Annotated in this window: 59 protein-coding genes (1 of these 59 only partly in view); 30 read left to right on the forward strand and 29 right to left on the reverse strand. The window is 59.0% G+C overall.

Annotation, left to right across the window (positions count from 1 at the left end; translation table 11 throughout):
* The 3 genes from fusA to rpsL all read right to left on the reverse strand — a co-directional run.
* Positions 1 to 690: the start of an elongation factor G gene (gene fusA / locus Pan189_RS09225; RefSeq protein ID WP_145363633.1), read on the reverse strand. The gene continues 1401 nt to the left of window position 1, outside the view; 690 of the gene's 2091 nt are visible here — the first part of the coding sequence; the start codon lies at positions 688 to 690; the stop codon falls past the left edge of the window.
* Positions 691 to 780: 90 nt separating this feature from the next.
* Positions 781 to 1254 (reverse strand): 30S ribosomal protein S7, encoded by a 474-nt coding sequence (rpsG, locus tag Pan189_RS09230; RefSeq protein ID WP_145363634.1) that lies wholly within the window; start codon positions 1252 to 1254, stop codon positions 781 to 783.
* 110 nt (positions 1255 to 1364) lie between these two features.
* On the reverse strand, positions 1365 to 1736 hold the full coding sequence (gene rpsL / locus Pan189_RS09235) for a 30S ribosomal protein S12 (protein ID WP_145363635.1): 372 nt from the start codon (positions 1734 to 1736) through the stop codon (positions 1365 to 1367).
* Positions 1737 to 2123: 387 nt separating this feature from the next.
* On the opposite strand from rpsL, the gene Pan189_RS09240 reads away from it, so the two are divergent.
* From Pan189_RS09240 to Pan189_RS09290, 11 genes are all read left to right on the forward strand, one after another.
* On the forward strand, positions 2124 to 3827 hold the full coding sequence (locus Pan189_RS09240; RefSeq protein WP_145363636.1) for a GspE/PulE family protein: 1704 nt from the start codon (positions 2124 to 2126) through the stop codon (positions 3825 to 3827).
* Between the two features lie 190 nt (positions 3828 to 4017).
* Positions 4018 to 5145, forward strand: coding sequence for a type IV pilus twitching motility protein PilT (locus Pan189_RS09245; protein ID WP_145363637.1), 1128 nt, complete (start codon positions 4018 to 4020; stop codon positions 5143 to 5145).
* A 185-nt stretch (positions 5146 to 5330) separates the two neighbouring features.
* Positions 5331 to 7037, forward strand: coding sequence for a GspE/PulE family protein (locus Pan189_RS09250; protein WP_145363638.1), 1707 nt, complete (start codon positions 5331 to 5333; stop codon positions 7035 to 7037).
* Positions 7038 to 7237: 200 nt separating this feature from the next.
* Positions 7238 to 8500, forward strand: coding sequence for a type II secretion system F family protein (locus Pan189_RS09255; RefSeq protein WP_145363639.1), 1263 nt, complete (start codon positions 7238 to 7240; stop codon positions 8498 to 8500).
* A 215-nt stretch (positions 8501 to 8715) separates the two neighbouring features.
* Entirely contained in the window at positions 8716 to 9681 is a 966-nt protein-coding gene (locus Pan189_RS09260) for a type II secretion system protein (RefSeq protein ID WP_145363640.1), read from the forward strand.
* Between the two features lie 56 nt (positions 9682 to 9737).
* Positions 9738 to 10622 carry a type II secretion system protein gene (locus tag Pan189_RS09265; protein WP_145363641.1) on the forward strand — a complete coding sequence of 295 codons (885 nt, stop codon included), beginning with the start codon at positions 9738 to 9740 and terminating at the stop codon, positions 10620 to 10622.
* A gap of 63 nt (positions 10623 to 10685) precedes the next feature.
* A complete protein-coding gene (locus Pan189_RS09270) occupies positions 10686 to 11858 on the forward strand; it encodes a pilus assembly FimT family protein (protein WP_145363642.1) in 1173 nt (390 codons plus the stop codon).
* A 257-nt stretch (positions 11859 to 12115) separates the two neighbouring features.
* Positions 12116 to 13426 (forward strand): hypothetical protein, encoded by a 1311-nt coding sequence (locus Pan189_RS09275; RefSeq protein WP_145363643.1) that lies wholly within the window; start codon positions 12116 to 12118, stop codon positions 13424 to 13426.
* A 21-nt stretch (positions 13427 to 13447) separates the two neighbouring features.
* Positions 13448 to 15058, forward strand: coding sequence for a PulJ/GspJ family protein (locus Pan189_RS09280; protein ID WP_310821283.1), 1611 nt, complete (start codon positions 13448 to 13450; stop codon positions 15056 to 15058).
* 311 nt (positions 15059 to 15369) lie between these two features.
* Entirely contained in the window at positions 15370 to 20448 is a 5079-nt protein-coding gene (locus Pan189_RS09285) for a hypothetical protein (RefSeq protein WP_145363645.1), read from the forward strand.
* A gap of 1606 nt (positions 20449 to 22054) precedes the next feature.
* Positions 22055 to 23218 (forward strand): DUF1559 family PulG-like putative transporter, encoded by a 1164-nt coding sequence (locus Pan189_RS09290; RefSeq protein WP_310821284.1) that lies wholly within the window; start codon positions 22055 to 22057, stop codon positions 23216 to 23218.
* Between the two features lie 154 nt (positions 23219 to 23372).
* Here the strand turns inward: Pan189_RS09290 and rpsT are convergent, their stop codons facing one another.
* From rpsT to Pan189_RS21325, 3 genes are all read right to left on the reverse strand, one after another.
* Positions 23373 to 23636 carry a 30S ribosomal protein S20 gene (rpsT, locus tag Pan189_RS09295; RefSeq protein ID WP_145363647.1) on the reverse strand — a complete coding sequence of 88 codons (264 nt, stop codon included), beginning with the start codon at positions 23634 to 23636 and terminating at the stop codon, positions 23373 to 23375.
* A gap of 201 nt (positions 23637 to 23837) precedes the next feature.
* Positions 23838 to 24659, reverse strand: coding sequence for a purine-nucleoside phosphorylase (locus Pan189_RS09300; protein ID WP_145363648.1), 822 nt, complete (start codon positions 24657 to 24659; stop codon positions 23838 to 23840).
* A 104-nt stretch (positions 24660 to 24763) separates the two neighbouring features.
* Entirely contained in the window at positions 24764 to 25105 is a 342-nt protein-coding gene (locus tag Pan189_RS21325; RefSeq protein ID WP_310821285.1) for a hypothetical protein, read from the reverse strand.
* 576 nt (positions 25106 to 25681) lie between these two features.
* Here Pan189_RS21325 and Pan189_RS09310 point away from each other — a divergent pair.
* Positions 25682 to 26842 carry a serine hydrolase domain-containing protein gene (locus Pan189_RS09310; RefSeq protein ID WP_310821287.1) on the forward strand — a complete coding sequence of 387 codons (1161 nt, stop codon included), beginning with the start codon at positions 25682 to 25684 and terminating at the stop codon, positions 26840 to 26842.
* 232 nt (positions 26843 to 27074) lie between these two features.
* Here the strand turns inward: Pan189_RS09310 and Pan189_RS09315 are convergent, their stop codons facing one another.
* The 9 genes from Pan189_RS09315 to Pan189_RS09355 all read right to left on the reverse strand — a co-directional run bounded on the left by Pan189_RS09315 (position 27075) and on the right by Pan189_RS09355 (position 39450).
* Positions 27075 to 30143 carry a DUF1592 domain-containing protein gene (locus Pan189_RS09315; RefSeq protein ID WP_145363650.1) on the reverse strand — a complete coding sequence of 1023 codons (3069 nt, stop codon included), beginning with the start codon at positions 30141 to 30143 and terminating at the stop codon, positions 27075 to 27077.
* A 62-nt stretch (positions 30144 to 30205) separates the two neighbouring features.
* Positions 30206 to 31687, reverse strand: a complete 1482-nt coding sequence (locus Pan189_RS09320) for a DUF1552 domain-containing protein (RefSeq protein ID WP_145363651.1) — start codon at positions 31685 to 31687, stop codon at positions 30206 to 30208.
* 96 nt (positions 31688 to 31783) lie between these two features.
* Positions 31784 to 32857, reverse strand: a complete 1074-nt coding sequence (locus Pan189_RS09325) for a DUF1559 domain-containing protein (RefSeq protein ID WP_145363652.1) — start codon at positions 32855 to 32857, stop codon at positions 31784 to 31786.
* A 101-nt stretch (positions 32858 to 32958) separates the two neighbouring features.
* Positions 32959 to 34032 (reverse strand): DUF1559 domain-containing protein, encoded by a 1074-nt coding sequence (locus tag Pan189_RS09330; protein ID WP_310821288.1) that lies wholly within the window; start codon positions 34030 to 34032, stop codon positions 32959 to 32961.
* A gap of 98 nt (positions 34033 to 34130) precedes the next feature.
* Positions 34131 to 35135 (reverse strand): DUF1559 domain-containing protein, encoded by a 1005-nt coding sequence (locus Pan189_RS09335; protein ID WP_145363653.1) that lies wholly within the window; start codon positions 35133 to 35135, stop codon positions 34131 to 34133.
* 140 nt (positions 35136 to 35275) lie between these two features.
* A complete protein-coding gene (locus Pan189_RS09340) occupies positions 35276 to 36259 on the reverse strand; it encodes a DUF1559 domain-containing protein (RefSeq protein ID WP_145363654.1) in 984 nt (327 codons plus the stop codon).
* A gap of 122 nt (positions 36260 to 36381) precedes the next feature.
* A complete protein-coding gene (locus Pan189_RS09345) occupies positions 36382 to 37428 on the reverse strand; it encodes a DUF1559 domain-containing protein (RefSeq protein WP_145363655.1) in 1047 nt (348 codons plus the stop codon).
* Between the two features lie 67 nt (positions 37429 to 37495).
* Complete coding sequence (locus tag Pan189_RS09350) at positions 37496 to 38866, reverse strand: FecR family protein (protein ID WP_145363656.1); 1371 nt, start codon at positions 38864 to 38866, stop codon at positions 37496 to 37498.
* Positions 38863 to 39450, reverse strand: a complete 588-nt coding sequence (locus Pan189_RS09355) for a sigma-70 family RNA polymerase sigma factor (protein WP_145363657.1) — start codon at positions 39448 to 39450, stop codon at positions 38863 to 38865. The genes Pan189_RS09350 and Pan189_RS09355 overlap by 4 nt, the downstream gene beginning before the upstream one ends.
* Before the next feature lie 510 nt (positions 39451 to 39960).
* On the opposite strand from Pan189_RS09355, the gene Pan189_RS09360 reads away from it, so the two are divergent.
* The 3 genes from Pan189_RS09360 to Pan189_RS09370 all read left to right on the forward strand — a co-directional run bounded on the left by Pan189_RS09360 (position 39961) and on the right by Pan189_RS09370 (position 44598).
* A complete protein-coding gene (locus Pan189_RS09360) occupies positions 39961 to 43176 on the forward strand; it encodes a hybrid sensor histidine kinase/response regulator (protein ID WP_145363658.1) in 3216 nt (1071 codons plus the stop codon).
* On the forward strand, positions 43173 to 44093 hold the full coding sequence (locus Pan189_RS09365; RefSeq protein ID WP_145363659.1) for an ATP-binding response regulator: 921 nt from the start codon (positions 43173 to 43175) through the stop codon (positions 44091 to 44093). Before Pan189_RS09360 ends, Pan189_RS09365 begins: the two co-directional genes overlap by 4 nt.
* A 163-nt stretch (positions 44094 to 44256) precedes the next feature.
* The gene (locus Pan189_RS09370) at positions 44257 to 44598 is read left to right on the forward strand and encodes an STAS domain-containing protein (RefSeq protein WP_145363660.1); all 342 of its coding nucleotides are present in this window, start codon (positions 44257 to 44259) and stop codon (positions 44596 to 44598) included.
* 178 nt (positions 44599 to 44776) lie between these two features.
* On the opposite strand, the gene Pan189_RS09375 is transcribed toward Pan189_RS09370, so the two are convergent.
* Positions 44777 to 47971, reverse strand: coding sequence for an efflux RND transporter permease subunit (locus Pan189_RS09375; RefSeq protein WP_145363661.1), 3195 nt, complete (start codon positions 47969 to 47971; stop codon positions 44777 to 44779).
* 144 nt (positions 47972 to 48115) lie between these two features.
* A complete protein-coding gene (locus Pan189_RS09380; RefSeq protein ID WP_145363662.1) occupies positions 48116 to 49363 on the reverse strand; it encodes an efflux RND transporter periplasmic adaptor subunit in 1248 nt (415 codons plus the stop codon).
* 21 nt (positions 49364 to 49384) lie between these two features.
* On the opposite strand from Pan189_RS09380, the gene Pan189_RS09385 reads away from it, so the two are divergent.
* On the forward strand, positions 49385 to 49876 hold the full coding sequence (locus tag Pan189_RS09385) for a hypothetical protein (protein WP_145363663.1): 492 nt from the start codon (positions 49385 to 49387) through the stop codon (positions 49874 to 49876).
* Positions 49877 to 49985: 109 nt separating this feature from the next.
* Positions 49986 to 50255 (forward strand): hypothetical protein, encoded by a 270-nt coding sequence (locus tag Pan189_RS09390; protein ID WP_145363664.1) that lies wholly within the window; start codon positions 49986 to 49988, stop codon positions 50253 to 50255.
* Positions 50256 to 50634: 379 nt separating this feature from the next.
* Here Pan189_RS09390 and Pan189_RS09395 read toward each other — a convergent pair whose 3' ends face one another.
* Both Pan189_RS09395 and purE read right to left on the reverse strand, forming a co-directional pair.
* The gene (locus Pan189_RS09395) at positions 50635 to 51777 is read right to left on the reverse strand and encodes a 5-(carboxyamino)imidazole ribonucleotide synthase (protein WP_145363665.1); all 1143 of its coding nucleotides are present in this window, start codon (positions 51775 to 51777) and stop codon (positions 50635 to 50637) included.
* A complete protein-coding gene (purE, locus tag Pan189_RS09400) occupies positions 51774 to 52277 on the reverse strand; it encodes a 5-(carboxyamino)imidazole ribonucleotide mutase (RefSeq protein WP_145363666.1) in 504 nt (167 codons plus the stop codon). The genes Pan189_RS09395 and purE overlap by 4 nt, the downstream gene beginning before the upstream one ends.
* A gap of 222 nt (positions 52278 to 52499) precedes the next feature.
* Here purE and Pan189_RS09405 point away from each other — a divergent pair, with 222 nt between their 5' ends.
* Positions 52500 to 53264 carry an HAD-IIB family hydrolase gene (locus Pan189_RS09405; protein ID WP_310821289.1) on the forward strand — a complete coding sequence of 255 codons (765 nt, stop codon included), beginning with the start codon at positions 52500 to 52502 and terminating at the stop codon, positions 53262 to 53264.
* Positions 53265 to 53267: 3 nt separating this feature from the next.
* On the opposite strand, the gene Pan189_RS09410 is transcribed toward Pan189_RS09405, so the two are convergent.
* Positions 53268 to 54818: a cryptochrome/photolyase family protein gene (locus Pan189_RS09410; protein WP_145363668.1), complete on the reverse strand. Its 1551-nt coding sequence runs from the start codon at positions 54816 to 54818 to the stop codon at positions 53268 to 53270.
* Between the two features lie 11 nt (positions 54819 to 54829).
* Positions 54830 to 55588, reverse strand: a complete 759-nt coding sequence (locus Pan189_RS09415; protein ID WP_145363669.1) for an SDR family NAD(P)-dependent oxidoreductase — start codon at positions 55586 to 55588, stop codon at positions 54830 to 54832.
* 255 nt (positions 55589 to 55843) lie between these two features.
* On the opposite strand from Pan189_RS09415, the gene Pan189_RS09420 reads away from it, so the two are divergent.
* The 3 genes from Pan189_RS09420 to hrpA all read left to right on the forward strand — a co-directional run bounded on the left by Pan189_RS09420 (position 55844) and on the right by hrpA (position 62373).
* The gene (locus Pan189_RS09420; protein WP_145363670.1) at positions 55844 to 57028 is read left to right on the forward strand and encodes a 3-dehydroquinate synthase; all 1185 of its coding nucleotides are present in this window, start codon (positions 55844 to 55846) and stop codon (positions 57026 to 57028) included.
* A gap of 438 nt (positions 57029 to 57466) precedes the next feature.
* Entirely contained in the window at positions 57467 to 58342 is an 876-nt protein-coding gene (locus Pan189_RS09425; protein ID WP_145363671.1) for a ZIP family metal transporter, read from the forward strand.
* A gap of 80 nt (positions 58343 to 58422) precedes the next feature.
* Positions 58423 to 62373, forward strand: coding sequence for an ATP-dependent RNA helicase HrpA (gene hrpA, locus Pan189_RS09430; protein ID WP_145363672.1), 3951 nt, complete (start codon positions 58423 to 58425; stop codon positions 62371 to 62373).
* A 198-nt stretch (positions 62374 to 62571) separates the two neighbouring features.
* Here the strand turns inward: hrpA and Pan189_RS09435 are convergent, their stop codons facing one another.
* From Pan189_RS09435 to Pan189_RS09450, 4 genes are all read right to left on the reverse strand, one after another.
* Positions 62572 to 63297 carry a ThuA domain-containing protein gene (locus Pan189_RS09435; protein ID WP_145363673.1) on the reverse strand — a complete coding sequence of 242 codons (726 nt, stop codon included), beginning with the start codon at positions 63295 to 63297 and terminating at the stop codon, positions 62572 to 62574.
* A gap of 176 nt (positions 63298 to 63473) precedes the next feature.
* The gene (rpoD, locus tag Pan189_RS09440; protein WP_145363674.1) at positions 63474 to 65126 is read right to left on the reverse strand and encodes an RNA polymerase sigma factor RpoD; all 1653 of its coding nucleotides are present in this window, start codon (positions 65124 to 65126) and stop codon (positions 63474 to 63476) included.
* A 51-nt stretch (positions 65127 to 65177) separates the two neighbouring features.
* Positions 65178 to 67055 carry a DNA primase gene (dnaG, locus tag Pan189_RS09445; protein WP_310821291.1) on the reverse strand — a complete coding sequence of 626 codons (1878 nt, stop codon included), beginning with the start codon at positions 67053 to 67055 and terminating at the stop codon, positions 65178 to 65180.
* Positions 67056 to 67469: 414 nt separating this feature from the next.
* The gene (locus Pan189_RS09450) at positions 67470 to 67916 is read right to left on the reverse strand and encodes a hypothetical protein (RefSeq protein WP_145363676.1); all 447 of its coding nucleotides are present in this window, start codon (positions 67914 to 67916) and stop codon (positions 67470 to 67472) included.
* A gap of 385 nt (positions 67917 to 68301) precedes the next feature.
* Here Pan189_RS09450 and Pan189_RS09455 point away from each other — a divergent pair, with 385 nt between their 5' ends.
* The 6 genes from Pan189_RS09455 to Pan189_RS21330 all read left to right on the forward strand — a co-directional run bounded on the left by Pan189_RS09455 (position 68302) and on the right by Pan189_RS21330 (position 74161).
* Complete coding sequence (locus tag Pan189_RS09455) at positions 68302 to 70095, forward strand: recombinase family protein (RefSeq protein ID WP_145363677.1); 1794 nt, start codon at positions 68302 to 68304, stop codon at positions 70093 to 70095.
* Positions 70096 to 71299: 1204 nt separating this feature from the next.
* The gene (locus Pan189_RS09465; RefSeq protein WP_145362268.1) at positions 71300 to 71530 is read left to right on the forward strand and encodes a molybdopterin converting factor; all 231 of its coding nucleotides are present in this window, start codon (positions 71300 to 71302) and stop codon (positions 71528 to 71530) included.
* 78 nt (positions 71531 to 71608) lie between these two features.
* On the forward strand, positions 71609 to 72613 hold the full coding sequence (locus Pan189_RS09470; RefSeq protein ID WP_145362267.1) for a hypothetical protein: 1005 nt from the start codon (positions 71609 to 71611) through the stop codon (positions 72611 to 72613).
* Positions 72614 to 72771: 158 nt separating this feature from the next.
* Positions 72772 to 73284, forward strand: coding sequence for a hypothetical protein (locus tag Pan189_RS09475; RefSeq protein WP_145363678.1), 513 nt, complete (start codon positions 72772 to 72774; stop codon positions 73282 to 73284).
* Complete coding sequence (locus Pan189_RS09480) at positions 73229 to 73891, forward strand: HesA/MoeB/ThiF family protein (RefSeq protein WP_145363679.1); 663 nt, start codon at positions 73229 to 73231, stop codon at positions 73889 to 73891. Before Pan189_RS09475 ends, Pan189_RS09480 begins: the two co-directional genes overlap by 56 nt.
* Before the next feature lie 108 nt (positions 73892 to 73999).
* Positions 74000 to 74161, forward strand: a complete 162-nt coding sequence (locus Pan189_RS21330; RefSeq protein ID WP_310821292.1) for a hypothetical protein — start codon at positions 74000 to 74002, stop codon at positions 74159 to 74161.
* Between the two features lie 1084 nt (positions 74162 to 75245).
* On the opposite strand, the gene Pan189_RS09485 is transcribed toward Pan189_RS21330, so the two are convergent.
* From Pan189_RS09485 to Pan189_RS09495, 3 genes are all read right to left on the reverse strand, one after another.
* Positions 75246 to 77141: a preprotein translocase subunit SecA gene (locus tag Pan189_RS09485; RefSeq protein WP_145363680.1), complete on the reverse strand. Its 1896-nt coding sequence runs from the start codon at positions 77139 to 77141 to the stop codon at positions 75246 to 75248.
* A gap of 27 nt (positions 77142 to 77168) precedes the next feature.
* Complete coding sequence (locus Pan189_RS09490; protein ID WP_310821293.1) at positions 77169 to 79385, reverse strand: HlyD family secretion protein; 2217 nt, start codon at positions 79383 to 79385, stop codon at positions 77169 to 77171.
* Positions 79386 to 79447: 62 nt separating this feature from the next.
* A complete protein-coding gene (locus tag Pan189_RS09495) occupies positions 79448 to 81436 on the reverse strand; it encodes an efflux RND transporter periplasmic adaptor subunit (protein ID WP_145363682.1) in 1989 nt (662 codons plus the stop codon).
* Positions 81437 to 81596: 160 nt separating this feature from the next.
* Between Pan189_RS09495 and Pan189_RS09500 the strand changes: the two genes are divergently transcribed.
* Positions 81597 to 82493 (forward strand): efflux RND transporter periplasmic adaptor subunit, encoded by an 897-nt coding sequence (locus tag Pan189_RS09500; protein ID WP_145363683.1) that lies wholly within the window; start codon positions 81597 to 81599, stop codon positions 82491 to 82493.
* Positions 82494 to 82560: 67 nt separating this feature from the next.
* Here the strand turns inward: Pan189_RS09500 and Pan189_RS09505 are convergent, their stop codons facing one another.
* Positions 82561 to 84564 carry a TolC family protein gene (locus Pan189_RS09505; RefSeq protein WP_310821294.1) on the reverse strand — a complete coding sequence of 668 codons (2004 nt, stop codon included), beginning with the start codon at positions 84562 to 84564 and terminating at the stop codon, positions 82561 to 82563.
* 560 nt (positions 84565 to 85124) lie between these two features.
* On the opposite strand from Pan189_RS09505, the gene Pan189_RS09510 reads away from it, so the two are divergent.
* A complete protein-coding gene (locus Pan189_RS09510) occupies positions 85125 to 85829 on the forward strand; it encodes a hypothetical protein (RefSeq protein WP_145363685.1) in 705 nt (234 codons plus the stop codon).
* 407 nt (positions 85830 to 86236) lie between these two features.
* Positions 86237 to 114220 carry a DUF4347 domain-containing protein gene (locus tag Pan189_RS09515; RefSeq protein WP_310821296.1) on the forward strand — a complete coding sequence of 9328 codons (27984 nt, stop codon included), beginning with the start codon at positions 86237 to 86239 and terminating at the stop codon, positions 114218 to 114220.
* Positions 114221 to 115343 lie beyond the last annotated feature (1123 nt).

Below are 115343 nucleotides of genomic sequence, written 5' to 3' on the forward strand. Positions count from 1 at the left end.
CATCGCGTCGTCGTCGATCTCGCAGACCGCCTCGAGCAAGAGCTGGCGAGCCTCGGCAGCGCGGTCGGCGAATTCAGCCGGCACATCTTCGACTTTGAATTCTTTGCCTTGTTTGGCCGGATCGAAATAGTGGGCCTTCATCGCGATCAGGTCGATGATCCCGGAGAAGGCGTTCGGGTCAGGCGGGGAGCCGGCTCCCATTGGCAAGGTGACCGCCACCGGCTTGCACTGCAGACGGTCGGCGACTTGAGCCATTACGCGGTCAAAGTCAGCCCCGATGCGATCGAGCTTATTGATGAAGCAGATCCGGGGTACTTTATACTTGTCGGCCTGCCGCCAGACGGTTTCGCTCTGCGCTTCGACTCCCTCGACGGCGCTGAAAATTACGACCGCGCCGTCGAGCACTCTTAGACTTCTCTCGACTTCCGCGGTGAAGTCGACGTGCCCCGGCGTGTCGATGATGTTGATCGTTGTTTCTTTCCACCGGCACGACACGGCGGCGGAGTAGATCGTAATGCCCCGCTCGGCTTCCTCAGGGTCGAAGTCGGTGGTGGCCGTGCCTTCATCCACCTGCCCGACCCGGTGTGTGGCGTCGGTGTAGAAGAGGATACGCTCGGTCGTTGTGGTCTTACCCGCGTCGATGTGCGCGATAATTCCGATGTTGCGAACGTCGTCGAGTGCAGCGGCCATGAAGCACTTTGGTGGTCTGTTGTGACGGGCAAAAAAAACGCGACCGCGGAAGTTCGCGGTCGCGTCGAATTGTAGAAATTGAAGCGTCGTTTAATAAGCGAAGTGGGCAAACGCCTTGTTGGCGTCGGCCATGCGGTGCACGTTCTCGCGCTTCGTCATGGCGGCGCCTTCGCGATTTGCCGCAGCCAGAAGTTCATCCGACAACGTGAGGTGGCACGGGCGGCCCTTCTTCGAGCGAACCGCTTCCAATAACCAGCGAATCGCGAGCGTCTGCTGACGGCGGGCACTCACGGGTGTCGGTACCTGATAGGTCGCACCGCCGACGCGCTTCGACCGGACTTCGATCGCCGGCTTGACGTTCTCGATCGCCCGCGTGAAAACGTCGATCGGGCTTTCTTCCGGCAGTTTTTCCTTGATGCGATCCAAAGCGTCGTAGAACACGTTGTAAGCCGTGCTCTTTTTGCCGTCATACATCAGGCAATTGACGAACTTCTCGGCCAGTTTCGACCCGAATCGCGGGTCCGGCTTCAGCATCGTGCGACTGGCGGTGAAGGACTTGGCCATGTTCTATTCGGATCGATCTGATGAAAAGTAGAGGGAATGACTGGTAGATGGCGGAAGTTGGCTCGGAGAGTCGTCAGGTCGGAAAGGTCGATCCCCGAGACTCCCGATCGCTACGACGGCTTCTTCGCCCCGTAGCGGCTGCGGGCCTGCTGGCGGCCGTTGACTGCGAGGGTATCGAGAGAGCCGCGGACGATCTTGTATCGCACACCGGGAAGGTCACGGACACGACCGCCACGCACGAGCACGATCGAGTGCTCCTGCAGGTTGTGGCCTTCGCCCGGAATGTAAGCGGTGCACTCTTTACCGTTGGAGAGCCGAACGCGAGCGACCTTCCGCAAAGCCGAGTTCGGCTTCTTCGGCGTGACCGTCTTCACGTTCAGGCAGACGCCGCGCTTTTGCGGGCAACCTTCGAGCAAAGGCGTTTTGCTTTTCGCGGACTTCTTCTTCCGCGGCTTTCGAACTAATTGATTGATAGTCGGCATCGTGTCGAACGCGATTTCCGAAAGAGGTAAATCAAGACCGTCTCCGCAACTCCTTGCGGGAATCGGGCAGGATAGGGTGGCCGGTTTCAGGCGTCAAGTAACTCAGGCCCCGCATTTCTTGACAGAGCAGCATCTCGGCGTGAGACTCGACGACGGGGTGATCCCTCACCGGTGCAAACCAGCACTTTCGTGACTGTCGCATCGGCGATTGCGATTTGAGTTGCGAGACCGCGTCAGCCGGACGCGGCTCGATTCGTTCAAATTTCATCTCCACCGGCGATTTTCGCCTCACTTTCACGTTATTATGTCAGGAACTGCTTTCGCGGTAGTTCCGAACCACGCGAGATGACCTTCGAGAAGAGTCATCCGTGAATATGCGAGGTCGTCATGGCTGAAGACTGGGTCAGAAAATTTCTGAAAGAGGGCGTGATCAGCGAGGATCAACTCGCCGAAGCCGATCAGGTGGCCAAACGCAAAGGGATTTCGGCTGGCGACGCCCTCGTCCAACTCGGATATCTCGAGCCGTCCGACGTCGCCTCGGCACAGGCGAGTCAGTATGGCGGCCAGATGGTCGACCTCTCTGATATGGAGATTCCGCCCGCCGCTTTGGAGCTGGTCGCCGAGTCTTTGGCGCGAGAGCACACGATTATCCCGATCGCTGTGGACGGGAGCAGCGTGAGTATCGCGTTTCACGATCCGTCACGGCTCGACATCGAGGAGAAGCTGAGGTTCATCCTCGCCAAGGAAATCGACATCGTCGTGGCCCCGAAAGATCAGATCGAAGCCGCGATCAATCGCTCCTACGGTCAGAATCAGACCGAATCGGTCGACTCGATGCTCGCCGAGTTTACCGAAACGCAGATCGATTTCAGTGCGACGGAAGTCAAGCAGGCCACGGCTGACTCGATCGAGGAAGATGATGAGAACGCACCGGTGGTGAAGCTGGTCAATTTGATCATCTCCGAAGCGGTCAAGATGCGGGCCAGCGATATCCACATCGAGCCGTTCGAAGACCGCGTCCGAATTCGTTATCGGATCGACGGAAAGCTAATCGAACGCGACAAGGCTCCGCGACGGCTGCTGCCGGCCATCACGTCCCGCGTCAAAATTATGGCGAGGATCGACATCGCCGAGAAACGCCGCGCGCAAGACGGCCGGATCAAGACGACGACCAACGGCAAGGACTTCGACCTGCGGGTCAGTGTGCTGCCCACCAGTCACGGGCAGGGCATCTGCCTGCGAATTCTCGATCGCGACAACATCAAGATTGGTATTCGAAACCTCGGGTTCAGTGAAGAGAACTACCGCACGTTTCAGAACATCATTCGGCGACCGAACGGAATCTTCCTGGTGACGGGGCCGACTGGTTCGGGCAAGACAACGACGTTGTACTCCGCGCTCGGCGAGTTAAACCGGCCCGATAAGAAGGTCATCACTGCCGAGGATCCCGTCGAGTATTACCTGCCGGGCATCAATCAGTGCGAGGTCAAAGCGAACATCGGGCTCGATTTCGCGCGGATCATTCGGGCGATGCTGCGACAGGCACCGAACGTGATTCTGGTGGGTGAGATTCGGGACGTCGAAACGGCCGAAATGGCCATTCAGGCGTCGCTGACCGGGCACCTGGTGTTCAGCACGCTTCACACAAACGATGCGCCGAGCTCGATTACACGACTGATCGACATGGGCGTGCAGCCGTTTCTTGTCGCATCGAGCGTGATGGCGGTGATGGCCCAGCGACTCGTGCGGCGGGTCTGCACGAACTGCAAAGAGCCGTACCGGCCCGATGCCTCCGAAATACAGCACTTCACGCTGACCGATGAAGAGCTCTCGACCGGCACATTCGTTCGGGGGAAGGGCTGCAAAGACTGCCAGCACACCGGCTACAAGGGCCGACTGGCCGTCTTTGAACTGATGACGATGAACTCGGCAATTCGCGAAATGACTTTTCGCAGCGAGCCGGCACAGAACATCCGTCGGCAAGCCCGACTGTACGGAATGAAAACGCTGGTTGATGATGCCCGCGACAAGGCGTTGACGGGGCTGACGTCTCTGGCGGAAGTGGATCGGCTTTCAAAGGACAGTGACTGACTGCGAGCCGCGCCGACGAAATCGGTTCGTGTGGCGGGTACTCTGGAAGTTTACAGGCGGCGGACGTGATACTGAGGACTAGCAACAGATGATCGGCACGAGTTCGAGACGGCTTGCTGCGGCAGGCAACGGCTTCGAGCTCACACGTTCGAACGTGATCTAAATCAGACCGGGACTTTTCGAGACAACGATGGCCACCGTCCAGATTGACAAGCTGCTCGAGTATTGCGTCGTCAACGACGTCAGCGACCTCCATATCACGACGGGTCAGCCCCCGGTGGTTCGCGAGAGCGGGCACCTGAAGCGGTTGGAAACCAAGTCGCTGACTTCTGACGACACCGTGTCGCTCATGAAGAGCATCACGCCGGAGCGCAATCAGCAGGAACTGCAGGAAATGGGCGGGACCGACTTCGGTTTCGCCTTCGGGGAGAAGGCACGCTTTCGCGTCGCCGTCTTCAAGCAGCGGGGCCACATCGGCATCGTGCTGCGGAAGATTCCGAGTGAGTTCCTGACGCCCGAGCAGCTCGGCCTGCCTCCGGTCGTCAAAGAGTTGATCACCCGGCCTCGCGGGTTGTTCCTCGTCACCGGACCGACCGGTAGCGGCAAGACGACCAGCCTTGCCAGCATGATCAACTACATCAACGAGTCTGAGGGGCACCACATTATCACCCTTGAAGACCCGATCGAGTATTATCACAAGCACATTAAGAGCACGATCAATCAGCGCGAGATCGGCGTCGACGTCCCCGACTTTCCCGAGGCGCTTCGCCGGGCCCTGCGAATGGACCCCGACGTGATCCTCGTGGGGGAAATGCGAGACCTCGAGACGATTGCCTCGGCGATTACCGCGGCGGAAACGGGCCACGTCGTGTTCGGTACGCTCCACACGACCGGGGCCCAGGGGACGGTCGACCGAATCATCGACGTCTTCCCGACAAACCAGCAGGAGCAAATTCGCACGCAACTTTCGACGTCGATCATCGGCATCCTTTCGCAGGCCTTGTTGCCGCGAAAGCCCAAGGGCAAGGTGGCCGCTTACGAGATGCTCGTCGTGACGCCCGCCATCGCGAACCTGATTCGCGAGGGCAAAACCTTCCGGATCAACTCGTCGATTCAAACTGGTCGCAAGTTCGGGATGCAGTTGCTCGATGACGCACTGTTCGACCTCTGGAAGAACGAGCTGTGCGAAGAACGCGACGTGATCATGAAGTCGAACTTCCCCGGCGAATTGCGGGCCCGGATCGAGCGGGCCAAACGGGGACTTGAGGAGGAAGAGGACGAAGACCTCGAAGACGACGATGACGAATACGAAGATTGATTGAACGAAGCGGCTGGCTTTCGACTCATCAGCCCGCCGCTTCAATTCATCGATCTTCGCTCGAACGTTCTCGAACATTGATGACTCGCACGACGCGGCCGAATGTGTTTTTCCGTAGTTGCAGCAACTTTCGAATGACCTCTGGAACACGCTGACAGCCGAAAGCTGACAGCAGAGAGCTTTTCATGGCCCAACGCCGCCTCGGACAGATCCTCGTCGACCTCGGTTATCTCACCGAAGATCACCTTTGGGACGTGCTGGAGGAACAAAAGCAGAGCGCCGGCGAGGTGATCGGTCAGGTCGCCATTCGCATGGGCTTTGTCACCGAAGATCAGGTGACCGAGGCTCTCGCCGAACAGTTCGGGATGAGCGTCGTCAATCTCGAAGAGACGACGATCTCGGCCAAGGTGCTCGAACTCGTCCCGCAGACGATGGCTGAAATCTACAAGGTGATGCCGTTCTCTTTGCAGAAAGACATCCTGACGGTCGCGATGGCGGAGCCGCAGAATCTGGGAGTGCTCGACGACCTGCGAAACTTTTTGGGGGTCGAAGTCCGCGGCGCCGTCTCGACGCCGAAGCAGGTCGAAGAGGCGATTTCCACCGCCTATACCGGCCACGAAGACAGCATCGAAGACGTGATTACGGCGCTCGAGAGCGCCGACGAGCGCGACGAATACAGCAACATGATCGACCTGACGGATCCGGACGAGCTCGCCGATGCCGCCCCGATTCGCAAGTTGCTCAACATGGTGCTCCTGCTGGCGATCAAAGACAAAGCCAGCGACATTCACTTCGAACCGTTCGAAGACGAATTCAAAATTCGCGTCAAGGCCGACGGCCAGCTTTACGAGATGGTCCCCCCGCCGCGGCACTTGGCGAACGCGATTATCTCCCGCATCAAGGTCATGAGCGAGCTCGACATCGCCGAGCGCCGCATGCCGCAGGACGGTCGTATCGAGCTGAACGTCGGCGGGAACCGGGTCGACCTTCGCGTCAGTGTGCTGCCAACGCTTTATGGCGAGAGCGTCGTCATGCGAGTGCTCGACAAGACCGTCGTGCAATTGGACCTGAACAAAATCGGAATGGATGCCGGCACGCTCGCCCGATTCCGCCGCATCATCAAACGGCCGAACGGGATCGTTCTGGTGACCGGGCCGACCGGGTCCGGCAAAACGACGACGCTCTACTCGGCACTGAATGAACTCAATACGATCTCCGACAAGATCATCACGACCGAAGACCCGATCGAATACGACATCGACGGGTTGATCCAGTGCCCGATCAACGCGGATATCGGCGTGACCTTTGCCGCGTGCCTGCGGGCGATTTTGCGGCACGATCCCGACGTGATTCTTGTCGGGGAAATTCGAGACTACGAAACCGCTGAGATCGGGATCCAAAGTGCGCTGACCGGACACCTCGTCTTCAGCACGCTGCACACCAACGACGCCCCCACGACGATCACGCGTCTTCGCGATATGGGGGTGCCGACCTTCCTGATCACCGCGACGGTCGAGGCGATTCTCGCCCAGCGGTTGGTCCGTCGCATCTGCGTCGAATGCCGGACGGAATTCGAGCCGAGCGACGAACTTCTGATGGAGTTGCAGTTGCCGATTGAGCAGGCCCGGCAGTACCGTTTCTATTACGGCAAGGGTTGTCCCACCTGTAACAACTCGGGATACAAAGGCCGGACCGGGATCTACGAGCTGTTGGAGATCACTGATGACATCCGCGATCTCGTCAGTTCCGAGGCCTCGGTTGACGACATACGGAGCTTCGCCCGCAGCCAGGGAATGACGACATTGCGGGAAGCGGGACTGAAACTGATTTTCGACGGACTCACCACGATCGACGAGGTCGTGCGGGAAACCGTCGTGGAAGACGTCGAGTGACTGATTCGCACAGGTTGAAACACAGATTGAAGCTGCAACTGGTTGTTGCCGTTTCGTCAAGAATTCCCCACCCGGGGAGACCGAACTTAATGAACTCTTCAGACGACGCTCACATGAGCGGGTAAACTCCCCACATCACCGGCTGACAAAGATCGACGACCCGGGACCGACCCGGCGACGAACGCCCGCGGAGGATTGCGATGCCGACTTTTCAGTACGAGGCCATGGATAACACCGGCCTCGAGATCAAGGAAACGATTGAAGCCGCGACCGAAGCCGAAGCCACGGCTGCGATTCGCGAAAAAGGCTTCTACGTCACCAAGATCACCGAGAAAGATCGAAAGAAAAAGAAGAAGGACGCGGCCAAGGGCGGGGCTGCCGGCTCGAAAAAGAAGGGCCCGCAGGCCAAAAAGACCTTCACTATCGGAGGCGTGGGGGCCAAGCAGTTGACCGCCTTCACGCGTCAGCTCTCGACGCTCCAGGATGCCGGCCTGCCGATTCTGCGAAGTCTTCGCATTCTGGAAGGTCAGTCCAAACCGGGGGCGCTCAAGAACTCCCTGATGGGGGTCATCGAAGACATCGAAGGTGGAGCCACGCTCTCCGAGGCGATGTCGAAGCAGCCCAAGGCCTTCGACCACCTCTACGTCAATATGGTCAAAGCCGGTGAGGCCGGTGGCGCGCTCGAGTTAATTCTGCAACGTCTGGCCGACTTCAAAGAGCGGTCGCAGAGCCTGAAGAAGCGGGTGCAGGGGGCGATGATTTACCCGGCGTGTGTGATCACCGTCGCGTCGCTCATCGTCTTTTTCATCATGTATTGGATCATCCCGAAGTTCAAAGCGATCTTCGAGGGCTTCGGCACCGAATTGCCGGGCATGACGGTTGCTCTGATCAACACGTCCGACTTCGTCGTCACCTACTTCTATCTGCTCCCGGCGATTCCCTTCGCCTTCTGGCTGTTCATCAAGATCGTCAAGAAGAACAAGACGGGAGCCTATATCGTCGACTGGATATCGCTGCGCATACCGTTGTTAGGAAAGATTATCGAGAAGGCGACCGTCGCCCGTTTATGCCGGACCCTGGGGACGTTGATCGGTGCGGGGGTGCCGATTCTCGAGGCCATTCTCATTGCCAGAGACACCGCCGGGAACGCGGTCTTCAAGCGGGCCTTCGACAACATCTACGCGGCCATCCGCGAGGGGGAATCGATGGCGGTCCCGCTCAAAGAGTCCCGCATCGTCGACGACATCGTGGTCAACATGGTCGACGTCGGGGAAGAGACCGGTGCGCTCGACAACATGCTCTACAAGGTCGCCGACGTTTACGACGAAGAGGTTCAGACGCTCGTCGACGGCCTGATCAAGATGCTCGAACCGCTGATGGTCGTAGCGCTCGGTTTGATCGTGGGATTCATCGTGATCGCCCTCTTCCTGCCGCTGATCAAGCTGCTCAACGATCTTTCGTGAGTGGATGAATGTGCAAAATCGAACAGGGGGCCGAAGGTGTGTGTTGCAGAACGCGGCATGCCTCGGTGGTTGTCTGATTTTGCCGCGTTCGCCGTAAGGCTCTATTGAATAGAAGGTTGCGGCTGATTCAGTGTGATTGGCCGGTTTCGGAACGGAATTTGACACTTATGGCGCCGGGCAAACGGTTTTTTAGCCCTGCCAGGAGATCACTACCCATGCAAGCGCTCAACGAACTTTCGCGACCCTTCGATCGCCATCGCGGCTCCTCGCGAGCTGGCTTCACGATGATCGAACTGCTCGGCGTAATCGTGATCATCCTGATCCTGATGGCCCTGATCATCCCGTCAGTCGGAGCCGCGATGCGGGTCGCCCGCAACGCGAAGGTGCGGGCTGAAATCACAGGTCTCGATACGGGCTTGTCGACCTTCAAGAACGAGTTCGGGGCGTTTCCACCGAGCCATATCACGTTTCCAGAGCAGAATGGAACTTGGTCGAACGAAACGCTTGCAGTGCTGAGAAGCATGTTCCCGCAAATCAGTATCGATGCTGCTTTGGAGCAAAGCTTGGTTGACGCCCAGATCATGAAGACCGCGGGGAACGGGTCTCGAGAGTTGAATGGCGCGCAGTGCCTCGTGTTTTTTCTCGGGGGGGTACCAAGGGTGAGCGGCGGTGCGGCTACGACTGAGATGATCGGATTCTCGAAGAACCCGAAAAACCCGTTTCAGCAGCCAGCCAGTGCGTCATCCGGATCACGCATCGGTCCTTTCTACGAGTTCGATGCGGGTCGGCTAACAAGCGGCGTCATCGGTGGGGTGACCTACGACACCTTTGTTTATCTCGACGGTTTTCCTTCAAGCTCCCAGCCCTACCTCTACGCCAGTTCGTGGGAAGGGGCGGGCTACGAGGTCGGAACCGGTGCGACGGCTGTCGCCGCTCAGGCCAATAGCGACGTGCCCGCGCTTGTTCGTGAAGTGAGCGCAGGTGTTTTCGAAAGCGGCCCGTATCGTCAAACCGCGAATGGCACGCACTGGAAGGCGCAGTCGTACCAGATTATCTCCTCCGGCATTGATCAGAACTTTGGTCTGGGCGGCGTGTACAACCCGGACGATACCTCGACGCTGATCGAAGCCGATCGGGACAACATTACGAACTTTTCCGATGGCGGCACCCTCGGCGGCTAAGCGCCGTCCGACCACACGGGACGTCTGCCGTTCGGTCCTTACTCTTGAAACAACTGATGCGCTCAAACGACCTCAATCCGGCCTGCCGACGTCGACGAGGATTTACCGTCCTCGAACTGCTGGCGGTCATTCTCGTGATCACCGTCCTGTTCACGCTCGTCACCGTCGCCTCAGTCGGATTCATCGCACAGGCCAAAGAAGCCGCGACGAAGACCACGCTGCAAAAAATTCAGGGCATCCTCAATCGCCGCATCAGCGGGTTCGAGAGATTCATCACCGAGCAGGACGAAATTCGGCGAACTAAGGGCCAAAATCCCCTCACGCCGATTCAGCGGAAAGATCTTTTCCGTCAATACTTCCCGATGACGGCGGCCGAAGGCGGCTACAACGCGGGCACCTTCGATTTGCATGAAGAAGTCCTCTACAAGATGCTCACCGAGGGCGAGTCGTTCGGAGTTGAGGAAGTCGATACCGACGGCTTCACAGCCGCGGAAATCTCTGACATCGACGGCGACGGCAACATGGAGTTCGTCGACGCTTGGGATCAGCCGCTGAGGTACTACCGCTGGCCGACCCGGTTGGTGAAACCGGGCGGAGACAATGACGACATCACCGATTCCAGTGATGTCGTTACCAATTCTGCATTCGACGGCGATGCCCGTCAGACGGCGTTCATTGTGCTGATTCCCTCGGCCCCGTCGGAAGAGTCGCTTGACCGCGATCCTGATGATCCGCGCGGCAGCATCGGAACGCTTAATCCGTCGAATTATCACGACAAAGACACCTGGCATGCGCCCTTGGTCGTCTCGGCTGGGCCGGATCAGAATCTCGGTCTGTTCGAACCGGGAGCCGTGGCCAACTCCGGCCACCTCGCCGCCATCGAAAATGCCGAAGCCGTGCAGGACAACCTGAGCAACCTCGCACTCGCCGCGGGAGATTAGTGAAAGGCCAGAGGCGAGTGGCTAGAGAAGAGCAGGCGAAATTCAACGAGCGAACGAAGAACGATGAGAAGCATTCAGCACACAATACGACGCAGCGACGGCAGTCGGCCGCGGGCCAAGTTCCCGGCCGCTCAACGTCGCGCCCGCTTCTCCCTTCCTCTAATCTCTAGACTCTCGCCACTCGCCTCTGACCGCAGCGGCTTCACCCTGATCGAACTGCTCGTCGTCACGGTGATCGTGATGATCCTGATGACGGCCACCTTCACGGTCGTCAGTTCCACGATCGACGGCGACCGCGTCCGCGGCGGCGCACGGCAATTGCAAAGCATGCTCGCCGGCGGCCGCGACCGCGCGATCTTCTCCAGTAAACGCAGCGCCGAACCCCGTCCGATGGGCGTGCGGTTTATTAAAGACGAAAACGGCGACTACTGCCGCAGCATGGTGTTCGTGGGGGTCCTCGGGGCATTTACGGAGGGGCGGATTCAAGTTGACACCGGCGACAATCGAACGTTGGGCTGGAGCGCGGATTGGGAATCGCTTTACGATCGCGGGTTACTTGTCAACGGGACCCGATTGGCCGTCATTGATCCCGTCAGCGATGTCGAGCACTGGTCGACCGTCGTCCTTAACGTGAGCGGACCGCCCAGTGCCAGCACCGATCTGACTGGAGTGGCGTTGACGCGAGATTACGCCGGCAACACGGCAACTAACTACGAATACAAACTCCTGCTGGCCCCGGAGATCCTTCAGAACGAAGAGCCTCGGTTGCTGCCTTCGGGCGTCGTGATTGACCTGGCGAGCATGTACGTCATGGGTTCGCTGCCCGATAGCTGGCGAACGATCGTCAGCGACGGCGGCGACGGCAGCGCGAGCCGAACGGCTCGGCGTAATGATACGATCGCGTATTCTGACAAGATGGACGTGCTGTTTTCCCCACGCGGCACGGTCTACGGCAGCCTTTCGGCGGAGGGTTTAATCACCTTCGTTTTAGCGGACCTGCAAGATGTCGCGCTCGGCTTCACGGTCGATGAGCAAGTGATTGACCGGACCACCGGCGACCCTGTCGTCACCACGAATGCGAACGCGATCGAGCGCACCGGCGACGAAATCTTAATGACGCTGGCGACACAAACCGGGGCGGCTTTCAGCTCGCCGATCGATGTCACGATCACGGGCAGCCCGCCGCTGCGGACCGACCCGTTCTTCTTCGCGGAGACGGGAGAGGTCGCGAAATAGGCTAGTGGCCAGAGTCGAGTGGCTAGAGAAATGAGTTGTGCGGACGTCTTAAGAATTTCTTGTGGGCGGTTGGCTGGAATGAAACTGAGAAACCAATGATCTCGCTGAGAACGACAACCCGACCTCGCAGCAGCCGAGCCGTTTTGCGGGCGCAACGTGCTCCGCGGTCGGTGTCTCCAAATACTCTGGCCACTCGCCTCTGGCCACTCGCCCCGCTGCAAAGCAGCGCCCGAGGTGCCACGCTGACTGAAGTGCTCATGGCGCTTCTAATCATGGGCATCGGCGTCGTCAGCGTCGCCACGCTGTTCCCGCTGTCACTGATGCGTTCGGTCCACGCGACGAAAATGACCAACGCCACGATCCTGCGCTACAACGCTGAAACGTGGATTAAGATGCAGGATATGGAGCCGCTTCGCGATCCGGATGGCGACGGCACCGACTTTAACGAGCCCAGTGATCGCTTCATCATCGATCCGATGGGCGCGGTGCGGCTCGGGCTTGATGTCAGTAATCTTGATGGTGACGGCGCAGATGGTGACGGGGCGGCTCCCGATGAGTTCTTTCCGTTCGGCACGCTCATCGATCGCCACGCCTTTGTTCTATCGACGGCCGATGTCTTCGATGGCGTCAACGCGGCTGAAGAGCAAGCCGCCTCGTCCACGGTCACGCTGCCGGACAGTTTTGTTGATGCCTTCGAAACGCAATTTCAACGGGTGACGGGGGCGCCGACTGCCGCGGAGAATACCACGCTTAACCCGGTTAGCCTGACCGATCACCGGTTGATCTTTAAAACCGTCGATGGCATCGCAGATTATGGCACCGACTTAAGAATCACGGTCTTTAACGGCAACGGCTCGCGCGCAGTGAGCCGGACCGTGACGAATATCGCTACGGACACACCTTCGGCTGGCAACACAGAGGTCACCCTCAACGCGCCGCTGCCGTATCCGCTGGTGTTCGATGCTGATGGCGATACGACGATTGATGTCACCGATGTCGCCGAAGTGGATCTGGGTGAAATCCGGGTCGAACTTCCCGAACGTCGCTACACATGGATGCTTTCGGTCCGACGAAACACGTTATCGTCCGGCTCGGAAACGGCGAATGTCGATGTCGTGACTTATTTCCGACGGCCGTACGGGAACGAGCTGTGGGACGAAAAACCCTATGCCTATATCGAAGGCGCGACGACGAATGACCCGTTCTATGTCGCATATGATCCCGCGACGGAGAATCGGCCTTCGGTTAAGCGCGGCTATTACTTCTGTAACTTAAACGAACTCCGCTGGTACCAGATCGGCGACTTCGTTCGTGAGTTCGACAATACGGGCGATCTGAACGGCGACGGTGATACCGATTTCGATCTGCCGGCCACCGCCCGCGTTCTGGAATTCAAGCTGACCCCGAGTTCGATCATCCCGACGGAGCCGGGGCGGGTGACGGGGCGGTTCGATTTCGATGATCCCAAGGACGGAATTAGTACCGCCGATAACGAATACCCCCTCGCCGTATTCCCTCGCAATGTGGTCGAGGTGTATCCGCTTAGCACATTATCCATCGCACCTTAATTTATTCGACCGAGTCGTCACGTGTTGCGTTCCGCCAACAAATATCAATCGCCGCAAAAAGCCGGGCACTCCGCTCGCCGCGGCTTCACGCTCGTCGAGGCGCTCGTCTCGGTCGCGCTCGTGATGCTGATGATGGTGATGTTCTCGCAGGTGTTCGGCATCGTGGGCACCACGATCCAAACGCAGAAGGGGATCGCCGAGAACGACCAGCGAGCACGACTGCTGGTGAATCTGCTGCAGGGTGATCTGCAACGGCGAACGTATCGCGATGTCGTTCCGTTCTGGCCGGGTCAGAACACCAGTTCATTTTCGGATATGGAGCTTCGCAGGGGCTATTTTTCGATCTCTGAGAATGAGTCGAACAATCCGCTCGACGATGTTCTCGCACTCACGATTGAAACGACCGGCGATGATGTCATTTTCGGTAAGACGGCCGAATTAGCCGACATGGCATCCGGTGGAGATGCGTTGGATCAGCCGGAGTTTGATGACGGCGTTTCCACGGTGAACGGCGTTGGCGTCTCGACGGCGGCCGAAGTTGTTTATTTCTTGCGTGGCAAAAATTTATATCGCTCCGTTCTGCTGATTCGCGATCCATACGTTGATGGTGCTTCGGGCACGCAGGGACAGCCGAAACAGGATGGGGGTGGCGGCAACTATTTCAGCGATGTCGATAGCAGCAGTGCCTTCAGCTACTCGACTGATCCGCTGGCTTACCCGGCGGGGCCCAATCAACCCGATACCGCCAACGGTTATTCGGGCGTGTTCTGGCGGGACTTCGATTACGCGGCGTTTTATGACACATCCACAAATGTGACTAAGTTTCACAGCGTCGACTTTTCGTTGAGCAACGATATCGGCGGCGGGGGTGGGGGCGTCGTCAGTCTCAGCACGTCACCGCCGATTGATGTCCCGACGAGTTTGGGATTGCCTCACTTGCGATACGGCTCGTCACTTGCGGTTCTATCAGGCGCGCCGCGGGAATATCTCGACAACGCCACCAACAGCGGACCGTTTCTTGGACGGTTTCTAAAACGGGAAACGGCTGACGACACATTTCGATATCCCGGCGAGACCACGAGCGCCACGACGAACCCCTATCGACGAAACGATCTCACCGATTCCGATAACGACGGAGTAATCGACCTCTATGATGATTTTGTCGGTCGACGCAATGTCGAACTGTTGCTCACCGATGTCTTGGAGTTCGACGTCAAAGTGTTCGATGACGGGCTGACGCTGCCCGCTTTCGTCGATCTTGGAAATGGCGGCGGCGGCTTCTATGGCACGCCGTTTAATCCGACCGCAGATTCAACCTATGGAAATACGACCAACCTCGATTCTGGAAGCGGTTCGACCGGCGATTTTCAAGATGATTCGCGACGGCGGTACGATACTTGGCATCCGGCGTTGAATGAGAATACCTCGACTGGTCTTGGCGATCCGATTAACGGTATTGGAGTGCCCGCATATGCACCATACAACGGTGGCGATCGCTATTCGCAACCCAACTTCGGCTTGGGTGACGGCAACGAAGAGGCCCTCAAAGCCATCCAAATTCGCGTCGTCTTCAAAGACCCGTCAAGCGAGCAAATTAAGCAGGTGACGATTACACAGTCGCTGGTGGATTGAAGGGGTGAGAGTTCAACAAGCCGCACTTCCTGTGAAGTGCGGATCGAACGCGGGGAGCGGCGGAAAATGGTTCTCGCAGGTCGCTCTCTTGATCGGCCCGCGGCTCTCAGGAGCCTCGGAGTGATTTCAATACCAGCCAGAGGCGCAAGCCGATGGTCGATCAACGAGCGATTTTCCCGACGGCTTGCGCCTCGGGCTTGTATGTTGAGCGATTTGAAACCGCTTCTCGGGTTGTTGACGGCGGACGGCGAAAAGCGTTTTAAGAACTAACGTCCTCGGCGGGCCAATGCCTTGGACTACGGACAAAACCAATGCGATCACTAAATGCATCAATAAGTCACCACCTGCCGCCGCAGGCACAAGGACCCTGTGGGTCGCCGCGACGCGGTAGCGTGATTGTGGTGGTGCTGGGGCTGTTGGGGATGATGCTGATCCTGGGGTTCGTGTTCTTCACGATCGCCTCGCAGGAGGAGCAGAGTGCCCAGTACTTCGCTGAAACGGCGAAGGAACCGCGGTCGCTGGAACTCGATGCGACCGCGCTGTTCGATCACGCGCTGGAGCAACTGATCCTCGGCCCGGAGGACGGTCTTTATAACTCGGCCCTGTGGGGCGGCCGGGCCAGCCTGCTGGCCACACTCGTGGGCACCGACCTGCAACCGTTCGACGGCGGCGGCGTCAATCTTGTCATGGACACGAGCGGTACCGTCGCGGTTCCCTCGGTGGATGCCGACTACAACGGTTCGCCCGACGGCGCGAGCACGCAGTTTGCGCTGGAATTAAATCAATCCCCGGTCGCCAACAACCGCGGTGATGCGGATGACGATCAGCTGACGACCGGAGCACTCACCAGCACCCGCCTGCCACAGCCCGACGTTAACTACACCTATCCCGATATTAATTCCCCGTTTCTGGCCTATCGGGGCATTGAGCCGTCGACCGGCCAAGAAGTCATCATTCCTTCGTTTCACCGGCCGCAGTATCTGCGCAGTTCGGCTGATCCGGATTCGACCACCTGGTACAACACGGCGGCTCTGTCGAGCCGGGTGATGCGGCCTCATGCTGATCACATCGCGTATCTGAATGACGGGACGCGTTCGGGTGAAGATCGCTTCCCGCAGAATCCGGCCCTATTTCCGACGGCCGGCGTCTTCACATTTCGACCGGCCGGCTGGAGCGAAGGGCATTGGGAGAATGGCGGCACTTCTTCGACCTATGACTTCGACGCCGACCCGGATGGCGATGGCGTGAAAGAGGCGGTCTGGCTGGATCTCGACTTCCCGGTGCAGCAGACCTCGGACGGGTCGATCACCTATGTCCCGCTGTTCGCGATCACGGTGTATGACCTCGATGCGTTATTTAATCTGAACGTCCACGGCAACGCGTACGGTGACATTCGACTCGACAACACGACAACACTTAATAGCCAGGACTTCGGCGGCGGGCAGTCGATTTCACAGTCGAACATCGGGCGCTCGCCGCATGAGGTCAATCCGACATGGGCCTTCGATGCCGACCCGAACGGGGCCGATACATCGCAGCACCGGCGCTACCTCGGCATTCATAGTGGTGGCCCCGCTGATCGACAGATCGGCGAAGGCAGCGGAGCGGCCACGGCACAAACTCGCATTGCCGAGATGGCGAACCTGGAGTGGTGGTGGTTGCTGACGGGGCGGCCCGAACTCGACACGGCGACGGGCGACATCCTGAGCCTGGTTCTGGGCCGCTGGGGCGACCCGACGCGGCTGCGGAACGGCTACGAAAACGTGAATACCAACGGCTTCCCCCTGCCGGGCGAACCGACGGAAGATGATGACGGCAACGCGGCCTTCGGGTCGGCGGCTTCCGACACGAACAATGTCGTCTTCCCCAGCACCATCGCGGCGACCCTGCCGCACCGGCATCCCGTCGATCCGCGGGGTGAGGGCACTGATATTGCGTCAGGATCGAACGGCAAAGGCCGGTTGTTTCAGACCGATGCCGGGAAGTTTCGCTTCCCCGGATACGCCAACTATTGGACCCTGTCGGGAATCAGTGGCGGTGGCGGCGTGATCGGTTGGGGGAACGCGTTCAACAGTACGCTTATCTCGATTTCAGCGACGGGCCCGTTGTACGGTATCGGTGACTCAACCGGTGATTTGTTCACCGGCGGCGATGGCTTGCTGAAATACATTCTGACCGACGATCCGGGCGAAACTCTGCTGACGGTCGGTGACTCCTCCGACGCGATTTACGGGCCGGACGAAACCGCGGTGCTGCACACCTCGCAGACCGATCTTGATCAAACCAATACCGTCGGCCGCGTGCAGTCGGTCGCGCCGTTTAGTCTTAAGGAAGCGACCACTGCCGATGACATCCGCAGCCGCCTGACGGCGACGAGTGCGGATGTGAAGGCGCATGGGTTTAGCAAGATGGATGGTTTGCTGGCGACACCTTCGGTTGTAAGCAATCAATTTCTCTACACCGGCGAATGGGATGGTGACGGGAACTTCGACGACTTTCCGCCGCGTGCGGGAGGTGGGCCGCCCGTGGGCGATCCGCGGGAACCATTTCGGCAAGAAGTCCGCGAGCTGCTCCGGCACGACGTCGATCCGGTCGCGAAGCAGGGAGACCGAAATGAATTGCGGATGCTGCGGAAGATCAGCCCGAACCTTGTCGCGGCGGCCAATACCAATGGCGAAGTCGTGTTGCGACCGCTCATGACTCACCCCGCGACGGGGTTGTCGTCAGCCGATTTGGCGAGCCAATTGACAGTTCCGTCCACGACGTTCGGGATTCCCGATGCCTCGGCGGCGCTGAACGGTCAGCGGTCGTGGAACGTTGCCGGAAACCCGGCCTTGCAGGAGTGGCACGCTCGCCGCGATCGGCAGAACCTGGCTCGGGATATTTACGTTCTACTTTATACATTAAATGCGGAGCCCGGTTTTCAGCCGCTCGTGGCGCCGTCGGGAAGCGTCCATCCAGACCCGGACGGCAGTACCACGATTAATGAACGCCTCCGGGAGATGGCGCAGTTTGCCGTCAATATGGTCGACGCAGCCGATTCCGATAATATCTCGACCGTCTTCGTATACGACACCGATCTGTCGAACGGCTACACCCTTAACGACAACGGCTATGTCGACAACGCCGACACCGACCGCGAAGTCGTCTACGGGGTTGAGGCTCAGGAATTAAATCTGAATGAAGCGATGGTCGTCGCCACGCGGAAGATCAATGATTCCGGTTCCGATAAAGACCACCCGATGACGTCGTGGTTCGAGAAAGAACCGCACTGGTTTGCTTATCTGGAGCTGCAGCTTTGCGGGCCGGGGACCGCCGCCGGTGATCTCGACCTCAACGGCGACTGGCAGATCGTGACCGTCACCAGCGAGGTCGGTGCCGAAGAGACTTACACAACACTCACCGATGGTAGCGTGCTCGGGTCGAACAATCGGCTCTATACGATCGGGGCGACCGACTCCAGTTCCAACAGAATCGAGCGGGTCTCGCCCGATGATGCGGCCGAGCTTAATAATGCCGCGACGACCGGTACGGCCGACAGCCGGATGTTCGTCGACTTCACGCAGCTTAAAGCTGGCGTGACCGACTTCGACGATCTGTCGTTCGGTGGGACGAATCCGACCAACTCATTCGTTCCTTACAATAGCCCGCTCGACCTCGATCTATTGGTTGACGGCACGCTCTACGAAATTAATCAGGATTCAAACACGTCGGAGACCTATCTGGAGACGCCGGAGGTCGGAAACGCATTTACGGGCTCGGCCGAAGCTCGCGGCGTGAATTTCATCCGGTTCGTCGCTCCCGACCTCGACACGCTCGATTCCGGGACTTCGGTGAAATTCGTTCTGCGTCGCCGGGCCAATCCGGTCCGGAACGTTCCGACAGTCGCGGCCGACATCGCCGACGACGCGACCAACTACGACAACCCGTGGATTGTGGTCGACGAGATGGAGGTCGACGTCGACGCACTGGCATTGCTGTACGGTGACGACAATCTCGATACCGGGATGTACGCGTCTTACCCCAACTCACCGCCGGCGACGCCCGAAAGTCTGGCGAGTAAATTACAGGACGTGACCAGCACGAATCGCAGCCGGGCACTGAAGCGTGGCGCACCGAGCGATGCCAACTTCCCGACCGGGACCGACGTCAACTCGCACGACTTCAACCTGGCGAACGATCGGGCTCCGAATAAGTACACCGTCTGGCAGCCGCACTACGATCGGCCGATGTCGACGTTGGCTGACCTGTTGCAGGTGCCGTTATACGGGCCGGCGGAGTTGACCGTTCAGCTCTCCGATAACAACGTGATTGACCGTCGCCACATCGCGGCGGCGCGGTTCCTGTATCCGGACGGCCAGACGAGTTTTGGGGTCAATTCGATCACCTCGGACGGACGGGTCGGGTCGGGGGAATCGCTGCAGACCAACCTGTGGTTCCGGATGCTGCAGTTCCTCGAGATTCCGTCGTCGTACGGGAACTACGATTCCGACTATCCGTGGTTCGTCGAACCGATCGGCACCGCGGCCTTCAGCGGGTCGGCCGGATCGCGTGAGCGGTTCCGGCAGTTCGGAAAGATCAACGTCAACACGCTCCGCCATCCGCATGTGCTCGGCGGTATTCTGGATGATACGGACGTGGCCGGGCTTTATAACTACGGCTCGGTCGTCGGTCTGCGTTCGACTTCTGGTGAAACTTTTGATGGCACGACGAATGCCCGCGATTGGTGGAACAGTCTGATTTCAGCTCGTGACGGGCTCGACCCGGTCTCCGGGTCCCTGTACTTACCCGGTTTGCCATCGCGAACCGTGGGTGCCGACTACGCCGGTCCCTTCCGCGGGTTTGCTGATCCGCTGAAGTACGACGGCTCGGGGATCGACTATGCGGCGAGCCTTGGGCAGACGCTATTGCGCCGGCTGCCGGGCGATGACTTTAACGGAGTGCTTCCTCGGGGGCTGTTCGAACTGGGCGATGCCGACGAGCACGATCATGAATTCGATCACAACACCGACGGCATCGACGACTTGGATTTCTCCACCCGCTACCGACTGCTCGGCAAGGTGCTGCAGAATGCGACGACGCGGAGCAACGCGTTCGTGGTCTTCATCAAAGTCGATTTCTTCGAGGCGGTCAGCCGCGACCATGATACGAACCCATCAACCCCGAATGTGGTACAGATCGGCGGGAAGCTGCCGACCTCGCCGGGGAATCGGGCGGTGTTCGTGATCGATCGCACCCTGGCTCTCGAATCGCTGGAGGAGTCTGATTTGCCGCTCGATCCGAACCTGGCGGCAGGCGGCAACGCAACGTTCAGCTTCGCCCGCGACAGCGACGGCAATCCGGAGTTCAACTGGCGGAATCTGGTGCTGCATCGCAAGACGCTGCAATAGAGGTGAGTGTTTAGCGGTGAGAGGTGAGAGTCAACAAGCCGCACTTCCTGAGAAGTGCGGATCGAACACGGGGAAACGCTATATAGACCATTCCACTCGCAACGTGCGTTCGGCCCGCGGCTCTCAGGAGCCTCGGCTTGTGGGGAAGTCGTCGCGAATATGACTTCATAAGGGGTGCCGGTGTGCGTGTCGCCCCCGCATCAGGGCGCCTGCTGATATCTTGCACAATCGGCTGATCCGACAGGTTTCGTAGTTGAAGTGGTCACTGTTGAAATGGTCGCTGTTCAAGGAGATCACCGACCGCACACTACGGGGGCGACACGCCCCCGGCACCCGAGCGGCAATAGAGGTGAGTGTTTAGCGGTGAGAGGTGAGAGACAAGCCGTACTTCCTGAGAAGTGCGGATCGAACACGGGGAAACGCTATATAGACCATTCCACTCGCAACGTGCGTTCGGCCCGCGGCTCTCAGGAGCCTCGGCTTGTGGGGAAGTCGTCGCGAATATGACTTCATAAGGGGTGCCGGGGTGCGTGTCGCCCCCGCATCTGGGTGTTCGTGAGCTTCTTGCACCGACGAGTTTCCCGACAGGATTTCGAGCTTCGCAATGGTCGCGATGCAAGGCATGAGCCAAATCTAGCCAACGGGATCGACACGCCCTCGGCACATGGCGCAACCCGAATCAATAGGTTAGAGGACTGGTGCACCACCTCTTATCACCCCGCCGGTGATCGCAGCACTTTGCTGCCGTTCACGCGGCGGAAGTTGCCGCGGCAAACCGTCGGGCGCGTCCGATTTTTCTTTCGATCTCGAATCACAGCAAATGAGGCTCTGAACTCAAAACACGAAGAATAACAAGCCATATTCAATAATCATCGGGTAGCCCGGCCGATATTCGGCCGGGTGCCGACAGGCACACGATGCTGTTCGGGAAACTTACAATGGAGTGAGTCGTTTCCACGGTTCGATAGTTTTTCGAACGGCATCTTGTCGCTGCGCGACCCGGCCGACATGTCGGCCGGGTCACCCGTGTGAGCCAATTTCTCCGCTTGCAAAGGCATCGAAAACTTGTCGCTGGAGGACCCGTGTGGATATCGTGCAACAGGTGAGCAAGCCGCACACTACGGGGGCGACACGCCCCCGGCACCCGAGCGGCAATAGAGGTGAGTGTTTAGAGGTGAGAGGTGAGAGACAAGCCGTACTTCCTGAGAAGTGCGGATCGAAAGCGGTTTAGAGGGGGAATGGGTTCTCGTGGCTTGTCCCCGTTGAAGTGGTCACTGTTGAAATGGTCGCTGTTCAAGGGGATCGCCGACCGTACACTGCGGGGGCGACACGCCCCCGGCACCCGAGCGGCTCACAGGAGCCTCGGCTTGTGGGAGAGGCGGGTTGGGAATTGTTCGGATTGACCGATTTTCAGCAGATTCTCCCAAATCGTGTTGAGATCGGTTAGAATCTACGTATCTGAGAATAACTGGGTGTTCCGAGGGGCGGGCATCCATTCGACACAGCAGTCATTTTGTACGTTCAGGTTCCAACCTTTGGGCGGGCCGTCCTCAGGGAACCAAGCTGCATGTCACCACGGGTATCAACTACACCGAAAGGAATGCCGATGCGCAACTTCCGTCAAAGACAGGCCCGCAAGGGATTTACGCTGATTGAGCTACTGGTGGTGATTTCGATCATCGCCGTGCTCGTGTCACTGATCGCACCCGCGGTCCAAAGCGCCCGCCGGGCCGCTCGCCGACTGGAGTGTTTGAACAACGTGAAGAACCTCGCCTTGGCCGTCGCAAACGTGACCTCGACCAATGGTGGGAAGATTCCGTATGCGGTCGCCACTGATTTTTCACAAACCGGTGCAGGCGGCTCGGTCGATGCTTCTTGGTGTCGCCAAGTCCTCACGGCGTTGGATGAGCCAGGCTTGGATCGACAGATCGCTGCGAACGAAGCGGCGGGTGGGGCTGGTACCGGGGCGACGGCAGCTAGTTTGACTACTCCCACTTCTGCGGAAGTTAGTGATTTTGATCTGTTCAGCGCTGACACTGATGTCGAGCCGGCAGATGCAGATGTCACGGCTCTTTACGCAGATAATTTGGATGTCTTCGTCAAAGTCTTTGCCTGCCCTGAGGACTTGAACAACTTTAATCAAGACCGTGGGTCCAGCTATGTGATGAACATCGGATACATCAATTTCGATGGCGCTATGGCTGCCGATTCAAATTGGCCGGTGAGCGATGCACACGGCAACATGGCCCAGCACCGGCCGGATGGTGAGTCCTATGTGTGGGGAATTACCGGAACCCCGGATGCTCAGGTCTCTATTCGGTCGGGAGCGTCCCATTTCGAACCGATTTCACCATCGGGCCGCGTTCGTCAGAATCTTGACTCGATTGGTCTCGGCGATGGTATCAGTCAGACGCTCTTGCTGACGGAAAATGACGACTCACGGGCAGACTGGCTCATGGGACCGGCGATTGAATTGGTGTTTGGCGCGGCAGTTGATGTCAGTGCCGAGGGATTCCCCAATAACGTGACCTCCGGCTCTTACACCGCGCGTGACATCGATCTTCCGAACCGTTCAGCCGATGCGTCGGGAACTGATGTGATTCGAGTACCGCGACCGTCGTCCAACCATAGCGGTACCTGCAATGTCGCATTCGTCGATGGTCGTGCGTCGAATCTCTCGAACACGATTGGTCGCGAAGTCTACCTCAAGCTGCTTTCCAGCGGTGGATCGCTCTACGGTCAGACCCCGCTTGACGCGAGTGAGTTCTAGGAGTGGATCAGTCTTGCTGATCTCAGAGAACAAGAATGGCGTGGCTCTCGGGCCGCGCCATTTTTTTGCGCTGATCGATTTGAGGTGAGCGCATGAAAAGACCCACGGGGTGGGACCCGTGGGCTTTGGGCAATTGCGAATCACATTGCAGCACTTACTCGCCTGCGGCGGCTTTCTTTGCGGCGGCGACGAGTCGGCTCTTTAGCCGGGCGGCTGTGTTCTTGTGGATCAGGTTCTTCGCGGCCGCTTTGTCGAGTGACTTGTAGGCGGCGCTGATCTCTTCGCTCGCCTGGCCGGTTTCAGCCGCGGCGCGGGCCTTCTTCAGCGTCGACCGCAGGGCCGAGCGCTTCGCTCGGTTGGCGATGCGGCGTTTCTTGCTCTTGCGAAGGGCCTGTTTAGCGCTGGTGGAATTCGGCATTAGTTTCGAAATCGAATATCAGGTGACGATCAAAACGTACGCACCCTCTTGAGGGTGAGCCAATTAGTGTAGTGTGGTTGCGGCACCGCTTCCAGCCTGTGGCGGGTCAGCGAACCCGATTTCGCTGATCTTGTGACTCTCACGCCGGACGCGGCGAGAGTGCCGTCTTCGGCCGCACAGGCACCAAGTGCCTCGATGAGATCAGAGTGTGGGGATCAGTTCGGCGAGCAGGTGTGACAGCCGTTGGCCGCCCTCCGCGGCGACTTCGAGGATCTTCTCGATCGCCACCGGCTCCAAGGCATCGGGCAGGCAGATGTCGGTAATAACCGAGCAGGTCAACACTTTCATACCGGCATGGGCGGCGACGATCACTTCGGGGACGGTCGACATCCCGACGAGATCCGCCCCCATATTCCGCAGCATTCGATATTCGGCCCGCGTTTCGAGATTCGGGCCGGGCACGGCGACGAAGACCCCTTTTTGAAAGGGGGTCCCGGTCCGGCGGGCCGTCGTGACTGCTTTGGAAAGCAGTTCGTAATCATACGGCTCGCTCATATCGGGGAACCGCGGCCCGAGGCTGTCGTCGTTGACGCCACGAAGCGGGTTGTCGGGCATCAGGTTGATGTGATCCTCGACGAGCACGATGTCGGCGAGTTCGTAGAGCGGATTCATCCCGCCGGCGGCATTGGTGACGATCAATATCTCGGCGCCGAGCGCCTGCATGACGCGAACCGGAAAGGTGACTTCGCTGAGCGAGTAGCCTTCGTAGTAATGGAACCGGCCCTCCATCGCGACGACCGGGACCCCGCCGAGCGTCCCACAGGCCAGTTGGCCGCGGTGTGACTCGACCGTCGAGGTCGGGAAGTGAGGGATGTCCGCATACGGCACTTCGGCGACCGTCTCGATCTGCTCTGCGAGATCACCGAGCCCGGTTCCGAGAATCATCCCGATGCGGGGCGTCTCTGAGTACGACTTGCGAAGAAAGCCAACGGCCTCCTCGATCTGCTGACGGAGACCGTCCATTGAATCAACCTGCGAATAGCACCTGTCGGCAGTAACTGTGAACGCCGTAGTCGTCGCCGAATCAGGAGTTACCGCTGGGGCAATACTGATTCCGGGCGTCGGCGTCAGTCGTCGAAGTCGTCGTCGAAATCATCATCGTCGTCATCGTCATCGAGGTCGTCGTCGAGATCGTCTTCGAATTCTTCGTCTTCATCGTCGTCGAAATCGTCTTCGTCGTCGTCGAATTCGTCGTCCTCATCGTCCTCGAATTCCTCGTCGAGGTCGTCGTCCTCATCATCATCGTCGTCGTCGAACGAGTCGAAATCGTCTTCATCGTCGATCAGATAGGGCGATGTCAGAAAGGGCGATGATCGGAGCATATCGACCTCGTCTTCGACCGCAATCGTACCAGTCAGCATGTCGGTCTGGTACGGACGGCTAATTACATCGCGCGTTGCAATGGCCATACTCACAGCTGCGATCCTCTCGTTCGGGGCAGTCAATTCCATAAAACAAGTCGCAGAAACGATTCGAACGGGCATTTCAACCGTTTGATTTCATTTGACGCAACTCACGTTCTTGCATGTGTCTGCGATCAGAGACGCACTCGATAGCGGACACGATTTTCCATGTCAAGCAACCTTTCGAACTCCCCACGGAAAATTTGACTTCTCGCGAAAATGCTTGCGATCACAACGGCGTTTTCGTCCCGTTTTCCATCGGATATTGAGGGCTCCTCCTAAGAAGTTGCTGCTATGTTGCGCGGGCCATTCTGATCCTCGAAAATTCAATTTTTTTCAGTCTCTGCCTCCGAGCCGGGATGCCAACGTGTGGATCGACCGAATGTCGAAGACAAATGGCTGGTTTCACTGCTCGAAGAGCGACTGAAATCGAACTTGGGGTCAATTCAGGTCAACCGGGCTCGATTTCCTCCTAATTCCCGAGTGCTTGATTGCGGGGGCCGCAGCCATTCGATGATCATCAAAGAAATTGGCAGCTCGGAGCGAACCCTGCCGCATTCATTCGTCCCAACGAGAACTCTAATGCATCATCGAATCAGAATTGCTCTGACGGCCTGCGTCGCCTCGGTCAGTATCGCGGCGATCTCAGTCGCGGACTCAGGCTCTGCGGTCAGAACGGAAGCCGAAGCTTCGATCGAAGCCGTATTGAGTGATGCCATCGCAGAAGGCGAAGCCGTTGGGATGGTCGCTCTCGTCGCCGACGGCGCCGACGTGATCCACCTCTCTTCGGCCGGTCGAGCCGGAATTAGTGCGGAAGAGCCGCTGGCGACAGACGCTTTATTCGCGATCGCCTCAATGACGAAGCCGATCGCATCGACGGCCGTCATGATGCTCGTCGACGAAGGTCGGCTTTCGCTCGACGATCCAGTCTCCGACTACATTCCGGAATTCGGGAAGATGCGGCTCAAAGATGGATCAACGCCCGACAACGTCATGACGGTCCGCCACCTTCTAACGCACACCTCCGGGCTAGGGGGAGATCAGCGGACGGAAGAAACCTTGGAGAAGACTGCTCAAGTGATTGCGCAGCGGCCGCTGCTGTTCGAGCCCGGCACCAAATGGAATTACAGTCCCGGAATTACCGTCGCGGGTCGGATCGTTGAGATAGTCGCGGAGCAGCCGTTCGAAAATTTTCTTAAGGATCGCCTTTTCGTTCCGCTGCAAATGAAAGATGCCACGTTTTTTCCGACCCAAGCGCAGCGTGACCGGATGGCCGAGTTATATGGTCGAAACGCGTCCGGCGAACTGGAGCCGGCGGAGTATTGGATTTGGAAAGAAGAGCCGAATCGCGCGGCCAACCCTTCGGCCGGGCTCGTTTGCTCGGCTGCGGACTTGCATCGCTTCTATGCAATGATCTTAAACGGCGGCGAGTGGGACGGCCGCCGGTATCTGTCGGAGAAATCGGTGGCACTGATGACGTCGCTGAGGACCGGCGAGATCACAACCGGTTTCACCCCCGGTTGCGGTTGGGGACTGGGCTGGTGCGTCATCCGCGAGCCGCAGGGAGTCACGCGATCGCTTTCCGTCGGTTCGTACGGTCACGGCGGCGCACTGGGCACCCACGGAACCGTCGATCCGCAACGAGGCCGAATCTATATCTTGCTCATGCAGCGTAAGAGCATGCCGGTCGATAGCGCTGACTTGCGAGGAGAATTTCTCGATGCCGCGGCTGCACTGCGTTGAGTTCGCCACCGCCCTGCGGCAACGGGCAGCGACCGATTCGACTTCAACTTAATGTTCGAACAATACGAGCGCTTCCGTAGAGCACCCGATCAAACTCGGTCGAACTCCGACTCAACGTCGTCTAGAAGCGGTTTAAAATCACCCAGCGTACAAGCCCGAGGCGCCAGCCGTCGGGAAAATCGCTGGTTGATCGACCATCGGCTTGCGCCTCTGGCTGGTGTTAAAATCGCTTCTAATGCTTCGTGAACGATTCGGATGTCACGATTTCTTTGACGATGGTTCCGAAGCGGTATTCGTCCGCTGCCGCCGCATTGACGATATCTTCGATCCGAGTGCGATCATTGAGCGACAGCGTGCGTCCGATCCCGTACATCATCAATTTCTCGGCAAGACCTTGTACGAAGTCTCGTTCGCGCCTTTGAAGTTCGCTGCGGATGCCGTTTGGCCCGTCGATGACTCGACCGTCGGGGAGGTCCGCCGTTAGATCGAGATTACCCGCATCGCGCTTCTTGCCAAGCGCGTCAAACGATTCTAAAGGCAGGCCCCAGTAATCGATTTTGCGATGACAGGCCGCACACGTCGGGTTCGTGCTGTGGGCGGCAAGTTGCTCGCGAACACTCGTCGGGTCCTTTGTCACGGCCTCCTCGTCGAGCGGCGGCACGTTGGCCGGTGGATTCGGCGGTGGTCGATTGAAGAGCTTTTCGACGATGAATACGCCCCGTTTAATTGGGGACGTCCGTGTCGGGTTCGACCCCAAGGCAAGTACCGCCGCTGTGGTCGCCAGTCCGCCGCGCTCGGGAACCTTATCGAGGCTGACCTTTCGGAACTCCTGACCTTCAACGCCGTCAATTCCGTAATGAATTGCCAATCGTTGATCAATGAAGGCGAAGTCTGCAGTCAGGAAGGTCGTTACCGGCTCATTATTTTCAATGACGTGACGAACCAAGTACTGCAATTCCTGCTTCATCGAAACCGGTAGTTTTTTATCCCACTCGGGGAAGAGTTTCGGATCGGGAGTCAAATCCTGAAGACGGTGATAACCGAGCCACTGAGCGGCAAAATTCTCCACGAGGGCTTCTGACCTCGGATCGGCCAGCATTCGATCGACCTGAGTTCTCAGACCATTACTCGACGTTAATTCGCCCCGATCGGCGGCTGCAATCAGCTCGTCATCCGGCATCGTACTCCACAAGAAGTAAGAGAGCCGCGACGCGAGCTCGTAGTTGTCCAGTGACTTGTCGGGTCGGGACTCTTCAACAAGAAATAAGAACTTGGGGGAAATGAGAATTGCCTGCAAAGCGGCAGTTAACGCTTCTTTCTCACTCAGCCCGAGATCTTTTTGAGACTGGTAGAGATTAACGTAGGTCGTGACTTCCTCTGAAGTCGCCGGTCGACGGAACGCACGCGAGGCAAAATCTCGCAGTACGACGTCGGCCGGAGTGTTGTCGTTCTGGCCGAAAATGGCGCGATGGCTGATCGGCGGCCATTGATCGTAAAGTGGTCCTTCGACTTCAACCTCCGTGATCATCACGCTGGGCGCGACGGTCGGAGAATTCCACTTCCTTCCGATCGCTCGAGAAATCGCTCCCACCCCAATGCTCGGCTTCTTGAAAGTTGCCGGAAACTCATACTCATACCATTGCGGTTGAGCATCGAGTGGAATTGGTACTTGATGCGCGACTTCGCCGGTGTGGACAAACGCGAGGGCCACGCCGTCGAGCATCTTGTCTTTGGGCAGGTCGTTGCCTTTCCCATCCACTGCCAGGGCTTGAGCTTTCACGCGAATTCGATAACGACCGTATTGCAATTCGTTGGTGAAGGGGGCCTTCACCCGGTTCGTTCCGTCGTCCGAAGGCGGGGAGACAAAGAACAGGTTGCCCGGCCCTTTGCCTTCTTGAACCATAGACCAGCCGCCGGCCTTCTTCGGAGGACCCGCTTGACGGTAGCCCACACTCAGCAGCCTGACATCTTCGGGCGGCTCGCTTCCTTTCGGGGGCGTTTTCTTCTTTCGAATTTTAAGAAAATACTCTTTCACATGCAGCGGCGAGTCTGGAATCGTATCAGGTTTTCCCGTATGGCCGCGGTGGAGTGGGAAATAGCGGTACTTAAATTGGTCCGGCTCCGGCTCATCGACAATCGCGTAGGCGAGCGCTTCTTCAGCCGATTCCAAGTATTTTTCCAACAGCGCCGGTGCCAAAGATTGCGCTTCAACAATCGTCTTAAATCCATCGATACCGAGGTCGTCCGGGAAGGAGTCTCCGACATCGTACTCCGGAAGATGCAATAGATCGCGAATCGTATTGACGTACTCCACGCGATTTAAACGCCGTGTCCAACGACCGGTATTTCCGCTCGCCTCTGCGATAAGTGAATGCAATTCCTCACTTTGCTGTGTGTACTGTTCCAACGTGGGAATCGAGACGCCCGAATCGGCCGGCGGCATATCGCGCGATTCGAGCCGCTCGAGAATCGGAATCCAATCCGATGGTCGCCGTGAGAGCGACCCGGCTTGAAGTAATTCCGCGACGGAGAAACTGCCGTCTGGATCATCACCGGTGTGGCAATCGGTGCAGAATTGCGACACGAACCGCCGCGGGCTCGAGTCGTCGACCACCTCGTCCGGCTGATGGGAAACCGGAATGACTTGATTGTCGAACTGACCGGCCGGAACAGAATTAATCGGTTCGCGGGGAGCGGCGGCGACCTGCGTTACTGGAGGTGTTGCCGGTGTTAAAGTGGGCTGATTTCCATCGCTTCCGCTCGGTGAAACGGTCGATGTGCCGGCTGAGTCCGAAGCATCGAGATCGATCGCTGTCGGCTGCTGAGTTGACGTGTCGGCAACAAGGGGCTGGTTGGAAGCATCACCACCACCGCCGAACAGCGCGACTCCTCCGATTGCCGCGCCGACGGCAATCAGCAAACCGAACGCGGCAGCGATTCCAATGAAGAGTCCTTTGCTCTGCCTTTTGTTCGCCGCAGACTTACCCTTCGATCCACGACGTTTGGTCCGATCGGATCGTGCCGGGAGCGAAGGCGACACTTGCTTCGCCCGAACCTCTCGGGCCGGGGCGGCATCGTTACTTCGCTGCGGTCGACTGCGCTGCCGAAGTTTCGGCGCTTCCTGCTTAGGCTTCTCTAGCCTGACCGGAGGGGCGTCGGCCTTTGGCGCAACGATACGCAAAGACGACTCGCACTTCGGACACGCGACCTTGCGACCGACAAGGCTCGGCTTCTTAATCGAGAGTTTCGCACCGCACTCGTTACACGCGATTCGAAACGGTTTGAAAGTCATCGTCGACATTGCGTCGCAACTCTTGTAGAGACTCGGAGGGATCAGTAGTCGGGAAGGAATTCATCGACGGATCAGCCCAGACCGTTCAGGGTGCCCGTGCTGTCCGAAAATTGCTGGTCGGGGAGGTCCATGACCTCCATCATCGTGGTGAACAGGTTCGTCAACGGCGTGCCGTCGTCGAAGTTGACGTGCCGCCCGGTTTGCAGTCGCCCACCAGCTCCACCCGCAATCAAGACCGGGGTGTTGACCTGACCATGCGGATCGTGCGAAATGCTCTTGTCATGCCCGCGAGTCGGCCGGGCCCCGTTCGTCAAACCGGCCCCGTAGAAGATCATGCTGTTATCCAGCACGCTGCTGCCATCGGCCTCCGTCATTCCGGACAATTTATCGAGCAGGTAGGCAAGTTGCTCAACGTGCAGCCGATCAATCGCCTGCGCCCCGCCCGAATCTTTCCAAGCATTATGGGCGTAGCCGTTGTGCGGGTTCTCGGGAAAGCCGAGGAACTTGAACGTGCCGAAGTAGCCGCCCAGTCGCAGTGTCGCGATTCGAGTGACATCGGTCTGCATGGCGAGTGCCAAAATGTCGAGCATCAAACGCATTTGCTCAACGCGGCCCGACCCGTCACCCGCGTTCGTCGCATAGCCCTCGTAACCGCTCGGCTTCATGGCGTCGGAGGGCAAGTTAATAGGAATCTCTTCCCACTCGCGTTGCTTCTCGATTCGCCGCTCCAGCTCACGGATTGAATTTCCGTACTCATCGAGCTTGCGACGGTCTTTCTTCGAGACCGCTTTATCAAGGCCACTTAGATCATCCAAGACGGTATCGAGAATGCTGGCTCGTCGAGTTCGGTCCAACTCGCGTTTCGTGCGATCCTCGGCCGAACCGCCGGTGAACAGTCGGTCGAATAAAGCTTCAGGGTTGGCCTCGACCGGCAGGGCATTTCCTTCGGCGTCGTAACTGAGGAAGCCCATTAAGCCCTGTGTGCTGGCCTCACGGGTGTTATAACTACTCTTGCCGACCGCGAGTTCGAGAGATGAATATCGAGTTCGTCGACCGATCCGTTCGGCCATGTATTGATCAGCCGACTGACCGTTTCGCAGCGACACCCCGGGCGTGCCGCTGATGTTCGTTCCCGTCAGGAGTGTTCCGAGATCCTGGCCGTGTGCGTTGACCACGCTGTTGCCGATGCTGTCGTGCTTATGTCGCAAGCCGCTCAAGATTAAGAGTTGCTCACGGTGATCGGCCAGCGGCTCGAGCGTCTGAGTCAGCTTGAAGTCCTTCCCCGTATCGGCAACGAAACCGCCGGGCAGAATTTCATTCTTGCCCCACTGCTTAGCCCGCTCGACATCTTGGTCGGTCTTATAAGGGAAGAAACCATCCTTACCGGTCCACACGCCGCCCTCGGTTCCGAGAAAGATGCTGCGGATCGGCCGACCGGCCGACGCTGCCTGCGCGGAGGCGGTCCGCGGAAGCATGGCATCCAGAAACGGCAGGGCCACCGCGGCACCGGCACCACGGAGAATCGTTCGGCGGGAAAGTTGTTGGCGGGGCATGATATTACTCTTGGGTGGGACAGGTTGCAGGCTTCATTCTAACAAATAAACCCGGGCGAGAGAAAAGAATTCTCCCACCCGGACTCTGTTCAACGATCAAAATTTTCCGATCACAATTTCATCCGCGTTGCCGACGAGAGCCTCCATCACGCTGTCGATCGGGTGTGACGCATAATTATGGTCGATGTTCTCCCCGATAAATCTCACAGAACCGTCAGCGAGGACGACGTTGGCGCCGCCAGTATGGTGGCTGCTGAGAACGAATCTGGCACGGGGCACCGTACCTTCTAGATCATCGGTTCGATGATTGATCGGATACCACATGCCGGCGGTGATGTAGACCATGCCTTGTCCAAGAACGGTCGAAACGGAGTTCGAACCTTCTCGAACGGCACAGGGGCCTCCGCCGTTGTAATCACGAACGAAGTAGAGGTCTCCGGCCATGACGGTCTCGGCGATTGTGTCGCCCCGGAACCAACCTCGCTCACCGCCGATGATCGTATTACTTGTTCCGTCGAAAATGTCGGATAACGGCATGTAGCTATCCCGGAAAAATAAACCGGTCGCGCCGCCGGTTCCATTCCACCCATCGGACCGACGTCGGTTTTTATCGAAGTCAGACTCTCGCCGTCGCGGGTAGTCGGTGCCGTTCATCACGACGTAATTCGTGACGACGCCGATCGGGTTGTTGCCGGTCGCGTCGACGATCTGAGGTCCTGCATCTTCATGCAGTGTCGGGCCAATGTCCGAAGGGCATCGAAAAACGGAAAGTCGCTGCGACACGGCATCGCGGACTGCCGCATTCGAAATGGCGTCGGAAGCCTTGCCGTTACTTACGTTGAGGAGTTCGTAGAGATTTTGCTGATCCAGAAAGGGCAGGATTGAGGCGCTCCAAGCCCAGTGCCCTTCGTTGTCGGAGAGCGTCGTGTCATGAGTGTATGGCGCCGGCAGCATCGAATACGTGTCGTGATACGTGTGCATCGCAATCCCGATCTGCTTGAGATTGTTCTGGCACGAACTTCGCCTGGCCGCCTCTCTGGCTTGTTGAACAGCCGGGAGCAGTAGGGCGATTAAAATTGCAATAATCGCAATCACGACCAGCAATTCGATCAATGTGAAACCACGTTTCGCGAAGGGCTCGGAAAGCCGCAAACGAGGTATTAGGAACATTGAAACTCCTGATAACGAGGTTTTTTGAAAGTCGATGCAGGTCAATCAAATGCCACACGGAACTGAAGCAAGTGTCATCGATGATTCACACCGATCTACGATTAGAAATTACCGACCGGAATTTCGTCGGCGTTGCTGACAAGTGCTTCGAGAATGCTATCGACTCGACAGCCGGAGTAGTCGTGTTCAATATTTTCACTAATGAAGCGAACGGCGCCATCCGCCATTACGACCTGCACACCACCGGTGTGATGGCTGCTGAGTGTTTCTCGAGCACCCCAAGGGTAACCGCGACTAGAGAGGTCGCTGATCGGATGATTGATCGAACGCCAAGTTCCTGCACCAATGTAGAACGCGCCTCCAGACTGGTATTGTGCCCACCATCCAGAATCTCGTTCGGCATAAGGACCTTCATTGCGAGCTTTGGTGAAGAACAGGCTTCCGGCCATTGCAGACTCGTCCAGCGTAGGGCCGGCAAACCATCCGCGTTCACCGACGAGGACGGTATTACTGGTGCCGTCGAAAATGTCGGCTAGCGGGAGATAACTTCCGCCGTAAAAAATACCCGTCGCACCGGCATTATAAGACTGGCATCCGCCCGGATTGCCGTAGTAATCATCGTTGGGAGATCGAACATTCCGAACGTGGCCTGCGCTATTCATCGCGACGTAATTGGTTACGACGCCAATGTCGCTACCGCTCGCTGCGTCAACTTGTGCTGCAGTGTCTTCGTGTAAAGTCGGCCCGATGTCCGACGGGCATCGGAACACGCCAATGCGGTTGTTTATAGCTGCACGTACCGCCGCATCACCTAGAGCTTGCCGGACCGATTGATCGCCGACCTGAAAAAGGTTGTAAAGGTTCTGTTGGTCAAGGTATGGCAGAATCGATGCGGACCACGACCAGACGCCGTTGCCGTCGAGGCTGGTTTCGTGAGTGTACATCGACGGGAGCACATTGAAGATATCGTGATAGTTGTGCATCGCGATGCCGATTTGTTTTAAATTATTTTTGCACGAGGTGCGCCGCGCGGCTTCGCGGGCCTGTTGCACCGCCGGCAAAAGCAGTGCAATCAGAATTGCAATGATCGCAATGACGACCAGCAACTCAATGAGCGTGAAACCGTTGCGTGACGATCGGAACGGGGCTTCGACTTTTCGCATTTGAACAAGCATGATTAAGCGATCTCCAGAATTGGATGTGACGTGAAATCGTCGACGTGAAGTTAGTTCCACTGGTTGGTGAGAAATGGATCAGAGGTCAATGCCAACTGTTAGAACTTTCCGACAGTCTGTCCGTCGCGCCGATTAATGAGTTGCTGGAATACGGCGTTGCTGGTGGAGCCGTTCCAGTCGATATTTTCACTCAGGAAGTGAACCGAGCCGTCGGCCAAGAGGAATTGTGCTCCGCCGCGATGCTGGCTGGAAAACGTTCGGACATCACCATAGCCGGCACATGTCCCGCTACGCTTGCAGTTAATCGGATTCCCTCCTGATCCCAGTGCCCCCGGTGCATCGTATCCTCGCTGATGGGTTGCGACTCGGATCGCGTAAAGATAGCCGCCCTGATGATGACGCGATTCACGCTCCCCAATCGCAATTGTATTGCTCAGACCGTCAGTCACGTCACGAAGTCGCACGGTGACGTCGCGACCGAACAGGCCGTGGAAGGAATCGACATCGGTTGTCGATGGGCTGGCAGGGAAACCGGCATTCATCCCGAGCGGATTCCACCATGATGAATGTGTCGCGCCGTTCGCGAGGTAGGCGGCCACATAGTTCGACTTCGCCACCTGAATTCTGTTACTTGAGTAACCGAAGTTGTACAGCTCGCTTATGGTCGACAACCGGGTCATTTTCCCATCGCTGGGACACGCAAATAACCTCAACGGTGTTTGCATCAGCGTTGCAGCACTGGGAAACGGATCTTGATCACCGACCTTTAATTCTTCATAGAGGGCACCTTGGTCGACATAGGGCAACAAAAAGCTTGCCCAGGTCCAGCCGCCGGGGTAAGTATCGTTGGTTCCCGCCTCGATCTTGGGAGTCGATCCGGACTGAATTCCGAACGGCAGTCGCCGATTGCCGTCATGGTAATTGTGGAGTGCGATCCCGATCTGCTTTAGATTATTCTGGCACTGACTTCGCCGAGCCGATTCACGCGCCTGCTGAACGGCGGGAAGAAGTAGTGCGATCAAGATCGCAATAATCGCGATCACCACCAACAGTTCGATCAGGGTGAAACCCGATCGACGGCTCAAAGTGACTTTCGGTGACATGACATAACCTCGATAGGCAACGAGAAAGACCCCGCCAACGCCGCAACCGGTTGTGTTACGCTATGCGGCGAGAGTTCGTGCATAGTTGCAAAGTCCCGTGAGATGAGATGGTAAGTGAGAATCCGACGTAGAGGTTAGGCTTAAAACTTGCCGACAGTTTCTCTGTCCCGGCGATGGATCAGCCGTTGGAAAATGCCCGCACTGCTGGTTGCGCAGGAGTGATCGATGTTCTCGTTGAGAAATACGACCGCCCCGTCGCCAATCAGAAAGTGAGCTCCGCCGGCATGCCGACTACTGAAAATTCGGTTGCCGCAGCGATCGTCGGTTGTGCAATCCCAGTCGTTGATGGGCGTACCCCCGCTCGCCAATGCCCCCGCCGCGCCATCGTTGTCTCGCGGACTCGCGCTTTCTGTCGCATATAGATAACCGCGACCGTTTTCCGTGGCTCTTTCGCCGACGGCAATCGTGTTGCTCAGGCCATCTTCAACGGCGCTAAAATCAACGTTGACATCCCGCTGAAACATTCCTTGGAATGTCAGCAGGGTCGGCTTGATTGTCGCCGTCCTTGGATATCCGGTAGCGCTGCTACTCCACAGCAGCGGATTCCACCAGGCACTGTCGGTTCGGCTGCACGACAAGAATGCTCCAACGTAATTCGACTTGGCCACATCCTCGCCACGGACAGTAAACGTTCGATCTTTCCGATCGCTCGGACAGATGAAAGTTGCCACGGGAGTTGCATAAACACCTGTGGTCGCAGGTGGAAAAGGTTGGCGGTTACCAACCTGCATCGCTTCATAAACGCTACTCTGATCCATGTACGGCAGTAGATAGCTGGCCCATGTCCATACGCCGTTATGGGTTCCGGAACTAGACTGGGGATTGCTGCCGGACATCAGCCCGAACGGCAGCATCGAAAAGTTATCGTGATAATTATGAAGCGCGATTCCAATTTGCTTCAGATTGTTCTGACAGGTTGATCGTCGAGCCGCTTCACGCGCCTGTTGGACCGCCGGGAGTAACAGTGCGATCAAAATCGCGATGATCGCGATGACCACCAATAGCTCAATCAAAGTGAAACCGCGTGGCCGCGGTGTGCTGGCCCTTGAGGTGCTGTGCTTCATCGGACTTCCCCTGAGATGTGTGTGTGTTGATATGTTAGTCGCTGGATGAGCCAAAGCGAAGCCGAGGGGAGAAATAGGACTGTTCGCAAGTCGATTTTCCGCCCGCAACGCCGCATCATCTGCTAGAACTTTCCGACCGGATTGCCATCGCGAATCGCACTCAGGTTTTGGAACAGTACCAAGTCGATGTTCTCGTTCAAGAACTGTACGTGACCGTCCACAAACACCATGTTCGCGCCCCCCGCATGGTAACTGCCGATTTCTTGCGCGGAGAGCCGACCGTTGCCATCAAAGGTGTTAATTCCGCCGTTTGAGTGTGCAAAGTAACCACCAGAGTAAGCTGCCCAGAACGCGGTGGAAAAGTGCCCTTCTTCAAACTGTGAATTGGTATTGTTTTTCTGAATCTGTGTTTCGGCGAAAGCATACGTATTGCTCGTACCGTCCGTAATATCCCGGATCCGCGCGGCCCCGTTGACCCCGAACACACCAAGCCTGACCACATCGTTCTTGAAGTAAGTGTCGGCATATCCCCAGTAGAGCTCACGGTCGTCGTTGTCGACACGACCCGAAGACGCCGCGTATGAGGTTCCATAAAAGTTGTCTGCGACATGTCCACCCATCCAACTGGGAGGGTTGTTGACGCTGTCGATTACGAGTCGCCTGACTGGGTCTGAAGGGCAGGCAAAGATCGGGAGATAGCGGTTTTGCAGCGCTGCCTGAAACGGCACCGCTGGCGCGGAGCAGTCTCCCGCGACACCGTTGACCGGAAGATCGAAGTCGATTGAGTCATAAAGAGCAGCTTGGTCGATGAAAGGCAACAGCATTAAATGGGCCGTGAAATTACGGACTTCTGAGTAAGCTTGGGGCTGACTATAGCTGGCGACGGTCGCTCCGTACCCGCAAGAACTCGCTCCATACTCTGGCGAGGTCCCAGCGTTGATGGCTCCCGGCGGAAGGATCCTGTTGACGCTGTGGTAATTCGCCAACGCCAACCCGATTTGCTTCAAGTTATTTTTGCACTGGCTCCGCCGCGCCGCTTCGCGGGCCTGCTGGACGGCGGGGAGTAGCAGGGCAATTAAGATCGCGATGATCGCAATCACGACCAGCAATTCAATGAGCGTAAAGCCGCTCCGGCCGTTTTTCGTTCTCGTTATTGATCGTCGATTCATTGATTTCCTCCGGTCGAGAAGTGAGCTTGGATTTACTAAGAAGTGAATTTGCGTTCGGCGAAGATGCCTAGTTCGAGTCTAGAGATGCACCGCGTCCTGCCATGAGGACCCGGAATTGGTCCACGCCTTGAGGCGGCACTTGAAGTGAAAACGGGACCAGCCCGCTTGCGAAGTCGATATCGGCAATGGTGTCTTCTAGTTCTTCAGCACCACGGTCGGCTTTGCCGGGCTGCGGAATACGCGATTGTTGAAGGTAAGGCACGGCGAACAGGTCGTCCGTCCGGTCCAATGCATCGGCCTGATAGAGAATTGCCAGCAGCGGCCAGCGAAACTGAATGGTCGCGCTGACGCTCGCGGCAGTTTCGCCGGGGTGGCAGGTGACCAGGTAACTGTCTACTTTGGTGCCGGCCGGGATGACGGTCTCACCGTTTGAGGTTGAAATGAGAAGATCATCTTCAAGCGTGACCCCGAGCCGCTCGGGAATGACGACGGCCTCATCACCGCTCGTGAAGCGACCATCGTAGGGGTTGCCGGTGGGCGTCTCGACAAAGCGAACCGCGCCGGTCGTTGCTTTCACGGCTCTGGTTCGTTCCGCGTACCAGTGGAATCGATCGGTCGAATAAGGGACGGCACTGACGGTCTTTTCAGCGATCACGCACCTTGCTGATTCACCCTCCTGCACCAACATCGACCAGCCTTCGGTTCCGCCGGGCGAATTGAAGCCGATTTCTGCTTTGCCTGCGCGAACGAGAAGCGTCGTTCCGGCGTCTGGATGAACTTCGGTAAGAAACTCCGTTCCGAGGTCGACGATTCTCCCATCGGGTGTGCGGACGGTGAATCCGACGGCCGGCGCCGGAACACGACACAGTGCCGAACCGCTGAGTATCGACAATTCTCGCGCACCCTCCATGCGATATCGTCCCGGCCCTCGTAGAATCGCGCGGGTGCCGCGGTGGAATTCGAGTTCAACGAAACCTTTCACGATCTCAAATTCCCGACCCGGGTTGATCCGCTCCCCCGTGCTGACCGAAGCGGAGCCCCATTCAACCTCGCGTGAGCGATCTAACACGATGGCCCGGTGGTCGATTTGACTGACCATAAAGCAGGCGGTCGTGATCAGAATCGCAACCGGGACCGCGACGGAAGCGATTGCGATGTACCACGTGCGAGACCTTCGCAACCGCGGCTTCCGAATGCGGGCAGGTTGTTGCAGTGCGGATGATATCTGGTCAGCGACATGGTCCGCGTGTGCCAAAGCCCGCAATTGCGAATGGATGTCGAGGAACTCGACGTATCGCTGCTGCAGCGAGAGATTGTCAGTCAACAACTCTTCCAGCCGCGCAGCACCTTCTTGCGACATCTGTCCGCTGCAAGCCGAATTGGCGAGCATCAGCAGTTCGTTCTGGGCGGAATCGTATTCGGCCGTTGCGGCGTTCAAGCCGTCCCTTTCATCTTGCGGTCGATGCACTCGAACAATCGCTGACGAATGCGGCCAAGTTTTTGGTACAGGGCGTTCGGCGAGGTTTGCCGTTCGGCGGCAATCTGCGCGATCGTGACTTCATCGCGGTAACAAACAAGGACCAGTTCTCGGTCCTCTTCGGGCAGCAGTGACAAGCACTTGCGAAGTCGTTCCTGACGCAACTCCAACAATTCGTTGCAGGAGGTTCTGACGCGCGACAGCTGACGGAGCAGTCCGTCGCTCAGTGCGACCCCGCCGCGACGGTAGTTTTCCCGCCGAAGGAATGAGCGAGCTGTGTTGTAAGCAACACCGTTCGCCCACTGGACGAAAGGGCGGCTCCGATCGTATTCGTCGAACTTCCGCCACAGGACGATGACAGTTTCCTGCATCACATCCTCGGCATCGTTGCGGTCTGGAACCAAAGTGACGACGCACCCATAGATCGCGTGGTACGACCGCTGGAGCATCGACAGAAACTCCTCGTGAACCGTGTCTTCCCGAGCTGACACTCCGGCTTCCGGACGTTCGTTGGAAGGCACGATCATGCCCGATGATTTGATCATCTGTTACATGGAGAAAGGGTTGCGCCGAGCAAGGAACTCAGGCTCGCAGCACTTGACGCATCAGTAGGTATTGCTTTGAGACGACGAAACCTGTCGCCGTTATCTCTCAAATCTTCTCGGAATCTTCACCAAATCATAGGTGGAACTACCTGTATGCAATGCGTTGAGTACGTAAGTCATTTGCTTGAAGTTGTTTGCGTGTTTTGTGTCGAGTTCGAATTGCGCTTGCAGAAAGTTGAGTTTTTCTGCTGACCGGACAGCTTCATCGGGGATTCGATTCAGAATTGATCTAGAGATCACTTCTTTCGTGGCCCTTATCGAAGCGTCAAACAATCGAACCGTGGTGGCAGACGCTTCATCGCTAGTTTTTGGATTGCTTCCCCGGTGCGACGCAGGCACAATACATTCAAGGGTGCTTATGTGCTTTCGCGTTGACGAACGGAGACTCTGCCAAGCAAACTGCGATAGCGAAGCGGATTCCCGAATCGGAGACACCGGAAGGATGTACTGATGTCCGTTCCAGGCCGGGCCGTCCAGTCGATCTCACGCAATGCGATTGTCGCCCTCTCGATTGCGGCCGCTATTTCGCTCGCCGTCGTGGCCCTCGTTGCGATCCAATATCGGTTTCAGTACGACGAACTGCGGACGCGGGTAGGTGAGTCAAGTTTCAATGCGGCAGCGACGATTCGAGAATCGTTGAGCCGCGGGGACCTGCAAAGACCACAAGTAGGCGGAGTGGTCGACGTCACCGAATCGCTCAGCTCGCTCCGAGACCGTTCCTCAATCGTCGCAGTCACACTCGAGTATCCCGAGTCCGATGAACTTGAAAGTTCAGCATCCTCATCGTCGGTCTCAGGCATCGGCGGATCAGAAGTTCAATTGGAAAATAGGGTCGAGGATGGACGCTCATTGGCCGTTCATAAGGTATCGATATATTTGGCCTCACCGAAAGATGAGCCTCTACTGCTTTTAATTCAACACGATGCTGCTGAGTTGTTTCAGTCTCTTCGTTCGCTGTTATTCATCGGTGGAATTGTCGCGACGATCATCTTTATCGTCGTTGCACTGACCTACACAAATTTGACGAAACCGGTCGCGATTCCTGCTCAGCAGCTCAGCGAGCGAGTGCGAAATTTAAGGGCGGGGGATATTGTCGAAGCCGACACCCGTCATACGCCGTTTCCGTTTGTTCCGCTTCAGCAGTCTATCAACGAACTCTCCGTTCGCTTCGCCGGTGAACACAAAGAGCTTAGCGATCGCATTGCCGAGCGTTCGACGGAACTCTCCGAGAAAAATGAAGAGCTTCTTCGCGAGATCACGGCTCGAAAGCAGTTCGAGCACGAGCTGCAAAGTCAGCAGCAACTCTATGAATCTCTCGTTGATAATCTGCCGGCGAATTTGATTCGGAAAGATTGTCAAGGGCGGTTTACATATATCAATTCGACCTTCTGTGAATTGCTCGGGCTTGATCGCGATGAAATTGTCGGTCGCGACGATTTCGATTTTTTCCCACAGGAACTGGCGCAAAAGTATCGCCAAGACGATGAACATGTTCGATCGACCGGCGAACATTTACATGACGTGGAAGAAAATGAGCACAGTGGCGACTTCAGTTACTTCGAAGTCATTAAGACCCCTGTGACCGACGCCACCGGCGATATTGTGGGTACGCAGGCAATTTTTTGGGACGTGACTGATCGCCATCGACTCGAAATTGAAATGCTCCAAGCGAAAGAAGATGCAGAAGCCGCGAATCGGGCCAAGAGCGATTTTTTGGCGACGATGAGCCACGAGATCCGAACGCCGATGAACGCCGTCATCGGCATGGCCGAGCTCGTGCTAGATACCGATCTTGATGCCACGCAGCGCGACTACCTCACAACGCTTGCCGAATCGGCCGAGTCGTTGCTGGTGATTATCAATGAGATTCTCGACTTTTCCAAGATCGAAGCCGGGCAAATCGAACTTGAAGAAGTTCCATTCTCTCTGCGGGAAGTCGTCGGCGATGCATTGAAAACACTCTCGCTTCGGGCCCACACCAAAGGGCTGGAATTGGCTTGGCACGTTCCGCCCGATGTTGTCGATGAGCGCCGTGGCGATCCATCTCGTGTTCGGCAAGTGATCGTAAATCTTGTCGGCAACGCAATTAAGTTTACCGAAGACGGAGAGGTCGTCGTCGATGTTCGCCCCGGCGATGCGAGCGATGAATTAGAATTTCTTGTTCGGGACACGGGAATAGGCATTCCTCTTCAAAAACAAGCTTCAATTTTTGAAGCATTCAATCAAGCAGATATGTCAACGACACGCCAATACGGCGGAACCGGATTGGGGTTGTCGATCTCCGCCCGATTGGTCGACCTGATGAAAGGTCGCATTTGGGTCGAGAGCAAACCGAAGAAAGGCAGTCGGTTTTACTTTTGTATTCGCTTGCCCGCATTGCCCGCGCCGGAGCGATCAAAGGTCACTCGTAAATCGGCAACTCTGCCGCCACCGGGTTTAACGGTGCTGGTGGTCGATGATAACGAAACGAATCGACGCATTCTCGAAGAAATGCTCTCGACGGCCCGCCTGATCGTGACAACGGCATCAAGTGCGAGTGAGGCTCTCGAGTTATTAAGTAAGGATCAAGGCAAACCCGAATCGCCGCAACTGCTGATTTCAGATTTGCAAATGCCGAAGATGGACGGACTCGACTTGATTGCCGCAGTACGAAACGAACTGCAGTTAAGCGATTTAAGAATCATGCTGCTGACCTCGGCTCACCGAACAGGAGAAGCCGAGAAATGCCGGGAACTGGACGTATCGGCCAACTTCACGAAGCCTGTCAAGCAATCGGAACTGCTTCAGGCGATTTCGAATATTTTCAGGCAAGAAGTAGCTTCATCGCCCCACACCGAACAAGATCAAGCCGAAGAAGACAATGCGCGCGACATTCCGCCACTAAAAATTTTGTTGGCAGAAGATGTCGTTGCAAATCAGCGGCTTGCTGTGGGATTGTTGACGAACTGGGGACACGAAGTTGAAGTGGCCGAGAACGGACGTGTGGCTCTCGACCGACTCGAAACGCAAAACTTTGATGTCGTGCTGATGGACATTAACATGCCGGTCATGGATGGTCTTCAAGCGACCCGCGCTCTAAGGAAGAAGGAGGCCGGCTCGACGGCACATTTGCCGGTGATTGCCATGACGGCCCACGCCTTAAAAGGCGACCGCGAGGCATGTCTGGCTGCCGGCGCGGATGATTACGTGGCAAAACCGATTCGTCGAACCGAGCTTCTCGCAGCGCTTCGTCCGCTTGTGACAATCGATGAAACCGACAAGTCTGAAGACCTGCAGTCGGGCGACTCTTCCGCAGACACTTCAGCCGTAGAACATAAGGTTGATTGGGACAGTGCGCTGGCGATGGTTGGGGGCAATCACGCTCTGCTCGCGAGCGTCCTCGAAGCGACAATTGAAGAAAGCCCGGTCTACAGCGAACAACTGAAAGTCGCAGTGGACGCGAAGGACGGGGCCGGCGTCGCGCAGGCGGCCCACGCGTTAAAAGGCATGTTCCGGACGCTCGGGACCGGCGAAGTCATTGAATTTCTGGAGCGTCTTGAGACTTCCGGACGAGACGGTGATTGCGAAACATCCGCAGGGCTCTCGGTCGACTGGCAGCCAATGCGTCAAGAGCTCGAGAGCGAAATTCTTAGCTTTCTTAAGGCCCAACAGGGAGCCCCATCATGACACGAATTCTTGTAGTCGACGACGTTAAAGCAGATCGACGCCTCGTCGAAGGATTACTTGCTGCCGAAGACGATTTTGAATCTCGGACTGCGTCTGATGGAGCTGACGCTCTTGATGTTATTAAAGACTGGTCACCGGACCTCGTCGTCACAGATTTGCAGATGCCACAAATCGACGGCCTTGAACTCGTTACGTTAATAAAAGAAGAATTCCCGCAGCTACCCGTCATTTTGCTCACAGGGAAAGGGAGTGAGGAAATTGCGATCGAAGCAATTTCACGCGGCGCGGCCAGCTATGTGCCGAAACGGATCATGTCGCACGATTTGGTCCCGACGGTGCGTCGTGTACTGGCGACCGCGGCGACCGCCGACAATGAACGGCTTCTGTTGCGGCACCTTGAGTCGCTTTCATTCGACCTGGAAAATGATGCAAGCTTAATTTCGGTACTGGTCGGTCATTTGAGGGCAATGCTCGATGATCTTGCGGTCCTCGATGAGTCCGACCGCGTCCGTGTGACCAGTGCAGTTCTGGAGGCTCTTCAGAATGCCTATTATCATGGGAACTTGGAATTGGACTCGAGTTTGCGAGAGCAGGACGGGCACCAATACGAAGATCTTGCGAAAGAGCGCCTCACCGACCCCGCGTATCAAGGGCGGCGGATTCATTTTCGCATGTTTATCGAAGAGGAATGCATTGGATTTGTCGTTTCCGACGATGGCCCCGGCTTTCACGTAGGCGAACTTCCGAATCCGACGGATCCCGAATTTTTCGATCGGCCGCATGGCCGAGGCGTGTTCTTAATGAGGGCATTCATGGACAGCGTCGATTTTAATGACAGGGGAAATGAAGTTACGATGATCAAACACCTTTCGCCACAGCATCAAGGATCGGCAACACCCCAGCCCGTGTTAGCATAGGTGGAGTCGGCTTAAAGCCGTGAAGGCCGCCTTATGTTCGCGATTGCACATTTTAGATGTTTAAAGTCGCTGTTTGATTTCGCGACGGTGCATGGTCGACACGAAGCCTGCAAAGTCGCTCCGGTCAGTAGTCATTGCTTCGAGCCAGAATGAAAGCCGGGATATGAAGGTAAATCGCAAGGCCGGCAAAGATTCCGGTTGGGATCAACTTCACTGTGAGATTGAGGGTGACACGGCTGTTGTCAGCTTCGGTGATGTTCGCTCTCCGCACGAAACGGATGCCGGCGAGATTGCTGACAAACTGGAACAATTGGTGAAACGACATGCGATCAAAACGCTTGTCTTCGATCTCGAAAATGTCGCGATGTTGCCAAGCGACGTGTTCGGCTTGCTCATCCTTTACCGTAACCGCGGATACGACGTCGCTATTCGTCGGCCCTCGCGGGAAGTTACGGATGTGCTCGCAGTCACGAAAATCGATAGCATTATTCGCGTCGAGCGATAATTGTTTCTGCGGCTTGTTCCTGGCGCGCAGTGCAAAATCGTATGATGAATTTGCGGCGATATTGGGACAAAGCCGAGGCGTCTCGCTTTGATAACCTTAACAAAGTCGGTCGGTGTTTAATCGGCTCGTGAGCGTTCGGTGCGTGGCAATCGAAAAACTCGGCCCCACGTCAATGGTGTCAGATTGCCTCGACTTGATTTTCGACGCTTTCTTCCTCGATAAGTGAAACCTCGGATTGTGACTCCTTAACGACTCGCTCTCCTTCTTTCATGCCGATCGTCCAGAACAGGGCGGGATGAACGAAGAAGTCGAGCAGGGTGGAACTGATGAGTCCTCCTAGGATCACGGTTGCGACCGGATATAGTATTTCCTTACCCGGTTCACCTGCCGCAAGCACGAGCGGCACAAGTCCCAGTCCCGATGTGAGCGCTGTCATAAAGACCGGCGCGAGACGTTCAAGACCGGCTCGTAAAATCATTTCTTTCGTCCAATCTTCACCCTCATATTTCACGAGATGAAGATAGTGGTTTAGTAGAAGGATCCCATTTCGTGAGGCGATTCCGGCTAGCGAGATGAAGCCGACCATGGCTGCGACGGTCATTGTTTGCCCTGTCACAACCAATGCGGTCACCGAACCGATGAACGCCATGGGAAGCGCCGCCATCACTTGTAACGATAAATTGATAGAGCGAAACATCGTGTAGAGCACCAGGAACACACCCACAAGCGATATTAAGAACAACGCTCCGATCATACGGGATGCCGATTGCTCGCTTTCAAACTGACCGCCATATTCGAGAAAATATCCTGGCGGGAGTGATTGAACCAACGGATTGAGTTGTGCTTTGATTTCGTCGACGACATCGACAACGCCGCGCCCGGTCACGTTGCATTGGAGGACGATTCGCCGTCGCACATTCTCTCGGTTGATCGTGTTCGGCCCGCCCGACTCATAAATATTTGCAACCGCTTCGAGTGGAATCCGACTGTCGTCGTCGAGACGAAGGGTAAGGCGGCGCAGTTTCTGTAGGTCCTCTCGATAGTCTTCTTTTAGACGCACGAGCAGGTCGAACGTGCGCTGGCCCAGCAACACTTCGGAAACGACCTGACCCTGCATAGCCGTCTTAATGACATCGTTCACTTCTTGAGCCGACAGGCCATAGAAGAGAAGCTTGTCTCGATCAAGTTCGAGCCGGAGCTGCGGGATAATCACCTGAGGTTCGACAAGAATGTCGGTGACTCCATCGATTTCTTCAATGGCATGCTCCATTTTCTCGGCTTCTTTGCGAAGCACGGTCAGCTCATCCCCATAGAGTTTTATTCCGATTTGCGCTTTAATTCCTGAGAGCATGTGTGAAATTAAATGGGCCAGCGGCTGTTCGACAGCAGTGGCGACGCCAGGGACCGCATCGAGGGCCTTGCGCACGTCCTCGAGTTGTTCCTCGCGTGGGCGCTTCGACTCCGGATCAAGTTCAATAATGATTTCGCTCGTATTCACGCCCTCGGCATGTTCATCTAACTCAGCCCGGCCGGTTCGCCTGACGAATCGTGTGACGTCTTCGACTTCCCGAAGCTGCTGTTCCACCTGGCGGGCAATCGACTGAGACGTTTCGAGTGACGTTCCGGGCGGCAGGACCACGTTTGCCTGAATCGTTCCCTCATTGAATGGTGGCAAGAAATCTCGCTCGAGATTGACCAGAAACAGGCCCGCGATTCCGACAAGACAGGCGATCGCTGTCAGATTCAGAGCCGGGAACCGGAGGCTGAATCTGATGATCTTGCCGCCGAACCATTTTAAGACTCGAAGAAGCGGCCCGTCGCGTTCGGAATCGGACAGCTTTTGCTTTCCAAGCAGCCAGTAAGACAGGACCGGTGTGACGGTGAGCGAAATGAACAGCGAAGATAGGATCGAAACGATATAGGCAATCCCGAGCGGGGCGAAGAGGCGGCCCTCCATCCCCGAGAGAGCGAACAGTGGGACGAACACCAAAATGACGATCGCGGTCCCGAATACAATGGAGTTGCGGACTTCGACGCTCGCTCGGAAAACCACGAGCAAGGGATTGATCGGAGTCTGGGCACGGCGATTTTCTTTTAATCGGCGGAAGATATTTTCGACGTCGACGATCGCGTCGTCGACCAGTTCTCCGATGGCGACAGCGAGGCCGCCGAGCGTCATCGTATTGACTGACATACCGAACACGGCGAACACGATGGCGGTCACGAACAATGACAGCGGAATCGCGGTCAGCGTGATAAATGTCGTGCGAATATTCATCAGGAATAAGAACAACACGATCACAACCAGAATGCCTCCGTCGCGCAATGCTTCGAGGACGTTCTCCACCGCTCGGTCGATGAATAGCTTTTGTGAATAGAGCGGTTCGACTCTGACTCCGGCGGGAAGCGTCGTTTTTAGGTCCTCGACAGCGGCGAGAATCTCGTCGGTCACTCGTCGGGTGTCGGCATCCGGTTGTTTGTTGATTGTCAGGACGACCGCCGGTCCGCCGCTAATGTCGCCGCCTTCGTTCCAAACGAATGCCGAGCTGTCGCCGCGTTTAACTTGTGGACCGGTCTTAATCTGAGCGAGCTGCTCGAGCGAAATTGGGCGTCCGTTCCGTTTTGCCACGACCACCTTGTTTAGGTCTTCGGTGGTCTGAATTCGACCGAGCGCTCGCACCAGAAATTCATTCGGCCCTTGATCGTCGAGATATCCGCCAGTTGCATTTAAATTACTTCCGCGAACGGCTTCTTTTACTTCATGTAGCGTGACGCCGAGGCGGAGGAGCGCATTCGGATCAACGAGGACCTGAAATTGCTTGCGTTCGCCCCCCATCGTAAAGACTTGAGAGACTCCGGAAATCGTCAGCAGGCGTTGCCGGACGACCCAATCGGCAAGAGTGCGCAACTCCATCGGATCGACGGCAGACCCGTCATCCCACATCCCCAGCATCACGATCTGTCCCATAATTGAAGAGATCGGAGCAAGTGACGGTTTCACGCCTTCGGGCAGGCGATCTTGCACCAATTGCAGCCGCTCGCCCACGATTTGTCGATCAGTAAAGATGTCCGTCCCCCAACCGAACTCGACGTAAATGATTGAAATGCCGACGCCCGAGGAACTGCGAACCACTTCGACGCCGCTCGCTCCGTTGACGGCCGTTTCGATCGGAAAGGTTACGAGCGATTCGACTTCTTCCGGAGCAAGGCCCGGCGCTTCGGTCATAATGACGACGCGAGGTCGGTTCAAATTTGGGAAGACGTCGACCGGTACTCGAAATGAGGCCCATGTGCCGGCGGCAACGACCAGCAGGGCAATCGCGATTACGAGTAATCGCTGCTGCAATGAGAAACGGATAATTGAATTGAGAATTGTTCAGTCCTCCGCGGCAAAGCGCCGATTTTCAGTCGGGGTGGATACCGCTCAATTGATGCGAGACATTTAAGAGCTCGCTCGAATGTGTCACCGGTAGGTCTTGCAGAGGTTCAGCGCAGCGGAGCTTCACTGTGCTAATTCTTAATGAGAATGGCCGGCGTGCGGGTCGACCCCGCCGCCTGATTGATTCTCAATCGCCAAATGCAGTTGATGGGCGCCTAAACCGGCGACGATATCACCGGGGTTTATCGAGCCATCGTTGGCGATCACCACTGTCATTTGATCTCTGAACATGACGGTGACGGGGATTTGTTCGAATTCATCGCCTTCCTGTCGGTAGACGAATGATTCAACGCCGTCGCGCGCGACCGCGTCGGCCGGCAGGACGATTTGATTTTCCCATTGTTCGATCGGCACACGGAGTTCGATTCGCCGTCCCGGAACGTACCGCCACTCGATATATCGCTTGCCGTCGACTGAGCGGTCAGCCGTAATTTCATTCGGCAATCGGACGTAGAACTTTAATGTCCGCTCGTCACGATCGACCTCGTTGGCAAGGTAGGCGAATGGAAGATCATGAATGATTTCGCGTTCACGGCCCGCGTTTTCAAACACGGCCTCCACCGGCCAACCTTGCCCCGCGATGGCTCTGATTGCCGCGACGTCCTGTTCGAACGCGTGGCCTTCAATGTAGAGCAGGTCGTAGTCCGCCAGGTCGCACAGCGTCTGGCCCGCTTGCACGGCCTCTCCCGGCTGAATACGCATCGTCTTCAGGACGAGCGGTCCAAAGTGAACGGATTCGGAAAGGGCGGCGGTTCGTATCTTAGGAATCGATTCAACGCCTTCGCTTGCGGGACGTGAGTCTGCGAAATCAAATTTTTCGGCGCCGTGGCCATCAATGGCCGGGGCAAAAATTTGCAGCTCTTTGAGGAGCCGTCGACTATCTTCAATTTGCGTTACTTGTTTTTCAGAGAGACCATGCAGGCGAAGGGACTCTCGTTGGGCATCGCGTATCGCTCTTAACTTGGCCTGCTCGTACTCGCTTTCCAACAGCAGTTTGCGGGCGACGGCTCCGCTTCGAGTGACGACTTCGAGTCGATTAATTTCTCGCTGCTCGACGTCCAATTCGCCAAGGGTCCGCAGGAATTCAGTTTGCGTTCGAACTAAGTCTTCATGGGTTAATCGGACCTCAAACATTAACGTTCCCGGTTCAACCGCTTGCCCTTCAAGGACATGCACCTTCTCAATAACGCCGGTCAGTGGGGTTGCGATCGTTACCCGCGAGTGCCCGGGGCGTTCGGCGATGACGGCTGGTACCGAGATCGAGCGGCGGAACGTGGTCAGCTCGACGTTCTGAAGTGCGTCACCCGTCAAACCGATGCTCCGCATCGCCTGGGGGCTTAATTCGATGTGGGAGAATTCGGGCTCGTCGTGGTGATCATCAAAGTGATGGTCGTCATGATCACCGTGCGCATGGTCGTGGTGATCATGCTCGGCGTGATGGTTATCGTCGTGATGGTCATCGTCGTGGTGGTCATCGTCGTGGTGGTCATCGTCGTGGTGGTCATCGTCGTGATGGTCATCGTCGTGATGGTCATCGTCGTGATGGTCATCGTCGTGATGGTCATCGTCCATGGATGCGGGGCTGCTCCGCAGCGACGCTATGATCCCGCTGACGCCCGAATGCACACTCGGAACGAAGAACGCGGCCAGAACAACGCAGACTGCGATTGCCAAGAGGAAACGAGAGAGTCGAACCGCAGTGATATTTGTTTTCATCGCCAGAGCGACCTCAGATTGAATAAACGGACTCCGCGCGGGCGCTGTGAAAGACAACAGCCGCATCGCAGGAAGTGCTCAGTAACGCTCAGCGCTGCCGAAAGAACCGACGGGCATCGGTGATGCGAGGACGCGCAATCAAGCTCGTCGCGGTGAAGCGAAAGCGCGAGGCGCATTCATCGCGGTAAATCAACTTTGGCGCAGGGGCGATTACAGTCGCCAAACCCGCTGCATGATCCGAATCGCGGGCGGACTGCCGGAGATCGATCGGTCAAAGCAGGTTTCGCGGAGCCGACCGTTCTCTGTCAAGCCGGTCGAAGCGGTCGCGAACCAGACGGACTTCGAAACGTCTGTCAAAGAGTTCGAGAGCCGGCAAGTCGTCGAAGCACGCAATCCCACAAAGTCTGAACAGCAACATCCGTCACAGGGTTCGAATGGGGAATGTGGCGCTTCGCCCGTTTCGTCATCGCTGCCGTGGAACGCGATCTGTTCATCAGCATGATCCGAACTGTGTGACGCAGTTCGGATCAGAGCAGCTTTGCTTGTCTGTTGTGTGTCAACGCCCACATCGTGGGCCGCTTCGGCTCCGTGCGAATGATGCCCACAGCACCCGAAAAGTGCTTGGAGGCCCATCGCAGCGATGGTCAATAAGCTGACAAGCGATTGAAACATTCCAACCTGCTCAATGGCGTAGCGCGGCATTCCGATCGGAATCCCTTACTCAAAGTTCTATCAATGCCGAGCCGGTCGGTCCATCCCTTCTTACGCGGGATTTGAATTCACTCGAGACTGAAAGCACGACGGCACGCAGCCGCCACGAAGTGACTGCACTGTCCGATCGACAGGGAATCGACCAAAAGAGATGGACTATTCGCCGGGCTTCAAGTGCGGCGAAGCAGTGATTGACGCGCCGACGTGGCGATTTCGGCCGCCCGCGATGCCGTTTCGGCTAGCGCTGTCAGGTGCCCAACTTTGCGGCCGGGACGGGGCCCACTTTTGCCGTACAAATGCAGTTTGACTTCGGACTGCGCGAGCGCCGCGGCCCAATTCGGCTCTCCGCCCGACCATAGATCGCCGAGCAGGTTCGCCATTGCCGCGGGACGAAGTTGCTCGACCGAGCCGAGCGGCAAGCCGCAAACCGCCCGCACCTGCTGCTCGAATTGGCTCGTGGCGCAGGAATCGATCGTCAGGTGTCCCGAATTGTGCGGTCGCGGGGCGAGTTCGTTAATCAGCAGGCGGCCGTCTCCGGTGAGGAAGAACTCCACGCACAGCACGCCCACGACGTCCAGCGTTTCGAACACCGATCGGGTGATTTGCAGCGCGTCCTCAGCTACCTCCGGTGAGACATTGGCGGGGTACGTCGATAGGTCGAGAATATGATTCTGGTGATCGTTTTCGATCGGGCCGAAGGCTTTGAAGTCGCCGCCCGCTCCGCGGACCCCGACGACCGAGACTTCTTTTTCGAACGGGACGAACGCTTCCAGAATCGCTTCGTCGGTCGCAAGGTCTTCCCACGCGGCAGCAAGCTCATCCGCAGTTTCAATCCGGCGCTGGCCCTTGCCGTCATAGCCCCATGCGGCCGTCTTCAGGATCGCGGGCAGCATCAGTTCACTCGCGGCCGCTACGAGTTCACTCAGCGATCGCACGGCGGCGAAAGGGGTTACCGGTAAGCCTGCATCGCGGAGCGTTGACTTCTCTCGGATGCGATGCTGCGCGACGTGCAGCACGTTCCCACCGGGGCGAACCGGCGAGTAACGCTCACAGGCCGCGACGGTTTCGGACGGCACGTTCTCAAATTCAAACGTGACGACCGAGACCGACTTCGCAAATTTCTCGACCCGCTCGAGATCGGAATAGTCGGCTTTGATTTCGATGTCGGCGACTTGGCCGGTCGGCGTGTCATCGGACGGAGAGTAAACCGCAACGCGATAGCCCATCTGCCGGGCCGCGATCGCAAACATTCGACCTAATTGGCCGCTTCCGAGCACGCCGAGGGTTGCTCCGGGGAGGATCGGACTGCTCATCCGTGAGAGTCCTCCAACACGGCTTGCGTCTGTCGTTCGTTGTATTCGCTCAGTTGGTCGGCGAGAGCCTGGTCGTTGGTTGCCAGAATTCGAACCGCGAGCAGCCCGGCATTTTTCGCTCCCGCAGTCCCGATCGCGAGGGTTCCAACGGGAACGCCGCCGGGCATCTGCACGATGGAAAGCAGGGAGTCGAGCCCGCTTAGCGTCTTGCTTTGGACCGGAACGCCCAACACCGGCAGAGTGGTCTGAGCCGCGACCATTCCCGGCAAATGTGCAGCGCCTCCCGCCCCGGCGATGATTACCTTCAAGCCGCGCTGGCGCGCCGTCTTTGCGTACTCGTTCATCCAGTCGGGAGTGCGGTGTGCCGACACGATTCGAACTTCGTGTGCAACGCCGAACCCCTCCAAAATCTTTGCCGCGGCTTGCATGGTTTCCAAGTCGGACCGACTGCCCATAATCACGCCAACAAGCGGATTTTCATCGGTTTGCGGTTTGTTCATAAATCCAGCTTCGTCACGTGCGGGTCAATTCGCGAAGGTTTTTCCCTTGATACACCGATCCGGCCGAATGAGAAAGGAATCCGTCGGACCGAAGTTGGAGATCAGACCGTGTCTGTTGCGCATCGCGGTCTCATTTTGTTAGGGTTTCCCCGCCCAAACCGCGGGGCGAACAGCACTGTGAGACAAAAGTTCTGTGAGACAAAAGGCACAAAGGGTATCGCCGTGAAATGGACGCTGGCTTCAGACATCGACGGCACCCTCGTCGGCAGCCGCGAATCGCTCGATCGACTCGCCAATCGCTTGGACGTACTCCGCAACGCAGGAGGCCTCTTGCTGATCTACTGCACCGGCCGCCGACTCGATCAAGTCATTGACGGCACCGAGACGGAGGGCTTGCCGATTCCGGACGCGGTGATCTGTCAGGTTGGGACCGAAATCTATCTCGAGCCGAATCAAGAAAGCGCGTCGCTCGAATCATGGCGGACGAAACTTCTCAGCGAATACTCCCGCGCTGAGGCGGAATCGTTTCTCGATGGCATTCCGGGACTGCAGATGCAACCACACGAATTTAATACCGACTTGAAAACAAGTTGCTTCGTCGACGAGTGCCCGAACCCCGATGCAACCGCGGCGATGATCGCGGAGCGGGCTGCGCGGGCGGACGATCGCTACATGGTCATTTACTCCAGCGGGCGTGACCTCGACATCCTGCCCGCATCATCGGGCAAGGGGAAGGCGATTGCGTTCCTGCTCCAGCATTTAGGTCGTTCTCACGAAAACGTCGTCGTCGCCGGAGACACGGGGAATGATTCCGCGATGTTTCATCACTTCGACCGGGGAATTGTCGTGGCCAATGCCCAGCCCGAATTAATTGCCCTCGCCGAAGCCGCCGATGCGAAGTCGGTCTATCAAGCCGGTCTGCCTTATGCGGCGGGCGTGGAGCAGGGTCTTGAGTTTTTCGGCGTGCTGCCGATTAAGACTGCCTGAGCATCACTGCTTGGCCCAGCTTTCTCTTAAGTGTTTGGCATGCTCGCGAATTGGGCCGAGTTCGCCCTTGTCCCGTTTGCGGTCGATATTCTTCAGTTGCAACGCCATGCGGTTGTTGTTTGCGAGCTTCTTCTCGCTCCGCGTGAGAAAGTCCCAGTAAAACGTGGTGAACGGACAGGCTTCGTCTCCGTGAGCCACTTCCGGTCGATATCGGCAGCCCTCGCAATAGTTGCTCATCCGCTTGATATATTTTCCCGTTGAGCAATAAGGCTTCGTGCCCACAATTCCGCCATCACCGTACTGACTCATGCCGAGCGTGTTCGGCAGCGATGCCCAATCGACCGAGTCGAGGTACATCGCCATGTGCCATTCGTGAAATTTGTACGGGTCCGCCCCGTACATTAAAGACAGATTCCCCAGCACCATGAGCCGCTCGATGTGATGCGTGTAACCATGATCTAACACATGCTGCATCGCGTGACGGACGCAATTCATATCGGTCTGGCCGTCCCAGAAGAACTTCGGTAAATCCCTCGTCGCCGAAAGCGCGTTCTTTTCCGCGTAATCGGGCATCTTCAGCCAATAGATGCCGCGGACGAATTCGCGCCAGCCGATGAGTTGGCGCACGAATCCTTCGACGTTGTTCAGCTCGGCATGGCCCGAATGATATGCTTCAACGGCTTTCTCCACGCACTCGCGCGGGTTTAAAAGTTTCACGTTGAGTATTGCGGAAAGCCGCGAGTGATAGAGAAAAGCCTCGTCGGTCCACATCGCGTCTTCAAAGGTGCCGAACTTCGGCAGGCTATGATCGATGAAGTCTCGCAGCATCTGCAGTGCTTGCGGCCTTGTGACCGGCAATGTGAAGTTGTTGAGCGAGCCGGGATGATCACTCCAACGCTTCTCGACCAATTCTAAGACTTCCTGAGTTAAATCATCGGGCCGGAAGCGATGCGGCGGAGTGGGGTTATCCGGCCCCTGCTTACCGAAGACTTCTCGGTTATCTTCGTCGAAATTCCAATTATCTCCCTCGGGGTCACCACTTGAGGTCATCAAGACATCATGCTTCTTTCGCATTTGCCGATAGAACGTTTCGAGCAGCAAAGACTTTCTGCCGTCGGCATACTCGGTGAATTCATCCACGTCGCAATAGAAGTGCCGGTCCGGTCGGATCTCAATTTCAAGCCCGGACTCTTCGGCTTGATCTTCAAGATTCTGCAGAACTCGATAATGGCCCGGCCGGGTAACGATTAACTTTTGCGGCCGTAGATTGTAGATGTCCTTGCGAAGAACCGTCTGGAAATCTTTGCCGCGGTCATCCGACCGGCGGTGCGTTAACTCTTGGTAATGGACTTCGATGTCTCTTTCGCGAAGATAGTCGCGAAAGTGCCGCATGCAGCTAAAGAAAAAGGCGATGCGGAGCTTATGAGACCAAACGTAGGACGTCTCTTCTTCGACCTCCGCCATCCAGACGGCGTCTTGTTCGGAATCAAAATCATCGAACGCGGAGGAATCGGCGTCGAGTTGATCGCCGAGAATCAGAATTAAGTTTCGCACCGATTGTAGTCCTATGCCTTTTGAGTCACTCGCGGTGCGATACTTCCCAGCCCGCCGTCAATGCCGAGCACTTGGCCGGTGACGAAATCATTATTGGGATCGAGGAACCAGCAGATCGCTGCCGCAATGTCTTCGGGACGACCGATTCGGCCGAGTGGGTGCATTGCCTGAGAAGCTTCCAGTTGGCTATCAACCGACCAAATCCGCTCGGTCAGCTTCGTCTTCACCATCCCCGGTGCAACGCAGTTCACCCGGATGTTCTTAGACGCGTAACTGGCCGCCGCGGCCAATGTGAGACCGATCACCGCTCCCTTCGCCGCCGCTATTGCCTCGTGGCTCGGCAATCCGGTCCGGGCGGCCGCGGACGACATCAGCACGATCGAGCCTCCCGTCTTCTTCATCGCCTGCGTGGCCGCTTTCACGGTGAAGAAGGCCGAGTTGGCGTTGATCTCCATCGCCTCACGCCACTCATCGGGCGTCGTCAGGTGCGCCGGCTTGAGCTTGATCGATCCGACCAAATTGACGGCTCCGTGAACCTCGCCGAATTGCTCTTTTGCTTGGTCGAAGACCGCTGCGACTGAGTCGGCATTGGTCGCATCGAAAGTGGTGAAAGGAGCATCGTAATTGCTGGCGACATCCGACGTTCGTTGCTCATCGCGCCCGGCCAGAAAGAACTGGTGGCCGTCCGCAGTCAGCGACTGTAGCACGTGCCCACCGATGTCGCTGGTTGCGCCAAGAATGACAAAATTCGCTCGTGTTTGCTCAGCCATGGAGCCGCCCTGTCAGATGTTCGAACCGAAAGCGTCTTTGCGTACAGATCGTTGTAGTTGCGTCGGCTGATCCTTCAACCTCGGGGATTCACCGGATGTGACATCGTGATTGCTACGACACGACCACCTTGTAACTTTCGCCAATCGTGGCAAACCGCTGGCTCGCCATTCCCCGCGAGCGGGCGTAACATATCCAAAATCGATGATGCATCACGACGACCCACCGCGACGACCCGCCAATTTTCGCAGGACTCCATGAGCGACCCCGTTTTCGACGCGCCGCAAATCGACGTTTCGTTCTCCGTTCCTTTCCAGCATCGCCTCCGATTCACCGCGGACGTGCTCGGCAGCGACGAGCACGTACTGCTCGATCTGCTCGAAGGTTCTGAAGGTAAGACGCCACGTGTGCAGTTCTGGGTCGATGAAGACGTTGCTGCGGCCAATCCCGGGTTGGAGCAGAGACTCGAATTGTTCGGCGAACGGCACAGCGATCGAGTCATCGCCACCGGCAATGTGCAATTCGTCCCTGGGGGCGAGGCGGTTAAGAATGACATTCACATTCTGGAGCGGATGCTCAAGTGCATGAACGCCGCTGACCTCGATCGGCGGAGCTACGTCGTGGTCATCGGCGGCGGGGCGGTGCTCGACGCCGTCGGCTTCGCGGCGGCCATCGCGCACCGTGGGATCCGGCTGATTCGCCTGCCTACGACAACCCTCGCCCAAGGCGACTCGGGCGTCGGTGTGAAGAACAGCGTCAACCTGTTCCGGCAGAAAAATTGGATCGGCACCTTCGCGGTGCCATGGGCTGTGATCAACGATGAAGCCCTGTTGAGCACGCTGCCCGACCGCGAATTCGTCGCCGGGTTCTCGGAGGCGGTGAAGGTCTCCCTGCTCAAAGATGCCGCGTTCTTCGATCGGGTTTGCGAGGGAGCTGCAGCAATCCGCGAGCGGGACATGGAGGTGGCGCGGCCGATCATCCGCGACTCAGCCGTGTGGCACCTCAAGCACATCACCCGTGGCGGCGACCCCTTTGAAGCCCTCGAAGCCCGGCCGCTCGACTACGGGCACTGGTCGGCCCACAAGCTCGAAGTGATGACCGACTTCGCCGTCAGCCACGGCGAAGCGGTCGGTATCGGCGTCGCGATTGACACGGTCTATTCGTCGCTCAAGCACGGCCTGAGCGAGACCGATGCGAATCGCGTCCTCGACTGCCTCCAGGACCTCGGCCTCCCGCTGTCTCATCCAATGCTCAGTGAGACGGGGCTGCTATTTGAAGGTTTGGAGCAATTCCGCCAACACCTCGGCGGCCGGCTCACCATCACGATGCTCGACGGCGTCGGCCGCCCGATCAACGTCCACGAAATCGACCGCGGGGCAATGACCGAAGCAATCGAGCGGGTTAGAGTCGTTGCCGGGGGCTCGAAAGTCCACGCCCGATAACAAGCCGCACTCCCTGTGAAGTGCGGATCGAGCGCGGCGCGACACGCCCTTGAGAGGTCGGGATTCCGTCGCGCGCTCAGCCCGCGGTTCTCAGGAACCTCGGCTTGTCGTGTGGTTGACAAGCCGCGCACGTAGTAAGCGGATCGATGCATCTAAAAGCCCCGCGTTATCCGCTTACTTCGTGCGCGGCTTGTAAGGTGGCTTGAAATGTAATTTGCCAACAAGCCGTACTTCTTGTGAAGTGCGGCTGGAGCGTGGGGTGAGGCGGGAAGGTGTTCTCGCGATGTGTCCTCGCGCTCGGTCCGCGGTTCACAGGAACCTCGGCTTGTCGTGTGCTCGTGATGGGATTTGACCCGGCCGCACCCTACATCGCCGGATGGGCGTTCGTTATGATGCCCGATTCGCCCGTCCCGCCCGCCACCATTGCCGCCCGACCACATGGACCATTGGAGTGTCGCCGTCATTTACGGCGCGACGATCGCCGTGCTGTCGTTCTGTGGCGGAGCGCTGCCGAGCTTTGTCCGCATTTCGCACACGCGAATGCAGATCATCATGAGCGCGGTGGGCGGGCTGATGCTCGGGGTCGCATTGTTCCAGCTTTGGCCGCATTCGTTTGCCCTGATCGGTCGGGCCGACCGCGTGGGGATTGGTGTCGCGTGCGGACTAGTGACGCTGTTCGTGCTGATGCGGGCGTTTCACTTTCACACGCACGAAATCGCGGTTGACGATACCGAAGACCCGCACGCCCACGATCACGATGGCGGGCTGGAGGGCCACCATTGCGATCCGCGGGCCCTGTCTGACAGTTCGTGGGCGGGCATGCTGTTCGGGCTGTCGGTCCATTCGCTGATTGATGGCGTCGCCCTTGGCGCAGCGGTCCGGGCGGCCTCCGGCAGCGCGGTCTGGATGGCCGCGCTGGGAACGTTCATCGCCATCGCAGCCCACAAGCCGCTCGACGCGCTGTCGATCCGCTCGCTGATGCTGGCCTCCGGGCGATCGGCAAAATCACAATTGATCGTGAACCTGCTGTATGCCGTGATTTGTCCTCTTGGTGCGTTCGCGTTTCTGGCGGGGGTGACATCGAACGGCGAGACGACGCAGCTCGTCACCGGGTACGCCCTTGCCTTCAGCGCGGGGGTGTTCCTGTGCATCTCCCTGAGCGATGTCCTGCCCGAACTGGAGTTTCACAGCCACGACCGCATCAAACTGACCCTCGCGCTCATCGGGGGTGTGCTGGTGGCGTACGCGATCGAATACTTCGCCCACGGCTCGCACGCGGCGGGGGCATCGGCCGAGGTCGTGTTCGGGGCATGACTGACGCTGGCAAACGAGCCGCGGAACGACCGCAAATTGATAACGTAACGCTCCCTGTCGGTCGCGGCTAAACGGAATTGATGTCCGATACCACTGACGAACTCGAAGAATTTCAGCGTCAAATCGCCGAGGCAATGCCCGGTGATCGCGGTCGGCTGCGCGGCAAACTGCGGTCGATGAAGAAGGCCCAGTCGGCGGGGAAACCCTTCGATCGCAACCTCAAGCGATTTTCCCGCGACCTCAAGCGCAGCGTCGAACTGCGGACCAAGCGGGTCGAGTCGAAACCGCAGATCAAGTTCGGTGACGACCTCCCGGTCCTGGAGCGACGCGAAGAGATCGCGCAGGCCATTCGCGAAAATCAGGTCGTCGTGATCTGCGGCGAGACAGGCTCCGGTAAGTCGACGCAGCTCCCGAAGATCTGCCTCGACATGGGACGCGGCGTCGACGGCATGATCGGCCACACGCAGCCGCGGCGGATTGCGGCGCGATCGGTTGCAACTCGCATCGCAGAAGAAATGAGCGTCCCCGTTGGCGACGCGGTGGGCTTTAAGGTCCGCTTCGCCGATGCGACCAAACCGTCGACTTACATCAAGCTGATGACCGACGGCATTTTGCTCGCCGAGTCTCAGGGGGACCGGCTGCTCAACCAGTACGACACGCTGATCATCGACGAAGCCCACGAGCGGTCGCTCAATATTGATTTTCTGCTCGGCTATTTGAAGTCGCTGTTGCCAAAGCGGCCCGAGCTGAAGGTGATTATCACCTCAGCCACGATCGACGCCGAGCGTTTTGCGGAACACTTCAGCACCGACGGCAAGCCGGCGCCCGTCGTTGAGGTCTCGGGACGGACCTATCCGGTCGAGGTTCGCTATCGGCCACCGGTCTCCGACAGCGAAGACAATGCCGAGCCTGATCCGACGGAGAACATGCTCGAAGCCGTTGAGGAGGTTTGCCGCGAAGGGAACGGCGACGTGCTGGTTTTTATGCCGACGGAGCGCGACATCCGCGATGCGGCCAAACGCCTGCGTGGGAAAACACTGCCGGGGGACTATTCCGGCGCGACGACCGAAATTCTACCGCTCTATGGACGACTCTCCGCGGCCGAGCAGAGCCGGGTGTTCCAGACACATCCGCACCGGCGGATCGTGATCGCCACGAATGTTGCCGAAAGTTCGCTGACGGTGCCGCACATCCGATATGTCGTTGACACGGGGACGGCGAGGATCAGTAGGTACAGTTCGCGGTCGGGTGTGCAGCGGCTGCCGATCGAGGCGGTCTCCAAGGCATCGGCCGACCAGAGGAAGGGCCGCTGCGGCCGTGTCGGGCCGGGCGTCTGCGTCCGGTTGTACTCCGAGGAAGACTATGAGAACCGCGAGGACTATACGCAGCCGGAGATTCTGCGAACGAACCTCGCGTCGGTGATTTTGCAGCTGAAGATGCTCGGGCTCGGCGACGTCGAGAGCTTTCCGTTTCTCGAGTCACCGAAGCCGGGCGCGATTCGCAACGGATATGCGACGTTGTACGAACTCGGCGCCCTCGACGCCGAAAACCAGATCACCGACATCGGCCGGACCCTCGGCAAATTGCCGGTCGATCCGCGAATCGGGCGGATGGTCCTCGCCGGCAACGACGAACGCTGTCTGCACGAGATATTGATCATCGCCGCGGCTTTGGAGATTCAAGACCCGCGGGAGCGCCCTGTCGACAAGCAACAGGCCGCCGATCAGCAGCATGAGAAGTTCGCGGACACCGACTCCGATTTCATCAGCTATCTGAAGCTGTGGGAGTTTTATCACAAGCTTAAAGACGACCTTTCAAAGTCGAGGCTTCGGCGGGCCTGCCAGAAGAATTTCCTTTCTTATAACCGCCTCCGCGAGTGGACCGACGTCTTTCGCCAATTGCGAGAACTGGCGGACGAGTGTGGCTGCAAAAAGAGTTCGAAGCGGGAGGACTACGATGCGATCCATCGCGCTTTGCTAACCGGACTACTTACGAACGTCGCCCTTAAACAGGACAAGGAACGCAAGAACGAATATCAGTCCGCGGGCGGGCATACCGTCTGGCTGTGGCCGGGTTCGGGGTTGATCGAGAAGAAACCCAAGTGGGTCGTCTCGGCAGAACAAATTGAAACGGCGAAACGTTACGCCCGTGTTTGTGCCCGCATTAATCCGGCGTGGATCGAACCGATCGCTGGCGACCTCGTTAAGAAGTCGCACAGTGACCCGTATTGGGACGCGGAGCAGGGGACCGTGTTCTGTAACGAGCGGGTCACGCTGCTCGGCCTGCCGATCATTCCGCGGAGACGGGTCCGCTTCGGCCCGATCGACATGCCCGCGGCCCGAACCCTCTTCGTTCAGCACGGGCTCGTCGAAGAGGAACTCGAAGCCGAGCTGTCGTTCATTGTGCAGAACAGGAAACTGCGGGCCGAAGCCGAGGAGCAGGTGTCGAAGTCGCGGCGGGTCGAATTGCTTCGCGGTGAGGCGGACCGCTTTCAGTTCTACGATGAGCGGCTGCCGCATGACGTGTTCGATCTCGCCTCGCTGCACAAGTGGTGGAAGAAGGCGGCGGAGAACGAGAAGGCCCGGCTTTCAATGCGGCGGAGTGATGTCATCGCCGAGGAGAGCGACGAACCTTCGCTGGAGGCGTTTCCCGATGGGCTCACGATCGCACAGGTCCGCCTCCCGCTGGAATATCACTTGGAGCCGGGGGCTGAAGAAGACGGCGTGACGCTCGTCGTGCCGCGGGGGATGCTCGGGCAGGTACCGCCGAACCGGCTCGGCTGGCTCGTCCCCGGCCTTGTGACAGAGAAGGTCGAAGCGCTGACCCGCACACTGCCAAAGTCATTGCGGACGCGATTCGTCCCGGTGCCGGAGACCGCGAAGGAAGTCGTTGGTCGGCTCAAATTCGGTCACGGCAACTTCGAGGACCTCGTCGCAAAAGAGCTGACGCGACTCTCCGGTGAACCGATCGCCGCGCCGCAATTCGATGCGGATCGATTGCCGACGCACCTGCGGATGAACGTCCGCGTCGTCGATGCGGAGGGCAACACGATTGCGACGGGGCGGGACATTGCCGCGTTGCAGCGCGGCCCGTCACTGAATGCGACCGAGCAACCGAAGCAATCGGGGCAGCCGGTTCGTGATGCGAAGTGGCACCGCGACGGGCTGACTCAGTGGGACTTCGGGCCGCTGCCGCCGACGGTGACAACGTCACATGGCGACTTCGAATTGCAGGCGTTTCCGACATTAATTGACCGCGGCGATCGAGTTGATCTGCGTCTCGCCGAGACGCCGCAGGAAGCCGCGGCAACGATTCGGGCTGGGTTGCGGCGGCTGTTCCTACTTAAACACGGCAAACGGGTCCGGGGACAGGTCGACCATCTACCGAACGTCGATCGGCACTTAATGACACTTTCGCCTTTCGCGAAGGCGGGCGAAGTCCGGCGGCAATTGGAAGAATTAATTGCCGATCGCGCCTTCTTCGCCGAGTCGGGAATTCCGCGGGACGAGCAGCAGTTTGCTCAGCGTGCGGATCTCGCTCGGGAACGGCTCGGGGTTGCCGCACAGGAAGTCGGCACGGTCTTCGCGGCGATTTGCGCCGGCCTGCCGGACACTCGCAAGCCGCTTGATAAGCAGTGCCCGCCGATGCTCGCTCCTGCGGTCGACGACATGCAGCGGCAGCTCAAAGAACTATTCGAGGGAGACTTTTTGCTCAATACGCCTTGGGCATGGTTGCAGCAGTTCCCGCGATATTTGCAGGGAATCCGAGCAAGACACGCACGGCTGCAAGGTGGCGGACTGTCCCGCGATCAGAAGATGTTCGAGCAATTAAGGCCTTACTTAAAAAAATTCGCCGGCCTCAGCTCGAATGTCTCAAAGCATTCGGCGATACCGGGCCCGTTGGTGCAGTTTCGCTGGATGCTCGAAGAGTTTCGCATTTCGCTATTTGCGCAGCAACTAGGAACTGCGATTAAGATTTCGGCGGCCCGGCTCGATGAGCAATTTGAAGCGGCGAGGCGAAGTGTGGGGTAGACGTCACACGTTGCAATCGGGTCACTTGGCCGCGACACAATTAAAGTGTCGTGCGCTCCGATCTCTGAGTATCAGAGCGACGTAGCGTTCCCCCATGATCGGTCCGCGGTTCTTTCGAACTCGCGGCTTATGGCGATCTGCACTCCTGCCAATTGGCGCAGGATGATCGCTGCTACGGGGCACGCGGACGGGCAAGTCTTAAGTGATAGAGCGGACCGGATCGGGGTTCGTGCATTCGGTCGGCAGATTCATAGTTCGCTTTGCCCACCGCACGGCGTTGCCGATCACTCTTAATACGGATTCGTTATAGTAGGTAGGATGTGTTTCGTGGCCGGGGCGGAAGTAGACGATCCGACCGTGGCCGCGCCGCCATGTGCAGCCGCTGCGAAAGACTTCGCCTCCTTGGAACCATGATAGAAATAGCAACTCTTCCGGCTCGGGGACGTCGAACCGCTCGCCGTACATCTCTTCATGATCGAGTTCGATCCGCTCGCCGATTCCTCGGCAAATCGGGTGACTGGGCTGCAGGTTCCAGAGGATCTCCGCCTCGTTCGCCTCACGCCACTTGAGTGAGCAGCTTGTGCCGAGCAGTCGCTTGAAGATTTTCGAATCATGAGTCGAGTGCAGCGCGACAAATCCCATCCCGGAAAGGACGCGTTGATGCACCCGCTGAACAATCTCTTCCTCGACTTCAAGGTGAGCGAGATGCGCCCACCAGACGACGACATCGGCCCAGTCGAGCACCTCTTCGCTTAGCCCCTGTTCCGGCTCGTCCAAGGTTGCCGTGCGGATGTCGAGGTCGTCGGAAGCGATACCGCCGGCGATCTGCCCGTGGATACCGTCCGGATAGATGTCCCGAACTTCCTGCCGCTCCCGCTCGTGGCGGTACTCGTTCCAGATCAGCACTCGCGTTGGTTCACTCATTGAATCCCAGTCTCCGGCTCGTTTGGTGCCGGCTCATCCTGCCCGCCCGGCCCGAGCGGGTCAATGTCCATCAACTCCAATTGTTGCTTGCCAAAGCCCAGCGCTGAAAATCTCCAATAAAAAAGCCCACGGGCTACGACCCGTGGGCTTCAATATGTGGCGAGGAAAAAGCGTGATCAGTTCGAAGCTGTCACAGCGGCTGCGATGCCGTCGAGAAAGCCCTTGAGCTGCTTGCTTCTGACAGGATGCTGCAGCTTGCGAACGGCTTTCGCCTCAATCTGCCGCACACGCTCGCGGGTAACCTTGAAGATGCGGCCGACCTCTTCGAGCGTGTAGGTGTAGCCGTCGCCAAGGCCGTAACGCAGCTTGATGATTTCCCTCTCGCGATACGTCAACGTTTTGAGCACGCTGTCGATCTTGTCTTTGAGCATCTCCTGAGTCGCCGCGTTAACGGGGCTGTCGGAAGAGTGGTCTTCGATGAAGTCGCCGAAGTAGCTGTCTTCCGACTCGCCGACCGGTCGGTCGAGGCTGATCGGCTGCCGGTGAATCTTCATCACCCGGCGAGCTTCTTCGATGCTGACCTCGGCCGCTTCGGCGGTCTCTTCGACGGTCGGCTCGCGTCCGTTCTCCTGCAGCAGGGCCTTGGCGACCTTCCGCAGTTTCGACATCGTCTCGATCATGTGGACCGGGATGCGGATTGTACGGGCCTGGTCGGCGATGGCTCGCGTGATCGCCTGGCGAATCCACCATGTCGCGTAGGTGCTGAACTTGTAACCGCGGCGGTACTCGTATTTGTCGACCGCACGCATCAGGCCGGTGTTGCCTTCCTGGATGAGGTCGAGGAACGACAGCCCGCGGTTGCGGTACTTCTTGGCGATCGAGACGACGAGTCGGAGGTTACCGCCCGAAAGGTCTCGCATCGCCTGCTCGTACGACTGAAAGCGAACGTCGACAAGTTCGACGCGATGCTTGATCGTCTCGGGCGTTTCGAGCGTCATCCGCATCAGGTCGTCGAGTTCTTTCTGCAGATTGGCCTTCTCGTCTTTGGCGCTCTTGAGATTTCGCAGGCTCTTGATGCGGGCGACCAGTTCCTGCATCCGCTGCGAGATCTGCTCCATCCGACGCAGACACGGCTGCAGCCGTTGGGTTCGCAGGCTTAATTCTTCGACCAGCGTGGTCATCTTGCGGCGACGCACGGTCAACTGGGCTTGAGCCTCCTGCCGCTCCGCCTTGGGCGTTTCGGGGTCCATGATGACCGCGAAGTCGGCGAGGTTCTTCTGATAGAGCACGTCGAGCGTGGTCAGATTGTGCGGCATCCGGCCGGTAATCTGCTCTTTTTCCAGTCCCTCGGTCATGCTGACCTTGATGGTTCTGTCAAAAGGTAATTCCGAGTTGTGTACTTTCTTCAAAATGTCGATCGCGGTCTGCATCGCGTAGTCGCTCTCCAGGAGCGCCCGGCGGAACCGCTTGCGGGTGACTTCGATCTTCTTGGCGAGCGAGATTTCCTCTTCGCGGGTCAGCAGCGGGATTTCGCCCATCTGCGTCAGATACATCCGCACGGGGTCGTCGATCTTTCGCGTCGCCTCTTCGGCGGCGAGGTCGCGCGGCTTGCGCGTCGACTTCTTTTTCTTGACCTCTTCGGGGAGACCGGCCTCCCGCTCGGTCATGATTTCCATCTCGAGTTCCTCCAAACACATCAGGAGGTTATCGAGCTTTTCTGGATTCAATGCTTCATCGGGCAGGTAGGCATTGACCTGGGTATAGGTCAAAAAACCCTGCTCTTTGGCAGTGTCGATGAGCTGGTCAAGTGTGTCGTCAAGGCGGTGCACGCGCGGGCTCCTCCGAGGGAAAGGCTCGGCATCAAACAAGGGGTAGGTCAATTAATTGCGGACATGACGGACGGAAATCGTTTCGTGTGCTCGACGCAGCAGTTGCTTCATCTGGTCGTCGAGAACATCTCCGTCTTCAGCCCGTTTTTGCGCGATCTGCCCGCGGGATCGCTCAAACGTTTGGTCCTGTCGGCGTCTCTTGATCAATTCGACCGCGCGACTCAGGAACTCGGGGCGGGGGTTATTACTGCCGGGGGTCGACCGTTCGGTCGGGCCGGACAGTGTCTTCGTTCGTATCTCAGAGTCAATCGAAACGATCAAACTCACGAGATCAGGTTGTGCTTTGCTGATCAGCAAATCGTACGCCGGTGGGCCGTGGATTTCCGACACATCGCGGCAATAGTCAAACAATCGAGCCATCGGCTCGGACTGAAAATCATCGCTGCCGATCTCGCCGGCAACGTAACCAAAGTGTTCCGGAAACATCATCACAGCGCCAAGCAAATCTCGCTCCACGCGTTCGTGACGCGAATAACTTTTCGCTTCGAAATGAGGTCGCCCCGAGCCACCACGCGGCGTCGGCTGATTGCCTCGCAGCCGTGATAACTGGGTTCGCAGTTCGCCATCACCGATCATCAACAGATCAGACAGTTTGCTCAGTATTCCGTTCACCCGACCGGGGTCGGGATTGCCGGCAGCCGCCAACGTCGACAGCACGTCGTCTGCGATGCGTGTCCGACCGAGAGCGGTATCCAGCCCGTGAGTTCGCCGCGCCTCGTTGAGCCGGAACTGCAATGCATCCGGTGCTTGTTCGATTAGCGACTTAAACGACTTGTCTACATCATCTTTCGCAAGAAAATCGGCCGGGTCTAGTCCCTCAGGGAGCGTGAGAATGCGAAGATCGACATCCTGGGCTAGAAATTTTTCCAAAGCGCGATGGGCCGCACTCAGCCCCGCGTCGTCTCCGTCGAAGACCAGCACGACCCGCTCGGCGAAACGTTTCAGCACAGAAACGTGCTGCTCTGTCAGTGAGGTGCCCAGCGGTGCGACCGCATTTTGATAGCCAGCCTGATGGGCCGCGATGCAGTCCGTGTAGCCTTCCATCACTAGCGCCGTTTTCGGCCGAGATGCCCGAATCGCATCGCGAGCGGCATCGAGTGCGTAGAGGAGTTGACTCTTCTTGAACAGAACCCCTTCCGGGCTGTTGAGATATTTTGCATCCCCGGCCGGACCGTAGTCCTGACCGGGCAGGACACGTCCCCCAAATGCAACGGCGCGCCCCCGTTCGTCGCGAATCGGAAACATCAGCCGACCGACGAAATCATCCCGATAACCGTTCCCTTGGCTCTTTTCACGCACCAGTCGGGCCGCGAATAGCTCCTCGTGTGTGAAGTTACCCTTCGCCCGGTCGAGCAGCCACGACCAATCATTGGGGTGATAACCGATCTTGAATCGGTCGATCATCTCCGACGTGATGCCGCGGCCCGCGCAGTAATCTCGGGCGATTCGGCCTTCAGCCCCGGTCAGGAAGCACTGATGCATCTCGCGCTCGGCCCAGGCCGCAGCAGCGAACAGGCGATTCTTGTCGGAGGAGCCGGTCCCGGACGAGTTGTTGCTGTAGCCAGCCGACCGCTTGGGCATCTCCAGCCCGGCTCGCTCAGCCAGTTGTTCGAGCGTCTGGCGGAAGTCGAGCCCGTCATGCTTCATCACGAAGCTGAAGACGTCGCCCCCCTCATCGCACACCCAGCAGCGAAAGCTTTGCCGATCGGGATAGACGTGCATCGAAGGATTGTGGTCGTCGTGAAACGGACAGAGCCCGACATATTCGGCTCCACCGCGCCGCGGCGACAGCGTGACCGAATCACCGACCACCTCGACAATACTGGTCCGGGAACGGACCAGCTCTTTAAATTCATCCGACGACGACACAGGCGCTCCGCAGCAGCGTGATCTCAGGGTGCGAGCAGGGCGGATCGACTCCCTCGGCTAACCCGGGAACGCTCCCGAGGTCGACCTTCGCGGCTCACAACGATTAAACGGGCCAAGTCAAGCCGACGTTTGATCAGTTCCTGCCGCAGGAGTTCGTGCATCCCCGCAGATCAAACCTACAACCCACAGCCGCCGGGTCAAGCAATCGCGAAGAACTTAGAGGGTCGCCGACGCGTCGCAACCGCATTGAGATTAGAATGTTGCAAGTCCCCGCACACCGCAATCTCGACCACAATTCCCGCCGATCCCGCAACCACCGCTGACGATCCGACCCCCAGTTCCCCCCCGACAGCGCAACCCCGCATAATCGATTAGACAGTTAGTTTCTGCGATAGGTGAGTTTTGGGTAGTGTCCTAATTTGAAAAGTTCGGGAGGGGCGGATCTTCGTGGTAGCGGTAGGCGACGGGAGGTCGGCTCATGATTTTCGCCATCTCTTTTGGGACCGGAATTCGTGTCGGGCCGTAGTCTCCCGACCGTTCTGTGTTGCTGTCGTACGTGTAAAAGTCCCAACGACTTTTCGGGGGAACGATCTTCGGATTGCGCCCGCCCCAGGAGGGCGGGCGATACTCTTCGTCACGGCACGACATGACGATCTCTGCTCTCAACCACGTGCGCAGTTGGCTAAATCGTGGTGAATACGGCTCCAGCACGCCTAATGGGCGATAGACAGACCATAGACTCGGCTTCTCCCATGTCGCCCCGGCGTCTTCCCACAAACGAAAGGCAACCCCCTCACTCAGCACGTACGGAATCGGCCACAACAGCAGCAGCCCGGTCAAGATGATCCAGCGGCGTTTCATGGCCGCATATTAGCAGGATGACGGCGGAACGCGGTGCGCTACTTCGCTGGCCCGCCAAATTCGCGTTCCCGGTTCCGGCGGAGGGTCTCGAACGCCGCACAACCTTCGCGGGTTGTCTCCTCATCTGAGAGAGTTGCCAGCGCAAAGAAGAAGGCCGACTGCTCAGGCAGTCGGCCTTTCCAGCGGAGAGAGAAGGATTCTCCAGAAGGCCTTTTCGCAACATGCTTCCCGCAAAGGACTTAATGCGAAAACCCCATGGGCCAGCAAGAGTTAGGGCGAGCGGTGCGATATCAAACTTGACCACCGTTATCCACTATTGACCGTCTTTTATGTCCCAGTGGGACAAGTCGGCTGCGAGGGATTGAAGCTCTAGGAGTTCAATCCCATGTACCATCCTAATTTGCCTCTGGTTGCCCGAGACGGGCAGACTCTTCGCGTTGTCGGCGTTTGCCGGATCAGCACCGAACATCAGGACGCAAAGAGCCTGCAAGACCAAGAGGCCCTCTATCGCAGCTGGGTTGACGAGAACTACGACGGCGCCGTCGAGTTCCAAGTGATTTGCAGTCGAGGTAGCGGCGAGCTTCTCGAAACACGTGAGCAGCTTCAGTTGATGGAACTGGTCGAGTCTGCCACCTGCGACCTTGTCATCGTGGAAGACCTCGGCCGTATCTGCCGGCGATTCTTTGCACATTCAATCTGTGAAAATGCACAAGATACCGACACTCGCGTGATCGCACTGAATGACAATGTCGACACGGCGAACGAAGGCTGGGAAATCAATTCATTGTTCTCATCCCTTCGGCATGAGTCCTACAATAAGGATACGAGTAAACGGATTAAGCGTTCCCATTTGAGCCGATTCCAAAAGGGGGGAATCGTCCAATGCTTACCCTATGGCTATCGCAAGCCTCATCCTGGAGCCAACGATGAAGAGTGCTGGGTAGTTCCAGAGGCTCGCCCTGTCTGGGACGAAGTGTTTCGCCGGCTGGAGGAGGGACACTCGAATGCCGAGATCGCCGATTGGTTGAACGATGAAAAGGTGCCGGTGGGGCCGCACGTCAAGAAAAAGAAATGGGATGGAACACTTCTCGGCCAGAATATCCATAACCCGATCCTCAAAGGGGTCCGCGAACGCAACCGTCGCGAAACCAAGCGTGAGAATCGAACGGGTCGTCGTATATCAGTGAAGGCCCCTCCCGAAGCGCTTCTTCAGCGGGACTGCCCGAATCTGGTGATCATAGATCCCGATCGGTACGACCTCGTGATACGAGCAGTGGATGCACGGAACGCACATTACGCTCGTGGCAGAAAGGCTGCCGCTGATAGCCGTAAGGGCGTGCCCCGAAAGCGGACGGTCAGGCCTGGTCAAAGCCTGTCGTGCGGCATTTGCGGGCGGGTTCTTTACTATGGCGGCCACGGGCAGAACGATCGCTTCATGTGTTCAGGAGCTCGCGATCATCATTGCTGGAATGGAGTGACCTGTTCCGGGTTCGATACTTCGCGAAAGGTTCTCGCGGCCGTCATCGGACATCTACGCTCCCAAGCGACGTTCATTGACGAGCTCCGCAACTCCATTGAACTGGAGCTACAAAAGGCCTTTGCAGCCGATAACGATCGCCTGACCGCGATCAACAAGCAGCGCACGGAGGTTGCGAAAGAAATTGACAATATAACTTTAGCCGTTGCTAAAAGCGGGGGCTCGAACGCGTTGCTTGGACGTCTCTCGCAATTGGAGAACGAAGAGCGGCGAATTCAGCTTGAACTTGATAACCTCCATCGGAGACGACAGCCATTACCACCATTGCCCTCAGAGGAAGAATTGAACCAGATGATCGGCCGCCTTGCCGACGAGGTCGACCGAACATCTCCCGAGTTTCATCGGATCATGTCTGCTTTGCTGCCTGATGCGACGGTCATGCCGGTCCGCCAATGCCTCGGCAACGGCCTCGGCCTTCGATTAACGGGCTTGCTGCATCTTGTGGAGATCGTACCTGGTTTGGCAACGAAGCTTGATCTCTCCGCGGAATCCTACACAGTGCCGATTGAGCTGGACCTTTTCGATCCGCCACAACCAGTCGTAATCCGCGAGGATGTCATCCGATTGACGGAAGAAAATCAGAAAGAACGTGATATCGCCAAGCGCCTGCACGTGACTCAGCCCGCCGTCAAGAACGCTTAGAAGCTGCATCGGAAGATGCAGGAGCTTGGTTTAGCCGACCCCTACCAGGTACTCACGGAGCCTCCGGACGGTACAAGGCTCAGGCGACATCTGCATCGGCGGTACAAATTCCGCCATTCCGATGACGATTGATAACCGCCGCCAAAGACTGCAATTTCATTCCCTTAACGATCAGGAGCCCCGGCGAAAGCCGGGGATTTTTTATGCGCGATCCAAAGAAGACTTCCGGAAATTACATTCCTCACTCTGAAACTACCGCTCCAGGAAGGTCCGTCGGGAAACTCCTCCAGCTGTTCGGTCGAACGATTGCAAGAAAGTTGGTTTCCGACGAAAAGCGAGAGCAGAGATAGAAAACCGTGTAGAAGTTTTCGGATTCTCAGGACACCTGAAAGCGAGAGTACTTCACGCCGCAACAACCGTCTCACTGGAATCGAATTCTGGGGAAAGGAGCAATCATTTCGCACAAAACAACATCTCGCGCTGATCGTGTCGGCATTGAAGTTTTGGAGGGAGGAGAACGTTCCTCACGAACCAGTGGCCGATGTCCCAAACTTTAATAAAGGCGCACTCGAAGAAATCGGCGTCACCGATCTGTGAGACCGTTTGCGCCACTGCCGGATTCGCTACGGCAACTGAGATAACTATGCCCGCGCTGAACAAACTGCACTTCGGCCGACGTGGCAGCCGCACGAGTCGGCGGCGACCTCCGCTGGTGGCCTCTGTACTGAAACCCGGCTCCATCTGAATTCAGAAGTTCTTCATCAGTTCCGATGCGTTGAGCCCGAGCGTGTCCGCAATCCGCTCGATGTTTCGCAGGGCGACGTTTCTTTCGCCGCCCGCTCCGCTAGTGCCAGACCTGCACTGCGTACTTTTCGGGGAGAGACGGCACATCGGCCATGCCGATGGCTTATGCGAATCGAAGTAGTGAGCCGCGTATCGATGAATAGAAAGGAGGTTTTAATAATCATTTCGACTTAGCCGGCAGGTCGCCTATTGCTAAGACTTAATTCGATTTTTGTGGCATATATCCATGGGGCGAATTAGTCGTTTGAACCCCTGGCCCCAACCGAAAGGAGGCCTTCTTGAAGCGGAGTTTATAGCGGAAACGACGACTCGCTTCACGAATCCAGAGCTGGCTTGTGTGCCGGCTCTTTTCATGCGCTGACTGACAACATCATCAATTTCTAAACCAGGGAACGAACCTATGAAGATCATGCTGATTAACAACGACGGTGGCGGATTCGCGGACTGGGTCGAAGTGGCTGATGGCACCACGACCTCGCAGCTGTTCGCCAAGCACATTCCCCACGGGTCGCCGCGGGACTACCTCATCCGTGTCAATCGCCTTCCCGCTTCGGCGGAGCAGGAACTGACCGAGGGCGATCGCGTCTCGATTACGCCGACCAAGATTGAAGGAGCTGTTCACGCGGCGTGACGCCCTCACTTTCACCAACCACCGCAGCCGGGTCGACGCATGCCGTTGGCCCGGCTGCTTTCATTAAGGAGACCAACTATGGAGACCAGAGAGGCCGCCCGAGCGGCTCTCAAGATGCACGAACGGCTCCGGCAGCGGCACGAGGCGCACGCCCCGGTCGAATTGCCGGAGCGGATGTGGGATGAGTGCCGTGACTCGCTGCGATTAAGTAACCGAGCCCGATTGCTGAAGCACCCGCTCGCGGCACTCCGCCTCAGGCGGCAGTTTCGAGGCCGACTGATTAATCTGATCGACGTCCTTGACGATCAGCGACGGCAGCTCAACGAGGAGTTCGCGGGACAGCGATTAATGTCGCCGTACGAGATCGCCCTTGACTTGAAGGCTCTCGAACACGACTTCCCGGAAGTCGAGATCGATTTCGGCTCATGCATCATCTCGGTCACGACGGAACCGGTCGAACTGGAAGGCCTCTATCTCGGTCCGTTCCGGGTTAAGTTCTGTTGGAAGTCGCTGGCCCGTTCGCAGCCTTACATTGTCGAGGCTCTCGATCCGCATCCGGCCGCGTGTGACAGCGACTGCCATCACCCGCACGTTCAGAACGGGGCACTCTGCGAAGGGGACGCCCGGTTGGCGATCGCGAAGGCGATTGCCGAAGGACGCCTGGCCGACTTCTTCCAGATCGTGGGCAGCGTGCTTGCGACCTACAACTCGGCGAGTCCCTACGTCTCGGTCGAAGACTGGGACCGTCCCGAATGCAGCTGCGGCGACTGCGGCAGCGGCATCGATGAAGAGGACGCGTGGGGCTGCGAAGGCTGCTCCACGACGATCTGTGATGGCTGCCGGGAACGCTGCGTCGACTGCGACGGCATTTACTGTGCGGCGTGTGTGACCTCCTGCGATGGCGAATGTGGCGAACGTCTCTGTCGCGGCTGTGCGGAGGACGGCGAGGGCTACTGCAAGGACTGCCGGAGGGCTCTCGAAGAAGAGCTCGCCGAGCAGGCGGCCGAGGAAGCGGAAGCGAATGCTGCTGAGTCGGCTGAAGCTTCCGACTCGGTACTGGTTCGAGAGGAGGTGCCGGTATAAGACGGGATGCTCCGATTGATCTCTCCGCGGCCGCTTTAAGATTCACGCCTTACGCCTGGGCAAAGCTGCTGTTCTTAAGAGAAGCCGTTGATGTCGAGGTCAGTGGCTTCGGGATCACGCCCGCTGACGACCCGCTCTGCGTCGAGGACATCGTCCTCGTGCCGCAGACGGGTGAGACAGCCTTCACCTCGATGGACGATGTCGGCGTGGCCGACTTCTTCGACGAGCAGGTCGAACTCGGTCGCAGCCCGGCCGAGTTCGCACGGGTCTGGATTCACACGCACCCGGGTCGTTCACCGACACCGAGCGGCGTGGATGAGCAGACGTTCGACCGCTGCTTCGGCCGGGATGACTGGGCGGCGATGTTCATCCTCGCCGAGAACGAACGGTGCTACGGCCGGCTTCGCTTCGGCCACGAGCCGGGCTTCTCGCTCGACCTCGGGGCCGACGTGACCTTCGATCATCCGTTCGAGGGCACCGATCACGAGTCGTGGCAGGCTGAACTGGATGCCAATCTCACGGTGCTTGAGCCGCAGACGGTCTGCGGCCCGGACCTCGTCGACCGGGATGAATTCTTCGACGAACAGAACTTCGACTGGGACTGGAGGTGGGAGGATGAGAAGCCGTTTAATGCGGCAGAGCGGGCTGGTGCCCGAGGAGAGGCTTATTGACTCGCCGGTAACGGTGATCGGCGTCGGAGCGATCGGCCGGCAGGTTGCCCTTCAGGCGGCGTCGCTCGGCGTGCCGACCCTGCAATTAATCGACTTCGACACGGTCGATGAGACGAACGTCTCAACGCAGGGGTACCGACAGCAGGATGTCGGCCGATTAAAGGTCGATGCCGTGCAGGACGCGATCCGTGAGATCGACCCCTCGATCGAAGTGCAGAGAATCGCCGACCGCTTTCGCAGTCGGCAGGAAGTTCATCGAGCGGTGTTCTGCTGCGTCGACTCGATCTCGGCCCGGTCGGCGATCTGGAAGGCCATTAAGGACCGCTGCCGCTTCTGGTGTGATGGTCGGATGCTGGCGGAAGTGATCCGCGTGCTCGCTGTGTCGTCGCATGACGATCACCCGCGGTACGAAGCGACGCTATTCACCCAAGACGAGGCTCAAGCCGGCAGCTGCACGTCCCGCGGGGTGATCTACACCGCCCACATCGCCGCGGGCTTAATGCTGCACCAGTACGTCCGCTGGCTGCGCGGCATCCCGACGGAGCCGGAGCAGACGCTGAACTTAACGGCCGCGGAACTTTCCATCGGCTGTCCTATTAAATGCTGATGAAGTAGTTCGGCTGAGCCGCGTGGCGAAGCCAAAACGAACGACTTAATCACACAGGCCGCTCCCGAAGGGGGCGGCCTTTCGTAATTCCAGAAAAGGTTCCGATCAATGAAGTGCAATGACCTCAATCGTGCCGTCGCCCGAGCGACCGGCGATACCGCCCAGACTATTAAACACCGCGGCTTCGGCCCGGACCTTAACGAGCAGGCTGGCCCCTATCTCGACTGGGACATCGCCGACCTCGAACGAAAAACGCCGCTATTTCCGTAGTGATCGCGGAAGCAAGTCGTCTGACACCAACACAATACGCACGCATTTTTTGGAGACGACGTGGAAGAACTACTTTATCTCACTGTCATCGGAGGGACCGTTTTGTGGCTTTGCCAGCATGACGGGCGGCATAGTCGCCGCAGACGCAGGCGGCGACGACGGCGAAGCTGAATTCGATGGCTTCAGTCCCATCGTGGCTACGATGCAGCGGCGGTCGAGACATCAACCGTCGCTGCTTTTTCCACTCAATCGCGGGAGAGACGGGCCCCGATTTTTTGGCTCTCAGGTACTTTCTGTATAACTTGCAACTGTCGACCTAACGCCAAATGTTGCATTAGATACCGCGCGGAAGGCATCAGACTTATGCAAGACGCACTGGGTCTGGTAATCTATTTTTAATCGAACTTTTGCACCGAGAACGCTCGGGATCAACAACGCGGCGTACGTTGCAAAGACGTGTGTTGCTATGGCATGGCCTCTGGCCCGCCGAGATTAGGGATGATACTGAAGTGATCAAATGCCCGCGACGATTAGAAATGAAAGTGTCCCTGTTTAAGATTACGCGGCGCATTGCGAGCGATGATGTGACTAAAACGATGACAGCGATTTTCGCGATGCACGGTGAGCTGAGCGTCATCCGGTCGAACAATATCGCTACAGGCATCAAGAACTGGCCGTACCCAGCGAGGTTCGCCTTAAGGGCTACTACAGATTGGTAAACTTCTTGAAAGCCCATGCTATATATGTCGCAGTCCGGTAGCCTTTGGAAAACAGGTAAGAGTAGAGCTTTCAATCGAAGCTGAACGATGAGCTCGTCCACCTGCACATGTTCGAGCACGTGCGGGTGGCACGATTAATGGGGTCGACACAAACGTGCGATTGCAACGAAGTGTGCCTGGCCGATTTTTCTTGAGGCTGCGTGGCTGGACTACGCAATCCTGAAGCACCTCGAAGTGAAGAAGGCAGCCGCGTGCTTCTTCCGTTTGAGGTACGCTTTCACTCCTACAGTATACAACCCCCGCCGGATCACTCGTATGACTAATAGGCGTGCTTTCGCACCGCAGCGTATTAAACGCCAGGCAGATTATTCGGCCGAGTCGGACCGGTCGAGAAATGGATCAAGCCCGGCGTCGACAAGTCGTCGATGTCGAGCACGCTCGTCATGTAAGAGTTTTCGTCGGGCCGTCGATCCTGACCTTTCACGAATTCGCTGTGCGCGTCGGAAGTAGCGGAGCCAATACCTCGGCAGTTCACCGTCCGTGGCCTGTATATTGCCTCTTCGTTTCAGTTTTGAGCGATATTGAAGTGGAAACACACTCAATAATTCGTCATCTAATGATAGAAGAAACCGAAAACTTCCCGGGTCGCCTTGGCGAGCAGCTCGCCCGATCAACTGCCGGTCGATCCTCTCTGACGAATGCATCTCCGTGGCGATCACATGCAGGCCTCCGTTGCTCCGCACCTGTTCGCTGAGCAAAATATCTGTTCCGCGTCCGGCCATATTTGTGGCGACGGTCACGGTACCCGGTTCACCGGCACGACTCACGATCGAAGCCTCTTCCTCATGATGCCGGGCGCTCAACACCGCGTGTTCGATCGCTGCCTCCTTTAAGCAGCTCGAAACCTGTTCGGATGCGTCGACGGAGGGGGTCCCAATGAGTACCGCCCGCCCCGCGCCGATCATGTCGCTGACCGATGTGAGCAACGCATTCAGCTTGGCTTCGAACGACACGAACAAGCGAGGAGCAATGCGTGATCGACAGACAGGGCGATTCGTCGGAATAACGACCACACGGCGTCGATAGATTTTCTGTAATTCACGACGGACCGGAGTGGCTGTTCCGGTCATGCCAGCGAAATCCGTGTAGCTGCGAAACAGAGTTTGTATTGTCATCGTGGCGGCCACGCCGGTTGGCGATGATAACGGCAAGTTCTCTTTAGCTTCGATCGCTTGGTGCAGTCCCGCCTGCCATTTCCGACCGGCGAGCTTCCTTCCGGTACCCTCATCGATAATTGCGACCTCGTCCGCCGACACGAGGTAATCGCGTCCGGAGACAAACAAGTGCCTTGCCGCCAACGCCTTTTCGACCGCAGTAAACAGGGCGTCACCGTCGAACTCATTCAGGTCGACCGGTTTTTCGATTGCGTTGAGTGAAGCGCAACCAGCGGGGGTCAGGTCGACGCGACGATGTCGCGAATTCACCCGAAAGTCTTGCCCGGGCTCCAACCTTTCGACGACATCGCGGCACCATGAATAGAGAATCGGCATTCGCTCTCCGAGTCGCTTTTCAACGCCGATGATTAATGGAGTGCGGGCTTCGTCGATGAGGATACTATCGGCCTCGTCGATCAGGGCGAAGTGTTGACCACGTTGCACGCCTGCGGCTTTAATTGAGTTACCACTGCGACTTTCACTAAAGCGGAACGGATCGGCCCGCTTCTTAAGCCTGTCACGCAGGAAGTCGAATCCGAGTTCAGAAGCAGTCGCGTAAGTGATATCACGTTGATATTGCGTGCGGCGGTCGTCGTCAGAGAGACCGGGTACGATACATCCGGTCGATAATTCACAGAGTTGATAAACAGGCGCCATCGTTTCGGCGTCCCTCCGGGCAAGATATTCGTTTGCAGTCACGACATGAACACCCTGCCCCTTCATCGCTTTTAAAAGAACTGGCAGCACGGCGGTAAGCGTTTTCCCCTCGCCGGTTTGCATTTCTACGATACGAGAACGAAACAGGCCGATCGCTCCGAGCAATTGCACCGGATAGTGCTCGTAGCCGAATACTCGGTGACTTGCCGCAAAGCCAAGCGCAAACCCTCTCTGCATTAGTTGCGACTGCGATGCTCCAGCACGAATCGACCATTTGAGTTCTCGCGCTTCGTCTGCGAACGCGGACGGAGACAAAGCCGCCAAGCGTCGGCCGTCGCGCCGGATGCGCTCGACCAAACGGAGGTCGGTGTATTGAAAACTTAATGGCATCGCGGATCTTGCCCGACTGCTCGCGCGTCAACTCAAACGGAACAATTCAACAAGGCGTTCCCAAGCCGTTTCTCCGAGCGGTTCCCAGCCGACGAGAATTCGCGCATAACCATGCAACCCCGGCGGAACGCCGTCGGCTGAAGTCTCAATCAGCGCTCGCACCTCATAGATCGTATCGACTGGCTGCTCAATCCCGGAGCGATTGCGTTCTGTGGCCAGTACGCCACCGGTTCTCAGGGCGACCTCGGGCGGCGCAACCTCGACGCGGTCGGTCCCGACGCTATCAATGATGCTCGTCCAGGTTCGGCTCGAAAGAGCAGTGAAGCGGATGCGGACGTTCTGCCCCACGCGAACTCGATCAATCTCTGTTTGGTCGATCAACAAGACGGCTTCAATCTTTCGTGATTCTCCGACGAGACAGAACGTGTCGCCGCTATTGAGCCACGCACTTCGATTTTCTGTATCGAACGGCGTACCTTCGTAGCCGACGAGTTGTCTGTCACCGCGATCGGGGCGAATCTTGGGCGGGGGCGGAAACACCGTCCCTTCAACGTGCGATACAAGTCGAAGTTGCTCCTGCTCCGACTCAAGCTGATCGAGCCGCGCTTGTGACGCCGCCATGGCCTCGCGAAGTTCCGGAAGACGTTCGGCGGCGGTGCGATTCTCGGTCGCTTGTCGCTGAAGCAGCCTTAGCTGTTCCTGCAATCGTCGGTGACGGCCTCGGCTTTGAGCCATCAGAACTTGCATGTGTGAATCCTCCAGGCGAGCCAGAGATTCACCTGCTTCGACTTGATCTCCCGGGCGGACATGTATTTCTGCAAGATGCCCCGGCACGCTGACGTAAATGCGTTCGGCGTTGCAGGGCCTCGTGACCACAATTGCCGACACATATCGTGGAACTGGGACCACGGCGATCACCGCCACCGCAATGAGCAGGCCTAAGACAAAAATCGCCAGCCGCGCCTTTTTCATTCGTTCAAGCCTTCCCGGAGTGAGCAGATACTTCGCCATGCGGTACAAAGGCACCAGCACCATCCCACCCAGCGAACTCAAGATCAGTCCATAAGCGATAGGTCGCAATCCGTAAGGAGCTAAGACCTCCACAACGAGCCAGCACAGCACGAGCATAACGAACCAGCGGTAAATCGGTGCCGCGACGGCATAGAGTGCGAAGACAATGGAATACTGCGTGGGGTGACTCGTGGGCGATGATGCCTCTTTTCCGAAAAACCAACGTTCGGCGAGTCCGACGATCGCCGATCTCGCCTTGCCGCTGAGGTTCGGAACTTCGATCAAGTCCGAGAGAATATAGTACCCGTCATATCGGAGAAGTGGATTCGCATTAAATACTAAGGTCGAGACTGACCCGACGGCCATTGTACTTAGACACAAATAATGAAGCAGACCCGGGCTTGTATTCCACCAGATGAACGTACAAATCGCTGCAATGACGAGTTCAACATACATTCCGGCAGCGCCGACGGCGGCCCGTTGCCATTTGCTTCGAAGCATCCACGAGTCTGACGTGTCGCAGTACAGACAGGGTGTGAATACGAGCAGCAGCAGCCCGATTTGGTGACATTCGCAGCCGAATCGCTTGCAGGCGACCGCATGTCCTAATTCATGGGCACACTTTGTGAGAGCCAACGCAACCATCACCCACGCAAAGTTTCCTCCGGCGAAGACACTTTGGAAACCGGCTAGTTTGCCAAGAAACTGGTCGAATTGAACAGCAATCAGCAGAAGCGCGGCGACAATTGAAGCCAGCCCGACGACAACTGCAGGAAACGAAAACAGCCAACCGGTTCGTGGGACCAGCCAATTAAGAAATGGATCGGGATCGACACCCGGAAATTTAATCCAGAGCAGGCTGAGAAACTTCGTACCGACCTGTCGCCGACGCTTCTTACGCGACCGATCTAAAAGCCCAGTCGCCTGTCCGTCTCCTTCAGAAAGAATGAGTCCCGATTGATAGAATGCTGTAAACATCGCCTGGAGCCGCGACGATGAGATCGCGACAGCCGGAAATCGGGAACGCAGCGACGATACGATTTCGCCAAGCGAGTTCTTGCCATCTAACATCTGAAGGGCTGCGAACTGCTCTTCACGCAGCCTAAGATATTTTAGCGCCGCCGGATCTTTAATAATATACCAGGCGAGCCCCTGCTGCGTCTGCCGCTGCCAAGTCAGGTCCGGCCGCATTCGCAACGGAACGGGACGATCCTCTACTGTCGTGAAACTCATCGACATGACAGGGTGCCTATCGGCAGGAGAGCCAAGATGGACTTCGGCCGGGCTTAAGTTTTTTAGAAAAGGCGAAACGACTGGAGAGAGAGAAACGCAATTAATTCGTGGAACCAAACGTAGCCAAGCGACCGCTTGCCACAGTGAATGCGGGCGACAACGCGGGCCCCCGGTCGTAGTCGGCTGAGCTTATCTTCCTTAACGTCGACCCAGACCTTGAGGCCGTAGTTGGTCTCATTCGCATCGGGAGTCGTCGCCCGGGCCACGCGAGCAATACGGCCGCGATAGGTCGTCTCGGGAGCCGTCGCCAAGATGTACTCGACCTCAAGCGGCTCGTCCGCACGCTTTCCAGATTCAAGCAATTGACCGACGTGCTTGTCGGGGACATGGAGTTCGAGTCCCCAACTACCCGTCACGTCGGCGACCTTGAGCAATGCCTCACCCCGATTCACGGGCCGACCGTCAAGCAGTTCTTCCACATCGGTCGTAACCACGACACCCGTGATCGGACTCGTCAGCAAAAGACGCTCGCGACGAGACTGAAGAAGCCCCTTCTGCTCCTTCAAACTTTCCAGCCAGACCGCAAGTTCCTCTTCTTCGGCCACGAGTCTGTTTAATTCGGAACGGGTCAGCTCGCCAGCATCGGCATCGGCTCGGGAAGCTCCGACAGAGACGATTTTCTTCGTCGTCGTTTGAAATTCGCCTGTTACCTCTTCGAGCTCCAACTCGAGTTCGGTACTCCGCAACTTTAACAGCGGTGATCCGACTTCAACCGGGTCGCCATGACGGACGAACATCTCAGTCACGACCCCGGACTCCGACGCAAAGACCTGTCTCCGATTTTGAGCTTGGAGAGTTCCTTCAGCCGAGAGCGTAAAATCAGCCGGAATGATTATTAATGCTCCCACTAAGGTGACCAGAAACAAGATTGCCAACGCAGTCTTCGGGAACAGGCGTGCTTGGAAGAGCGCTCCGGCACGACCCACGGCGGACCATAATGGCCTTAAGAAAATCTGGCAATGTTCTCGAGCATTTTCGATCGCTACGGCGCTGTGCCGCGCGACGGCCTCGATCGGGTCGTCGAGTACAGGTTCGGCATTGAACTGCTCTATGATAAGCCCGCCAACCAATTTAGGATCGGTGTTGCGAACGTTGACTGTCTCATCGTCGCTTGGTTCCACCATCAACGGGACGACTCGCAACCGCCTGGCGTGCGATTCGTCGATCGCGGCAAGCATTGCGTCTCGGTGACGTGCCGGCAAACTATTAAGGTCTTCCGGATAATTAACCGGAGAGGCTGTCGGCAGTACCAATTTTGCAAGCTGACGTAGGCGGCGGATGACGTTGGCCCGAGAATTGACGGTTTCTAAACCGCTGACGGCCAGCACATGAAATCCTCCGCGAACTTTTCCGACGACTGTCAAACGGTCACAACCAATCAGTCGGCGTCCGTCGTTGGCGATCACATACGCGACATCGACGAGATTCAGACTGCGGTGGACGGAACAGGAAAAGTCCTCACGCTGGCCCCATTGGCCCCCGATTGCTCTCAGGCGACTTAATTCCCGGTGGCGGTGGTAGGACGCTGCGAGTTCCCCGGCGATCTCCAACACTTCCACAGTTCGCTCAAGGGTCGTCGCGTCCGCGTCCTGTGACAATCGAAGTTCAATTAAAGCCGCTCCGTCTCCTGCCTCGCCAGCGGCGGCGAGTATGATCTGTTCGTCACTGGGGTTAATCGTGCGACCGAATGCTTCGGCGCCGGGCGGGAAGATTCGGACTCCGCCTGCCGTCCTTACTTCCGTCAAAAGCTCATTCCACGTCGCGGCTCGCGGCTCGCCGTCGGACAGTGCCTCGCTCTTGCCGCCGGTACTGCAGATCACGCGCAGCGCGTCACCCGAATCATCCCACGCGCAAGCGAAAGTGGTCGGGAGGACAGAAGCCAATCGCCCGATCAACTCTTGATAAAACGGGGTCGGTTCGATGTCGGTCGAAGCCAGCTCGGCGATCTCGTCGATCGCCGTCGTGACGGTATTGTTTGACACCTGTGACATCACCGACTCTCCCGCGGATGGACCGCGATTCCCCGAGCGGCCTTGCCGGGTAGACTTGTATCAATTCTGAGTGGAAGATTATCTGACTTGCTGCCATCACACTAACGGGCGTGACCCAAATACAATTGATACGCCTCAAACCTGTCGAAGATTTCGCGTTATGAGCCTGAAGTTAGCGATTGCGCATCTCGCCATCATTCTTCTATTTGCCTCGGCAGCGACATCCCTCGCGTCTGCCCAAGATGAGGCGGTCGTCATCGAAGACGCGCTCGTGCGGCTGATCTCAGACGTCAAAGTTTCGGCGTCGAAGGCGGGCCGGTTGGAACTCTTGGGCGTCCAGGAAGGAGACACCGTAGAAGCCGGCCAACAACTCGGCCGACTCCAAGATACCGTGGCACGGATCGATGTCGAACTAGCCCGCCTCGAACTGCGTATCGCTGAGGAAAAGGCCGCGGACGACGTCGACAAGCGATTTGCAGCGAAATCGTTGGCCGTAGCGGAGTCGGAGTTGGCTCTTTCGGAACGCGCGACGCGACGGGCTCCGGGCAGTATCTCCAAAACGGAACTCGACCGCCTCAAGCTGGTCGCAGACCGGGCAGAGCTTTCAATTGAGCAGGCTGATCGTGATCTCCGCGTTGCCGATTTAACGACGCGGCACAAGGAGCGGCTTGTGGAGGCGGCCCAGGCCCAAGTCGGATTGCATGAGATCGTCGCACCAATCAATGGGACAATCGTCGAGATTTATGCCGAAGCCGGAGAGTGGCTCACCGAGGGCGACCCGCTGGTCCGCCTGATCCGAACCGATCGGCTCAGGGTCGAGGTCAGCCTCAACGCATCCCGCTACGGCTCAGGATTACTGGGCCGCTCGACTCGATTGGCGGTCCGGTTGCCATCCGGTCAACGAGACGTCGAGTTCAACGGCGTTATCACATTTGTCAGCCCGGAGGTGCAACCCGTCAGCGGGAAGGTCCGAGTCTGGGCCGAGGTCGAGAATCCTGAAGGATTGCTCCGACCGGGAGTTCGCGGCCAACTCACGATACTGCCGGAGATGGAGTGAGTCGTTCGAGGTGCCTTTGATTCAGCCGACTTGTCAGCAAACTGACTGCCTACCACAAGCTGACTGCCTACCACTTCGGCGTGAACGGATCCTCGACCGCCTGCGAGAACTGAATTGCATCGATGCCTTGATGTTCCGCCCGCGGTTGTTCGTCGTCGGGCACGTCGTCCGAGAAATCCGGGTCGGCGGGCGTCGGCGGAGCCGCTGGTGGATCAAATTCGGGTGACGACGGCATCGGTGGCGGCTGCGTGAAGGTCCCCGGGTGATCATTCGAGCCATCGGCCGGGAACCCGAGCACTGCGCCGAACTGGCTCACGCGACCGGAACTGATAAAGCCCGGCTCGTTCTCTTTGCAGTGCGCCCAAGTCTCACGCTGACGATCTTCCAATTCTCGCGCGCTGACCTGAGCACAGTGTGACCAAGGCCCTTCGCCCATGTAAATGCCCCGATCGCTCAGTAGCGTCCCCGCCTCTGCTGAAACATTTTTGATGGCAATTTCATGCGCGACGAGCGACGCGTAGTAGGCATTCATCGCTTGGGCCAACGCCTGTTGACCGTCCAGAACGAGGTCGATCGAAACCTTGTCGACCTCATAGACTTCCTGGGCGGCGGTGAGTCGCTCCCGCGCGGCTTCGAGCCGGTTGTAGTTTGTCCGAATCGCAGCATGGGCCCGAGAGACCTCGGAAATCGCGTCGGCCAAATCGTTTGCGATTTGTAATTCCTGATCCCGGAGAATTGCCCGATCCCGCATTAATTGCAGTTCGGCATATCGCACACCGGCGTGGGCCTGTCGAAAACCGATAGGGATCGTCATTTCCGCACCAACCTGCCATTCCTGGTGGCCGCCGTCCATGACGTCTTGAGCAGCAGACCCGTCGCCCGCGAGCGTGGGGCCGAAGCCGCGTGCTCGGCTCAAACCGACGATATCGAGTCGGGGTAGCGTGAAGTTCTTCGACCCCTCCAAGAGTAACTCGTCCCGCTTGACGGTCCACTTTTGTCGCCGGATTTCCGGACGACGCGAGAGCGCCTCACTGAGCGCGAAGTCCCAGTCGTACTCGATCGAATTATCGATCGGTTCTTCGCGGGGCCGAAGCAACAGGCCGTCGCTATGCGGAAGATTCATCAGACGGCGCAGGCGGCGTTCTGAGCGGTATACGCCACCTGGTGCATCCGCGCGTCCGCTGAGGGCGTCTTGGACGAGGTTTTGCAGCACGAAGTACTGCACGCGAGCGCGGGCTTCGCGATCGGCCGTTCCTCCGGGTAATCCCCGCTGGGCCTTGATGTCGACCCATGTCTGACGAGCCGCCTCGCGTGCCATTCGCCAGGAATCGAGAGTTCGGTACGCGAGGTAAAGGTCCCAATACGCGTCTTCGACTTCGCTGACAAAGTCTTTAACGTCCGTTTCAAATTCTGCGGTGCTGATGTCCGTGTTGGTGCGGGCGATCAAGACCCCGTTCGAAAAGAAGAAGCCGGGCTGAGCATTCGGACCTGCGATCCGATTGAAGTCCACCCCGGCGCCTTGAAGCAGTGGTTGACGAACTTCCGCCTCGTAGATCGTGTCCCACGCCCCTCCGAAGAGATTTCCGGGCTGGTTGCTCGCGTCGAGAATCGTGATATTGCGCAGGTTGAATTGTGTTCCCGTCGCCGCGGTTTTACTAAGTTCAACCGAAAAATTGGTCAGCTCCTGGCGGATGTCTCGCGTCCCGCCACCGAGCGTGATGTTGTTGACCGTCCGGTCGTTGTAGTTGTAGGTCAGACTCTTGGTGAGCGTTGTATCGAATTCGCTGAGTGATCCCTCGACACCGAAGAGGGGATCGGCTTCGGTAATTGCGGGGTCGAACACGGTACCAACGGACTCGGGCGCAGCGAGCACGCTAACGCCGGCGGATTTCATGGTTTCGCCGTTTTGCAGCGCAATGGCGAGGACCTCCGCCAGGGAGATGTCCCAATACTCCGTCTCGCGGCCTTCGGGATCGTCCAAGCATCGGGGAGCCGCGCTGGCCAGTGCCTCGGAGTGCCGTCGGCAGGCGGCAGTCTCGGCCGGATTCTCGATCGCGAGCGATGTTCTCACGATCCCCCGCCCCTGACCGTGGCCGAGTTTCCCCGACCTATCCTCGCAAACAGTCGACGTTAAGCACTCTGCGTCGATCGAGGAGGCAGAAGCTTCCGTATCGCAGCACTCGACCGATGCCGAGCCGGATTGATCACACGGCGCAACGGTCGGGCCGGATTTCCCCCACTGAGTTGCCTGACATCCGACGAAAGTCGCGATCAAGCAGCTTGCGGCGTGCGCATATAGGAAGCGGGCGTGCCGACTCCCTCTTCGTGGCTTGGAATCCATTCCGTTGCCCACTAATTGTTTCAATTTCAGTCGACCGGCATTTTGGGATGCCGCTTCGTCCTTTTCGGCCGTCAGCGGAGTTGAGCGGGAGTGAACCCGGCGAGCGGAAAAGAAGAAAGATCGCAATTAATCGGCGAACCGTCACGATCTGAACTATCGGAATGGCTTACTGATCCGATGTAATGGTACGGAGTCGGGGAACCTTCCGTTCGGTTTCCACACCAGCCGATAGTTTGAAAGACCCTCATTTTTAGCCGAGTTTCGGCCACACTGACGGAAGTGGTACACGGATGCCTACGTATTTCAATGGGCTAGGATGCCTCGTCGCGTTCGCGGCCGCCATCTTCGGACTCTCTCAGCAATGCCAAGCTGGCGAGGCATACTTTCCCGTTGCACCACGCGTTGCCTCCGCCGAAACTGCCGGGCAACCGAACTCAGCAATCGAGACATCGTCGCGCTATGAAGCGAGTCTCAAACCGTCCGCAGGGAGCGAAGCCGAGGCCGGACAGAAGCGAGAGACCGTCGAGATCGACGACAGCCCGGCCGTGCTGACCTTCGAAGAGTTGCTGAAGCCGATCGGCAGCATCGGAGCGACGGCCGGGCAGAACGCCCTCGAGCTGCCGGAGGATCGCTTCCAAAGTCGATCCCCGTTGCTAATGCCTGCAGAACGCGAGCGGGTCTCGCTGATGTACCAGTGGGCGCCGTCGGGGCTGTACCATGAACCGCTTTACTTCCGGGACGTGAGCCTGGAACGGTATGGCTGGAGCTATGGCCCGGTTTTGCAGCCGATCGCCTCCGGACTTCGGTTCGGCTATGACGCGGCTCTGCTTCCCTACCAGATCGGAGTCGATCTGCCGTGGGACCGGCAATACCAACTCGGTCTCGGGCGCCCCGGCAGCTACAACCCGCCGGTCCGAAAGCACCTGCCGCTGAGCGCCCGCGGGGCATTGCTCGAAGCCGGTACCGTGGTTGGCGGCGTTGCCTTTTTCCGGTAGGCCGCCTCGCAGCCCAAGTTGTTTGCTCGTCGCGGGCTCTTCCGCTTGCTCGAACAACTGATCTCTTGCCCCAGTTTTCGGGCTCAAGAACTATTGTCCATTGGGCAATCTATGGTCGACTGACTCGATCATTCGTCGACCAGAAAAACTTTATCCTTACTAAGTTGTAAAGGGGGTGGACTCCGGGGGTAGCGAAGACTTTAATCAGCGTCACTACGGGACCGTTGTCTACGAGACATCTCCTGATCGGTCTCGCTGTTTAATCTCCGCGATCGACTCGAGTCTGCATGAACCCCCTTCACCTATTCAGGCGCAGTCGGTCCGCGACGGAATCCGAAGGCTCAACGCGACCACGCCGCCGCCGCGATGATATCCCGCTCGCGTTCGATGTCCTCGAAGATCGAACGATGCTCGCCGGAGATGGCGTCGTGTTCGCGCCGGACGCGGCGGCCGCCGATGATTTCGGCGGGGGGATTTTCGAATCGGCTCCCGCATTGCTCGCCGAAGAATCCTCTGCCGAGAATTCGGGTGACGACGGCGCCGAAGCCGCAGACGAGTTCGACGCTCCCACCGAAGAGCTCAACGCTCAGCCCGGACATCAGCAGACTCGCCGGATCGTGTTCGTCGATTCGGCTTTGGCCGATCACGAAGATCTAATCGCCTCGGTTACCGAAGATGACGCTCCGGTCGATGTCTACCTGCTCGATGGTTCGCGGGACGGCATCGAACAAATCGGCGAAATTCTCAGCGGTTATTTCGACTTGGAGGAGGTACACATCCTCTCCCATGGCAACGAGGGCCGGCTGAGCCTCGGCAGCACGCTGCTCGACGCCGACACGCTGGGCAACTATGCCGACGAGATCGCTGGCTGGGGCGATGCCCTCGGCGAAGGGGCCGACATCCTCCTTTACGGCTGCGATCTCGCCGATGGAGAAGCAGGCGTTGGCTTTGTTCAGGACCTAGCGCAACTGACCGGCGCCGATGTCGCCGCCTCGAATGACCTGACCGGAAGCAGCGACCTCGGTGGTAACTGGGAACTCGAAGTTCACACCGGAGAGATCGGAGCTGCCTCGACCGACTTCGCCGGTCGGTTCATCGGATACGCCCACTCACTGGATCTGACCCAAAACGGCAGCGTCCTCACGATCGAAGGGGACAACGGGAATGACGACGTCGGTATCCGCGTTGACGAAGACACCGGTGAGGTCGAGGTCTTCGGGACCGCCGGTGCGGGAACATTCCAGTCGATCGACACGATCATCTTCGAAGGGTTCGACGGGGACGACGTCCTCGATATCCGGGACGATCTCAAAATCCCAAATGGTCTGATCGAACTCGACGTGGATGGCGGCGCGGGCATCCTGCGAATCCTCGGCGACGAGCGTCTGGAAATTTCCGGTTCGATTCGCACGCAGGGTGGCGACCTCGAAATCATTACCGAAGAGTTCGTCGCCAACTCCGGGACGACGTTCAGCACCCGGGACGCAGCGCCGGGTGGAGCCTCTGTCGGCAACTCCGGCGACATCACGATCATCGCACCCAAAGCGATCTTCAACGACGATGTTTCGTTGTATGCCCAAGCGGACGGCTTCTTCACGGGCGGGAATATCATTGTTGACGCGTCAGCGAGCCTTGAGCGGACGCTCGCGGCTGTCACGCCGCTGTTTAAAGATCGTGAGGCCACCGCCGAGATTCAGGTCGGCACAGGCGAGTGGTTCGCGGAAAACATCACGATCCGCAGCCTCGCAGAAACCAGCAAGTTCGCGGATATCGATATTGATCCGAATGCCGCGAATATCATCTACGAAAACTTCTTCGCTCATCTGAGCGAACCCGCAACGACCCAACTGACCTTCGACGACCCGAATCACACCTACACGAATGCGGACGCGGCCACGTCGGGCCTCGATCTGACCTTCTCCGATGCCGATCCGTCAGCGGATCAAATCACGAGGGCGACCGGGAGTTGGATCACCGATGGCTTCCGGGCCGGCCAGACGATCACGGTCAGCGGTACGGCCAGCAACAACGGCACTTACCGCGTGGTGTCGGTTACCGATGACGTCCTCGAGCTCGACGCGAGTGAGATACTCGCGGACGAGAACGCCAGCGGCGTGACCGTCTCGATCCGCGCGGAATTGACGTTCGCCAGCAATCCTTCCGGCGATACGATCACACGTGGGGCCGGGAGTTGGCTAGATGAGAACTTTGAAGTCGGCGACTTCGTCGCCGTCTCCGGGTCGACCGGAAATGACGGCTACTACGAGATCACGTCCGCAACGGCTGGCGTGCTGACACTGGCAACTTCCGGCGAATTGACGGCCGAAGTGAGCAGTGCGGCCGACCTGTCGACGCCCGATACGATCAGTCGCCCGTCGACGACCGGGAGTTGGCTGCAGGATGGGTTCACACCCGGAATGCGTATTAGTGTCGTCGGCTCGCTCAATAACGACGGGACCTACACGCTGCTCGACGTCAAGAACGAAACACTCGTGCTGCGTTCGGTCGACGCGGTTGTGGATGAACTTCGCACCGGTGTTGCGGTCTCGCAGACTGTGGCTGAAATCTCCGGCACACCCACGGTCACGCTCACCCCGGACTTCGACGGAAATGACCGCATCGTCCGCTCGGCCGGTAGCTGGCTCGACGACGGGTTTCAGGTCGGGCAAACGATCATTCTGGACAACTTCGGCGAGAGTGACGGCGAATACATCATCGCTGGCTTCGACGACGAGCAGACGATTGTGCTGACCTCGTCGGGCGAGGTGCTGGACGTGGTCATCGCGCCGGTTTCCGTTAGCGGTAATCCGAGTCTGACGTTCCAATTCGACCCGGACGGCGACCGCATCGTCCGCCCGACGGGCAGTTGGCTCGACGACGGGTTCCAGGCCGGGCAGTTCATCACCGTCGAGGGCACCGTCAGCAGCGACGGCTTCTACGCCGTGCAGGAGGTGACCGAAACCGAACTGATCCTGTTCGACACGGGTAACTTCGTCGGCAGTTCGCAGAGCGGCGTTAGCGTGACCGCCAACCCGCTTGTGACCGAGGTCTTCACCGACCTGACCGATGAGCAGATCCCGCTGGTCCTGCGTGATCGCAACGGGATCATCACGAACCAATTCTTCTCAATCGACCTCCCCGACGTTCTCGTCGAGGTCAACCAACGCTTCGAGCAATTGGACTCCCTCCTCGGCGCGGCGAAGGCGGTGCTGACCGAAGCCTCGAGCACGATCCGCCTGGATGGCGTCGAACTGGTTGCGGACAACAACATCCAGATCAACTCCGCCGCGAACTCCGCGACGACGCTCATGGCTCCCGCCCTCAAGTTGCCAAGCGTCCCGCTGACCGGTTTGGGCGGGACGAACCAGTTCCCCGTCGCGGCTGGCTTCGGCCAATCGGAAGCAACGGCAAAGACTCGACTGACCGGCAGCACGTCAGTTACTGCCGGGAACCTGGTTAACGTTGATTCGACCGTCGACAACGCGCTGGCCATCAGCATGAGGGTCGCCTCGGGGTTGCTGACGGGGACCAAGGCCAGGGGAAAAATCGGCGATCTCGCCACGGCGACCCCAGTCGGGACACTGACGAAACAGCTTCCGCAGAAGCTTCCGGCCCCCTCCGCCGCCGTCGCTTACGGACGAGGACGCTCGGAAGCGATCGCTTCCGTCGGCAACAACACTGAAATTAATGCGACCTCGTTGTTCGTCGACGCCCAAGTTGAAAACAACTTCGGCGTTGAAGCGAACAGCACGATCATCTACCCGGAGAAGAATCTCGGGTTCGGATTCGCCATTTCGGTCAGTGACGTTCAGTCGTCGGCCGAAGCCGAACTGGGCGGCAACGTCACCGCAAATGAGGTCGTGGTCGAGGGGAGCTCGCTCAATAAGAACAACCGGACGGTCGCGTCCGCCGTCGTGCGGGACAACATCATTCTGCCGGGACCATCCGGTGCTGTTCAGGGAAAGCTTAGCGACCCCAATGCGAATCTGGAGGCCGCCGGCGGTGTACTCTCAATCGGTGCCGCTGTCGCACTCGGATTCAGCGAAAACTTCGCCACGGCCTCCATTAATGCGGGGGCGGATATCGATGCCGCGGACAATGTCACGGTACGCGCGTTAGCCGAAGACCGGCACTCCTCATCGGCCAGTGGTGGGGCGAAAACGCAGACGAAGGTGTCGATTGGCGGCGCGGTCTCGTTCATGAGGTACAGCAATGAGGCCGAAGCGTTCATCGGATCGAACGCGACCGTCTCGGCCGGGCAGGACGTGATCGTTGAGGCGGACGCCGTCGTGCCGCTACGGACGACGGTGTCGCAGGACGTGCTTGATGCCATTACGACGTACCAAAACCTCAATTTCGATGCACCGGAATTCGACGCCGCCATCGACGCCGCAGAGCCGGCCGCGTCGGCTCAAAACGTCGCGAACGAAGTCAGTGAACAGATCACTTACGGTGCCCGAACACTGGCCGATCTGGCCGCCGGCATTACGCCCTTCAAGGCCTTTGCCAGTCCGTCGCTGGGAGTCCCGGGATTTTCCACTTCGATCGTCAACTCCAGTGCGAGTTCCAAATCGAAGAATAGTGACGGCCTGATCGCTATCTCAGGTTCCGCGAGCGTACAACTTCTTGACAACGAAGCGACGGCTTACATTGGCGAGTCTGCCGTGATAACGGCCGGCCGCGATGTGATCGTCGATGCGGATGCCACTGCCGCGACGATCAACGTCGGTGGCATGGCCAATGCAAAGTCTTTCTTTCTGGGCCTATTGGGGGGTAACTCAACCGGTTCCTCCTCTGACAACGGCGTCGTGGGCGGGACCTTCAACGGTCTGTTTTACAACAATGCCGCCGTCGCCCGAATTGAAGACGAAGCCCGCATCGATGCGGGCCAAGACGCACGGGTCGATGCGAAAAGCGACGTGCTGACCATCAGCATGACACAGGCGGGGGGGCAGTCCGCATCCTTTGCCATTGGCGGCACATTTACGGTTCAAGAGATCGATGCCGACTCTCGAGCATCCATCGAAGAGACCGTTGTTCTGACGGCCGGGAACGACCTTCTGGTCAATGCCGATACAACGTTGGAGACTGCCGCCTTCAGCTTCGTCTTGCAGTCTGGGGAGACGCTCGCTGTCGGGGCGGCCGCGACGATCAATGAGTTCGACACTTCCTCGCGGGCGATGATCGCCGACACGCTCGACAGCACGGTTTCGGGACCGGCGACGATCGGGTCGATTACGGCCGACAACGATGTCTCAGTCGAAGCTGACGGCTCGCAATTGATGATTAACGCGGCCCTCGCGGGAACCAATGCGAAGGGCAAGCGGGTCAACGATCAGGCCAAAAAACAGGCCGGTGGCGGGTTGGCCGACCTGCTCAACGAGTCCGGACTTAAAGATCAAACGAACGCCGACGCGGGAAACAGCCTCGGCAGCTTGGTTAAAGACTCCGGCCTCCAGCAGGGCCAGGTCGGCGGCACGAGCCTGAAAGATCAGACGACCGGTGCGAAAGACGGTAAAGTCGCGTCGCTGCTCGATAAGACCGGCGTGGGCCGAAAGATCGGCGAGAAGATCGGCGTCGAAACGAGTCCACCGACTTCGGACGGGGGTGGCAACGAGAACCGGTCCGTCGGGATCGGCATCTCCGGCGATGTCGCCATCAACCTGCTGAACGATGACATCGAGGCCTATATCGACGACGGCATCATCGTTCGCTCGGATGCCGACGGTGACCTTGCTGGCGATGTCAACGTGGTCGCTAACGGAAACTCGACTCTCGTCGGGACGACCTTGGCGATCGCGGTCGGCGGGCAACAGAAGGGAGCCGGGATCGCCGGCTCGGCCGCCTTCGGACTCGTCCAGCGCTCGACACGTGCCGAGATCGCCGACGCGACGGTCTGGTCTCACAACACGAATGTCGACGCCGCGTCGCGCGACCTGCATCTGACCGTCACCGCCGGCGGCGGCGGGGCCACGACAAGCACAGGCAACACTTCCGGCGATGATGGTAGTTCAACCGGCAGCACGACCGGCGGAACTGCGGGCGCAGGAACCGGCACGAACAACGATGACAGCTCGCTGAGCGCCGGCGTGGCGGGGTCGGCGAACATTCACTTCGTCTTCAATGAGACGACCGCCCGCATCGGTGACGGCGTGCAGGTCACCGCGACCGGGGACGTCGACGTGGACGGTTCGAACGAGGTGCTGCTCCTGTCGGTCGCCGGGGCGGTCGGGATCGCCGAGAGCGTCGGCATTGGGTCCTCGCTGGAGATCGCCGTCGTCGACAATGACGTCGAAGCGACGATCGGGGCGAACGCCGATATCGAAGCCGCGGGCAGCGTTCATGTGACGGCTGAGAACGTGCAGGAGATGTTCGCCCTCGCCGCGAGCCTCGCGGTCAGCACGGCCGAGTTCGGATTGACCGGGACCGGTTCCATCCAGTTCGTCGACAGTGAAGCGGTTGCCCGCATCGGTAACAATGCTCGGGTCCTCGCCGGCGGAAACGTCGAAGTCGATGCCCGCGATGCGACACTGGCGATCACCGTCGGAGGCGGCCTCGCGATTGCAGACCTCGGCGGGCAGGACGATCCCAGCGGCGGCGGATCCGGGGGTAGCGGCGGCAGTACCTTCGTGCCCGCGACCGTTCCCGGGACCACTGGTGACACGACAAGTTCGACGAGCGCCGGCTTCGGGGCGACGCTGGCGAGCACGATGGTCTTCCGCGACGTCGAAGCGTCGATCGGCGAGAACGCCTCAGTCACCGCGCTGGCGAATGCGGACCCGATCGGCGATCACGCAGGCGTCATTGTCGAAGCAACCGCTCAGGACCGCATCTTTACCTTCGGCGCCAGTGGGGCGCTGGCCAATACGGTGACCGTCGCGGCCTCATGGGTGCCGCTGATCTTCGTCAGTGACGTCTTAGCCAAAGTCGGTGACGGGGCAGTCATTAACGGCCCATCAGACCCAACGGAACCACCCCGGCTGACAGCACTCATCGCGCCCGCGTCGGTCGACCAGACCGTCTTCGTCAACAGCGAACAAAACACGCTGGTCATCGCCGGGGCGGGCAGCCTGGGCGTGGCGAAAGAGAAGGCGGGGATCGGACTCGCATTGAATACGATCGTCTCGATCCGCGAGACGATCAGCGAAATCGGCGAGGGCGCCCAAGTCTTCGCCGAGAAGGACATTCTCGTCAATGCGGAGTCGCAGGATCGATTCGTCGTTTTCGCCGCCGGGATTGCCGGCGGCGGGGAATTCGGTGGCTCCGGGGCGCTCGGCGTGTTCGTGATCGTTGACACCACGCAGGCTCTTATCGGTGATGGCGCAACGCTCGAGGCAACCGGGAATGTGCTCGTCTCGGCGATGCGAGAGTCGCTTCTGGTGCCGTTCGTCGGAGAAGTCACATACGGCGGCACGCTCGGGCTCGGCCTGAGCGGCAACACGCTGGTGCAGGTCACAAACACTCTCGCGTCGATCGGCGAAAACGCCAAGGTGACCGCCGATGGTGCCCGTGCCGACGGCGAAGCCGTCAACGGCGAGCGCGGCACGATTTTCGGTAATCCAGACACCGAAGCGTTCCGCGGGCTGGCTGTCGTTGCGGCCTCGTTCACCGATGTGATCTCCACGACGGCGGGAGCGAACCTCGGCGGTACGGTCGGTATCGCCGGCGGGGCCGCGATCTCGACGCTGTTCGAATCGACGCAGGCTTTTATCAACGATGGCGCGGCCATCAACGAAGCCGACCCCGCGACCAATACCGCGGCTGACCCGGCGGACGGGCAAAACGTGCGGGTGCTCGCTTCGAGCGACCTCAATCTGCTTTCGATCGTCGGGCAATTCGGCGGGGCCGGCAATGTCGCGGTCGGGGCCGCCGTGGGAGTCGTCTTCGCCCTGCGGCGGACCGATGCGGAGATCCGCGCCTCGAAGATTCGCGCAAAAGATGTTGCAGCGCTGGCAAAATCAGACGGGGACGTCATCACGATTACTGCTGCGGGGGCGGGAACGGTTTCGACCGGAACGCAGCCGGAAGACGCGACGAGTCAGCCGGACGTGGGACCGGGCAGCGGTGGGAATCCGTCCGGAATTCTGATCGGTGGTCATCGCGTCAATCCGACACAGGGAGCCGGGATGGCTTCCTTCTTGACGACGACCGCGACGCAGAACTCGGCCGGGGGCAGCGGTGCAACTGCCGTCGCCGTCGGAGGGTCTCTTTCCGGCAACGTCTTAACGGGACGGACGGTTGCTGCGATTCGTGATAGCGAAGTGACCGCGACCGGCGCAACAACCGTCGAAGCGACCGATGAAACGCTCATCGGCTCCGGCGCCGGCGGCGTGGCGGCTGCAGGAGCAGGCGGCGGAAACGGATCATCCGACACCGCGGCGGCGGTCGGCGTGTCGCTGGCAGCGAACGTCGTGGTGAATACGGTCGACGCGATCGTTGAGAACAGTGACGTCCGCTCCGATGAAGGCCTCGCCGTGCGGGCCTTGGCGGAGACCGATGTCATCGCCGTCACGCTCGCCGGATCGGCAGCAGTCGGCGGCGGATCATCCGATTCGACCGCCGGGACCGGTGCCGGAACGGTCTCTCTGAATGCCGTTGTCACGAACACCCTCGCCACGGTCCGTGGTGACGGGCTCGTCACGGCCGAGAATGGTGATCTCGTCATTGAAGCAACCGACCGATCCCTGATCGGCGCCGGGGCCGGCGCGGGTACGTTCGCGGGAGCGTTCGGCTCGAACGGTGCGACGAGTGTCGCCGTCGGTGCCGCGGTTTCATCGAATTCGGTTGCCAACGATGTCATCGCCAAGCTCGATCTCAACGGTCCCGACGGCGTCGATGTCGGCGAGGACGTCCGAATCTCCGCCAGCTCGGAAGCCGAAGTCCGGGCGGCCGCCGTTGGTATCGCCGGATCGGTTGGTGCCGGATCGGCGAAATCGATCTCATGGAGTGGTGGCGGCTCACTCTCAGTGAACGTCATCGATCTCGTCACGGAAGCGACCGCTTCTTCGGAAAAGATCGACGCTGGCGGAGGCGTGACCGTCGTTGCGGAAGAGGACGCCGTTCTAACCTCGGTCGCCGGCGGGGCTGCGATCAGCGTGACCGTCGGCGCTACGGGAGCTTCCGGTGGCGGCATTGGTGCAGCTCTTGCGATTAATACGACGACGGGGCAGACGCGGGCTGCGATCGAAAACTCGGCTGTTGACGCAACGGGCGATATTCTCGTTGAGGCGACGGGATCGTCGGAGATCATCGCGACGACCATCGGGTTCGCCGGGGCGGGAGCCGGGGGAGCGGCTGGCGGGAAGACCTTCTCCGGGTCGGGATCATTCAGCGGCAACGGAATCGGTCGCGATGTCGATGCGGTCATCATTGGCGGGAGCGTTAATTCCGCGGGTGCGGTGACGGTCTCGGCGTCGGACGAAGGACTGCTCGTGACGGTCGCCGGAGCGGTCTCGCTCGGCGTAGCCGCCGGTGGAGGCGGCGGGACTGCGGGAGCGGCCGGGGCGTCAATCACGGCCGCTGTGATCGACCGCAGCGTCACGGCCCGCATCGAAGAAGCCAATGTCACGGCAGTCGGGGCAGTCGATGTGACGGCCGCTTCGACCGCTTCGATCGGCTCGGCGACGATCGGCTTCGCCGGTGGCGGGGCGGGCGGAGCCGGTGGGGGCACCGCTGTTGCCGCGGCCGGAGCGGGTTCCGTCAACGTCATCAACAGTGACATCGCGGCGCAAATCAGTGGCGGATCGGTGACCGCCGGCGTAGATGGCGTGTCGGTCAAAGCGAATGATCAATCAGTGATCGCGGTGATCGCCGGTGCGGCGGCCCTCGCGGGTGCCGGGGGCGCAGGTGGCGGGACCAGCGTGCAGGCCGGGGCATCGCTCGGGGTCGCGGCGATCGACAACTCCGTTCGGGCCACGATCGACGATGCGAACGTCACATCCGGCGGCGACTTGGTCGTCGACGCGGAAGCGGCGTCGGTGATCACGCTCTCTGCGATCGGCTTCGGTGCTGGCGGGAGCGGAGGAGCCGGTGGCGGAACGAACATCGCGGCGGCCGGTTCGGCGGCTGGTGCCGGAATTGGCAGCACCATCGAAGCCTCGATCCGCGGCAACAGCGACGCCATCGCGGCGGGCGTCGTCGATGTTCTCGCAACCGACCGGTCGGCGATCGGCGTCTTCGCCGGTGGTGCGAGCGGTGGCGGAGCGGGTGGCGCTGGAGGCGGGACGGCCGTCGGGGTCGGGGCATCGATCGCGGTCAACGCGTTGACCGGAGACGTAACGGCCGAAATCGTCGATTCCTCAGTGACCGCAACGGCCGTTTCGATACTGGCCGAATCGCTCGGCGTAGTCAGCGTCGCCACGATCGGTTTCGCTGGCGGGGGTAGCGGCGGTGTCGGTGGCGGAACGACGGTTTCACTGGCGGGAGCCGGGTCGATCAACACGGTCGCCAAGGACGTGACTGCCAGAATCGGCGGGACCAGCGATGTGACCGCAACGGCCGGAAGCATTTCGGTCGACGCATTCGATCGGACGATCGTGACGGCGGTCGCCGGGGCGGGTTCGATCGGCGGGGCCGGCGGAGCGGGCGGCGGAACCGCCGCACAAGGCGGAGCTTCGTTCGCGATCAATACGGTCGCGGGCGATGTAACGGCCACAATCGACGGGGGCAGCGCCGCTGCTTCCGGTGATATCAGCGTTGAAGCTGAGGGCGCAGTCACTGTGGTCGTTTCGACGATCGGTTTCGCTGGCGGCGGGGCGGGTGGCGCCGGCGGCGGGGCGGACATCAGTGCCGCCGGATCGGGATCAGTCAATACGGTCGTCGCGGGCGTGGAAGCATCCATTAAAGATGCCGTGCTGATCAGCGCCGGGGGGAGCGTTACGGTCGATGCGAAATCGGCTGCCGACATCGGCGTCTTTGCCGGGGGCGCGACCGGGGGAGGCAGTGGTGGGGCCGGTGGAGGCACGTCGGTCGGCGCTGCCGCTTCCATGGCAGTCAATACGATTGCTGAAGACGTTTCGGCATTCATTGTCGGGGCGGAGGTGATCGCGGGAACTGATGTCGCGGTGGAAGCGGTCGGCCGGTCGGTCGTTGTCGTCGCCACGATCGGGTTTGCCGGCGGTGGCAGCGGTGGGGCGGGCGGAGGCATCGCCGTCGGCGCTGCAGGAGCCGGCAGCGTCAACGTGATCGCCAGTTCGCGGACCGCCAGCATTGATCAAAGTGAGATTCAGGCTATCGCCGGCAGCGTCATCGTGAAGGCGTCGGATCTCTCAGTCATCACGGCGGTCGCGGGTGCGGCGGCGGTGAACGGGTCTGGCGGTGCGGGCGGCGGCACGTCGGTCCAAGGTGGAGCTTCGCTGGTCACAAGTGCCATCGCCAGCACCGTAGCGGCAGATTTAAGCAACTCACTCATAACAGCCGGTACCGATGTCGTCCTTGACGCCGAAGCCGCGTCAGTGATTGTCAGCGCCACGATCGGATTCGCGGCGGGTGGCAGTGGCGGAGCCGGAGGCGGTCTGCAGATTGGTGCGGCGGGTTCCGGAACGGGGAACGGAATCGGAACGACGGTCCGAGCTGCCGTCACGGAGAGCGAGGTGAATGCCGGTGGCGCCGTCCGCGTGACCGCGGCCGACACGTCGAGCATCGGGACCTTCGCCGGTGGCGCGACCGGCGGCGGGAGCGGCGGAGCGGGCGGCGGCGTGGCCGTCGGAGTTGCCGCTTCGGTTGCGGTGAACGCGGTCAGCGTTGATATCACGGCACAAATTATCGGCTCGGACGTGATCGCCGTCGATGAAGTCGCTGTCTCAGCCGATGCGGCCACGACGGTCGTCGTGGCAACAATCGGGTTCTCCGGCGGCGGCAGCGGCGGAGCGGGCGGCGGGGTTGCGGCTTCGGCAGCCGGTGCGGCTTCCGTCAACACGATCATCAACAACGTCGCTGCCTCGATTGGCGACGGCAGTAGCGTCACCTCGTCAAATTCCGGCGTCACAGTCGAGGCGACGGACCGCTCTATTATTACGACGGTCGCCGGAGCGGGTTCGATCACCGGATCGGGTGGGGCTGGCGGCGGGGCCTCTCTCCAAGCGGGCGCCTCATTGGCGGTCAACGCGATCGACAACGAGGTTTCAGCCACGATCTCCGATACCACCGTCTCGGCGAAAGAGAGCATCACGGTCGATGCGGAGGCGGCATCGGTTGTCGTTGTGGCGACGATCGGCTTCGCCGGTGGCGGCAGCGGCGGCGCCGGCGGTGGCGGTCAAGTCGCACTCGCCGGATCCGGTTCAGGCAACGGAATCGGCACCAACGTCGAGGCTTCGGTCGCTAATAGCACGCTTACCGCCGGGACCGATGTGATTGTCTCGGCTGCGACGACTTCCAGTCTGGGTGTCCTTGCCGGTGGGGCGACCGGTGGCGGTAGTGGCGGCGCGGGCGGCGGCGTGGCCGTCGGTGCCGATTCGTCGATTGCGGTCAATGTGCTGACCGCCGATGTCATAGCTGAGATCGTCGACTCGCATGTAACGGCAACGAACGACGTTCGAGTTCTCGCTGAGTCCGCAGCGACGGTCGTCGTAGCGACGATCGGCTTCTCCGGGGGCGGCAGCGGCGGCGCCGGTGGTGGCGCGGCGGTGACCGGATCGGGCGCTGGCTCGATTAACGTCGTGACGAATACCGTCGATGCGTCGATCCGCGGCGGCTCGACCACGTCGACGAACGGCGCCGTGCAAGTTAACGCGGCTGATCGCTCCTTCCTGACCGTCGTAGCCGGAGCCGGAGCCATCACGGGCAGTGGCGGCGCGGGCGGAGGCCTCTCCACCCAGGGCGGTGCCTCGGCGGCAACAAACACGGTGGTCAATCACGTCACTGCCTCGATCGATGCTGCAATCGTGAACGGGGCATCCGGAGTCACCGTCGATGCCGAGGCCGACACCGAGGTGATCGTCGTCACGATCGGCTTTGCGGCCGGGGGCAGCGGCGGCGCCGGCGGCGGTGTGCAGATCGCGGCGGCGGGATCGGGATCGACTAATTTCGTGATCAATGACATCGACGCGGCGATCCGCAACGCGAGCGTAATCAACTCCGGTGGTATCGTTGAAGTTCACGCGACCGACAACTCCGCCATCTTCGTCGGGGCCGGCGGTGCGACGGGCGGGGGATCTGGCGGTGCCGGGGGTGGCGCTGCCGTGGGTGTCGCCGGGTCGATGGCGATCAGCGCCGTCGACACGACCATCAATGCGGTGATCGAAAACACAGCCGTGACCGCGGACGGGGTCGATGTTCGCGCTGAACGGAATGCCGAGATCATCTCTGCCACAATCGGCTTCTCCGGCAACGGCAGTGGCGGAGCGGGCGGCGGCGTGGCCATCGCCGGGGCCGGGGCTGGTTCGATCAATACGGTCACCGGCACGATCGATGCCGGTATTCGCGACGGCAGTACGATTACCGCCGGGGATACGGGCGTCTCGGTCGCGGCCCGCGATACCTCGCGCATCATTGCAAGTGCCGGAGCGGGTGCGATCAGCGGGTCGGGCGGCGTGGGTGGCGGTGTGGCCGCGCAAGCTGGGGCCTCCTATGTCGTCAACGCAGTCGCGAACACGATTACTGCCGATATCGCCGATTCGCTGGTCAACACGACCGGCGACGTGACCGTTACGGCCGAGTCGGATGCGGAAACGATCGGGACGTCGCTCGGCTTCGCAGCCGGTGGTTCGGGCGGAGCGGGCGGCGGCGTGCAGATCTCCGGGGCGGGCTCGGCTGTCGGCAACGGCACCGGGAACACCATCACCGCCTCGATTGAACAGAGCACGATCGACGCCGCGAACGTGGCGGTCACGGCGGTTGATTCCTCAAAACTGATCGGCAGTGCCGGCTCGATTGCCGCCGGCGGTTCGGGCGGCGTCGGTGGTGCGTTCGGTCTGTCGGTCGGAACGTCGTTAGTCCTGAACGTCGCGAACAACGACGTTGAGGCCTCGATCGACGCCTCCGTGGTCGAGGCAACAACTGATGTCAACGTCAGCGCCCGATCCGAGGCGGAGTTAATCAGCAACACCGTCGCCGGTTCGGCCGCGGTCAACATCGCAATCGTTAGCGCGTCCCTCGCGGGAGCGGGTGCCGGGTCGAGCAACGTCATCGTCGGGAGCATCAACGCATCGATCGACGGGGGAAGCACCGTCGATGCCGGTCGCGACATCGATGTAACTGCGACGGACAATTCACTCAGCACCGCGATCGCTGGGGCGGGTGCGCTGGCGGTCTCTGTCGTCGGACTGTCGGCGGGAGCTTCGATCTCGGCCAACTCGGTCACGACCGATGTGATCGCGACGATCAGCGACGCCATCGTTTCGGCCGACGGTCGCATTTCGGTCATCGCCGAGTCGGATGCGACGCTGGTTGCGGCGGCGGTTGGGGGTGCGATCTCGTCCGGCGCGGCCGCGGCTGGTTCGATCGCCGCCAACGTTTTGGTCGCGACCGTCGAAGCCTCTGTCGACGGGACCGGTACGCTGGTGACGGACGGTGATCTGTCAATTCTGGCGACCCAGACATCAAAACTTGGTGGCGGGTCGGGTGCGGCTGCGGGCGGAGCGGGGGTCGCCGTCGGGGCGGCTCTGACGACCAACGATACCATTCTTCAGACGCGGGCCTTCATCGAAGGGACGGCCGTCGATGCCGGTGGCGACGTCCTTGTGTGGGCGTCGGCGGACACCGAATTGATCTCCGCCACCTTCAGCGGATCGGTCTCGGCCAACTTGGCGGCCAATGGATCGATCGCCGCGTACGTGACGGCCAATGAGACCGAGGCCTTCATTGCCGCCGGGGCTTCGGTCGAGGCCGATGGCAACGTCGCCGTGGTCGCCGAGGATAACATCTTGATGGGTCTGGGGGCGGGCGGGATCAGCGTGGCCGGCCTTGCCAGTGCTGCCGTCTCCAGCGGGACGATCGTGACAGTCAATCGGACGGAAGCCCGCATCGACGATGGCGTCGTGGTCGACGCCGCGGGCGGGACGCCTGCGATCCTCGTTCCGGGCGAATCAGGCGAGCGGGCGTTGCGAGGCGTCGCGGTGGTAGCCCGTTCGAGCGAAGAAGTCATCACAATCTCGGCCGGTGGCGCGATCGGCGTCTTGGCGGGCGGTGTCTCCGGTTCCTTCACGACGACGAGCCTGAACGAGACGACCCGAGCGGTCATCGGCGACGGAGCCCGGATTAACACGAACATCGTGGCCGCCGATCCGACGCAAGGCGTCTACGTGCTGGCTTCGTCCGAGACGCGTTTGATCGGTGGGGCGGGTAGCGTCGGAGCGGGTCAGGTCGCCGGACTCGGGGGCGCGATCGAATTGGGCGTCGTGAGTAAGACGACGGAAGCACTCGTGGGCGAGTCGGCCATCCTGCGGGCAGCGGGTGATGTCATTGTGGCCGCCCATTCCTCCGAAGAGGTGGTCTCAGTCTCCGGTGCCGCGGCGGGCGGAACCGTCACCGGTGCGGCGGCCGCTTCCTCATCGACGCTCTTGGTGACGACCCGAGCAGTCATCGGCGAACGAGCAAACGTCAATGCCGGTGATACCGTTTTGGTTGATGCTTGGAATGAATCTGATGTCGCCTTGGCGGCCGGTCAAGTCGGAGTCGCGGCCGCTGCGGCGGGCGGGGCGACGGCGGCTCTGGGCGTCATCGACAAGACGACAGAGGCGCTGATTTCTGATGAGGCGGTTGTTGTCGGGGCCGGCTTCGGCGATGGCATCGCTAATGTTCGAACAGGTGAGTTCGAATTTTCCGCGGCCGATGACGGTACGAACGCAATCACGAACTCGTTCCGTAGCGGAGCGATCGATGGCGACCTCGATGAGATCACCGTCGTCGGGCATGGTTTTGAGACTGGAGACGAAGTCTTCTTCAGTGCCGACGGAGCCGCCGTCGCCGGATTGCAAAACGGGGCGCGCTACTTCGTCATTCGCACCGGGTCGGATACCTTCCAACTCGCGAAAACCGAAGCGGACGCGATCGCGGGAACGCCGATCGATCTGAGCAGCACACAAGCGATCGGCACGTTGAACCGTCGGGTTGCGATTCCACCGGCGGACGGGGGACTGACCGGTCATGTCGATGACGCCTCGAACACGCTGCGGCTGATCGGGCATGGGTTTTCGAACGGCGATACCGTCACGTCGGCTGATCTCGGCAATCTGGTCGCCGGCTTAGACTCAGATCGCGACTACTTCGTCATCAACGCGACCGCGGACTCGTTTCAGCTTTCGGAATCGAATGGCGGGGCCGTCCTCGATATCGCCCCGACGGCGGCTTCGGCGACGACCGACTTCACGTTCTCCGGTATCGATCCGTCGACCGACACGATCCGGGCCGAGCGGCACGGTTTTGTCACCGGTGATGAGGTACTGCTGACCGACCTTGGAGATCGCGTCAGCGGCCTTGATACGAAAACGACTTACTTTGTGATTGCCGAGACGGAAAATGAATTCAAGTTGGCCGCGACGGCATCCGACGCGGAAGCCGGGCTGGCCATCGACCTTGAGATCACCGGGACGTTCGGCGAGATCGAGCGGGTCACGACTTCAACGCCGGCGGTGACCTTCGCCCCGGACGCTGTGGATCCGGTTACCGACTCGATCGCCGCGGCGGACCACGGTCTGGTGACGGGCGACGAAGTCGCGTTAATCGGCGATGGACTTGCCTTGAACGGCATTCAAAGTGGTCAACGGTTCTTCGTGATCGCGACTTCGCCCGACACCCTGCAGCTCGCGGCATCCCTCGACGACGCGTTGGCGAATCGAGCAATCGATCTGGACCCGGCTCCGGCCGTTCTGATTCGTGAAGACGGGACGACGGCGGAGTTTGTCGCGGCCGACATCGACGCGGGGGCCGAGACGCTCACAGTCACGGGACACGGCTTGTCCGCCGGGGATACGGTCACGTTCGAGAATACGGGCACCCGGATCGGCGGCTTGCTGAGTGGTGAGACCTATTTCGTCACCGTGCTCGACGCGGACACGTTGCAATTCTCCCTGACGGATGGCGGCGCGGCGGTCGATCTGGGCGAGAGTGCGGCAGAGTTGACGCTCGAACGGATCAGCGGTCCAACCGCGGCGACACACCCGATCACGGTTGCCGGACTGGATGACGCGTCGAATCAGATCACCATTGCGAATCACGGATTCAGCGATGGGGATCAGGTTGTCCTGAACGGGATCGGTCGGTCGGTCGCCGGGCTTCGCGACGGCGGCCGATACGCGGTCCTCGTCGACGATGCCGACACGATTCGGCTGGCGGAAGTAGGGACATCGACAACCCTCGACTTCACCGCCTCCGGAATCGGCGGACGGCTTTCCGTTACAACGCCCGCTGTCGCCAAGGCAGTCGCGTTTACCGCCGATGCCGTTTCGACCGGGTCGGACGTGATCACAGTCGCCGACCACGGACTGCAAACGGGCGATGCGGTCATCCTGAGCGGGAACGCCGCGGACATCCTCGGGAAAGACATCGATACGGAACTCTTCGTGATCCGTGTCAGTGACGATCAATTCCGATTGGCGTTGTCCCAAGCGGATGCCTTCGCTGGAACGGCATTCACGGACTTGGAAGCGAACGCGATCGAGGCTGACGCGACCTTTACGCTTTCTTCCGTCGGCAAGACCGGTGCCCTTCCTGATTTCGATTCGACCGACGTCCCGGAGTTCGGCACGTCGGCGGGCACGGCGAAGACCGAAACGCTGCATGGCGTCGGCGTCATCGCGGGAACGCAGGATCGCGTGATCGCAGTCTCGGCCAGTGTCGGCGGCGCTGGAGGACTGACGCTGCAATTAGCCGGCTCGGCAACGATTCATACCGGCGTCACGCGAGCCGCAATTGCGGACGGGGCGAGCATCAACGACGTGACCGCCGCAGCCGATCCGCGTCAGCAGGTACTGGTGGCTGCGGGAAGCCGACTCGAACGCATCGGCGTTGCCGGAAATGCCGCCGGTGGCATGGTCGCGGCGGCCCCCGCGGCGGATGTCACGACGGTCATGCATCGGACCGAAGCGACGATCGGTGCTGCCGATGTCTATGCGGCCGATGACGTCTCGGTCGTGGCGGAGCGATCGGAAGAGATCGCAGCGATTGCCGCCGGCTTGAGCGGCAGCGGCGCCGCGGGCGCAAGCGGTTCGGCGTCGGTTGTCGTCATCGACTCGACAACCAGAGCCCGCATCGTGGATGGGGCCAACGTCTTCGCCGAAGGTGACGTGTTGGTCTCGGCCGATGCCGAGACGAAAGCAATCGGAGCGGGCGGGGCCGCGGCGATCGGACTACTGGGCGGGATCGGCGGGTCAGCGACGACAATCATCGTGCAGAAGGAGACGGTCGCGGAGATCGAATCGGGAGCCGTCGTCGACGCTTGGGGAAGTTCGATAGCGCCGCTCACCCTCACCGACGGCGTGCGGTCGGCTGACGGGGAAGATATCGACAAAAGGAGCGACATCGATGCGAACGGTATCGGGGTTCTGGCGACATCTTCGGAAGAGATAGTTGCCGTCTCGTTGGCCGGCGCCGTGGGACTGGTCGGCGGACTCGCCGGAGCGGTCACCTTCTCCTACGTCGATTCGGACACGCGGGCCGCCATCGGTGACGGGGCGGCGATCAACCAAGGTGCCGATCGGAGCGGTGCGAACGGCGCGAGTTCCGTCTACGTCACTGCGGCGAATGAGCTTAGTGTGAAAGCCTTCGGCGGTGCCCTCTCGGCGGGTGTCGTCGGTGGCCTGTCGGGCGGTGTCGATGTCGGGCTGCTGCGAAATGATACGACTGCGATCATCGGCGATGACGCTCAAGTCTTCGCTGAGGGAGAGGTTCATGTCAGTGCCCTGTCCAAGAAGGACATTGCCTCCCGAGTCGTGAGCGGTTCACTGACGGGCTTCGGCGGGTTTGCTGGCGCTAGTTCGGTCTACGCCATCGGCGGCGACCTTGATGCGAATTATCAAGCCGATACGACCGGCGACGGCGAAATCGGCAGTGGCGACGACTCGGCGGACGCACTCGACGGAACCGGCGAGACTGACTTCCTCGCCGTCGCCAATGGCGAGGTCGACCGCCTGCTCGACGACGGTTTCGGCACGATCTTCGAAGCTGTGGCCGGACCGGAGGCCTCAAACGAATTCGATCCGCAAGCAGATGTCGACAACAACGCTGACACGCTGGACCTTTCCGGAGGAACGTTCGGAATCGCAGACGTTGACTTCGTGAATGATCACGTGATCCTCGCGTCCGGACATGGGCTCCAGACCGGCGACGTCGTCACGTTCACGGCATCCGGGACATCGGCAATCGGCGGACTGATTCCCGGCGGCACCTACACCGTGATCGTGTCGGGTAACTCGGTGACGTTCGAGGCGATCGATGAGAACGGCACGAAGCAGACGGTTGATCTTGTCGAGAACGCCGGGGCTGACCCGAGCACCATTTACGGTGTGGCCGGTCACGGCTTGAGCACGGGCGACGCCATCATCTACGAGGCACCGGAGGGTGAGCAATCGGTCGGCGGGCTAGAGAGTGGGCAGACTTACTTCGTCAGCTTGGATGCAGCCGATCCGTCGCAGGTCGGCTTGGCCGCAACGCGAGCCGACGCGGAAGCGGGGATCCTGATCGATCTCGACGCGACCTCCGCCACCGGCACACCCCATGAACTTGTTGCGCTGGCTGAAGGGGCCTCCCGTGCGGCCGGCACGCGGGCAGTAGCCGAGGCCGAAGCGACCGACCTTTCGACTGCTGCGGGAACCGGTTCAACCACGAGCGGCACGACGGCTCGAATCGGCCGGGCGGTGATCGACGCCGGGGGTCGGATCGACGTTGTCGCCGCCGATCAGGTTTCGATCGATCAAATCGCCGGGGGTGTCGCGGCGGGTTCGGTTGGAATCGGGGCGGGGATTGGCATTCTAACGCTCAACAACGACGTGTCGGCCGTCGTTCACCGCGGCGCCGATCTATCGGCTGGCGGGGCGATCACGGTCGCGGCCGATCTTGATCAGCGGATTGCCGGGACCTCCTTCGCCGGGGCACTCGGTGGTGGCGTTGCTCTCGGGGCGTCGGTACTCGTCGTCAACGATTCGAGCGACACGATCGCCGAACTGGAAGATGCCGCGACTGATTCCGATGCCGTCATCATACGGCAGGCTTCCGACGTAACGATCGCGGCCGACTCGGATGTCGATGCCGAGTTTGTGGCGGCTGTCGGATCGTTCGCCTTTGGGGGCGGTTTCGGGGCGTCCGTCGTCGACTTCAATGCAAGTGGTGACACGTCGGCCCGCGGCGGAGACCGAGCCGTGGTCGGCAGCGACTCGCCAGTCGGCGCGTTGACCGTCGCTGCCGACGCCGTAGTGACGATCGGCCCGCGTGGCGACTTCACCACGTTCGGCCTGGCGATCGGTGGTGGACTTGGGGGGACCGCCGGGATCGCTGAGGCGACCTATGACGGCGACGTCACCGCTGCGATCGGTCGTGACGCGTCGGTGACTTCGGCTGGCCGAACTGCCGTCACGGCGGATTCTTCGGTCGACATGTCGCTAGCAAGCAAGGGCGGAGCCGCCGGGCTGTTTGCGGTCGGTGTGATGGTCGCCAACGGTCGAGTCGACGGCCTGACGGAAGCCAAACTGGAGCAGGGAGCGACGGTCGAAACGCAGTCGCTCCTCGTCGCTGCCTCCGGTTCGCACGATCTCAATATCGAAACAACGGCCGGCTCGGGCGGGGTGCTCGGGGGCGGTCAGGGGAACCTGGCTACGGCCGAGGTCGAGCGCATCATCCGCTCGTCGGTCGAACCGACGGCGGAGGTGATCGCTGAGGACGCGGTCGCGGTGACGGCGGCATCGACGGGCGAAGTCCGCGCTGATGCCTTCGGCACCGGGGTCGGAGGGGCCGCGTTCATCGGGGTCTCCGTGGCGACGGCGACGTTCGAACCGACGGTCGAGGCCATCGTCGATCAGGCGGAGGTGACAACCGACGGACTGCTGACGGTCTCGGCGACACACGATTCGAGCGATAGGACACGGGCGAATGCGTTCTCCTCCGGCGGCAGCATCGGACTGAGCGGTGTGGGTGCGAAGTCCCGGTCGACGGCCGCCGCCGAGGTGCTCGCAACGATCACGGGCGGTTCGACCGCGACTGCCCTCGGTGGCGTCAACGTCGCGGCGGCTTCGGAGAATCGGTCGGAAGCGAAAGCCGAGGGGATCAGCATTTCCGGCGTTGCAGCCGTCGGGGCGGTCGATCCGACCGCGACGGCGGATGGGAAGACGACGGCCCTCGTGACCGACGGTGTGACGCTGACCACGGACGAATCGGTCGCGGTCGAGGCGGTCGGAACCGACTTCTCGAAAGCGATCAGCCGGTCGACGCAATTCGGTCTACTGACGGCCACCTCTGAAAGCTTCCAAGATTTCACGACGGCTCGGTCTCGACCAGAACTGACTGCTGGCATCGGGGCAGCCGTGATCGATGCGGGCCGGGATATCCGTGTGCGAGCGATCGCTAAGACCGATGCTGATGCAGATGCCGAGAGTGACACCGCAAGCGGCGTGAACATCACGCGGGTCGATACACGAGTCGAGTTCAAGCCGACGCTGCTTGCCGAAGTTGCTGCGGGGGCGGATCTCACCGCCGGCGAGAACGTGCTTGTCGAGGCCCTATTGAATGAAGATGTCGAGCGGTCGGACGGGACTTTTGATGCCGCGGGCGGTGTCGACATCACGGACAACACGATCACCTTCAGCGATCCGCACGGGCTCTCGTCCGATGTGACGGTTCAGTATGACAACGCCGGCCAAACCGCCATCGGCGGCCTCGAGCCCGGCGTCAACACCGGTACCGACGAGCCGGGAACGATCAGCGGAACAGGGGCGATCTTTACACCTCGAACGAACGTTGCCACGCACACGCCAACCTTCTATGCCCAGTTGTTTGATACAAACAATAATCCGGTGACCTTCTTCGACGACAACAACGTCGAACAGCCGGTCGGTGCGGTGATTGATTCATCGGGTAACTGGGAGATCACCAATCCTGATCTTCAGGATGGCGAAACGGTCGTCATCAAGTTCTTTGAGGATGCTCGGTTCGACGACGGGAATTCGGTCGACACTGAATACTTCGAGCACGACAGCGAAACCCGCACGCTGAGCTTTGAGGTCCCCCGGACCTATCGAGCGATTCGCTTCGCTGAAGGACTCGGCGCGAACGGCGAGCCCGATTTCGATCCGAACAAGATCCAACTCGGCGAGGCCTTTGAACCTGAAGCTGTCGATATCGGAAGTGATCAGATCAACTTTGGCACGCGGCATCTTCTTCGTGACGGCGACGAGGTGATTTATCAGCCCGTCGCGGCGGCCGGCGGCATCGGAGGCCTGACCGCGGGCCAAAGCTACTTCGTCAATTTCATCGACGATCAGACCATCGAACTGTCGCTAACGGACGGCGGCCCGGCCGTCGATCTGACCTCGCAGGGCAACGGCCGGCAGACGCTGGTGTTTGATCTGACGTCGGCTTCGACCGGAACGCACGAACTGGTTGGCATCGGTGGGGCCGCGTCACTGGTCAACGCCCCATCGGGTGACCTGATCGCGACGGCCGCCTCGGAAGGCACGAACGGATCGGTCTTCGGCACGAATCAGAACACGGATGCCCAGGTCGATGCGAACGCGAATGTGACGACCCTTATCGGAACCGGGGCGACGATCACGGCCGGCAACGATGTGACGATCGCAACCAATTCGATCACGATGACCTCGGCGACCGCCGACAACGACGCCGGAGGCTTCATTGCCAGCGGCGGGGCGGATGCCCGCGTCAATGCGTTCTCGACGACGCTTTCGACCATTGAATCGGGTGTGACTATTGAGGCGGGCGGTGACTTCCAGTTCGCCGCCGAGACGACTCAGGATGCCAACCTGAAAGCCTTCTCCAAGGGGGGAGGCCTGCTTGACGACGAGGACAGCGACGCGACCGCGAGCGCCGACTTCCTCACACAGGCAGAGATCGCTTCGGACGCCTCGATCATTGCCGAGACGGCGACGGTCGAGAGCACGTCGAGCGTCGAGGCATCCGTCGACTCGGAAGCCGACGCCAAGGGCGGCATTGCGCTGGCCGGGGCTGATGGGCGGTACTATCTCGGTAGTAAGGCTCTCGATCCGCCGAACAAGGATCCGGATGACGACGAGGTGCGGGAAAGCGATCGGGCGGACATCGATGGCGATGACGACGAGGCGAAAACGCTGGCCGTCGTCGATGGTGCGATCGAAGCGCGGGACGTGTCGATCGCGGCCGAAGGCGGCCGGATGAACGTCGACGTGATCGTCGACACGAGGGCGAGCAGTTTCGGTGGGGATACCGATTCGGAGGCCGAGGTCGATTTCAACCATCGAGCCGAAGTGGTCTTGGGCGCAACCGCCGATGTGACCGGCTTCCGAACCGTCGAACTCTATGCGGGCCATGACAGCGTTAAAACAAATGCCGATGCCGAAGCCGATACGAAGGGCGTGGGGGATTCCGACGCCGAGGCACTCAATCGGCAGTTGACCGACGCAATTGTTACCACGGCTGATAACGGACTGATCACGACACAAGTGCTCGATGTCATTACTGCGACAGATGTCGACAGATTCCGGGCCCAGGCGGATGCTTCGGTCGCGTCCAAAACGGTCGGAGGCTGTTTGTTCGGCGTTTGCGCCGAAGTCGAAATTGCGCTCGGAGAAGTTACTGACTCCGAAATCGCTATCCGCAAAGATGATCGCGAAATTGACTTCAACGCCGATGTCGTGATCGCGTCTCAGTCCGATCTGGTGATTGATGCCAATGGCAACGTAGTGCGATCCGACGGTCTCGTTGCGACGGCGACGGCTGATCGCGTGATCGTTGAGCAGGCCACTGGCGGTGGGGATGGTGAGATCAACTTCCTTGCAAACTCGTCCCGCTCGGTCCTTAAAGGAACGGGAACGACAGTCTTCGTCAGCGGGTCCGACAGCCGCTTCCGCATCCTCAACGAATCGGACAAAGACCTCGAAGTTCGTGATATCGACGTCTTCAACGTCGGTAACAAACCGCGGGTCACGATCGATGTCGAACAGGTCAACACGTCTGGTTCTGACGACTTCGAGTTCCTCGTCGAAGGGGCGGTGCTGCAATCAGAAGTCGATATCGAAAACCGCGGCGAGTCGGACGTCATCCTCAATGGCACGATCAACAACCCGATCGGCACGACGACGGTTCTGAACACAGAGGGTGACGTCACCTCGACGAACGCCGGCCCGATCCGCACGCGAGTCGCGAACATCGAAGCAACGCTGGGCAACGTGGGAACAGCGGCCGAACGGCTGCCGATCGAACTCGTCGAAAGCAACGGCCTCGGCCACGGTCTCACTATCGTCGCCGGCGGCGACATCTTCGCCGACCTGACGGGAATCCTCCGTGACGACTCGATCGTCGACTTCACGACGACGATCGACACGATCTCCGCCGGCGGGAACGCCGATGTGCTGCTTCAGGACGCGATCCGACAGACGCCGGTTAAGGGGGCGCTCGGCCCGATCCTCGTCGACGTGATCCGCGAAGGAATCAGCGATCTGGAGGTCGAAACGAAGTTCCGGCCCGATATCCCGACCGGCGGACGAGAGTTCCCGCTCACGATCGACGGCGTCGCGCCTGGGACGCCGATCGAGAGCACCTATGATTTCGGCCTGATCGAGGCCGACGGCAACATCACGGTTGTCGCCGCTCCCGTCTCGACATTGATCGAACTTGTTGCGAACACGGACCTGCTCGGCAGCGGCCACATCGTCGCCTCAACGAACGGCGACGTGACGTTGACCGAGGTGAACGACGCGATGCGCGTGCTTGACGTTCAGTCGACCGAGAGCAACGTGCAGCTAATCGTGCCCGAGACCGCGGGCGACACAGACGATTTCATCCTCATCGACGGCGGAAGCATCGCCACTCCACTGGGAGCGATTGAGATATTCGTCGGCGACGATGTCGACCTCTCCGCGACATCCACGATGTCAGCGCTAGGCTCGATCGAAATTGAAGTCGATCAGGAGCAGTCAGGAACCGATGATGGCTCAACGATGGCCATTCGGGGCCTCATGACGGCGGACGTGGTCTCGGTCCTCAGCGGCGATAACGCGGATCAGTTGCTCGTCGAGGATCTCATCGGCGGACCTGCGACTCCTTTCAACTTCCAAACCGGCGGCGGGAACGATCTCATTAACGCTGCCCGCGTGCAGACCGTCGCAACCTTGGCTTTTAACTCCGGCGACGGCGACGACAACGCGAATCTGCGTGAGATCAGCGTGACCGGCTCACCGGGAATCGGCATCGATTTCGTAGCTGGTGAGGGTTCCGATGTTCTTGAAATCAGCGACTCCGAAGTTGCCGGTTCGAGCGCCACGGGCGTCTCAATTGATACGGGAGACGGCGAAAACGAAATTTCGATCAATCGCGTTAACGTCTGCGATGCCGGGCAGACCGGCATCGCAGTCCAAGGCGGTGACGAAGCTGACAACGTGGAACTGACTGACGTCGTAATTAGTGCGTCAGGTTCGACCGGCATCGAAGTCAGCGCCGGTGAAGGCAACAACGCCAGCAGCTTTAAGAACATCAGCGTTGACCAAGCCGGCCAGAACGGCATTCAATTCGTCGCCGGTGATGATGCCGATGTCGTCGAACTGCAAACCATCGCAGTCACGGAGTCGAAAGGTACCGGAATCGACATCTCGGTGGGCAATGGTGCCAACCGGACCGAACTCGACGACGTCACGGTCACCGGAGCAGGTAACAGAGGCGTTTCTGTCCAAAGCGGTAATGAAGCCGACAAGGTAGAACTGACTGACGTCTTCATTAATGCGTCAGGCACGATAGGTATCGAAATCAACGCGGGTGACGGCAACAACTCCGGCAGCTTTGAGAACGTGAGCGTTGACCAGGCTGGTCAAGAAGGCATTAAGTTTGTCGCCGGTGACGATGCCGATGTCATCGAACTGCAGACCATCGCGGTCACGGAGTCGACAGGTACCGGAATCGACATCTCGGTGGGCAATGGTGCTAACCGGACCGAACTCGACGACGTCACGGTCGCCGCGGCAGGGGACAGGGGTATCGCCGTCCAGGGCGGCGGCGAAGCCGACAATGTTGCACTGACTGATGTCTTAATCAACGCGTCAGGTTCGATCGGCATCGATGTTAATGCGGGTCGAGGGAACAACTCCGGCAGCATTGAGAACGTGAGCGTTGACCAGGCTGGTCAAGAAGGCATTAAGTTCGTCGCCGGTGACGATGCCGACGTCGTCGGACTGCAATCTATCGCGGTGACCAGATCGACACGTACGGGTATCGACATGTCAGTTGGCGACGGAGCCAATCAATCCAATCTTAAAGACATCGTAGTTCTCGGTGCTGGCAACAAGGGCGTCGCTGTTCAGGGTGGTAGCGGGACCGACAGCGTTGAAATGATGAATGTATTTATCGGCCAATCAGGTTCGACCGGAATCGAAGTCGATGCTGGCCACGGGAACAACTCCGGCAGCTTTAAGAGCGTCAGCGTTTTCCAGGCCGGTCAGAGTGGCATCCAGTTCGTTGCAGGTAACAACGCCGATACCGTCGAACTGCAATCCATCGCGGTGGTCAATCCGACAGGCACGGGTATCGAAATTTCAATCGGCGACGGTGCCAACCAGTCCGAACTGAAAGAAGTCACTGTCACCGGGGCCGGAAGCCGGGGAATCAACATCGGCGGCGGTAGTGGATCGGACTCCATTGATTTGGCGAACACTTTCGTGACCGACTCGAATGAGTCAGGCATCGTTGTTGATAGCGGATCGGATGGAATAGACAGTCTGCGGGCGATTCAAACCGAGGTGCACCGCGCAGGTAAGCGCGGCTTGGTTGGCACGGGACTAAGCAACGTCTTGCTGGAGAAGAACGAGTTCTCGGCGAACGGCGAACATGGACTGCATCTCGGAGCAGTCGATTCGGTCGCAACGCTTGTTGAAGTCACGACAATCGACAATGGCGGGCATGGCTTCGTTGTTGAAGCGGTGCCGGAATTGAACACGACCGACCTGACTCACATCGGTAATGCCGGTTTGGGTGGGGTCGTCGGCGTGTTTCAGGCCGGTGAACCCACAATGATCACCGAATGGAACTCAGTGCTGACGACCGGCTCGGCCCGCGATCTCGTCGTCCTCTCGCCGGACACTCTCTCACACCAACGAAACGGACTCCTCCAGGATCTGATCGTTTACAATGGCGTTGATACTCTTAATGCCGCGTTCCGATCCGGCACAGATCAAGTCGATGTCTTCCCGAGTCCGCGTACGTTCTTCAATCTGGCGGGCGACTCACCCGGCCCGGCAGATGACACCGACCTCCTGCGAATTGATATCGCCGGGACCATCCCGCAGACGATTTCGAGCGGGGCTGGCGGCAATGGATTTGTCACCTTTCTTGATGGTTTCCTAAAGATCACATTTACAAGTTGGGGCTTTCAAGCTCTCACCTTCCATCCGCCATTTCCGGGCGGAGGAGCGACTGCGGTCGATACCTCCGCGGTCGACTCACTAAGCTCATCAAGCAGCACCACTACACCGCCGCCGATCTTCGCCGGGTCTTCTGACGGCGAATCGACCTTCGGTTTCCGTGGCTTCGTCTTTCCGGATGATCCGTCAAGCACGGTCTCTCCGAAGGTCATTACTGACTCGGTGATCAAGTCCGGCATCACAGAACAACTTCATATTGTGGCTGCGATTGAGGGAGGCGATTCCGAGTGGGCGACACTTGCGATCACAATCGAAGACGGCGAGTTACGAATCGATCCGAACGATGTGCAGGAGTTCTTAGAGAAGCTTGGCACCGGAGAATTCGAGCTGTCGCTCTTGTGGTACGGTCGCGAAGAAACACTTTCGATTGAGTTGGATACGGACTCGCCGGAATCCGCCGATGAGCTGGAGCAAATCGTCGACCAGCTTCAAAAGCGTCTCAACGAAATCTCCGCTTCCGCCGACAAGGAAGACGCGGAAGAACCAGATGAAGAAAAACAATCCGAAACAGAGGACGATGCCGACGGAGATGACGTTTCCGTGACTCCGGCTGACACTCCGGTCGAAGAGCAGCCGATCGCGGTCTCGGCGACCCGCACTGCACCGCTTGCCTACTGGCGTCACCGAGCATTAAGAAGTGCTGATGGGCACGGCGTTGAGCTTTCTGCTGTCGACGATTTTGAGAAGGATGGCTTACGTGAGTCCGCAAATGATCAAGAAACTTCGGCTGAGATAAGTCCAGGAACGTCGGCAGCGATTTGTGGCGGCTACTCAAGCGCTATTGCTTTGGGTTTGGCCAGAAGAAATCGCAAATCGGGCAGAAAGCAAACGAAGATTTATAGCTAATCAATCCCTCCGGTCCAATGAATGTGTTTCATGTTCCGAATTAGAAAGTTGGCTCAACTTAGTGCGAGTTCGCCCTCGGTCCAACGAATGTGGTGCACACTCAGAAATCACAAGTCGCCTCAACCTAGAGTGATCTCCGAACGCTTTCCAGTGCGAGCGGATCGCCGAAACAGGGGAGTATCAACGGCCATCTGGCACACTCCCGCTTGGCGAAATATCACTCACAACGGTGATCGTCTCGCCGAGGATAGAATCACAGCCACGGTGAGTCAGCGGAGCAGCCCTACGCCGCCTTCCGCTCGAACGACTTCAACAATCCACCGACGTACGACCTCACGCTGATCTGAACGATTGAAATCGTTATTACTTAGTCTGGCGGTTCCCGCACCGGCGGCAGATGATCCCGCTCCATGTGAGATCGCTTCCTGTTATAGTACCCGGTTAACTCGCGAGTCAGGTATTCTTCGTGCTGCTTGCCGAACACGATGAAGCGATTCAGATACTCAATCTTGATTGTCTCGATGAACCACTCGCAGCGACCATCAAGTTCGGCGAGGGTTTCGGCAAAGGATCCTTGCTCTGAGGATGCGATTCTCCTGCTTCAGATACTCAACACACTTTGCCAGTTCGCGGTCAGTAGCAGATGCGATCAGGGCCAGCAGTGGGTGGAAAATCCGGGCCATGTTGGTAACGTCCGAGTAGCTAATCTGGAAGGTTCTACACATTCGTTGAACATCGCTCTGAGACGGATTTTCATTGGTCCGATGCATTGGTCAACCCTGTGGTTCTTAATACTGTCCAGAATTCGTTTCCGCGGCCAACATCGACTCATTGTTCACAACTCAGCGTCCTAGATTGTGCGCAATGTTCGTAACGCGCAGAGTCGCAGGGGTGATCCCAGCCTGTCGCGGAGAGTTTCGTCATCTGGGGCTGCTTCTCGCAGGCCCGGGACGGTGTCACTCCAAGCGACCTACTACCCGTGTCGGCGACAGGTCTCGAACCTATCTTCGTTCCCCCACTAATATGCGACAGCGTACTTCTGCCTAAGCCAGGTCGAAGCGTGGCGCTAGCGTCTTGAGTCTATGGAACCGAACGAGGCCACTTGCTGACATTGGCTCCAAGG

Origin of the sequence: Stratiformator vulcanicus (assembly GCF_007744515.1) — a bacterium.
GTDB classification, from domain to species: domain Bacteria; phylum Planctomycetota; class Planctomycetia; order Planctomycetales; family Planctomycetaceae; genus Stratiformator; species Stratiformator vulcanicus.

What these genes read in the sequence shown, in the direction of transcription:
- Pan189_RS09480 (WP_145363679.1), top strand. Translation starts at nt 73,229, where the DNA reads ATGAGAAGCCGTTTAATGCGGCAGAGCGGGCTGGTGCCCGAGGAGAGG.
- Pan189_RS09275 (WP_145363643.1), top strand. Translation starts at nt 12,116, where the DNA reads ATGGCGCTTCTAATCATGGGCATCGGCGTCGTCAGCGTCGCCACGCTG.
- Pan189_RS09310 (WP_310821287.1), top strand. Translation starts at nt 25,682, where the DNA reads ATGCATCATCGAATCAGAATTGCTCTGACGGCCTGCGTCGCCTCGGTC.
- Pan189_RS09245 (WP_145363637.1), top strand. Translation starts at nt 4,018, where the DNA reads ATGGCCACCGTCCAGATTGACAAGCTGCTCGAGTATTGCGTCGTCAAC.
- Pan189_RS09510 (WP_145363685.1), top strand. Translation starts at nt 85,125, where the DNA reads ATGCCTACGTATTTCAATGGGCTAGGATGCCTCGTCGCGTTCGCGGCC.
- rpsL (WP_145363635.1), bottom strand. Translation starts at nt 1,736, where the DNA reads ATGCCGACTATCAATCAATTAGTTCGAAAGCCGCGGAAGAAGAAGTCC.
- Pan189_RS09325 (WP_145363652.1), bottom strand. Translation starts at nt 32,857, where the DNA reads ATGTTCCTAATACCTCGTTTGCGGCTTTCCGAGCCCTTCGCGAAACGT.
- Pan189_RS09320 (WP_145363651.1), bottom strand. Translation starts at nt 31,687, where the DNA reads ATGCCCCGCCAACAACTTTCCCGCCGAACGATTCTCCGTGGTGCCGGT.
- Pan189_RS09240 (WP_145363636.1), top strand. Translation starts at nt 2,124, where the DNA reads ATGGCTGAAGACTGGGTCAGAAAATTTCTGAAAGAGGGCGTGATCAGC.
- Pan189_RS09255 (WP_145363639.1), top strand. Translation starts at nt 7,238, where the DNA reads ATGCCGACTTTTCAGTACGAGGCCATGGATAACACCGGCCTCGAGATC.
- Pan189_RS09435 (WP_145363673.1), bottom strand. Translation starts at nt 63,297, where the DNA reads ATGAGTGAACCAACGCGAGTGCTGATCTGGAACGAGTACCGCCACGAG.
- Pan189_RS09365 (WP_145363659.1), top strand. Translation starts at nt 43,173, where the DNA reads ATGACACGAATTCTTGTAGTCGACGACGTTAAAGCAGATCGACGCCTC.
- Pan189_RS09470 (WP_145362267.1), top strand. Translation starts at nt 71,609, where the DNA reads ATGGAGACCAGAGAGGCCGCCCGAGCGGCTCTCAAGATGCACGAACGG.
- Pan189_RS09300 (WP_145363648.1), bottom strand. Translation starts at nt 24,659, where the DNA reads ATGGACGGTCTCCGTCAGCAGATCGAGGAGGCCGTTGGCTTTCTTCGC.
- Pan189_RS09290 (WP_310821284.1), top strand. Translation starts at nt 22,055, where the DNA reads ATGCGCAACTTCCGTCAAAGACAGGCCCGCAAGGGATTTACGCTGATT.
- Pan189_RS09515 (WP_310821296.1), top strand. Translation starts at nt 86,237, where the DNA reads ATGCTCGCCGGAGATGGCGTCGTGTTCGCGCCGGACGCGGCGGCCGCC.
- Pan189_RS09270 (WP_145363642.1), top strand. Translation starts at nt 10,686, where the DNA reads ATGAGAAGCATTCAGCACACAATACGACGCAGCGACGGCAGTCGGCCG.
- Pan189_RS09490 (WP_310821293.1), bottom strand. Translation starts at nt 79,385, where the DNA reads ATGAGTTTCACGACAGTAGAGGATCGTCCCGTTCCGTTGCGAATGCGG.
- Pan189_RS09315 (WP_145363650.1), bottom strand. Translation starts at nt 30,143, where the DNA reads ATGTCGACGATGACTTTCAAACCGTTTCGAATCGCGTGTAACGAGTGC.
- Pan189_RS21325 (WP_310821285.1), bottom strand. Translation starts at nt 25,105, where the DNA reads ATGGCCATTGCAACGCGCGATGTAATTAGCCGTCCGTACCAGACCGAC.
- Pan189_RS09450 (WP_145363676.1), bottom strand. Translation starts at nt 67,916, where the DNA reads ATGAAACGCCGCTGGATCATCTTGACCGGGCTGCTGCTGTTGTGGCCG.
- Pan189_RS09265 (WP_145363641.1), top strand. Translation starts at nt 9,738, where the DNA reads ATGCGCTCAAACGACCTCAATCCGGCCTGCCGACGTCGACGAGGATTT.
- Pan189_RS09465 (WP_145362268.1), top strand. Translation starts at nt 71,300, where the DNA reads ATGAAGATCATGCTGATTAACAACGACGGTGGCGGATTCGCGGACTGG.
- purE (WP_145363666.1), bottom strand. Translation starts at nt 52,277, where the DNA reads ATGAACAAACCGCAAACCGATGAAAATCCGCTTGTTGGCGTGATTATG.
- Pan189_RS09395 (WP_145363665.1), bottom strand. Translation starts at nt 51,777, where the DNA reads ATGAGCAGTCCGATCCTCCCCGGAGCAACCCTCGGCGTGCTCGGAAGC.
- rpsG (WP_145363634.1), bottom strand. Translation starts at nt 1,254, where the DNA reads ATGGCCAAGTCCTTCACCGCCAGTCGCACGATGCTGAAGCCGGACCCG.
- rpsT (WP_145363647.1), bottom strand. Translation starts at nt 23,636, where the DNA reads ATGCCGAATTCCACCAGCGCTAAACAGGCCCTTCGCAAGAGCAAGAAA.
- Pan189_RS09285 (WP_145363645.1), top strand. Translation starts at nt 15,370, where the DNA reads ATGCGATCACTAAATGCATCAATAAGTCACCACCTGCCGCCGCAGGCA.
- Pan189_RS09345 (WP_145363655.1), bottom strand. Translation starts at nt 37,428, where the DNA reads ATGAATCGACGATCAATAACGAGAACGAAAAACGGCCGGAGCGGCTTT.
- Pan189_RS09370 (WP_145363660.1), top strand. Translation starts at nt 44,257, where the DNA reads ATGAAGGTAAATCGCAAGGCCGGCAAAGATTCCGGTTGGGATCAACTT.
- hrpA (WP_145363672.1), top strand. Translation starts at nt 58,423, where the DNA reads ATGTCCGATACCACTGACGAACTCGAAGAATTTCAGCGTCAAATCGCC.
- Pan189_RS09340 (WP_145363654.1), bottom strand. Translation starts at nt 36,259, where the DNA reads ATGAAGCACAGCACCTCAAGGGCCAGCACACCGCGGCCACGCGGTTTC.
- Pan189_RS09425 (WP_145363671.1), top strand. Translation starts at nt 57,467, where the DNA reads ATGGACCATTGGAGTGTCGCCGTCATTTACGGCGCGACGATCGCCGTG.
- Pan189_RS09250 (WP_145363638.1), top strand. Translation starts at nt 5,331, where the DNA reads ATGGCCCAACGCCGCCTCGGACAGATCCTCGTCGACCTCGGTTATCTC.
- Pan189_RS09420 (WP_145363670.1), top strand. Translation starts at nt 55,844, where the DNA reads ATGAGCGACCCCGTTTTCGACGCGCCGCAAATCGACGTTTCGTTCTCC.
- Pan189_RS09260 (WP_145363640.1), top strand. Translation starts at nt 8,716, where the DNA reads ATGCAAGCGCTCAACGAACTTTCGCGACCCTTCGATCGCCATCGCGGC.
- Pan189_RS09390 (WP_145363664.1), top strand. Translation starts at nt 49,986, where the DNA reads ATGATCCGAATCGCGGGCGGACTGCCGGAGATCGATCGGTCAAAGCAG.
- Pan189_RS09380 (WP_145363662.1), bottom strand. Translation starts at nt 49,363, where the DNA reads ATGCGGAGCATCGGTTTGACGGGTGACGCACTTCAGAACGTCGAGCTG.
- Pan189_RS09415 (WP_145363669.1), bottom strand. Translation starts at nt 55,588, where the DNA reads ATGGCTGAGCAAACACGAGCGAATTTTGTCATTCTTGGCGCAACCAGC.
- Pan189_RS09360 (WP_145363658.1), top strand. Translation starts at nt 39,961, where the DNA reads ATGTCCGTTCCAGGCCGGGCCGTCCAGTCGATCTCACGCAATGCGATT.
- Pan189_RS09485 (WP_145363680.1), bottom strand. Translation starts at nt 77,141, where the DNA reads ATGCCATTAAGTTTTCAATACACCGACCTCCGTTTGGTCGAGCGCATC.
- Pan189_RS09455 (WP_145363677.1), top strand. Translation starts at nt 68,302, where the DNA reads ATGTACCATCCTAATTTGCCTCTGGTTGCCCGAGACGGGCAGACTCTT.
- Pan189_RS09335 (WP_145363653.1), bottom strand. Translation starts at nt 35,135, where the DNA reads ATGTCACCGAAAGTCACTTTGAGCCGTCGATCGGGTTTCACCCTGATC.
- Pan189_RS21330 (WP_310821292.1), top strand. Translation starts at nt 74,000, where the DNA reads ATGAAGTGCAATGACCTCAATCGTGCCGTCGCCCGAGCGACCGGCGAT.
- Pan189_RS09495 (WP_145363682.1), bottom strand. Translation starts at nt 81,436, where the DNA reads ATGTCACAGGTGTCAAACAATACCGTCACGACGGCGATCGACGAGATC.
- Pan189_RS09500 (WP_145363683.1), top strand. Translation starts at nt 81,597, where the DNA reads ATGAGCCTGAAGTTAGCGATTGCGCATCTCGCCATCATTCTTCTATTT.
- Pan189_RS09330 (WP_310821288.1), bottom strand. Translation starts at nt 34,032, where the DNA reads ATGCTTGTTCAAATGCGAAAAGTCGAAGCCCCGTTCCGATCGTCACGC.
- Pan189_RS09355 (WP_145363657.1), bottom strand. Translation starts at nt 39,450, where the DNA reads ATGATCAAATCATCGGGCATGATCGTGCCTTCCAACGAACGTCCGGAA.